Source organism: Paracoccus yeei ATCC BAA-599 (assembly GCF_000622145.1).
GTDB lineage: Bacteria > Pseudomonadota > Alphaproteobacteria > Rhodobacterales > Rhodobacteraceae > Paracoccus > Paracoccus yeei.
Genome location: NZ_JHWH01000001.1, coordinates 322,327 through 433,448 on the forward strand (window position 1 = coordinate 322,327; position 111,122 = coordinate 433,448).

The following is a 111,122-nucleotide window of genomic DNA, read 5'->3' on the forward strand; positions in this document are numbered from 1 at the left end:
GCGGCGCAAATGGCCGGCCGCTCGTCGCTGCGGCTGGGCGAACTGGCCGGGCTGACGCAGTTCGGCGTCAACATCGTGACGCTGGAGCCGGGGGCGGTCGCCTCGCTCAGGCACTGGCACCTGCGCGAGGACGAATTCGCCATGGTCCTTTCCGGCACGCTGGTCCTGATCGAGGACGAGGGCGAGTTCCCCATGGTCGCCGGCGACTGCGCCGCCTGGAAGGCCGGCGTGCCGAACGGCCACCGCTTCGTCAACCGCTCGGACCAGCCGGCGCGCTTCCTGATCGTGGGCAGCAAGGCCCCGGCGGAAACCGCCACCTATTCGGACGTGGACCTGAAGCTCGTCATCCAGGACGGCAAGGCCCGCTTTACCTATCACGACGGCAGCGACTGGACCGGCCCCCGCGACCTCGCGCCCAAGGGAGAGACAGAATGACCGACTTCACCATGCAGAAGGACGCCGACGGCGTCGCCGTCATCACCTGGGATGTGCCGGGCAAGTCGATGAACGTGCTGTCGCTCGACGGCGCGGCGGAACTCGATGCGCTGATCGACGAGGCGCTTGCAGACGATGCGGTCAAGGGCATCGTCATCACCTCGGGCAAGAAGGACTTTGCCGCCGGCATGGACCTGAACGTGATCGCCGCGATGAAGGACGGCGGCGCGCAGGCGGTGTTCGACGGCATCATGGGGCTGCACCACGCGCTGCGCAAGATCGAGCTGGCCGGCATGGACCCCAAGACCAAGACGGGCGGCAAGCCCATCGCCTCGGCCCTGCCCGGCACGGCGCTGGGGATCGGGCTGGAGCTGCCGCTGGCCACGCATCGCATCTTTGCCGCCGAGAATCCCAAGGCCAAGATCGGGCTGCCCGAGATCATGGTCGGCATCTTTCCCGGCGGCGGCGGCACCACCCGACTGGTGCGCAAACTGGGCGCGATGGGCGCGGCCCCCTTCCTGCTGGAAGGCAAGCTGAGCGACCCGGCCAGGGCCAGGGCGGCGGGCCTGATCGACGAGGTCGCGGCCGACCCGGTCGCCGCCGCGCGCGCATGGGTGCTGCAAGCCGGCGACGCCGATCTGGTGAAGCCCTGGGACGCCAAGGGCTACAAGATGCCGGGCGGCGAACCCTATCACCCGGCGGGCTTCATGACCTTCCTTGGCGCCAGCGCCATGGTGCATGGCAAGACGCTGGGCGTCTATCCGGCGGCCAAGGCCCTGCTTTCGGCGGTCTATGAAGGCGCCATGGTGCCCTTCGACACCGCGCTGAAGATCGAGGCGCGCTGGTTCACGAACGTGCTGATGAACCCCTCCAGCACGGCAATGATCCGGAGCCTGTTCATCAACAAGGAGGCGCTGGAGAAAGGCGCGAACCGTCCCGAGGCGCCCGACCAGAGGGTCAGGAAGCTGGGCATCCTCGGCGCCGGCATGATGGGGGCGGGCATCGCCTATGTCTCGGCCATGGCCGGGATCGAGGTCGTGCTGATCGACGCCGCCCAGGACGCCGCCGACCGGGGCAAGGCCCATTCGGCCGACCTGCTGGACAAGGCGATCAGCCGCCGCAAGGCGACCGAGGAGAAAAAGGCCGAGGTCCTGGCCCGCATCACCGCGACGACCGATTACGCCGCGCTGGCCGGCTGCGACCTGGTGGTCGAGGCCGTGTTCGAGGACCCGAAGATCAAGGCCGAGGTGACCGCCAGGGCCGAGGCGACGATCTCCGCCGACGCGATCTTCGCGACCAACACCTCGACCCTGCCGATCAGCGACCTGGCCCGCGCCAGCAGCCGCCCGGACCAGTTCGTCGGCATCCACTTCTTCTCGCCCGTCGACAAGATGGCCTTGGTCGAGATCATCAAGGGGAAACGGACCGGCCCCCGCGCCGTCGCCAAGGCGCTCGACTTCGTGCGCCAGATCCGTAAGACGCCCATCGTGGTCAATGACGCGCGGTTCTTCTACGCCAACCGCTGCATCATCCCCTATATCAACGAAGGCATCCGCATGGTGGCCGAGGGCGTCAGCCCCACCCTGGTCGAGAATGCCGCCAAGCTGATGGGCATGCCGCTGGGTCCGCTGCAGCTGGTGGACGAGACTTCGATCGACCTCGGCGTCAAGATCGCCAAGGCGACGCGGGCGGCAATGGGCGATGCCTACCCGGACGATGCGGTGGACGCGGTAATCTTCAGGCTGGCCGACCTGGGCCGGCTGGGCCGCAAGGCCAAGGCCGGCTTCTACGACTATGACGAGGGGGCCAAGCGCCAGGGCCTCTGGCCAGGTCTTGCCACCGAATGGCCCGAAGCCGACCAGCAGCCCGACCTGACCGAGCTTCAGCACCGCCTGATGTTCGCCCAGTCGCTCGAGGCGGTCCGGGCCCTGCAGGACGGCGTACTCGAGGACATCCGCGAAGGCGATGTCGGCGCCATCCTCGGCTGGGGCTTCGCGCCCTGGACCGGCGGCCCCTTCGGCTGGCTCGACATGCTGGGCGCCGCGCGCGCCGTCGAGATCGCCGAAGGGCTGGCGCGCAAATTCGGTCCCCGCTTCGCCGCGCCGCAACTGCTCAAGGACATGGCTGCCAAGGGCGAAAGCTTCTATGGCCGCGTCAGCACCGGCAAGCAGGCCGCCTGACGTAAGGCAAGGGACAAGACTGCCGCGGCGGTCTTGTCTGCACGGCCCGCATGGGTATTTGGACAACAAGGAAACATAGGAAGCGGCGCCCGTGCTTCCTTGTTGTTCAAATACCCATGCAACGGCGCCACAAGCGCCTAGATCAGCCCTTCGGCGCGGAAGGCCACCAGCAGGTCGCTTTCGGGCCGAGGCCCGACATGGGAAATCACCTCGGCCGCCGCGATGCAGCCCATGCGTCCGGCCACCGCCAGCGGCAGGCCACGCGCAAGGCCCAGGATCAGCCCGGCCGCGAACTGGTCGCCGGCGCCGGTGGCATCCACGGGGACGACGCGATGCACCGGGGCCGTCACCCGTTCCTCGCCCCGGATCAGGATCGCATCCTCGCCCGAGCGGGTGCAAATCACCGTGCCGCAATCGGCGCGGGCCATCTGCAGCGCCTGTTCCAGATCCGTCACCTGATAGAGCGATTGCCATTCATGGACGTTGCCGATGACATAATCCATCGGCCCGGCGACCAGACGGCGAAAGCCTTCGCGGTGGCGGTCGACGCAGAACGGATCGGAGAGCGCGATGCCCGCCTGCCCGCCGGCGGCGTGGCAGGCCTCGGCGGCCTTCAGGAACGCCGCCTTGCCGGCGTCCTTGTCGAAGAGGTACCCCTCCAGGAACAGCCAGTCGCAGCCGCTGAAGGTGGCGGGGTTCACGTCCTCGGGCCCGAGTTCGCCGGAAATCCCTAGATAGGTGTTCATCGACCGCTCGCCGTCCGGCGTCACGAAGATGATCGAACGCGAGGTCGGCGCCACCTCCCCGGCCACCGGCGGATTGACGAAGACGGTGCCCTGCGCCTCGGTCTGCTCGGCATAGGACAGGCCCAGCGGATCGCCCGCCACCTTGCCGATGAAGGCGGTGCGCAGCCCCATCATCCCCAGCCCCGCCAGCGTGTTCGCGACCGAACCGCCCGGCACCAGCCGCGCCTTCCCGGCCTGCGGATCGGCGGATTGCGCGGCCATCAGGAACTCGGACCGCTCGCGGTCGATCAGCTGCATGATGCCCTTTTCCACCCCCAGCCGTGCCAGCGTCACATCCGAGGTCGGCGCGATCACATCCATCACGGCGTTGCCGATCCCGATCACATAGGGGGTGGTCATGCGGTCTTCTCCTCATAGGGGCAGAGGTCTTCGATGGGGCAGATAGCGCAGCGCGGGCGGCGCGCCTGGCAGATGTAGCGGCCGTGCAGGATCAGCCAGTGATGCGCATTCTGCTGGAAGGGGACGGGGACATTGTCCTCGATGGCGCGCTCGACCGCCTCGACGTCGCGGCCGGGCGCGATGCGGGTGCGGTTGCCGACACGGAAGATATGGGTGTCGACCGCCTGCGCGGGAAAGTCGAAGACGCTGTTCAGGACCACGTTGGCGGTCTTGCGGCCGACGCCCGGCAGGGTCATCAGCGCGGCGCGCGACTGCGGCACCTCGCCGCCGTAAACCTCGACCAGGATGCGCGACAGGGCGATCACGTTCTTGGCCTTCTGGCGGTAAAGGCTGATGGTCCTGATATGCTCGGTCAGGCCGTCGACGCCCAGGTCCAGCATCTGCTGCGGGGTGGCGACGCGCTGGAACAGGGTCTTCGTCGCCTTGTTCACGCCCACGTCGGTCGCCTGCGCCGACAGCGCCACCGCGACCAGCAGGGTGAAGGCGTTGGTGTATTCCAGTTCCGTCACCGGATGCGGATTGGCCTCGCGCAGGCGCGAAAAGATCTCGATCTGCGCGGCATAGGGCAAGGCGGCAGGGATGCGGGGCGAAGCGGGGCGAGCCATGGCCGACTGATGCACCGCCCTGCCCTTCGACGCAAGCCACTGGATTCCGTCGCCCGCGCTGCTAGTCTGACCGGGACAGGAGGAACACCATGACCCGGACAATCCTCGCCCTTGCGCCCGAGCCGTCATCCGCCTTGCGCGTCACCCTGACCCGCCAGCCCGCCGAGGCCGAGGTCCTGTGTCACGGCTGCTTTGATTCGCCCCTGGGCCCGGTCGTCGCCCTGGGCGCGGGCGGGGCGCTGTGGGGGCTGGGCTTTGCGGCCGAAGGGACGCCGGACGCGGTTCTGGCCGATCTGGGCGCCCGCTGGCCCCGCGCCCGCCTGGTCGCGGCACCCGAGGCCATGGCCCCGGCCATCCAGGCGCTGCGGCAGGGCCAGGGCGACATCACCGTCCGCCTGTCGGGCACGGGTTTTCAGATGCTGGTCTGGCAGGCGCTGCTGGAGGTGCCCCCGGGCCAGGTCATCAGCTATGCCATGCTGGCCCACCGCATCGGCCGGCCGCGCGCGCTGCGGGCCGTGGGCACCGCAGTTGGGCAGAACCCGGTCAGCTGGGCCGTCCCCTGCCACCGGGTCACCCGCACCGACGGCAGCATCGGCGGCTATCACTGGGGCGAGGCGGTCAAGCGCGCGCTGCTGGCCCGCGAAGGCGCGGCTATCGGACCCCGCGCCATCCCCTCGTTGTGACTGGTCGTGCCGGATTTCCCGCGTATTTCTGTGGAGTTGCGCAGGAACCCGTGCCATTCTGCCCACGTTTGGGCATCAGCCGCCGGACCCTTGCTTGGCCCGGCCGCGTCGTAAGGACAGGCGACAGCAGATCGCCCCATCCAGAAAGGTGAAACCATGAAGACCCGTATTTCGCTGCTTCTCGCCTCGGCCGGCGTGCTCGCCATCGGCGCCTGCACCCCCACCGAACCCGCCGGGACCGGACCCGGAGGATCCCAGCTTAGCCGCACGCAGCAAGGCGCCATCGCGGGCGCAGTCGTGGGCGGGCTGATCGGCGCGGGCGAAAGCCGCTCGAACGCCGTCAAGGGTGCGCTCATCGGCGCGACCGCGGGCGCGGTCGGCGGCTCGATCCTGGACCAGCAGCAGCGCGCCCTGCAGCAGTCGCTGAACAACCCCAACATCCAGGTCGTGAACCGCGGCACCCATCTGTCGGTGGTCATGCCGGAATCGACGCTGTTCGCCACGGATTCGGCCGCCGTCGGCGCGCGCGGGCAGAACGACCTGTACATCATCGCCCGCAACCTGACCCAGTATCCGAACAGCCGCATCCAGGTGATCGGCCATACCGACAGCACCGGATCGGCCGCCTACAACCAGGACCTGTCGGAACGCCGCGCGCGGTCGGTTGCGGGCATCCTGTCCGCCGGGGGCGTCTCGTCGAACCGCATCGCCACCACGGGGCGCGGCGCGACCCAGCCCGTCGCCTCGAACGACACGGCTGCGGGGCGCGCGCAGAACCGCCGCGTGGAAATCCAGATCATCCCGACCAACTGACCCGAGCCTTGGGTGCAGGACCAGGGGCCGGTGGCGAAAGCCGCCGGCCTTTTCCGTTGCGCCTTCCCGGCCGCCGCAAAAGGAAAGGCCCCCGGACGTTTCCGTCGCGGGGGCCGCTCACTGTCCGGGGGTTGCCGCGCGCGGTTCCCCCTTCTCGTTATTCGGTGGCGTCAGTTCAACCGGCGCTCGACCTCGGCAATCGCGCGGTCGATTCCGGCGCTGCGCTGGTCGGCCGTGGCCTGTTGGCCCAGGATCTCGGTCGCCGCTGCGATGGCGGTCTGGATCGCACGGTCGCGCACGGCGCGCACGGCGTCGGCCTCGGCGCCCGCGATCTGGTCCTCGGCCGCCTTCAGCCGGCGTTCGATCGAGACCTGCAACGCCTTCTTGGCTTTCTCGGCTTCCAGCGTGGCTTCGCGCTTGGCATTGGCCACGATCTCGTCGGCCTGCGACTTGACCTCGCGCTGCCGACGCTCGTAGCTCGCATAGATCTCCTGCGCTTCCTCGCGCAGGCGGCGGGCTTCGGCCAGGTCGTTGCGGATGCCTTCGGCGCGCTTGTCCAGCAGGCCGCCCACCAGCTGCGGCACCCGGAAATAGACCAGGATGCCCACGAAGACCAGGAAGGCCAGCGTGACGATGAAGTCCGTGTTGCGCAGCGAGAAGAACGGCCCCGTCGCGGCCAGCGCGGGGCTGGCCATCATCAGGGCAAAAAGAACGCTCAGACGTTTCATTGCAGGACCCCCTTCAGACGCTGGTCCACCACCTGGTTCACCAGCGCCGGATCGGCCTGGCCGCCAAAGTTCTGCACCAAGGCCTCGGTCACGTCGCGGGCGACGGTCCGGGCGTCCTCGACCGCCGAGGCGCGGATCTGACCGATGCGCTTTTCGGATTCGGTCGCACGCGCGGCGATCTCGGCATCGGCATGGGCGATGGCCGCGTCCAGTTCCTTCTGGATCTCGGCCTTGTTGGCGGCGACGATCTTGTTCGCCTCGGCCCGGGCGTCGGCCAGCGCCTTGTCATAGGCGGCTTCCGCGTCCTTGGCCTTCTGCTTGAATTCCTCGGCTGCCATCAGATCGCCGGTGATGGCGCCCTGACGATCGCTGATGACGCCGCCGATGCGCGGCAGGGCCACGCGCGACAGCACCCAATAGATCACGCCCAGCACCACCAGCAGCCAGAAGATCTGGTTGCCGAAGGTGGTGATATCCAGCTGCGGCATGCCCGGCGCGCTGGCGGCATGACCCGCCGCATGGGCCGCATCGGCGCCATGCACCGCCACGCCATGCGCTGCATCGGGGGCGGTTTCGGTGATGATCACCGTTTCAGTTTCTTCGACCACGACGGGCGCGGTCTGTTGCAACAGGCTGAACATATCCTACCCCATGCCGGTCGTTTCACAATCGGGTGGGCGCGTCACGCCCCCACCCAACCGCAAGGATGGCAAAGGATCAGACTGCGAACAGCAGCAGCAGAGCGACCAGGAACGAGAAGATCCCCAGGGCTTCGGCAAAGGCCATGCCGATGAACAGCGTCGCGGTCTGCGAAGCGGCGGCCGACGGGTTGCGCAGCGCGCCCGACAGGTAGTTGCCGGCGACATTGCCCACCCCGATGGCGGCACCGGCCATGCCGATGCAAGCCAGACCGGCGCCGAGGTACTGTCCCAGTTGACCCAGATTTTCCATGTTCATGCTCCTTGAGGCTTGGAAAGGGTTTTTCGGTTGTCCTGATCCGCTCCGGCGCTCAGTGCGCCGGATGCAGGGCGTCCTTCAGATAGACGCAGGTCAGGATGGTAAACACATAGGCCTGAATGAGGGCGACCAGCACCTCGAGCCCGTAGACCGCGACGATGGCCAGCACCGAGACCGGCGCCAGGGCCGCGACGGCGGCAAAGGCCGCGAACACCTTGATCACCGCGTGGCCGGCCATGATGTTGCCGGCAAGTCGGATCGAGTGGCTGACCGGACGCACGAAATACGAGATCAGCTCGATCACGGCCAGGACCGGGCGCAGCGCCAGCGGCGCTGAGCTGACCCAGAACAGGCCCAGGAAATGGGCGCCATTCTTGACAAAGCCCAGCACCGTCACGCCGACAAAGACCAGCAGCGCCAGCACCGCCGTCACCGCGATATGGGATGTGGGCGAGAAGCTTTTCGGCAGCAGGGCCAGAAAGTTCGCGAACAGGATGAAGCAGAACAGCGTCATCACATAGGGGAAGTATTTCAGCCCGTCCTTGCCGGTCACATCCTCGACCATCTTGCGGACCATGCCGTAAAGCAGTTCGGCGATGGACTGGATGCGGTTCGGAACGATGGCGCGGCCGCGGGTGCCGAACACCAGCAGGCCGGTGATGCACAGGGCGGCCAGCGCCATCCACAGCGTCGCGTTGGTGGGCGTGTACCAGTGCACCTCGGTGCCGCCGAACAGCGGCTTGACGATGAACTGGTCCATGGGATGGAAAACCAGCCCTTCAACTTCTTCTTCGGTCACGGCCATCGTCATTCACCCTTGTCATCGCCGGGATTGCCGCTTGGGCGCGCCCCGGGTTCCTTCCCTATCTCGTTCGCGGTGCGCAGCATCGTCTTGATGCCGGCGGCCAGGCCGAACAGCACGAAGACGATCATCAGGAACGGCGTGGTCCCGAACACATAGTCCAGTCCAAAGCCGATCCCGAACCCGATGCCCAACCCGGCCACCAGTTCCGTCACCATGCGCCAGGCCATGTTCGCCTGGCTGAAATGCTCTTCCCCGCGCGATGCGGGCCCTGTTCCCGTCCGTTCGCCCAGACGGGCTTCCAGCTGGCGCAGCCGCTCCGCGTCCCGGGCACGCGCGTCCTGCTGGTCCGGATCCTGGCCCAAGGCTCACACCCCCGTTATCGGTTGGCGCGGTGATAGGGGCTGACGCCACCCAAGTCAAGCCGCGCGGGAGAATAGTTAACCGGCTGTATATGAATGGAATTTCAGGGAGATTGGTGTGCAGTGCATTGGGATTGCGGGCGATCTGCGCGGTGGCGCTTATTCAACCCATCGGTTAAACAAGGCGGATGACTGGCCCCGACCCCAATCTCGACACCATCTTCGCCGCGCTGGCCGATCCGACGCGGCGCGCGATCCTGGCCATGCTGCTCGAGGACGACATGGCCGTGACCGACGTCGCAGCGCCCTTTCAGGTCAGCCTCGCCGCGATCTCCAAGCACCTTGCCGTGCTGGCGACGGCCGGGCTGATCCGGCAGGAACGGCGGGGCCGGATCATCTGGTGCAAGCTCGATCCCGACGGGCTGCGCGCCGCCTCGGTCTGGATGCAGGGCTTCGGCCATTTCGAGCCGGTGGACCTCGACGACTTCGAACGTTTCCTGATGACCGAACTGCCCGAGACCCAATCGCCGGACTGACCCCGGACATGCGAAAGCGGCCGGGTCGGGCCCGGCCGCCTGCGTCATTTCACGGTGATGCGCCCATCCAGCACCGGGACGAACTCCCGGCCCTGCCGCGCCAGGTATTCGGCCAGCACATCGGCCAGATCGGGCCCGAAGTCATAGGCCGCCTGCGCATTGCTGGCAAAGACCTTGTAGCCGTCCCCGCCCATCCGCATGTAGTTGTTCGAGACGACGCCATAGGTCTTGGCGCGGTCGATGGGCACCCATGCCTCGCCCTCGCGCACCAGCACATCCGATATGCGCGCGCCCGCCTCGGCCGCGGGATCGACCGTGTATTTCAGCCCGGCGACCTGGGCAAAGCGCCCGGCCTTGTCCTCATACTGGCTGGCGCCGTTTTCCAGGGCAGCAATGATGTCGGCGCCGCTGACCTGAAAGGTCGACAGCGTGTTCTGGAACGGCAGCACCGCCAGCACATCGCCCATCGTGACCGGTCCCGCCGGAAGCGAGGCGCGCAGCCCCCCGCCGTTCTCGATGGCAATGGTGATGCCTTGGCCCTTGACGCGGTCCAGCATCGCTTCGGTGACGACATTGCCCATCTCGCACTCGCGTTGGCGGCAGGTGTCGCGGCTGCCGTCGACGGGCGCCTTCAACTCGGCCACGCGCTTCTGCTTCAGCTGCTCGATGGGGGCGGCCAGATCCTTGACGCGGGCGGCGATGCGCGCATCGGGCGCGACCGAGCTGTCCAGCAGGATTGGCTGCCCTTCGGCCCTAGTCAGCCGACCCGAGTCGTCGAAAGTCAGCACCAGATGGCCCAGATACTTGCCATAGGCATAGGCCGTCGCGACAGGAACCTCCGCCCCGTCCGCACCCTTGACCATGGTGGGATAGGGCCCCTCGGCGCCCTCCATCTGTCCAAGCAGCGTGTGGCTGTGCCCGCCGATCACCGCGTCGATGCCCGGAACCTGGGCCGCGATCTCCTGGTCGCGGCGATAGCCTTCATGGGTCAGGGCGATGATCTTGGTGACGCCCGCATCCGTCAGCTCCTGCGCATCGGCCTTGAGGCTGTCCAGGTCGTCCTGGAAGATCACCTTGTCGCCGGGCGAGGATGTCTCGGGCGTGTCCATCGCCAGGGCCGAGACGATGCCGACCTTGTCGCCGCCCACGTCCAGCGTCACCGTGCCGCCGACCTTGCCGTGCAGTTCGGGCGATTGCGAGACGTCCAGGTTCCCCGAGATCACCGGGAATTTCACGCCCTCGGCCAGCAGCTGCAACCCGGCGGGACCGTCGTCGAACTCGTGATTGCCGACTGCCATCGCGTCAAAGCCGATGGCATTCATGAACTCGACCGTGTCCTTGCCCTTGTAGGTCGTATAGAACAGGCTGCCCTGATACTGGTCGCCGGCGTCCAGGACGATGACGTTCTGCCCCTCGGCGCGCAGACCGTCGCGCAGCTCGGCGATCTTGGCGGCCAGCCGCGCGACGCCGCCGAAACATTCGCCCTTGGCGTCCGCCTCGTCGTCGCAGGTGCTGTCATGCTCGTTGATCGGCTCGACCCGGCTGTGGAAATCGTTGATGTGCAGCACATGCAGCGTATAGTCCGCCTGCGCGGCACCTGCGCCCAGAACGACCGCCGCCGTCGCCAATAGCCAAGCTTTCATCCCTGCTCTCCGCCGCCGATGATGGATCGGGGGCCAGCTTCCGGGATCGGCGCCGGACGGTCAACAGGTCATCATGCCTGTCGAAAAAGGTTCACGCTTGACGCAAGCCGGCCGGCGTCGCAGAACCGCGCCATGCTTGCCTACAAGATCCTGCGCCCCGCCGAATTCCAGGCGTTCCAGACCGCCGGCCGGACGGACGGCGCCCCGGTCGACCTGGCCGACGGCTATATCCACCTGTCCACCGGGGATCAGGTTCCCGGCACGCTGGCCCGGCACTTCGCGGGAGAGACCGACCTGCACCTGCTGGCGGTCCGGACCGAAGCCCTGGACGCGCTGCGGTGGGAGCCTTCGCGCGGGGGCCAGCTGTTCCCCCACCTCTATCGCGAACTTCGCGCCTCGGACGTGCTGTGGTCGCGCACCATCCCGCTCGGGCCCCAAGGTCATGACATCGGAGATCTGGAATGACCCTGATCGAGTCCCTCGGCCTTCAGGCGCTGCACCGTTTGCCGCCTGAAACCGCGCATGACCTTTCAATCCGGGCGCTGAAACGCGGCCTTGTGCCGCTGAACGGCGGGCCCGTCACCTCGGACAGGCTGCGGCTGACGATTGCGGGGCTGGACCTGCCGAATCCGGTCGGACTGGCGGCGGGCTATGACAAGAACGCCCGCGCGGTGCCCGCGCTGATGCGGGCGGGCTTCGGCTTTGTCGAGGTTGGCGCCGCGACCCCCCGGCCCCAGCCCGGCAACCCCAAGCCCCGGCTGTTCCGGCTGACGCAGGATCGCGCCATCATCAACCGCTTCGGCTTCAACAATGACGGAGCGCAGGCGATTGCCGCGCGCCTTGCGGCGCGGCCCGCAGGCATTCCGGTCGGGTTGAACATCGGCGCGAACAAGGACAGCCCGGACCGCAGCGCGGATTTCGCCTCGGTCGTGCGCACCGCGGGCGCTGCGGCCGATTTCCTGACGGTCAACGTCTCGTCGCCGAATACCGAAAAGCTGCGCGATCTTCAGGGCGCCGATGCGCTCGCAGCCCTGCTGGACGGGGTGATCCGCGCGCGCGATGCCCTGCCGAACCGCCCGCCGGTCTTCGTCAAGATCGCCCCCGACCTCGATGACGAGGCCCTGGCCCAGATCGCAAGCGTGGCCACGGCAGCGCCGGTCGATGCGATCATCGCAACCAACACCACCCTGTCGCGCGACGGCATCGACCCCACCCACGCCCAGCAGGCCGGCGGGCTGTCGGGTGCGCCCTTGTTCGACCGCTCGACCCGCATCCTCGCGCGGCTCGCCCGCCAGACGGCGGGGCGGGTGCCGCTGATCGGGGTCGGCGGCATCGGCTCGACCGACCAGGCGTGGGAAAAGCTGCGCGCGGGCGCCTCGGCCGTCCAGATCTATTCGGCGCTGATCTATCAGGGGTTCGCGCTGGCTGCCCGCATCGCGCAGGAACTCGACGACCGCCTGACGCGGCAGCGCATGACCCTGCCCGAACTGACAGGCAGCGGCATCGACGACTGGCTGTAAGGGGCTAGAACAGCCCTTCGTGGCCCAAAAGCTGGTTCATCGTGTTCGACGGATCGGTGCAGCCCGCGTCGCCCACGATCCGCGCGGGCACCCCCGCGACGGTCTTGCAGGGCGGCACGTCGCTCAGCACGACCGAGCCTGCGGCAATGCGCGAATGATGCCCGACGTGGATATTGCCCAGGACCTTGGCCCCGGCGCCGATCATCACGCCATTGCCGATCTTGGGATGGCGGTCGCCATCCTCCTTGCCGGTGCCGCCCAGCGTCACGGAATGCAGCATCGAGACGTCGTTGCCGACCACCGCCGTCTCGCCGATGACAATGGAATGGGCATGGTCGATCATCACCCCGGTGCCGATGCGGGCGGCCGGGTGGATGTCAACGCCGAACACCTCGGAACAGCGCATCTGCACGAAATAGGCCATGTCGCTGCGACCCTGCTGCCACAGCCAATGGCCGATGCGATAGGCCTGCAGCGCCTGGAAGCCCTTGAAGAACAGGATCGGCTGCATCAGCCGATGCGTCGCCGGGTCCCGCTCATAGACCGCCAGCAGGTCGGCCATGGCCGCCTGTGCCAGTTCGGGCGCCCGGCCGAAGGCGTCGTCCGCGATCTCCCGCAGGATCTGCTCGCTCATCTCGCGCGAGGCGAGCTTCAGCGAAAAGCGATAGGCCAGAGCGGCCGCAAAGGTCGCATGGTGCAGAAGGCCGGCATGGATCAGCGCCCCCAGCAGCGGCTCGTCGCGCACCGCGATGCGGGCTTCGCGCTGGATTCGGGTCCAGACCGCGCCCATCGAGTCCGCGCGCGCGTCCTCGGGCAGCTTTTCGATCAGGTCCTTTTGAAGGTTCATAACAGCGCGTCCGTCAGCTTCCGTATCCCTCCTTCTTATCGGAAACCGACAGACGCGGAAAGCCCCGCTCAATCGGGGACGCGCAACTCCCACCAGTGCAGGACCACCCGCACCCGGCCGCCGGCGAACTGGCCACCCGCAGCACCCAGCCGCAAAGCGGTCGGCTGCCAATAGGTGACGGGAGAGCCCAGCATGCCCCGAACCCAGGAATTCGCAGCCTTGCCCAGGTTTTCGTTGAAGCGGTTCGGAACGGCAGTATCGCCCAGGGTCCAGCTGGTCAGCGACCCGGTGATCGCCGTCAGGACCCGCGCGGTCACGCCGACGACCATTGCGCCGGCGGGCACCACCATCGTGGTGGTAAAGGTGTTTCCCACCCCCAGCGTCACGTCCTCGGCCATCTGGCGCACGATCAGGCCCGAACCGTGCTGGCCCAGGCTGACCGCGCCCTCGACCCAGGTCGTGCCGTTGTGGATGGCGGGCACGCCGGTGTCGGCGACCAGGGCGCGCTTGCCAAAGCGGGGCCGGAAAAAGACCCAGCCCCCGTTCGCCCCGATGGCAACCTTGCCGGCCTGTCCCTCCCAGGCGTTGACCGCGCCCTGTGGCACCGCCCAGCACAGCCCGTCGGCCACCACCTCGGGCGGCGTGGTGCGGGTCAGGCTTTGCAGCACCAGGTCGACCTGACCATCCAGCCGCAGCAGCGCGTCGTTGACGGTGACATGCTTTTGCGCCTGCGCCGGCATCAGCAGCGGCAGGTCCATGTTCGCGGTCGCGTTCTCAGCCATCGATCCTCATCCTTGCTTGGGGCCCGGCGCCGAACGTGTCGGACAGTTGGGCAATCCTGATTTCAAAGGCGCCGCCCGCCTTCGCCGAACTCCAGACATCGGCCGGCACGGCCCAGCGCGGCTCGCCGACCAGAGCCTGGGCCAGCACGGCGCCATCGCGCACCACGCTTGCGCTGTAGCGCTCCTGCGCCTCGCCCAGGGGAACGTCGGCGCCCTCCCAGCCGTCGCCCTGGACGCGGGTACGGCGGACCCAGGTGACGGTGCTGCCGCGAACCGACAGGTGGCAGGGCGACAGCGGCCGCAGCCCAGCGCCCCGAAACGCCAGCGCCACATGGCGATAGCTGGCATCATCCACTGCCCGCGTCGCCGGCCCGATCCGCCAGTGCCGCATCTGGTTCAAGGCCGAGGGCGCCAGGTCCACCTGCCGCGCCGACCCGTCCACCAGCACGACCGTGCTGCCGGCCGGCCAGACCTCGGGCATGAAGGCATCCGTGCCCGCCTGCCCTCGCAGCCGGGTCGCGATGTCCCACACCCCCGGGGAAACCAGCCGCGCGTCCCGGAACTGCAGCAGCTCCCACCCCTCGGCCGAGCCGTCGCCCAAGGCCAGCAGGTTCGCCCCGCTCATCAAGGCGGTCTCGGTCGCGGACTCCAGCGCGCCGCCCTTGACCCGGATGCGCAGCGCCGGACCCCGGTCCCAGACCCCCGGCCGTGCCGCCGCCAACGGTGCCAGCGTCACCCCCATGATCGAGGCCGCGGGCACCGTCGTGTTCAGCGCATAGCCGCCCGCCTGCTGGGCCGAAACCCAGACGGCGGCGGCGCCCGGCCAGGGCGTGGCCGTGACCGCCAGATGCGGCGCATGGGGCACTTCGTCGCCCCGCAGCAGCGGCAGGTCCAGAAACACCGGCCAGACCGGGATCGGCGGGCTGAAGGCCCGGGCGACGCTCTGGCCCTCGATCACCCGCGCCGGACGATAGACGCCGGGCTCGACGCGCACTGCATCCACGGTCATCGCGCCTGCCCGCTCGACCCGGTCGATGCGCCAGCGGCGCGCGCCCGCCCTTGGCTCGACCAGCGCCACCACGTCCCCCGGTCCCAGATGACCCAGCGAGGGCGGCAGCGCAAAGCGCGCCGTGTCGCGGGCAATCACCGATTCCGAAATCCAGCGCTCGGCCATGGCCAGCCCCTCGGCGCGAGTCAACGCCATCGGCAGTTCGCTGTCCGATACGGCAAGGAACTCGCCCCCCGGCATGGTCGTCTCGGCGGTGCGCACGGCATAGTCGCCGCCCGCCTCGACATGGGTCAGCCGGACACGGCCGGGGACCTCCGCCTCGGCAGCACGGCCGATCTCGACCTGGGCCAACTCATCGGTCGTCGCCATGTCGTCGGGCCCAAGGCTGGCATCCACCCGCGCATCGCGCATGACAAAGCGCAGCACCCCGTCCCGCTCAAGCGCGTCGAAGGCATAGGCCAGCATCAACGGCTGCAAGGCCGCCCGCCCGGTTTCCGAGCCGGTCAGCGCATAGCCCCGCACCAGACCCGCCAGCCCCTGGGTGTCATAGGCCGCGACGCCGGCGGCAGCGCAGATCTCGGCCACCACGTCCGCCAGGGGCACGGCCCCGGCGCGACCGTTCAGCCAATGCCCGCGTTCCCAGGCAGGTCCGTCCGACCACAGGTCGGTCCGCGCCGGAAAGGCGGGGAACGGCCGCGAGTCCCAGCACCAGACATGGGCGCGGCTCATGTCGATCATGCGCCCGGCCCCGATCCGCTCGCCCGCCTCGCGCAGGGGATTGTTCGCCGGATCGCCCCAATACTCGGTCATCGCCCGGACATAGGCCGCCTGCACCAGATCGTCCCGCCTCCCGTCCGAAAACCAGGGCAACCTGGATTCCGAGCTCATCGCGTCCAGGAACTTGTTGGGCTGGTTTGTGCCCTTGTCCAGCGCCGCGCAGCCCATCTCGGTGAACCATACGGGTTTCGAGCGCGGCACCCAGGCCGTGGGCCGCGCGCTGCGCTGTCCGCCGACGCGGTTGCGATGCTCGTTCGCCCACCAGCCGCGGATGTCCTTGTAGCGCCAGATCCAGTGCTCATGGTAAAGTCCGTCGCTGATCGGCGTGCGGATCTGCATCTCACGGTCGACGTCGCGGGCATAATACCAGTCGAAGCCCTCGCCCCCCGCGACGTTCGCCCGCAAATAGGCCGGATTGTCGATCCGGCCCCAGGCGGCATCCAGATGATTCTCGCCCTCGCGCCAGTCCGACAGCGGCATGTAGTTGTCGATGCCCACGAAGTCGATGTTGTCGTCGCCCCACAGCGGGTCCAGATGAAAGAACACATCCCCGTTGCCGGGGTGATAGCCGAAATACTCCGACCAGTCCGACGCATAGCCGATCTTGACCGCATCCCCCAGGATCGCGCGCACGTCGGCCGCCAGGCGGATCAACTGCTCGACTGCCGGAAAGCGATGATCCGCCCCCTGGATCTGGGTCAGCCCCACCATCTCGGAGCCGATCAGGAAGGCATCGATCCCCCCCGCCGCCGCGCAAAGATGCGCGTAATGCAGGATGAACCGCCGATAGGACCACTCGTCGGGACCGGAATAGCGGATCTCGTCCCCCTCGCGCGAAAAGTCGCTCGCCCTGGCTGTTCCGAAGAACGCCGCAACCTCATCCTCGGCGGCGGCGGTGCCTGCGGGGCTGCCCGCGCGGTCCGCCGCGATGCTCGTCGTGATACGGCCGCGCCAAGGCATCACGGGCTGGTCGGCCGCGCCGGTCCAAGGGTCGGCCCGGCCGTTCCCTGCCAGCTGCTCCATCAGGATGAAGGGATAAAAGACCGCCTTCCGCCCACTGGCCGCAAGCGCCCGCAGCGCCTCGATGACCGATCCGTCGGCCGGCGTTCCGCCATAGATCGGACGCCCGCCGACCCGTGCGACCTCGACCGCCGCATCGCGGCCGATGCCGCCGGCGCGCCAGGCCATGCCCTGCCCGTCGCGGGACTTGTCCTCGACCTTCGGCCGCACCGTGCAATGGTTCACCCTCAGGTCGTCGCCGAACCAGGACACGACCAGCGACACCGAACCCACATTCGGCAGTTCGCGCCCCAGGATACGCAACGAGGCGCGGAAATCCGTTCCCGCAATCGGCGTGTTGCGGTTGATGACCTGCGTTTCGCCCAGACCCAGGTCATAGCTGACCGGCGTGGTCGCCAGAGAATATTCTCCCGTGCCAGGGATCATGGCGACGGCCCGCACCTCGCGCGACAGCCCCCGCCCCTCCTTGGCGCGGCGCGTCACCTCGAACGACAGCTGCGGCACACGGTTGCCCCAGCGCTCAAGCCCCAGGTCCTCCAGCACGACATAGGCGATGCCGCGATAGGCTGGCGCCTCGTCGCCTTCCTGCGCGACGATGGCGTGGTCGGGCAACTGCGCCTCGTCCCCAAGATAGACCCGCATGTTCAGATCGTCGGGCGAGATTTCCTCGCCATCCGCCCAGACCCGGCCCACCCCCAGGATCGGACCCTCGCACAGGGCCAGCGCAAAGCTCAGCCGATAGCTGATCTCGGTGACGCTGGGGCTGGACCCCTTGCCGCCGCCACCCTGGGTGCGGCGCACCTCGACCAAGGGGCCGGCCCAGATCGCATGGCCGGGCACGCGCATCTGCCCCCAGATCCGCGGGATCGGCGTGCCCTCGCCCGCGGTCTGGATCCGCATCCGGTCCACCCGCCCCGTCTCGACCGCCTTCGAGCCAGAGCCCAGCAGCTTCTGGTCGATCACCCGGCCCAGGGTCGCCCCCACGGCCCGGCCGATGACGGCGCCCGACAGGCCCAGAACGGTGCCGCCAAAGCCCGCACCGATGGATGCACCGGCCGCCGCCAGCAGAATCGTCGCCATTGCGCCTTCCTTCTCTCATGTCAGGGGCGGAAACCGGAACCTGCCCGCGATCTTTGCCCGCCACGGCGCCGAAAGCGGGCTTTCGACGACGCCATGCCGGTCGTAGGCATGCACAAAGCTCGCCCCGGCCCCGGTTTCAGCCAGAATACCCATGTGCTTGGCGATGGCGCCCGATCTCATGCGAAAGATCAGCACATCGCCCGCCGCCTCGGGACCCGCGGGCAGCAACAAGCGCCCCGCCCCGCCCAGCAGCAACTCCTGCGCCCCCGCCTCGCCCCAGTCGGGGGTATAGGCGGGCAGCGCCTCGGGCTCGGGACCGTAAAGCTCGCGCCAGATGCCCCGCACCAGCCCCAGGCAGTCGGTCCCCGCCCCCTTGACCGAGGCCTGGTGCACATAGGGCGTGCCGATCCAGCCCCGCGCCGCCGCAACGATGCGCTGGCTCATGACCCGACCTGCGGGGCGATCAGCCAGTCCTCGGGCGGCAGATGCGGAAAGCCCCGGAAATTGGCATAGTTCAGGAACTTCAGCCGGCAGGTCGCGGCCCGCTTGTCGCAACCCGCCACCAGCTTCACCTGATCGCCCGCGGCCGGGGCGATGCCCAAGGCCGCCCACAGCGCGATCTCGCGTCCGCCGGGGCCGGCCAGATCGCTCTTGACCAGCCCCTCCAGCCCGGCGGCCGCGCCGCTCAGCACGATCAGGCGACCACGCTCGAACCAGCCGGCCTCGTGGTTCGCGATGCCGCCCAAGGTCAGGCGCTCGCCTTCCTCATGGGCGCGGACGACGCCTTGGGCGCTGTAGCCTTCGGCACCCAGGTCGAAACGGCACTGGCCGTCGCCCAGCTGGGCCGAGCAGCGCGGATGATAGACCCGGCCCTGCGTGCGGTTCAGCGGTTCGGACAGGCCCCGCAACTCGGCGCGGAACGACCGGCCGCTGCGGCTGACCTCGCCCAGGTGGCCGCGAAAGACCAGGACTCGGTTCGCCGTATTGGCCCAGTCGACCTCCCACAACCGTACCTCGGCGGCGTCCCACCGGCCCGCCATGATATCGACCTCGGTGATCGCATCGTCCGACAGGGCGCCGCTCGCCTCTGTATTGTCGACCGACAGGCCCGCGCCCTGCACGACGGCCGCGGCGCTCAGCCCGGTGTCGGGGCGAAAGGTGATCCCCCCGAAGGCCAGCATCCGGTCGTGGTCGGTAAAGCCCAGGACCAACCCATCCCGGCGCGTCACGGCCCAGGCCCGCGCAATCGTCTCGCCCTTCACAGCCGCACCTCGATCACAGGAACATCGGGCAGGTCGCCCGCATGGAACGACGCCACCGAAACCGAAATCCGGTCGGTATCAAACCGCACCGGCACGTCGAACTCGAACCCGGCCGAGACTGCGGCCCCGGCCTCGGGCGGCACGGCGAAATGCACGGTGCCCGTCACGGTATCGACAGTGAAATCTCGCCCTGCGGCCAGTTCCACGTCCCCGATCCCGGCCAGGACCGTGCCCTCGACCGGCTTCGCGATGGGCCGCCAATAGCCCGCCGGCCCCGAACGATAGGCCTTGCGCAGCTCGAACGCCGTCCGCACCCCGTCGCCCCGGCCCAAGACCTGGTCGCCGAACGCCGGCGCCACGCTGGGGGCCGAGGATTTGTAATCCGACCAGTCCTTCCAGCGGAACCCGTGCAACTGACCGGCGCGCGCCTCGAAAAAGGCGATCAGCAGCGACACGTCGTCCAGCGACCGCAGGCCCATGCCCGCGTCATAGCGGCGCCGCGAATGGGCCCAGGGGCTCGACCGCTCCTCATGCCCGTTGGTCAGCGCGACGATCTCCGTGCGCCGTTCGGGCCCGCCCACCGACCCGAAGGAAAGGCTGGCGGGAAACCTGATCTCGTGAAATGCCATCTGTCGTCACCCGTTCCTGTCGCCGCGCGCCAGCATCCGGCCGAACCGGGCCGCGATCTGGCTTTGGCTGCGGGCGAACCCGCCCACATCGGGGGTCGAGACGTTGAACGTGACGTTGACCGCCCGGCCTCCGCCACCCGCCGCCGCAACCCCCAGCTTGCCGTCGGCCCCGCGCCGCAAGGGCATGATCGCCTCGGGCCCCGCCTCGCCCATCAACCCGGTCGCGCCGCGCATCGGGAAATAGGTGGGCTGGCTGACCACGCCCCCCTTGGCAAAGGGCATCACCCGCCCCTGCGAAAAGCTGCCGCCGTCGGCAAAGGGCATCGCCCCCGACACCAGCCCCGTCACCCCTTGCGAGATCGCGCCCGCCAAGGCCTGCTGAATCGGCCGCATGGCAACCGAAAAGGCGCTGTCGGCCATGCTGCGCGCCACGGTGGACAAGGCGTCGCTCAGCTTCATGCCGTCGAACACCAGCCCGTTGAAGGCGCGGCGCAGCCCGCTGCCGATCCCGCTGGTCAGCGAGCCGACCTCTCGGTTGGTGTAAAGCATCGACTCGCGCAGCCGCGACAGTTCCTGTTCAAAGGCGGCCGTCACCCGGCCGCTGTCGTCCAGACTGCGGCCCAGCGTGCCGTCCCCTGCGTCGGCCAGACCGCCGAACCCGTCCTTGCTCGCCATGACCGGCGCCTCCTTTCGACAATCAGTTCTGCTTGGGCGCGGGCCGGTCGGGATAGCGCGCCACCAGCTCGGCCAGCCGGTCGCGCGTCATCGCGCCGCCGCCCCCTTCGATCCCCAGCATCAGGGCCAGTTCGGCCGGGGTCAGCGCCCAGAAGGCCGCGGGTGTCAGCCCCAGCCCGCCCAGCCGCGCCGGCCCCATGCCGACCTTCATCAACCCCGGCCAGTCCAGCCCCCGGGGCCTCATGCGCCCTCGATGCGAAACGCCCGCGCCAGCATCGCGGCTGCCGTGTGGGCCGCGGCCACCGGACCGCCCCGGATGTCGCAGGCGCCCAGCGCGGCGATATCCCCGCTCCAGCCGGCCCCGCGCAGCCCCGCGACCAGCACCGCCATCACGTCGCGGGTGGAAAATCGCCCGCTCTCGAACCGCTCGACCAGGGCGATCATGCTTTCCGCGCCCAGTTCGGCCTCAAGCTCGGACAGGGCGCCCAGGGTCAGCTTGCCGACATGGGGCACCCCGTCCAACACGACCTCGACCTCTCCCGCCAAAGGATTGGCCATGTCAGAGCGTGTTGAAGCTGAGCACGCCCGCGCTTGCCATGGAAACTTCATAGGTCGCCTCGCCATTGTAGCTGCCGGAATATTCAAGGCTGGTGATCTGGAACGGCCCCTGCACCGTGCCGAAATCGGGGATCACCACCTGGAACTCGGGAACCTCGCCGTCGAAAAAGACCTGCCGCGCGCGTTCGTCCGTGGTGCCGTCCCGAAACACCCCCGAGCCCGAGATCGTGGCCGACCGCACGCCCGCGCCGCCCAGCAGCTCACGCCAGCGCCCCTCGCTTTCGATGCTGGTCACGTCGACCGTCTCGGCGTTGAAGCTGATACGGGATGCCCGCAGTCCCGCGATGGTCTCGAACAGACCGTCCCCGGTCATGTCCATCTTGATCAGCAGATCGCGCCCGTTCTGCACCGCCATGTCGTTTCTCCTCAACCAAGGTCAATGCGGGCGCGAAAGGTCAGGTCGACCCGCCGCCCCGCGCCGTTTTCCGCCCGGCGCGCCTTGGCGCGCAGGAACCAAAGCCCCGCCAGTCGGCCCCGCGCCAGCCCGATCCGCGCCGTCTCCAGCGCGTCCGACACCGCCACGGCGGCCGCCTTGACCGCACTGAATCCGTTTGCATCGTCCGATCCCGACAGGACCGAGACGACGAAATCATGCTGCGATCCGGCGGCCGTCATGTCGCCCGCGTCGCGGACCTCTTCAGGCCCAAGCGAGACATAGGTGCCCGCCGGCGCCGCCACCGGCATCGCGTCATAGATCGCGTCGCCGACCAGCGCGTGCAGGGCGTCGTCCTCGCGCAGCACCTGATAGACTGCCGCTTGCAGCGCGGCCGTCGCGGCATAGCTCATGCCAGGGACTCCTCTTTGGCGATACAAACCAGGTAGCGGCCGGATCGGTCGCTCTCGGCTACGGCTTCGATGCGAAAGCGGCGCTCGGCGGGGCCCGCGCCCAGCCGCAGCCGCTGCTCGGGGCGCGGGCGGCGCGGGTCGCCGGCAGCCGCCGCCCGGACGGTGATCCGCCAGTTGACGACGCTTTGTGCCCCCACCTCGGCGAACCGTTCAGCCCCCGCACCCGACCGCATTTCCGCCCAGATCCGTCCGATCGGCTGCCAGGACAGCGCAAAGCCGCCCATGCCGTCTGCCGCCCGGACCGGAGATTCCAGGATCAGCGGCACAGTCAGACGCGGCAGGCTCATGCCCGACCGCGCGAAGCACCGCGCCCCCCCAGCACCCGGACCGAGCGCCAGCGCTCGATCAGCGCGCCGACACTGAAGGGCATCGCCGCTTGCGTGCCCTCGAACACCCGGTCCTCGTGATAGCGCGCAGCCAGCATCAGGACCGCCTGCGCCAGATCGGCCGGCACCGAATCCCAGGCCGGGCCAAAACCCGCGGCAAAGGTCACGGTCACGAACCCCGCCTCCGGCACCACCGGCAGCCAGCCGCCCCGGGGCAGCAGCATCGGCCGCTGCATGTCCGGCGCCAGCCGATAGACCCCGGGATCGACCAGCGTAACCTCGCCCGCGCCATCGTCCATCTCGACCCGCTCGATGCCATTGACGGGCGCCAGCGGCAGCGGCTGACCCGCCGGGTCGCGCCAGTCCTCCAGCCGCAGCCGGAACTGCCGCGCCAGCAGCACCTTGCCGGTGCGCGCCTCGATCGTGGCGATGGCAGCGCGCAGAAAGCCCGCCAGCGCCAACGTCTCGGCCTCGTCCTGGGCCATCTCGAAACCCGATCCCAGCCGCAGGTGCTCGCGCAGCCCCGCGACCGGCAACGCCGCCAGCGCCGGCGCCGTCAATTCCACAAGCATCATCTTCGAACCTCCGTTCGCACGGTCGCTGCGTTCCATTCAGACGAAAAAGGGGGCCGCGCGTGTCCGCCCATGCGCGCGCGGACAGCTTTGCCGGTAAAGCGGACACTGGCCGCGCGGCCCCCGCTTCGGCCGTGGATCAGCCGAAGACCATCAGCTTGATGGCGCGGGCGTCGGTGACGCCGCCACCGACGCGCTTGGTGGCATAGAACAGCACATGCGGCTTGGCCGAGAAGGGGTCGCGCAGCACCCGCAGGTCGGGACGCTCGACGATGGTATAGCCCGACTTGAAGTCACCGAACGCGATCGAGGCCGAGCCGTTGGCGATATCGGGCATGTCCTCGCACAGCAGCACCGGATAGCCCAGCAGCTGCGGCGGCTGGCCCATCGCCAGGCTGTCGGCCCACAGGAAGCGGCCGTCCGTGTCGCGCATCTTGCGCACGGCGGCGGCGGTCTTCGAGTTCATGACGAAGGTCGCATTGGCCCGGTATTGCGCGCCCAGCGCATAGACCAGGTCAATCAGCGCGTTCGCAGGGTTGGTCGCCGCGAAATCGCCCGTCGCGCCCGAGGCGATGGTGCCGATCTGCACATTGGTCGCGGTGGCGTTCGCGGCGCGGGCATGGGTCAGGAAACCCTTGGGCTTGTTGGTGCCGTCGCCGCTGATGAAGGCGGTCGCCTCGGCGCGGATGAACTTGTCGGCGATCCGGCCGGCCAGCCAGCTTTCCACGTCGAAGGCCGCGTCGTCCAGCAGGCGCTGGCTGGCCTTCGGCATGGCCGACAGCTCGTGGACCGGGATCACCACGCGGGTCACCGCCCCGGTGCCGGTCTCGGCCTGGGCCGCGGCCTCGGTCGCCCAGCCGCTGGCGATGTCGCCCATGTCGACCAGCATCTCGAAATTGGCCGATTCCACGGTGACGACATTGGCCACCCGGCGCAGCGAGGCCATGCTGTTCAGCGCCTCCTGCACCTGCAGCGCCACCGTCGGCGCCGCCAGGAACCCCGCGTCCGAGGTCGAGGTCATGGCCTTGCCCTCCAGCGGCAGCCCGCGCAGCGCGCCGTCGTCGCCGTGGCGCACATAGGCGTCGAACGCCTTCTGGTGCGGCGCGCCCGCATCGGCCTCGACCGACAGAGGGGCGCGGGCGCGGGAAAGGGTCTTGCGGTCCAGCATGGTCATGCGATCTTCCTGTGCTTCCAGTCGTTTCTGAATATCGGAACGGAATGCCTTGAGTTCGTTGACGAACCCCAGCATCTCGGCCCCCAGGTCGCCGGGCATGTCCGCCCCGGCCGCGGCTTTCACCTCGGTCATCGTCCCCTCCATCTGGTGAAATTCACTCGGCGCGCAGCGCCTGCGCCGCGGCCCGAAAGGCCGCCGCCAGCTCCAACGCGCCATCGGACTTGCGCCCGACCTTGGCCTCGGCGAGCATCGGGAAGGTCACCAGCGACACCTCCCACAGCTCGACCTCGGTCAGCAGCCGCCGCCCCTTGGCGTCGCGCTCGGCGGAAATCGTGCGATAGCCGATCGACAGCCCGTCGATGGCGCCCGCCGCAATCAGCGCGGCGGCCTCGCGGGCCTGCCCGATCTCGGGCAGCAAGCGGCCCTTGACCCACAGGCCCTTCTCGTCCTCGCGGATCTCGTCCCAGACGCCGATGGGCTTGGCCGGGTCGTGCTGCCACAGCATCCGCACCTTGTCGCCCCGCGCCGCCAGCCGCTTCAGGCTGGCCGCATAGGCGCCCTTCTGGACGATATCGCCGCCCTGGTCGGTCAGCCCGAACAGGCTTGCGTAGCCCTCCAGCCGGGTGCCGTCCGACACCAGCGCCGAACCCGGGGCGAACTTCAGTTCCAACCCGTAATCCTTTGAATTCACGTCAGCCTCCTTTCGGGGTAAAGGTCAGGATCGACTGCACCGCCTGGGTCAGGATCACCGCGACGACGCCATAGACCGTCATCCACAACCGCCGCTCCAGCCCCTCGATCAGCGACTCGATCCGCTCCAGCCGCCGCTCGACCTGCCCGAACTGCAGCGCCATGATCCGCTCCTGCGTGTCGAAGCGCTGGTCGTGCCAGCCGAAGGGCTCCTTCACGAAACGCGAGCCCTCCATCTATTCCTCCGCCACCGGCGGCAGGCCCAGCGCGGCCCGCTTCTCGGCATCGGTCAGAAACAGCGCCTCGCCGATCCGCTTCCACTGCCCGTCGCGCTCCTCGGCCAGGGCGGGCACCTGGTCGGGGTCGGCGCGCAGGTCGATCTCGGCCCCCAGATGCTCGGACAGCCACCAGGCGACGGCGCTCGCGACCCGCGACACCAGCGGCAGCACGGTCAGGCGATAGAATGCCCGGTGCGCCTCGGCGTAATTGGCATAGGTCGCCTCGCCCGGAATGCCCATCAGCATCGGCGGCACGCCGAAGGCCTGGGCGATCTCCCGCGCCGCCGCCAGCTTGGTCTCGTGGAACTCCATGTCGCTGGGGCTGAACCCCATCGGCTTCCAGTCCAGCCCCCCCTCCAGCAGCATCGGCCGCCCGGCGTTCCGCGCGCCCTGGTGATGCATCTCCATCTCGCTCACCAGCCGGTCGTACTGGTCGGGCGACAGGCTGCCCTGCCCGTCCGCCCCCTTGTAGACGATCGCGCCGCTCGGCCGGGCCGCGTTGTCCAGCAGCGCCTTGGACCAGCTTGACGCGCTGTTGTGCACATCCACCGCCACCGCCGCCGCCTGCATAGGCGACAGGCCGTAATGGTCGTCCAGCGGGTGGAAGCTCTTGATGTGGCAGATCGGGTCGGGACTGCCCACCATGTCGAAGCGGAACTTGCGCCCGCCCACCGAATATTCATAGGCCGAGGGCCAGCCATCCGGCCCCGGCACCACCGCCATCCGGTCCGAGCGCAGGACGTGCAATTCCCCCGGCAGCCCCTTGGCGCCCTCGCCCACCGCCTCCAGATAGCCGTTGCCGCTCAGCAGGATCTGGCCATAAAGCGCCTCGAACAGCTCGGCCCGGCCCTGGCCGATGTTGGGCCGCCGCAACAGGTCCAGCACCGGGTGCGTGTCATAGCGCCGCTCGCGGTCCTGGCACAAAAGCGGCACGGCGGCGGCGGCCTCGGCGATCAGCCGCACGGCGCGGAACCCGACCGGATTGCCGGCAAACCCGGCATTGGTCAGGCTGACCGTGTCGCGCGGCGACCAGACCACCCGCCCCGAGCCCGCCGCCAGCGCCACCACCTTGCCCGCGGCGCTCGCCTTTTTCTCGACTTCGACGGCGGGCGCAGCCGCTCGCCCGAACCAGGGAAATGCCATCGGTCTCTCCTGAAATCCCATTGAAAAAGGGCCGCCAACGGCGACCCTTCGCGGACCAGAAAGGCCCTTCTTTCTTGCCTAAATATCCCGGGGCCCGGGGCAGAGCCCCGGTCCGGCGCTACAAACCCCGCACCGAAGGCCGCCGATAGGACGCCGCCGGCTCGATCATCAGCTCGTGGATGGCCCAGACCAGCGCATCCAGCCGGTCGGGCGAACCCTTGCCCTCGTATCCGGCGACGCTCATGCGGCACATCTGGTCCTCCAGCGCGCCAAGGCCGCGCAGGTGATGCACACGCCCCTGCTCGTAAAGCGCCGCGACCGGCTCGGCCCGCAGCCCCTTGCCGCGGCCGGCGCGCAGGGCCCGGAACGGCACCAGCGGGTCGATCTGGCGGATCACGCTCTCGACCAGATCGCCGCCCTGGTTGACCTCGGCCACCAGCCGCTCGGCGCCGTGCCGGTCCATCGCGGCAATCGCGGCGCGCGCCCAGTCCGTTGGCCCGCCCCGGACGGTGGCGTCCTCCAGCACATAGGCCCGCCATTCCGTCACCGGCCCCTCGGCCAGAACGCCCGCGACCACGATCCCGCATTCATCGGACGCGGCACCCGCCGTCACCGCCGGATCGACCGCCACGACCACGCGCGACAGTTTCGGCGCCCGGTCCACCCGGCAGCGCTCGACCATCGCGGTCGTCCACAGCGCCCCCTCGACGTCCTCCAGCAGCAGCCCCTCCAGCTCCTGCCGGCCCAGCCGCGTGCCGGCATAGCGGCTTTCGACCTCGGCCAGGAAGCTCTCGGCCAGATAGGCGCGGTTGGCGTCGGTAGGCGCATGGGTGGTGACGGTCGAGGCATTGCCCAGAATCCGCTTCAGCACCCCCACATTGCGCGGCGTCGTGGTGACGACCTGCTGGGGATGCTCGCCCAGACGCAGCGCGAATTGCAGCATGTCCCAGCTGTCCTCGGCCTTTTTCCACTTGGCCAGTTCGTCGACCCAGGCGGCATCGAACTGCGGCCCGCGCAGGGCCTCGGGCTCGTGCGCCGAATAGACCTGCGCGGTCGCGCCATTGGGCCAGACCAGCCGCCGCCGCCCCGCCTCCCAGACCGGACGCCGGTCCGGGGGCGAACAGGCCAGAATCCCCGACTCGCCAAAGACCATCACGTCCCGCGCCTGGTCGAAGGTCTCGCTGACCAGCGCCACGCGATGCGCGCGGCCCGGCGCATCCGGCGTCGCCCCCTCGACCTGGGACCGCACCCATTCGGACCCGGCGCGGGTCTTGCCCGCGCCGCGCCCGCCCATGATGACCCAGGTCTTCCAGTCGCCCTCGGGCGGCAACTGGTGCGGCAGCGCCCAGAACTCGAACAGCCACGGCAGCGCCGCCAGCGCATTGCTGCTCAACCCCTCCAGGAAGGCGTCAACCTCCTCCGGTTCGGCGCAGGCAAGCCAGGCGGCGCCCGATTTCATCTCGTGCCGCGACAAGGTCGAGTGCGCCTGCACCGACCTGTCCGGCAGCATCCTTGCGTAGCTTGTCAACCTTGCCCCTTTCCTCCAGCACCATCTTGGTCGCCTCCCGCAGAGAGCGCACCAGATTGCCGGACTCTTTCAGATCACCTGCGTCCCCCGCCTCGATCTTTTCCCGCAAGCGGGTCAGATCGGCGGCATAGGACCGGAACAGCCCGTCGGCGATGTCCAGCACGTCCATCTCGGTCGCCTCCTCGGCGACCGACGCGAACGGTCCTTCCGGTGGCTCCTGCCCCGGATCGAAGTTTACTGTCATTCCTGATACGCCTTGCCCTCGTGTGCCTGTCCGCACGAGCGAGACATGAAAAAAGCGGCCTCGGTCCCTCGACCCGGCCGCTTGCCCATCTCTCCCAGCATGGATAAGTTCTACCTTGGAGCGTTCGCACAGTCAACGAAAAACCACAGGTTGCGAAACCTTCTGTTAATTTCCGTTCAGAAACAATGAACTTTGCCACGCAACACCCCAGCGCGCGGCCACGCAACAGGGGCGGCATCGCCCCTGTGACACCCCGAATCTAGTCGCCCTGGACCGGCGACATGGCCTGCCCGCGCTGCCGTTCGATCTCGCGCCAGCGCCGAACGTTCTGGTTGTGCTCCTCCAGCGTGCGGGCAAAGGCGTGCCCGCCGCTGCCGTCGGCCACGAAGAACACATAGTCCGAATCGTCCGGGTCCAGCGCCGCCTCGATCGAGGCGCGCCCCGGATTCGCGATCGGCGTCGGCGGCAGGCCCGCGATCTGATAGGTGTTGTAAGGCGTGCGCCGCCGCAGCTCGGACCCGCGGATGCCGCGATCCAGCACGCCCTTGCCTTGGGTAATGCCATAGATCACGGTCGGGTCCGTCTCCAGCCGCATGCCCTGGCGCAGGCGGTTGACAAAGACGCTGGCGACCAGCCGCCGCTCGTCCGGGACCGCCGTTTCCTTCTCGATGATCGAGGCCATGATCAGCGCCTCCTGCGGCGTCCGATAGGGCAGCCCGGTCTCGCGCGCCTCCCAGGCCTGGGCCAGGAAATTCGCCTGCCGCCGCGCCATTTCGGCCAGCAGCGTGGCGCGGTCGGCGCCCTTCTGCACGTCATAGGTGTCGGGGGCCAGGCTCCCCTCCTCGGGAAGGTCCGCGACCTCGCCGGCCAGGAAGCCGGCCTGCTTCAGCCCCTCGACCACCTGCCAACTGGTGACGCCCTCGGCCACCGCGATGCGCAGCCGCGCGTCGGGCCGCGCCTCGGCAGCCTGGATCGGCGCCGGCACCGGCTCGCCGGGGATGTATTTCGCCTGCTCGGCCATCTGGCCCGTGGCGGCATCGGTGTCGCGCAGGATGACCGAGTTCTCGCGCACGCCGATGCGGAACACGATCTCGGTCCCGCAGGTGCTGGGCCCGCCGGCGGTGATCGCGGCGACCACGTCGGCCATGCTCGCGCCCGGCGGCATCAGGTACGATCCGTATTTCAGGTCGCGCGACTTGCCCGCGTAATCGGCGCCCGCGCGAAAGATATAGGCGTTCGACACCACGCCCTGCGCCGCCAGGCTTTCGCTGACCGCGCTCAGGCTTGCGCCCGGCGGCACGCGCACGCAGGATGCGACGGCGCTGGGCCCGGGGGCAGTGTATTGGTGCTTGGCCCAGGCCACCGCCGCCGCCACGGCGATCAGGATGACGATCAGCAGCGTCAGGAAGTTCGACGCGACGTGGCGCCAGATCATTCGGCCGCCCGCCCCATCACCAGGCTTGCGTTGGTGCCGCCAAAGCCGAAGCTGTTGGACAGCACATAATCCACCTTGCGGCGCACGGCGGCATTGGCGGCCAGGTCGATGGGCGTCTCGCGCGACGGATTGTCCAGGTTGATGGTCGGCGGGCAGATCTGGTCGCGGATCGCCAGGATGCAGAAGATCGCCTCGACTGCGCCCGCCGCGCCCAGCAGGTGCCCGATGCTCGACTTGGTCGAGGACATGACCACGTTCCCCGCCGCATTGCCCAGCATCCGCTCGACCGCGCCCAGTTCGATCACGTCGGCCATGGTCGAGGTGCCGTGCGCGTTGATGTAGTCGATATCGGCGGGCGACAGGTTCGCCCGCTTCAAGGCATTGGTCATGCTGCGGAAACCGCCATCGCCATCCTCGCTAGGGGCGGTGATGTGATAGGCGTCGCCCGACATGCCGTAACCCAGCACCTCGGCATAGATCTTGGCGCCGCGCGCCTTGGCGTGCTCGTATTCCTCAAGGATGACGATGCCCGCGCCCTCGCCCATGACGAAACCGTCTCGGTCCTCGTCCCAGGGGCGGCTCGCGGCCTTGGGATCGTCCTCGCGCCTGGTCGACAGCGCCTTGCAGGCGTTGAAGCCCGCGACGCCGATCTCGCAGATCGGGCTTTCGGCGCCGCCCGCGACCATCACGTCGGCATCCCCCAGCGCGATCAGCCGCGCCGCGTCGCCGATGGCATGGGCGCCCGTGGAACAGGCCGTGACGACCGCATGGTTCGGCCCCTTGAAGCCGAACCGGATGCTGACCTGCCCCGACACCAGGTTGATCAGCGCGCCGGGAATGAAGAAGGGCGAGACCCGCTTGGCCCCGCGTTCCTTGATCAGCACGGCCGTGTCGGCGATCGAGGACAGCCCGCCGATGCCCGAGCCGATCATGACGCCGGTGCGCTCGCGCTCGTCCTCGTTGGCGGGCACCCAGCCCGAATCCTTGACCGCCTGTTCGGCGGCGGCCATGCCGTACAGGATGAAGTCGTCGACCTTGCGCCGGTCCTTGGGCTCCATCCAGTCGTCGGGATTGAACGTGCCGTTCGTGCCATCGCCCAGCGGCAGTTCGCAGGCGTATTTCGTCGCAACGCCGCTGGTGTCGAACCGCGTGATCGGCCCGGCCCCGGATTCCCCCGCCAAAAGGCGCTTCCAGGTCTCTTCGACCCCCGAGGCCAGCGGCGTAACCATCCCAAGCCCGGTGACGACAACTCTGCGCATAGGCCGCTCCTTAACCCTGACGTAATCCGGCAGGTTCTACACGCCCCCCGGCCCACGCGCAACGCCAAGCCGGGCGCGACCGTTCCGGCCCGGGCCCGCCCGGCGCCGGGCAGGGGCGCAACAGTCGCGCATCAAAGCGGCGGACCCCCGCTTGCGGCGTTGAACCCGGCCGGAATCCTCCTATTCTGCGGCGGTCCCGCCCCGATCAAAGGACGACCCGGATGACCGACAAGACCCAGGCCAGCGCGGCCGCCGCCACCGACGCCATCGAAAGCGTGACCGCCGTGGTCCTGCCCGAGCCACCCGCCGCCCCCACCCTGGCCGACGCGCCCCCGCCGGTGGCCGAGGAAATCCGCAAGCGTGTCGCCGAGATCGACATCCGCGACACCGCCTCGATCGTGCATTTCGGCGCCCGCGCGCAGAACGAGTTGCAGGAAATCAGCCAGGCCATGCTGGCGGACGTCAAGAACAAGGACGTCGGCCCCGCGGGCGAGTCGCTGCGCGAGATCGTGACCACGATCCGCGGCTTTTCGGTCAGCGAACTGGACGTGCGCCGCGAACGCAGCCTGTGGGAACGGCTGACCGGCCGGGCCGCGCCCTTTGCCAAGTTCGTGGCCAATTACGAACAGGTCCAGACCCAGATCGACCGCATCACGGCGGACCTGGACGCCCACCAGCACCGGCTGCTGAAGGACATCAAGTCGCTCGACCTGCTGTATGAACGCACCCTGGCCTTTTACGACGAACTGGCGCTTTACATCGCCGCCGGAGAGGAAAAGCTCGCCCAGATCGACCGCGAGGAGGTCCCGGCCAAGGAGGCCGCCGTCGCCGCCGCCGCCGAAGGCGACAAGGTCATGGCCGCGCAGGACCTGCGCGACCTGCGCTCGGCCCGCGACGACCTGGAACGGCGTGTTCACGACCTCAAGCTGACGCGGCAGGTCACGATGCAGTCCCTGCCCTCGATCCGGCTGGTGCAGGAAAACGACAAATCCCTGATCACCAAGATCAATTCGACACTGGTGAACACCGTGCCGCTGTGGGAAACGCAGCTCGCGCAGGCCGTCACCATCCGCCGCAGCGCCGAGGCCGCCCGCGCGGTCAAGGAAGCCAACGACCTGACCAACGACCTGCTGACGGCGAACGCCCGCAACCTGCGCGAGGCGAATGCCACCATCCGCACCCAGGTCGAGCGCGGCGTCTTCGACATCGAAAGCGTCAAGGCCGCCAACGCCGAACTGATCGCCACCATCGAAGACAGCCTGCGCATCGCCAGCGAAGGCAAGGCGCGCCGCGCCGCCGCCGAACAGGACCTGCAGGCGATGGAAACCCAGCTCCGCAACACCCTCGCCTCGACCCGCACGGGTCAAGAGCGGGGCCAGATCCCGAACGCGACCCCGTGACCCCGACCCCTGCCCCTGTCCTGCGCCTTGCCTGCGTCGCGGCCCTCGCGGCGCTGGCGGCCTGTTCGACCGACACCCGCTCTCTCGAAACCGCGCCGCCGATCCAGGCCACGGCGCCCCTGCCGCGCCCGGACCGGCCGCCGGTGGACCAGGCCGTGCTGCGCCGCGAACGCGCCGAACGCGCCCGCGCCGCCAATGCGACGGCCGCGCGCGCCGCCGAAACCCCGGCCAGCGCCAACATGCGCAGCTATCTGGCCGAAGTCGAACGCACCCTGGTCGCGCGCGGCAAGCTGCGCACCGACGACGGCAGCGACATCGCCCTGACGCCCGAGCGCCTGACCGAGGATTTCGTCCAGATCGCGCTGCACGACGAATACACCCGCCGGGGCGACAGCCTGGTGTCGCAGTCGACCCCGGCGCCGCTGCGCCGCTGGACCCAGCCCGTCGCCCTCCGCATCGAGTTCGGCGATTCCGTGGCCCCTGCCCAGCGCGACCGTGACCGCGCCGAAATCGCCGGCTATGCCGCCCGGCTGCAGGCGGCGACCGGCCATCCCGTCGCGCTGACCGGCACCAGCGGCAATTTCACCGTGATGATCCTGTCCGAGGACGAGCGCCGCGCCATCGGCCCGCGCCTGAACGCGCTGGTCCCCGGCATCCCCGCCAGCGACGTGCGCGCGTTAAGCGAGCTTTCGCCGCAGAACTATTGCACGGTCTTTGCCTATTCGCGGGGGAATTCCCCGACCTATGCCCAGGCGGTGGCGCTGATCCGGTCCGAAACCCCGCCCCGCCTGCGCCGGTCCTGCGTGCACGAGGAACTGGCCCAGGGGCTGGGCCTGGCCAACGACAGCCGGCAGGTCCGCCCCTCGATCTTCAACGACGACGAGGAATTCGCCTATCTGACCCGTCATGACGAGCTGCTGCTGAAGATCCTTTACGATTCCCGCCTGCGCCCCGGCATGACCGAGGCCGAGGCCCGCCCCATCGTCCTGCAGATCGCGCGCGAACTTCTGGCGACCAGCGCTTGACGCGGCCGCCCGGCGCGGCACTATCTTGCGGGAATGGCGCAATCTTGCGAAAGGCAGGCCCATGTCCCTGTTCGACATCCTTGGCGGCGAGTTCATCGAGATCATCGAATGGACCGATGACTCGCGCGACACGATGGTTTACCGCTTTCCGACCGTGGGCCGGGCCATCAAATATGGCGCCAAGCTGACCGTGCGCGAAGGCCAGGCCGCCGTCTTCATCCACGAAGGCCAGCTGGCCGACGTGTTCCAGCCCGGCCTTTACATGCTGGAAACCAACAACATGCCGGTGCTGACCCGGTTGCAGCACTGGGACCACGGCTTTCGCAGCCCCTTCAAGTCGGAAATCTATTTCGTCAACACGACGCGCTTCAACGACCTGAAATGGGGCACCAAGAACCCGGTCATCGCGCGCGACCCCGAATTCGGCCCGGTCCGCATCCGCGCCTTCGGCACCTATTCGATGCGCGTGACCGATCCCGGCAAGTTCATGACCGAAATCGTCGGCACCGATGGCGAATTCACCCGCGACGAGATCAGCTTCCAGCTGCGCAACGTCATCGTGCAGGAGTTCTCGCGCATGATCGCCGGGTCGGGCATCCCGGTTCTGGACATGGCGGCGAACACCGGCCAGTTCGGCCAGATGGTCGCCAAGGCGATCGGCCCGACGGTCGCCGAATACGGCCTGACCATCCCCGAATTCTATATCGAAAACATCAGCCTGCCCGACGAGGTCGAAAAGATGCTCGACAAGCGCATCTCGATGGGGATCGTGGGCGATCTGGACCGCTTCGGCCAATATGCCGCGTCCGAGGCGATGCTGAACGCCTCGAACCAGCCGGGCGGCATGGGCGCGGGCATCGGCGCCGGGCTGGGCGCGGGCCTGGGCGTCGCCATGGCGGGACGCAGCGGCCCCTGGGGCGCGATCCCGCAGGCGGCCCCGCAACCCACCGCGCCGCCGCCGGTCCAGACGCCGCCGCCGCTTCGGCCCGAAACCCTGTGGCATGTCGCGCTGGACGGACAGGCGCAGGGCCCCCACGGCCGCGCCGCCCTGTCCCGGCTGGCGCAGGAAGGGCGGCTTTCGGGCGACACGCTGGTCTGGACGCCGGGCCAGGACGGCTGGAAACCGGCCCGCGACATCGCCGAACTGGCCCCGCTTCTCGCCCCCGCGCCGCCCCCGCTGCCGGGCGCGGGCTAAGCGCGGGCGATGCCGACACCCCCGTCCGAATACCGCTATCCTTGCGAAAACTGCGGGGCGAGCCTGCAATTCTCGCCCGGAGAGCAGCGCCTGGTCTGTCCCTATTGCGGGCACGAACAGCAGATCGGCCCGGGCCCGGCGCGCGCGCCGTCGCGCCAGGGCGCGGGCGGCCCCTGGGGCGAGGCCGCGATCCTGGCCGACCCCTCGACCGGGCGGGCGATCCAGTGGGATGCCAGCCACAAGTCCGACCTGCCCGAGATCCCGCTGGAGCGCGGCCTGACGCTCGACGCCGCCAGCGACCTGACCGAGACGGTGCGCACGCTGTCCTGCCCGAACTGCGGCGCCAAGGTGGAAATCACCAGCGACCGCCACGCCTCGGCCTGCCCGTTCTGCGCAACGCCCGTCGTCACCGACACCGGCGCCACGCGCCAGATCAAGCCGCAGGGCGTGCTGCCCTTTGTCATCACCGAGGCCCAGGCCAAGGCCGCGCTGGAAAGCTGGCTTTCGGGCCTGTGGTTCGCCCCCTCGGGCCTGACCGCCTATGCCCGGCGCGGCAAGCGGATGAGCGGCATCTATTCCCCGTTCTGGACCTTCGACGCCGATACCACCTCGGCCTATGCGGGCGCGCGGGGCGACTGGTATTACGAAACCGTCTGGGTCACGCGCGAGGTGAACGGCCAGCGCCAGCAGGTCGCCCAGCAGGTCCGCCGCACCCGCTGGACGCCGGTATCGGGCCGGGTCTCGCGCAACTTCGACGATGTGCTGGTGCTGGCCGCCGCCTCGCTGCCGCGCCGCATCACCGATGCCCTGGCGCCCTGGGACCTGTCGCATCTGGTGCCCTATACGCCCGAATATCTGGCCGGCTTCTTGGCCGAGGGCTATACGATCCCCCTGGCCTCGGGGCACGAGATCGCGCGCCAGGAAATGGCCGGGGTGATCGCGATGGACGTGCGCCGCGCCATCGGCGGCAACGAACAGCAGATCGCCAGCATCCAGACCCGCCATGCGAACGAGACGTTCAAGCATGTCCTGCTGCCGGTCTGGACCGCCGCCTATCGCTACAACGGCAAAAGCTATCGCTTCGTCGTCAACGGCCAGTCGGGCCGGGTGCAGGGCGAACGGCCCTGGTCGGTCTGGAAGATCGCGCTGGCCGTGGTCCTGGCGCTGCTGGTGCTTCTGGGACTGCTGTGGCTGAACGAACGGGGCAACTATGTCCGCTTCGGCGCCGGCACGCTGGCGCCCGACATCACCGTCACCGACGGTTCCGAATACCGCGCCGACAGCGCACCATTGAGGAGGCAACCGTGATCCTGTGTGCAGGCGAATCGCTGATCGACATGGTGCCCGAGGCGGGCCGCTATCGCCCGCTGGCCGGCGGAGCGGTCTATAACACCGCCATCGCGCTGGGGCGGCTGGGCATGCCCACGGCCTATCTGTGGCCGATCTCGCGCGATGGGTTCGGCCAGGACCTGCTGCGGCCACTGGCCGAGGCGGGGGTGGACACGACGCTGTGCCCGCGGTCGGACCGGCTGACCACGCTTGCCTTCGTCACCCTGACCGGGGGCGAGGCGCGCTATGCCTTTTACGACGAGGGCTCGGCCGGGCGGATGCTGTCCCCTGCAGACCTGCCCGAGATCCCGCCCGAGGTCTCGGCCCTGTTCATCGGCGGCATCAGCCTGGTTCCCGACCCGTGCGGCGCGGCGATCGAGGCGCTGGCCGAACGGCTTGCCCCGCGCGTGCCGGTGATGCTGGACCCGAACATACGCCCCTTCTTCATCCAGGACGAGGCCGCTTATCGCGCCCGGCTGGACCGGCTGCTGGCGCTGGCCGACATCGTCAAGCTGTCTGCCGACGACCTCGACTGGCTGATGCCCGGCGCGAGTTTTGCCGAAGCGGCCGCAGCGCTTCTGGACAAGGGCGCGCAGGCCGTGCTGCAGACCGGCGGGGCCGAGGGCGCGACAGCCCATTCCCGCCACGCCCCGATCAGCGCGCCCGCCACCCGGGTCGAGGTGGCCGACACCATCGGCGCGGGCGACACGTTCAACGCGGGCGTGCTGGCCGCGCTTCATCGCGCGGGCGCGCTGACCCGCAAGGGGATCGCATCCCTTGACCCCGAGACGCTGGGCCAGGCCCTGACCCTGGGCACCCGAGCCGCGGCGATCACCGTCTCGCGCCCCGGGGCCGACCCGCCTTGGGCGCGGGAACTGGACACGATGCAGCCTTAGCAAAAGGGGGCTCCGCCCCCGTCGCGTGCCGCGACTCCCCCAGGGGTATTTCGGCAACAAGGAAGCGCTAAGGCGCCAAAGGACGGCAGCGGCGGGTCGGCGCGCAACATCTGTCATTCACCGTTTTTCAAATACCCATGCGACCGGGCGATCGGCGCTGCGGCCGGGGTCAGAGCGCCTCGTAGGCCGCCTTCTGCCGCGCGGTCCAGCGCACCAGCAGGCGCACGCCCTTGTCGCCCATTTCTTCGGAGGCCACGATGCCCTGGCGATGCAGCCAGGCGCGGCGGCGGCCGTCGTCGGAGGGCAGGATCAGCACGGCCTCGTCCCGCGGTTCGTCCAGGACCTCGGCCAGGCGGGTTTCGACGGCCAGCAGCAGGTCCTCGAGCCCCTCGCCCGACAGCGCCGAGATCGCCTGCACCCCTTCGGTCCGCGCATCGTGCCGGCGCAGGGCCGAGCGGGTTTCGCCGGAAAGCGCGTCGATCTTGTTCCAGACCTCGATCAGCGGCACGTCCTCCTCGACGCCCAGCGATTCCAGGATCTCGCCGACATCGCCGGCCTGCTCCTCGGTCTCGGGGTGCGAGATGTCGCGCACATGCAGGATCAGGTCGGCCGCCAGCACCTCTTCCAGCGTGGCGCGGAAGGCGGCGACCAGCTCATGGGGCAGGTCGCTGATGAAGCCCACGGTGTCGGACAGGATCACCCGGCGCCCGCCCGGCAGCACCATCTGGCGCATGGTCGGGTCGAGCGTGGCGAACAACTGGTCCCTGGCCATGACCTCGGCCCCGGTCAGCCGGTTGAACAGCGTGGATTTGCCGGCGTTGGTGTAGCCCACCAGTGCCACGATCGGATAGGGCACCTTGGCGCGGGCCTTGCGGTGCAGCTCGCGCGTCTTGACCACCCGTTCCAGTTGCCGGCGCAGGCGGATCACCTGTTCGTCGATGGCGCGGCGGTCGGCCTCGATCTGGGTCTCGCCAGGGCCGCCGACGAAGCCAAGCCCGCCGCGCTGGCGTTCGAGGTGCGTCCAGGCCCGGACCAGCCGCGTGCGCTGATAGGCCAGAGCGGCCAGTTCGACCTGCAGCACGCCTTCGCGCGTTTGCGCGCGGTCGGCGAAGATTTCCAGGATCAGCCCGGTCCGGTCCAGGATCTTGACGTCCCATTCCTTTTCCAGGTTGCGCTGCTGCACGGGCGTCACCGGCCCGTCGATAAGCACCAGCTCCGCCCCCTCACCCTCGGCGGCGGCCTTGATGTGCTGGCCGATCTCCTCGCGCTTGCCCTTGGAAAACAGCATGCCGGGGTCGGGATTGCGCAGGCGGGCCACCTCGGCCCCGGTCACGTCGATGGCGGGCAGCGCATGGGCCAGGGCCACGGCTTCCTCAAGCGCCAGTTCCGGGGACCGGCGCGTGCGGGCGTTGCCCAGGTCCGGGTGGATCACATAGGCCCGCGTCGGGCGGTCCCGCGTTTCCGTGGTTTCGGCCAATCAGTCCTCGCCTTCGTAAAGGCTGATCGGCTGGCCCGGCATGATGGTCGAGATCGCGTGCTTGTAGACCAGCTGCGACTGGCCGTCGCGGCGCAACAGCACGCAGAAATTGTCAAACCAGGTGATCACGCCCTGCAGTTTCACGCCGTTGATAAGAAAGATCGTCACCGGAACCTTGCCCTTGCGGACGTGGTTCAGAAAAGCGTCCTGAAGATTCTGTTTGTCGCCGGCCATTCGATGCACCTTGTTCTTATCGCGGGTTTTCAAGACTTAGGCGAGCGGACAGACGCATGCAAGCCGATGATCGGCCAAGCCGCGGAGGCGTGGCATCCGTCCCACTATCGCCGCCAGTATTCGGGCGACAGCAGCGCCAGGATGGCCAGCGTCTCGACCCGGCCGGCGATCATGGCGCCAGCTAGGATCGCCTTGGTCAGTCCGGGCAGGCCGGCCCACCCCTCCCACGGCGCGCCGGCAAGACCGGCCGAGCCCTGGAAGGTCGGCACCATCGGGATCGCGCCGGCCAGGGGCCCGGTGTTGGTCAGCGCGGCAATCGACAGGATGGTGGCGCTGTCGAACTCGATCCCCTGCAGCGAGATCAGCATGATGACCACCGCGATCGAGCTTGCGAACAGCATGAAGAAGATGAAGGCCAGATAGGCGCCCTCGTTGCGCAGGCGGCGCGCCATCAGACCGCCACCCCCGACCGAGTTCGGATGCACGATCTTTTCCAGCTCGCGCTGGGAATGGCGGGCCAGGGCATAGACCCTGAGCAGCTTGACGCCGCCGGCCGTGGTCGCGACCCCGCCCCCCATCATCGCAAGCCCCGCCAGGATCAGCCCGGGCGAGCTGAGCCCCGACCAGTTGCGCGCGCCCTGCCATTCGACCGAGTTCCAGCCCGTCGTCGTCAGATAGCTGAGCCCGTTGAAGATGCCGCCCCAGGCCGCCGACAGCGCATTGTCCAGCGTTTCCAGCACCCCCCGGGCGCCGGTCGGCGACACGCCGATGGCGCCCAGGAAATGGCGCGCGAACAGCGTCAGCGCGACCAGCAGCACCATGCCGGCAGCGATGCGCAGCTCGGGGTCGCCGGTCCAGCTTTGCGCGGTCTTCAGCTCCATCCCCCCCGGCCAGAACCGCCGCGACAGGGCCGGAATCAGGAACAGGAAGATCACCGCCTCGCCCGCGATGCCGCTGGACTGGACGGCGGGGCCGCCCACCGGGCTGATGCCGCTGGTCGACAGCGTGCCCATGGCGCGCGTCAACGCGACCAGGCCCGATTCCCCCAGCATCAGCAGCAACACCCACATGGCCAGCGTCAGCCCGGCATAGATCGGAAAGACCTGCCAGAACGACCGGACGGCGCGGCTGACCGGGTCGATCAGCTCCGTCTGGAAGGCGGGCGCCGACAGGTGGGTGACCACGGGCGACATGTCGGCCGAGCGCGGCAGGCGCTGGAAATGCTCGCGCCGGCCATAGGGCAAGGACATGATCTCGAACCCGCCGACCCGCAGGGGGGCCAGCAGGGCGACGGCGGCGACCAGGATGAACAGCCCGCCCAGCCAGCCGACCAGCGCCCGCCACAGGTGCAGCGGCGCGGGCAGCAGCTCGGCCGCGTAAAGCGAGGCGCCCGTGGTGGTCAGGCACGAGATCATCTCCCACCAGGCGTTGAAGAAGCCGGTGTCGGGCAGGGACAGCACGAAAGGCACTGCCATCATCGCCGGCAGCACCGTCATCGCCCCCAGCATGGTCAGCAGGACGCTGCGCGGCCGCGACTGGTCGGGCCGGTCGGCGGTGGCCAGCGCGACGATCCCGGCCAGGATCAGGAACAGCCCCGCGCAGCCCAGGAAATCCGCGCCGATCCCGTGCTGTTCCAGCGCATGGGCGTAAAGCCCAGGGACCAGCATCGCCAGCGCCGCGAAACCGGCCAGGATCACCAGCAAGGGCAGGCGCAGCAGCAGGCCCATCCCGCGCGCGCCCTAGAAGAAGTCGATCGAGACCTGCAACAGGCGCTCGACCTCGGGGATATCGGCGGCAAGGGCAAAGATCACGATGATGTCGCCCTCTTCGATGCGCAGATCGCCGGTGGGCTTGACCACGCGCTCGCCCTTCTGGACGGCGCCCAGAAGCGCGCCGCCGGGAAACTCGATGTCGCGGATCGGCCGCCCGGCCAGGGGCGAGGTCGACAGCACCTGCGCCTCGATCACCTCGGCCTCGGCGTCGCCCACCGAATAGATGTCGCGCACCCGCCCGTGCCGGATGTGGCGCAGGATGGTCGAGACGGTGCTGGCGCGCGGGTTGATGAAGGCGTCGATGTCCAGGGGCTCCATCAGCGACATCAGCGTCGGATCGTTCACCAGCGAGATGACCAGCCCCGCCCCCGCCTGCTTGGCGCGCACGGCGGCAAGGATGTTGGTCTTGTCGTCGTCGGTGATCGCCAGGACCGCATCGGCGCGCGGCACGGCGGCTTCCTCCAGCAGTTCGGCCGAAAGCCCGTCGCCATGCAGGACGATGGTGCGATTCAGCGCATCGGCGGCGTCCTCGGCCCGTTCGCGGTTGCGCTCGATCAGCTTCAGCCGCACCCGCTCGGGCCGGGCCTCCAGCGCCTGGGCCACGGCAAGGCCCACGTTGCCGGCGCCGATGATGACGACGCTTTCCTGCTTTTCATGCGGCTTGCCAAAGATCTCGAGCGTGCGGCGCACGTCCTCGGTCAGAGTAAAGACATAGACCTGGTCGCCGTCGAACAGCTGGTCGCCCGGTTCGGGCGCGAACAGCCGGCCGCCGCGCCGCACCCCGGCGACGATGGCCGAAAGGCTGGAGAACATCTCGTTCAACTGGCGCAGCGGGGTGTTCAGCACCGGGCTGTCGAGATCCAGCGAGATGCCCAGAAGCTGCAGCCGCCCGGTCAGGAAGGTCTCGGCGTCGAAGGTCGAGGGCGCCGAAAGCCGCTGCAGGGCCGAGCGCGCCACCTCGCGTTCGGGGCTGATGACCACGTCGATGGGCAGGTGGTCGGTGCGGTAGAGGTCCGACCAGATCGCGTCCAGATAGGCCGGGGAACGCAGCCGCGCGATCTTTCTGGGCACCTGAAAGACGGAATGGGCCACTTGGCAGGTGACCATGTTCACCTCGTCCGAATGGGTCGCGGCGATGATCAGGTCGGCGTCGCGCGCGCCTGCCCGATCCAGCACGTCGGGATGGCTGGCAAAGCCCGTGACGCCCTGGACGTCCAGCGCGTCGGTCGCCCTTCGGATCAGTTCGGCATTGGTGTCGATGACGGTCACGTCATTGCGTTCGCCCGACAGATGGCGCGCGATATGCCAGCCGACCTGCCCCGCCCCGCAGATGATGATCTTCATGTCCGTCCCGGTTCCTGCCCCTGGTGAAGGGCGATCCTAACGCGCACGAGCCCCGGCGGATACAGGGAAAATGCCGTGTCCACCCGGGCATCGGCGGCCCGGGCTGCACGGTTGCATGGGTATTTGGAAAGCGGTGAAGGATTAGCCATTTGTTAAGATCGGCGATGTAGCAAGGCAATGCGGTACAGGCTGGGGAGCCGATGACCGCAAACGGTGAAAGCGCCCCGGGCCGCCCGGGAACTCCTGCAGGGCTCCCGGTTGTCCGGGGCGCAACGCCTGTCATTCACCGTTTTCCAAATACCCATGCGACGCTGCAACCTGCGCCGTCACTTGCCCATCATTTCCTCCTCGACACGCATCCCGCCGACCACGCCCAGGGATTTCAGCTTGCGGTGCAGGGCCGAGCGTTCCATGCCGACGAATTGCGCCGTGCGGCTGATGTTCCCGCCGAAGCGGTTGATCTGGGCCAGCAGGTATTCGCGTTCGAACAGTTCGCGCGCCTCGCGCAGCGCCAGGCTGGTGATCTGGGGGCCAAGCGCCAGCGCCTCGCCCGCGCCGTTGCCGCCGCCCTGGGATTCCAGTTCCGACGGCTGGATCGGGCCGGTGCCGTCGCCCAGGATCAGCACCCGCTCGACCACGTTGCGCAGCTGGCGGATGTTGCCCGGCCAGGCCATCGCCTGCAGGGCGGCGATGGTTTCCTCGGGCAGGCGGCGCAGCGGCAGGCCCTGCTGTTCGTGGAACTGCTCGATGAAATGACTAGCCAGCAGGGCGATGTCCTCGCGCCGCTCGGCCAGCGAAGGCACCGCCACCGGCACCACGTTCAGCCGGTCGTAGAGTTCCTGGCGGAACCGGCCCGAGGCGATTTCCACCGCGAGGTCGCGGTTGGTCGAGGAGATCACCCGCAGGTCCACCCGCACCTTGTCCGTGCCGCCCGAGCGCTGGAACTGCTGTTCGGTCAGCACGCGCAGGATCTTGGGCTGCGTGCCCAGCGGCATGTCGGCGACCTCGTCGAAATAGATCACGCCGCCATGCGCCTGCTCCAGAAGCCCGGGCTCGACCCCCCGTTCGGGGCTTTCGCGGCCGAACAGCACCTCTTCCATGTGGTCGGGTTCGATCGTGGCGCAGGAGACGGTGATGAAGGGCGCGCGCGCGCGCGGGCTGTGGGCGTGGATGTAGCGCGCGGCCATTTCCTTGCCCGCCCCCGGCTCTCCGGTCAGCATGACGCGACCGTTCGATTTCGACACCTTGTCCAGCTGCTCGCGCAGCCGGCGCAGCGGCGCGGACTGGCCCAGCATCTCGGTCGAGCGGCTTTCGCCGCGCTTCAGGGTCGAGTTCTCGCGCCGCAGCCGGGCGGTTTCCATGGCGCGGCGGATCACCACCAGAAGCTGGTCGATGTTGAAGGGCTTCTCGATGAAGTCATAGGCGCCCTGCTTGATCGCCGCGACCGCGATCTCGATGTTGCCATGCCCCGAGATGATGACCACCGGAACCTCGGGGTTGTTGCGCTTGACCTGCTTGAGGATGTCGATCCCGTCCATCCGGCTGTCCTTCAGCCAGATGTCGAGCACCATCAGCGCCGGCTCGGCCAGGTTCAGCTCGGCCACGGCCTGGTCGGAATTGGCCGCAAGCCGGGTCGAGAAGCCTTCGTCGCGCAGGATGTCCGAGATCAGCTCGCGGATGTCCTTTTCGTCGTCGACAATCAGAATGTCACTCATTTCACTGTTTCCTGCTCGGGTTTATGGCGTCGCGCGGACAGGCGCACGGGCTGGCGTTCGCGCGGCAGACGGATTTCGGCCATGGCGCCGGCCTGGCCGGGGGCGTCGGCCAGCGTCAGGCTGCCGCCGTGCTCCTCGACGATCTTCTTGACGATGGGCAGCCCGAGGCCGGTGCCGCCCCGCTTCATGGTCACGTAGGGCTCGAACAGGCGCGAGCGGTCCTCGGGCAGGCCGGGACCGTTGTCGGTGATGCGGATGGTGACGACATCGGGCGCCTCGGCCAGTTCGATGCGGACCTGGGGCTGCCAGCCCTGGGGCGGGTCCTCGCGCTTTTCGTCGATGGCCTCGCCCGCGTTCTTCAGAAGGTTGGTGAAGACCTGGCGCATCATGCCGGGATCGGCATCGACGATCACCGGCCCCTCGGGGATCTGCGACACCAGCGCGCCGCCCAGCGCGTCGCGCTGCATCAGCTCGGCCTCGCGCAGAAGGCCCGCGATGTCAGTTTCCTTGCGGTCGGGCTCGGGCATGCGGGCAAAGCGGGAAAATTCGTCCACGATCCGGCGCAGGTCGTTGGTCTGGCGGATGATGACGCCGGTCATCTGCTCCAGCGCCTCGGCTTCGCCGCCGACCAGCGGGGTGAACTTGCGCCGGAGCCGTTCGGCCGAAAGCTGGATCGGGGTCAGCGGGTTCTTGATTTCATGCGCGACGCGGCGGGCGACATCGCCCCAGGCCGCCATGCGCTGGGCCGAGACCAGGTCCGTCACGTCGTCCAGCGCGACGACATAGCCTTCCAAGCCCCCCGCCGCGCCGCGTCGGATCGCCATGCGCACCAGCAGGCTTTCGACACGGCCGTCGCGCGACAGCCGGATTTCGTCCTGCACCCATTCGTTCACCGACTGGTGCAGCTTGTCGAAGAGCGGCGCGAACTCGGGCACCACCTCGGACAGAAGCTGGTCGTGCGCGGTGGCGGGGTCCAGCCCCACCAGCCGGGTGGCCGAGCGGTTCAGGAAGTCGATTTCCCCCGCCGCGTCCAGCCCGATGACCCCGGCCGTCACCGAGGACAGCACCGAATCGAACAGCCGCCGCTGGTCGTCGGCGGCGCGATAGCTTTCGACCAGCTCCTGGCGCTGCTGCTTCAGCTGGCGGGTCATGCGGTTGAAGCTTTGGCCCAGGGTCTGGATTTCGTCGCCGGTGTCGGGTTCGGGGATCTGCAGGTCCAGGTTGCCGCGCCCGACCTGTTCGGACGCCTCGGCCAGCCGCCCGATGGGGCGCGACAGGCGGTCGGCGAACCACAGGCCCAGCCACATCGCCGCCGCCACCAGAAGCAGCGCAAAGCCCAGATACAGCAGCGAGAATTCCAGCAGCAGCCGGCCGCGTTCCTGTTCCAGCGTCTGGTAGCGGCCGACGGTCTGGCGGGTGTCGTCCAGCAGGCTCAGCAGGTTGCCGTCCACGTCGCGGGTGACATAAAGGTATCGGTCGGCCAGCGGCGCCAGCGGCAACAGGGCGCGGAATTCGTTGTTCGGCCAGTCCTCGATCAGCACCAGCCCCTCGGCGCGCGAGCGGTCGAAGTCCTGCGCCGTGGGCTGTTCGTACCAGAACTGATAGCTGCGTTCGCCGCGCGCGCGGATGATGCCGCGCCCGTCGACCACATAGGCCTCGCGCAGGCCGCGCTGGATCAGCGCCTGGCCCTGCCCCAGCAGCAGGCGCAGCGCGCCGTCGTCGATCATGGGGTTCTGCCGCGCCGCCTGGGTCAGGGCCCCGGCCAGCAGGCGCGCGTCGTTCGTCAGGTCGCGGCGGTGTTCGTCCTGATAGGCCTCGGCCGCGGCGAGCGAGCTTGAGACGACCTGCCGGACCTGGTTCGAGAACCAGCCCTCGAGCCCGATGTTGACGGTGACGCCGGCGAACAGCGCGACCAGCACCGTGGGCACCAGCGCGATGGTGGCGAAGACGCCCACCAGCCGCATGTGCAGCCGCGACCCTGCCGCCGACTTGCGCCGCGCGGCGACGATGCGGGCCATGCGCGCGACCACCAGGCCGGTCAGCACGATCAGGTAAAGCAGGTCCGCCAGCAGCACCAGCCGCAGCAGCGTCCCGCCCGAGGTCGCCCCCGCAAGGGGCCCCATCACGGCGAAGGTCAGCCCGGCCAGCACCGGGCCCAGCACCGCCAGACTCAGCGTGCCCGCATTGCGCCAGAATCGCAGCCTGCGCAGTCGTGCCACGCGTTTCCACGTGCTTTTGGACAGCGTTTCCGCCAACTTGCCCCACCTCGCGGTTTCGCCGCTGTGCCGCGGCCGTTCTGTGGCCGCTGCGTAACGAACGTGGGGCCATCTGTGGCCGTTTTACATCAGCTTGCGGCGCCGTGTCACCTCGATATTCAGGTCGGTCAGCTTCTTGCGCAGCGTATTGCGGTTTATTCCCAAAAGATCGGCGCATCTCAACTGGTTGCCGCCGGTCGCGTCCAGCGCGATTTCCAGCAGAGGCTTTTCAATCTCGCGCAGAATCCGGTCGTAAAGGCCGGGGGGCGGCAACTGGTCGCCGTGCAGGTCGAAATAGCGCTGCAGGTGCATTTCGACCGATTGCGCCAGCCGGGCGTTCGCGGGCTCGGCCACGGCGGCGGCGCCGGGTGCGCCCGACGCCGGGCCGGCCGCGGGCACCGGGGAATTGGCCGGGGCGGGCATGCGCGGGACCGGCGCGGGGCTGGCGCCTGCGGGCGCGGCCATGGGGATGGATTCGGACAGGGCGGCGCGGGCCTCGGCCTCGGTGATCTCGGTCCCGGCGGCAGTCAGGGCCAGCCGGCGCATCAGGTTTTCCAGTTCGCGCACGTTGCCGGGGAACGGATAGGCGCGGATCAGCGCGGTCGCGCCCTCGGACAGGCTGCGCGCCGGCAACCCCTGCGAGGCGGCGCGGGCCAGCAGGTGGCGGGCCAGCGGCGGAATGTCGTCCACGCGCGAGCGCAGCGGCGGCACGGTGATCGTCACCCCGGCGAGCCGGTAATACAGGTCCGCCCGCAGCCGCCCCGCGGCGACATCGGCCTGCGGCTCGGGCCCGGTGGTCGAGACCAGGCGCGGCATCTGGTTGCGGCCGGGGCCGACCTCCCAGGCCTCGATCAGGCCGATCAGCCGGGCCTGGGCGGCGGCGCCGAAACCGGCCGGATCCTCGATCAGCAGGGTGCCGCCGGCGGCGCGTTCGCCCGCCCGCGCGATGGCCTCCTCGGACAGGTCGGCCGAGGTCAGCACGGCAAAGCCCGCGTTGCGCCGGTCCGACAGGTCGTGAAAGGACCGCGCCACCACGGTCTTGCCCACCCCCGCCTCGCCCGCGATCATCACCGGCAGGTCGGCGTTCAGCACGCGCGCCACCATGCGGAACAGGTTCTGCATCGCGGGCGCGTGGCCGATCAGCGGCAGCGCCGGGTCGGCCGCCGCCTCGGGCGAGGGGATGCCCGCCGGCACCGGGTCCGAGCGGCGCGCGCGGCGCGACAGGGCCTGGCCCGCGCGTACCATCAGGTCGGGCAGGTCGAAGGGCTTGGGCAGATAGTCGAAGGCCGCGGCCTCGGTCGCGCGGATCGCGGTCACGATGGTGTTCTGGGCCGAGATCACGATCACCGGCAGGTCGGGGCGCAGCTTGCGGATCTGGGGGATCATGTCGATGCCGTTGCCGTCGGGCATCATCACGTCGGTGATGACCAGATCGCCGCGCCCCTCCTCGACCCAGCGCAGAAGCTGCGCCAGCGAGCCGGTGGCGTGGACCCGGCACCCCGCCCGGGTCAGGGCCTGGGTCAGGACGGTGCGGATGGTGCGGTCGTCGTCAGCGATCAGAACGGTGCCGTCCATGGGGAAACCTCAGGCTTTGGGAAGTGAGATGCGGAAAACGGTGCGCCCGGGGCGGCTGTCCACCCCGATCCAGGCGCCGTGGTCGGTGATGATCTTGGACACCAGCGCCAGCCCCAGCCCGGTGCCGTTCTCGCGCCCGGACACGAAGGGCTCGAACACCTGGTCGGCGATGGCTTCGGGGATGCCGGGGCCGTCGTCCTCGATCTCGATCTGCAGGGGCAGGCTGCGGCCCTGCGGCTCGGCTTCGGTGGGGGCCAGGCGCAGGGTGCCGTCGTAGAAGCTGCGGATGCGGATGGTGCCGGTGTCGCGGCCGGCACGCCCGATCGCCTCGGCCGCGTTCTTGACCAGGTTCAGGCAGACCTGCACCAGCTGGTCGCCGTCCGCCAGCGCCGTCGGCAGCGAGGGGTCGTAGTCGGGCACGATCTTGAGCCCCTTGCCGAACCCCACCGCGGCCGAGCGGCGCACCCGCTCCAGCACGTCGTGGATGTTCAGCTCGGTCAGCTTGGGGGCCGAGGTGTCGCCGAAGCGTTCGACCTGGTCCAGCAGCTCGACGATGCGGCGCGATTCGGCGACGATCAGGTCGGCCAGGTCGCGGTCCTCGGGCGCCAGGTTCATGCCGATCAGCTGCGCGGCGCCGCGGATGCCGGCCAGGGGGTTCTTGATCTCATGCGCCAGCATCTCGGCCATGCCGATGGCCGAGCGCGCGGCCGAGCGCACCGCCCGCGCCTGCCCCAGCCGCCCCGCGCTGTCGCTGGGCGCGATCAGGATGCCGACGCCGCCGGCGGGGCTGGGCACCGCGCCGGCATGGATCGTGGCGATGCGGTCGGTGTGGCCGCCCAGCTGGTCGCCGATCTCGAACCGGACCGAGGAATGGTTCAGCGCATCGCGCCCCTCGCGCACGCGGTCCAGAATCTCGGCCAGCGAGGGCAGGATGCGCAGGCGCTTGCGCATCTCGGCCCCCTCGATCGGCTGGCCCAGGGCCGAGCGGCGCGAGACGTTCAGGAACGCCTCGGCCAGATCGTTGATGGCGGCGACGCGGCCGCGCGCGTCCAGGATGATGGCGGGCAGCGGCAGGGCCGACCAGTTCGGCCCGACCTCGGCCGGAACGAAGTCCGGGGGCAGGTCGTGCGCGGGACGGGGGTCGGGCTTGACGGGCACGCGAAACCTCATGCGCAGGACCCCTGAGGCGCGGCATCGGCAAAGCCCGCGCGGATGGCGGCGAGCGCGGCCCCGGGGGTGGGCGCACGCATCAGTTCGGCCCGGTTCGGCGCGCCGTTCGCCTCGGCATACCAGCCCAGGTGCTTGCGGGCGACGCGCAGGCCCAATTCGCTGCCGTAAAGCGACAGGATGTCGTCGTAATGCCGGGCCACCGCATCGGCCAGCGCAGCGCCCTGCGGCACCACCGGCGCGGGCGTGCCCCACAGCGCATGGGCGATCTGTGCGGGGCGCCAGGGCGCGCCCTGCGCGCCACGCCCGACCATCACCGCATCGGCCCCCGACTGCGCCAGGGCCGCGCGGGCGCTGGCCGCATCGACCACGTCGCCATTGGCGACCAGCGGGGGCCGGCCGGGCAGGTTCGCCACCGCCCGGATCGCCGCCCAGTCGGCGCGGCCGGTATAGAACTGCGCCCGCGTCCGGCCATGGACGGTCAGCATCCTGACCCCCGCGGCCGAGGCGCGCGCCGCAAGCTGGGGCGCGTTCAGGCAGCCGTCGTCCCAGCCCAGCCGCATCTTCAGCGTGACCGGCAGGTCCGGGACCGCCCCCACAACCGCCTCGACCAGGTCCAGGGCGTGGTCCAGGTCGCGCATCAGCGCCGCGCCCGACAGCCCGCCCGTCACCTTGCGCGCCGGGCAGCCCATGTTGATGTCGATGGCGCGCGCCCCCATGTCCGCCACGATCCGCGCCGTCTCGGCCATCGCGACCGCCTCGCGCCCGGCGATCTGGACGCTGACGGGGGACGCACCCTCGGTCAGCGCCTTGGCGCGGACGGCCGCGCGGGTCGAGGCCCGAACCGAGGGATTGGGCGTCACCATCTCGGTCGAGGCGACCATCTCGCTGACCATCAGTCCCGCGCCGCCATGGCGCGCGACCGCGCGACGGAAGGCCAGATCGGTAATGCCGGCCATCGGCGCCAGAAACACCGGGGGGCCAAGCCGCATGTCGCCAAGGATGATCGGTTCGGGCAATCTCATGGGAACCTCGTAGGACGCGGCGCGGGGATGCGAAAGAAAGAGGCGACTGCCTGCCGGAAAGGCGGAGGCAACCGCCCCGGTTCTGCCTTAATTAGGGGCAGAATGGCGCATTTTCCATCAGAAACGGTTTTCCGCCCTGTCGCGAAGTTGCCGACCGCCCGTCGCAGCGGCACTGGCATCCGGGGGTCCGGGGCATTACCTGATGGGCAAGAAAAGGATAAGGGGCGCACCATGTTTCTGTCGGTGTTCGACATCTTCAAGATCGGGGTCGGCCCGTCCTCGTCCCACACCATGGGGCCGATGGTGGCGGGCGGGCGGTTCCTGGACGCGCTGCGCGCCCAGCCCTTCCGCGCGCACGGGCTGCGCGCCAGCCTGCACGGCAGCCTGGCCTTTACCGGCAAGGGCCACGCGACCGACCGCGCCACCATCCTGGGCCTGGCGGGATTCCTGCCCGAAACCATGGATGCCCAGGCCGCCGAAGCCGCGCTGGAGCTGAACCGCCAGACCCTGGTCCTGTCGCCCGAAGGCTTGGGCGATCTGGCCTTCGATCCAGGCCGCGACCTGATCTTCGATTTCGACCGCGCCCTGCCCGGCCATGCGAACGGCATGATCCTGATGGCGACCGACGCCCAGGGCGACGTGATCTTTCAGGAGATCTATTATTCCATCGGCGGCGGCTTCGTGATGACCGAGGCCGAGCTGGCCGCCAAGGGCAGCGACACGCGCAGCGACGACGCGCCCCGCGTCCCCTATCCCTTCGCCAGCGCCGCCGAGATGCTGGAGATGGCCGCGAAATCGGGCAAGTCCATCGCGGCCATGAAGCGGGAAAACGAACGCGCGCATCGCTCGGATGCGCAGATTTCCAGCGGCATCCGGCGGATCTGGCAGGTGATGCGCGACTGCATGGACCGCGGCCTTGCGACCGGCGGCACCCTGCCGGGCGGGCTGTCGATCCGCCGCCGCGCCGCCGGCATCCATGAGGCGCTGAAGGCCGAGGCCGGCATGAACCTGACCGCGCCCCATGTCATCAACGACTGGATGTCGATCTATGCCATGGCCGTGAACGAGGAGAACGCCGCCGGCGGCCAGGTCGTGACCGCGCCGACCAATGGCGCGGCGGGCGTGGTGCCGGCCGTCATCCGCTATTGGCTGGACCATGTGCCGGGGGCCAGCGAGCGCCAGTTGGACGATTTCCTGCTGACGGCCAGCGCCATCGGCGGGCTGATCAAGCACAACGCCAGCATCTCGGGCGCGGAATGCGGCTGCCAGGCCGAGGTGGGCAGCGCCTCGGCCATGGCGGCGGCGGGGCTCTGCGCGGTGCTGGGCGGCACGCCCGAGCAGGTCGAGAACGCGGCCGAGATCGCGCTGGAGCATCACCTGGGCATGACCTGCGACCCCGTGCGCGGGCTAGTGCAGGTGCCCTGCATCGAACGGAACGGGCTGGGCGCGATCAAGGCGGTCTCGGCGGCGAGCCTGGCGCTGCGCGGCGACGGCCAGCATTTCGTGCCGCTGGATTCGGCCATCGAGACCATGCGCCAGACCGGCGAGGACATGAGCCACAAGTACAAGGAAACCTCGCTGGGCGGGCTGGCGGTCAACGTCCCGAACTGCTGAAGCGCGGCGCCCGTGGCGGGCGCGGCGTTCGGGTATTTGAAAAACAGTGAAAACCTGTGGGCGGCCGGATCCCGGGGCGAAACCTTGCCACAGTCCTGCCACGGCAGTGTCGCACATGGCGCGCGGCGCTTGCCCAACACCGGGGGTTCCTGTAGCCAGTGGGCATAAGGAAAACCCAAGGAACCGGGACAGAGCAGATGAATTTCCGTTCGGCTTTCGCCGTGCTGTCGATGACGGTGGCCCTGACCGCCTGCGGACAGTTGCCCTTCCAGCAATCCGAGCCCGAGGCGCCGGCCCATTCCGGCCCGCCCACCGTGTCGCCGCTGGACCAGCCGATCGAAACCGGGGCCGAGGCGATCCCCGTCTCGACCGCCGAGGCGAGCACCATGCAGACCGCCATGTTCCGCGCCGCCGGCAACGGCTGGGTGGCGACCGCGTCCGACAAGACCGCCGTGCTGGAGCGCGCGGGCGCGAAGTCGGTCGGGGTGACGGTGCGGCGCATGACCTATGGCCGGGGCGTCGAATTCGTCGGCAGCATGAACGGCCAGGTGTTTTCGCTGAACATCCGCGCCGCCGAATGCGACACCGGCAGCGGCAAGGCCCCGTTCAGCGCCCGGCTGAAGGTCGGAAGCCAGAGCATGACCGGCTGCGCCGCGCCGACCGACACCATGCCCAAGGCCCAGGTGAAGGCCGCATCCGCCGCGCCCAAGCCCAAGGCCGCGGCCAAGCCCGCGACGCCGGCGGCGAAACCGGCCACGCCGGCGTCGGCGCCCGCCCCGGCGGCGACCCCCGCCCCGGCAGCGGCGCCCGCGACCGAGCCCGCATCGACGCCGGAATCGACGCCGGCGCCGGCCGCTGAGCCCGCGACGCCGCCGGCGGCCGAAACGCCGGCCCCGGCCAAGCCTGCGGCGACCACACCCGCGCCTGCCGCGACCACACCCGCGACCTCCGCGCCCGAGGCAGCCCCGGCCGAACCCGCGCCGGCCGCGGACCCGGTGCCCGCGCCGTCGGTCGTCCTGCCCGAAACCCCGCCCGCCGCAGAGTGACGCCCCTTCGGCCCGCGCGCCCTGCGCGCGGGTCGCCCGCTAGCCTGAGAGGACCCGCCGATGCGCGCCCATTCGACCCTGACCCGCCGCCTGCTGGCCTCGACCGTTCCGGCGGCGCTGCTTCTCAGCCTGGGGGCCCAGCCCGCGCGCACCGATCCGATGATCGGCACCGTGATGAACAGCTATGGCCTGCCCGGCGCCGTGGACACCCCCACCGCCGAGATGCTGCCCGATGCAACCCTGGGCGCCACGCTGAGCTACTCCGACCTGGCGCGGCGCAACACGCTGGTCTTTCAGGTCCTGCCCCGGCTGACCGTGGCGCTGCGCTATAGCCGGTTCGACATCCGACCGGATTCGGACGGGGTGCTGACGTCGGACGAACGGCGCGGCTATGTCTGGGACCGCAGCTTCGACCTGCGCTATCAGATCCTGGACGAGGCCGAGTCCGGCTGGCGGCCTGCGGTGGCCATCGGCTTGCAGGACTTCATGGGGACCGGCTTTTACAGCAGCGAATACATCGTCGCGACCAAGACCATCACGCCGCGCCTGCGCGTCAGCGCCGGTCTGGGCTGGGGCCGGATGGCCAGTTCCGGCGGCATCGGCAGCCCCTTTGGCGACCGCGAGCCGCCCGACACGGGCGAAGGCGGCAAGCCCAATGTCGATCAATGGTTCCGGGGCGAGGCCGCGCCCTTCGTCAGCGCCACCTGGCAGGCGACCGACAAGCTGGCACTCTCGGCCGAATATTCCGGCGACGACTACAGCTGCGAGACCGGCAATGCCAATGAATGCCGCCGTGCCGTCTGGCTGGACGACAAGGACGAACTGAAGAACCACATCAATCTGGGCGTCTCGTACAAGTTCGGCGAGAACTATGAGCTGGGCGCCTTCGTGCTGGGCGGCCAGCATTTCGGCCTGCAGTTCAGCGTCGCCATGGATCCGCGGCAGTCTCCGTTCCCGTCGGGGCTGGAGAAGGCGCCGGCGCCGGTCCGGCCGCGCCCGGCGCCCGCCGCCGATCCCGACGGCTGGTCGGGGGCCTGGTCGGCCGATCCGACCGCGCAGCCCGCGATCCAGAAGGCGCTGGGCGACGCGCTGGCCAAGGAAGGCCAGATGCTGGAATCCATGGCGCTGGACGCGAACCGGGCCGAGGTGCGCATCCGCAACAACCGCTATATCCAGCAGGCCGAGGCCGTGGGGCGCACCGCGCGGCTGATGACCCGCGCGCTGCCGCCTTCGGTCGAGACCTTCGTCATCACATCGTCGGAGGACGGCCTGCCGACCTCGTCGGTCACGCTGCGCCGGTCGGATGTCGAACGGCTGGAAAACAGCGAGGCGGGCCGGATCGCCAGCGTCGCCGTGGTCAGCGACGCCGATCCGCGGCCCGGCAATCTGGTGCGGGCGCCAGGCGAGTTTCCGCGCTTCCGTTGGGCGCTGAAGCCCTATGTCTCGACCTCGCTTTTCGACCCGGACGAGCCGTTCCGCTATGAACTGGGCGCCGAGGCGGTGGCGGAATACGAAATGACTCCGGGCCTGGTCCTGGCCGGATCGGTGCGCCAGCGCGTGCTGGGCACCACCAAGCAGGAAGGGCCGGGTGGCATGGACCCGGACGAATACGAGGATCTGGATACCGATTATGACGAGAACGGCGTGCCGCGCGTGCGTTCGGACAGCCGGATGTACTCGGGCAACAAGAGCCCGACCATCCCCCGCCTGACGCTCAGCTATTACGCCAAGCCGGTGGAGGCGGTCTATACGCGGCTGACGGTCGGCCTGATCGAGCGCGCTTATGCGGGTGTCAGCGCCGAGGCGCTGTGGTATCCGACCAATTCGCAGCTTGCCCTGGGCGCCGAGATCAACCGTGTGCGCAAGCGCGACTTCCGCGACGCCTTCGGCCTGCGAGATTACGAGGTCACCACCGGCCATCTCTCGGCCTATTACGAGTTCCAGAACGGCATCGCCGCGCAGTTGGACGTCGGGCAGTACCTAGCCGGCGACAAGGGCGCGACCCTGACCGTGTCGCGCCAGTTCGCCAACGGCTGGCGGGTCGGCGCCTGGGTGACCAAGACCGACATGAGCGAAGAGGATTTCGGCGAGGGCTCGTTTGACAAGGGCGTCAGCCTGTCGATCCCGCTGGGTTGGGGCACCGGCGATCCGTCCTTGCGCCGTGTCGGCGGCGACATCCGGTCGCTGTCGCGCGATGGCGGCGCGCGCCTGCGCGTGGATGGCCGGCTTTACGACAAGGTCCGGGAAAGCCAGTCGGGCCAGCTTTACCAAGGTTGGGGGAGGTTCTGGCGATGATCGGAACAATGATGCGCTTTTCGATCGGCGCCACTGCGCTGGCCCTGCTGGCCGCCTGCGGCAACATGGGGGGCAGCGGCGACTCGATCGCGGGCAAGCTGGCTCAGGCGGCGCGCCAGAGCGTCGATGCGCGCAAGGCCGGTGCCCAGCCCGCCCAACCTGCCGACCCCGCGCAGATGGCGGCGACGGCGCTGCGCGTGAACTCTGGGCCGTTGATCCTGGTCGGGCTGGAAAGCAGCGGCACGACGCAGGTCATGGCGATGACCGGCCAGAATGCCGGCCAGCGCACCTATATGACGCCGAACGAACAGGCGCTGATCCTGCGCGACGGCATGCTGGCGGGCACACGCGGCCTGGGCCACGACCTTTCCGTGGCCGAGGCAGAGCAGTCCGTGGCGCTGATCCAGGCTGGCCGGAGCGGCCAGGCGCGCCGAGTGATGCGCTATTGGACCGGCGACGGGCTTGAGCGCCCGCTGAGGCTGGACTGCCAGATCGGGGCCGGCCCCAAGCCCGGCGTCATGCTGGAAAGCTGCGTAAACGGCCCCCTGAAGTTCCAGAACAACTATCTGGTCCAAGGCGGGCGCATCACCGTGTCGCGCCAGTGGATCGGGCCGAACCTGGGCTATGTGACCATCCAGGAACTGCGCCCCTGACAGAGGGCGCCAGGACTGCAGAAAGGCCCGCAACGATGCGGGCCTTTTCCGTTCCGCCAAGCGAAGGGCGTCAGTTAAAGGCGCCAAGCTGGCTAGACGGTGCCCCCTTGAATGCGAAAGGGCTGGCCCGTGGGCCAGCCCTTCCTTGCCGAAGCTTCCTGGTGGAAGATCACTCGGTCGAATCGTCGTCGTCGTCGTCATCCGAAGCGACGGCAGCGATGACGCCCAGCAGCAGCAGAGCCGGAACGACGAGGCCAGCGTTCGACGAAGCGGGCTTCTCGTCGACAACGACGGGCTCGACGTCCACGACGGGGGCAACGTAGCCACCGGCGAGAGCGGAGGAGGCCGTCAGGCCCATTGCCAGGGCGAAGGTAGCGAATTTGGTCATGATCATGCTCCGTTCAGTACTTTGAAGGCTGCCGTTTCCAGCAGCATCGTTGAGACAGTCGCATAAAGCCAATGACTTGGAAAGCGGTCTTGAAAGCGGCTTTGGCGTTGGCGAGCGCGACTGTTGCATATTCGCCAACACGTTTAACGATAGGCGAGATGCCGCCCGCACACCAGCCCGTTTCGGCAGTCCCCTGCCCCGCCGATCACCCTTTCGCGCGCTGGTAAAACCCTAAGGATATTGCATAAAATACCGCCGAGATCGCCACGATGGACGGTCCGGCCGGCGTGTCGAAATGCAGGCTGGCCCAAAGCCCGCCCAGGACGGCCATCGCTCCGATCAGGGTGGCGGAACCCGCCATCTGCTCGGGCGTTCTGCTGAATCCCCGCGCCGCCGCGGCGGGAATGATCAGCAGCGCGGAAATCAGCAGTGCCCCGACCATTCGAATCGCGATTGCGACGACGATCGCCAGGGCAATGGACAAAATGAACCGCTCGCGGCGCGGGTCGATGCCCGAGGCGAGCGCCAGTTCCTCGTTCACCGAGGCGGTGACCAGCCGCTGCCAGCGCCAGGCCAGAAGCCCCAGGACCAGCGCAGCCCCGCCCCAGATCCAGGCCAGGTCGGCCCGCGTCACCGCCAGGATGTCGCCGAACAGATAGCTGTCCAGGCTGGCGCGCAGCGTCGGGATGAAGCTGGCCGCCAGCAGGCCGAAGGCCAGCGCGGAATGGGCGATCACGCCCAGCACCGTATCGACCGCCTGCCCCCGCCCGCTGAGCGCGGCGACGATCAGCGCCACGGCGATCGCCACCACCAGCGTGCCAAGGTAATAGGGCAGCGCAAAGGCAAAGCTCAGCGACACGCCCAGGATCGCCGCATGGGCGGTCGAATCGCCGAAATAGGCCATGCGCCGCCACACCACGAAGGAGCCCAGCGTTCCCGTCGCCAGGACCAGCCCAAGCCCCGCAAGGACCGCGCGGGTCAGGAAATCGTCAAGCATCGGTGCCTCAGTGATGATGGTGATGGTCGTGGCCGCAGTCCGGGCCGTGGACATGATCCGTCACATGGTCGTGGTCGTGATCGTGGTGATGGCGGTAAAGCGCCAGCGTGCCCTGCGAGTCCGCGCCAAAGAGGGCACGATAGGCCGGGGCCGCGCTGACCACCTGGGGCGTGCCCTCGCAACAGACATGGCCGTTCAGGCAGACCACCCGGTCGGAGGCGCGCATGACCACCAGCAGGTCGTGGCTGACCATCAGGACGGCGGCGCCGGTTTCGGCGCGCACCTCCTCGATCAGCTTGTAGAAGGCGACGATGCCGGGCTGGTCCAGCCCCTGCGTCGGCTCGTCCAGCACCAGCAGCTGGGGGTGGTTCAGCAGCGCCCGGGCCAGCAGGACGCGCTGGAACTGCCCGCCCGACAGCGACACGATCTGGCGCCCCTCAAGCCCCGGAACGCCCGTCCATTCCAGCACGGCGGCGGCCTGGGCGTCGGTGACGCGGATCGGCAGCGACAGGAAGCGGCGCACGGTCATGGGCATGGCGCGTTCGATATGGACGCGCTGGGGGACATAGCCGATGCGCAGGCCGCGCAGCCGTTCGACCCGGCCGCTGGCCAGCGCCACCTGCCCCAGCATCGCCCGCACCAGCGTCGACTTGCCCGAGCCGTTGGGGCCCACGACCGTCACGATCTCGGCCGGGTCGATGTGCATGTCCACATGCGACAGCACCGGCAGGTCGGCGCCCGGATGGCTGACGGTCAGGTCCGTCGCCCGGATCAGGGCGGTGGTCATGCCGCGTCGCCCGCGCAGCGGCTGCACAGCCCCAGCAGTTCCACCGTGCGGCGTTCCGGGGCAAAGCCGTTCGCGGCGCAAAGCCCGGCCAATGCCTCGCGCAGTTCGGGGCTTTCGGCCTCGGCCACGGTTTCGCATTGCCGGCAGATCAGGAAGGCCGGCGAATGGTCGCGCTGGTCCGAGACGCAGGCCGCATAGGCGTTCAGCCGCCGCACCCGATGCGCCAGCCCCTGTTCGACCAGGAAATCCAGCGCGCGATAGGCGACGGGGGGTTGCTTGCCGTAGCCCTCGGCGGACAGCCGTTCCAGCACGTCATAGGCCCCCAGCGCGCGGTGCGATTCCAGCAGGATCTCCAGCACGCGGCGGCGCACCGGGGTCAGGCGGACGCCTTCGGCGCGGGCCTGCTCCTCGGCCCGGCGCAGCACGGTCTCAGAGCAATGGGCGTGGTCATGGGCGTGGAACGGGTCGGGTGCCGCGCCGTTGGGGGAATCGGGGCTCATATGTTATACTATCACATTTTTCTTGACGGGTTACGATATAACATAAATAACCGGAGCGTTTCCGCAATAGCATTGGCCTTCGCTTCATGTCCCATCTTCGTCTTTTGCCGCCCGCCCTTGCCGCGCTTGCGCTGTCGGCCCTGCCCGCCCTGGCGGCCCCGCCCCGGATCGTGACCGACACCGCCGTCACCGGCGCGCTGGTGGCGCAGGTCATGGGGGACCTTGGCGCGCCCGAGGTTCTGACCGAGGCGGGCGCCGACCCGCATCACTATCAACTGCGCCCCAGCCAGGCGCGCAAGCTGCAGGACGCGGACCTGCTGGTCTGGGTCGGGCCCGAACTGACCCCCTGGCTGCAATCCCCCGCCGAAGGGCTGGCGCGCGGCACCGCGCTGGCGCTGCTGGCCCTGCCCGAGACGCAGCGCCAGTCCTATGCCGCCGAGGGTGGGCATGACGCGCACGCGCATGATGACCACGGGCACGAGGAGCATGACCATGACCATGACCATGAGGGCCACGGCCACGACCATGAGGGCCACGACCATACCGGAACCGACCCCCACGCCTGGCTCGACCCGGAAAACGGCCGGGCATGGCTGACGGCCATTGCCGAGGCCCTAGCCCGGCACGACCCCGAGAATGCCCAGACCTATCGCGCCAACGCCGCGGCCGGCGCGCAGGCGCTTGCCGCGCTTGAGCAGGAGTTGCAGGCGCAGTTGCAGCCGGCGCAGGGCAAGACCTTCGTGGTCTTTCACGACGCCTACGGCTATTTCACCGGGCACTTCGGCCTGAACCCGGCGATTGCGGTCAGTCTGGGGGACGCGGCGGCGCCATCGGCTGCCCGGCTGAGCGAGGTGCAGGACCGCATCCGCGATTCGCATGCCACCTGCGCCTTTCCCGAGGCGAACCACGATCCGAAGCTGTTGCAGGTCGCGGTCGAAGGCACCGGCGCACGCCTGGGCGCGGCGCTTGATCCCGAAGGCACCCGGCTGCCGCCCGGCGCGGGGCTCTATGCCCAGGTGCTGCGCGGGATCGGCACGGCCCTGGCGGATTGCCTGACCGCGCCATAGATCCCGACGCCCCCTCCGGCGGGCGGGATGGGCGGGTGCCGCAAGCGGCATCCGCCTTTTTCACGTCTTCCGTTCAGGCCGCACGCTCCAAGGCGCTGAAAAAGGACGAAAAGCCTCTTTCTAATAATACCCGAGTATTTTTCTTTGACATCGCGAAAACAAGCTGGCAGATTGTCTCTACCGCGACAGAACACCAACAAGGACATGGACATGACCGCGACCCGCCCCGCAGAATTTGCCCGCCCCGGCGTGACCGCTCTTCAGCGCCTGCCCGAACACGACGCCGAGGTGCTGACCGCCGGCGGCAACCAGGCCCTGATCGTTCTGGGCGATCAGGTCTATAACCTGCGCATCACCCGCGCGGGCAAGCTGATCCTGACGAAGTAAGCCTTTCCTGCTTCTCCTCCCCCTTCTCTCTCTCGACGGGACGACAGCCTTTCCCGACGAAAAAAGGGCGCGGCCTCCCCCCGCGCCCTTTTCCTTTTCGTTGGTCCGGGATCAGCCCTTGCGGGGTCCCTTGCCGGGGCCGCGCTCGCTGCGCGGGCCGGGCTTCGGCCCCGGACGCGGACCCGGCTTGCCGGTGCGGGCGCCGGGCTTGCCGAAGGGCTTGCCGCCGGGCCGATCCCCGCCCGCCCGCTCGGGGCGCCCCTGCGGCTTGCCAAAGGGCTTGCCGCCCTCGCGCTTGGCGAAGGGCTTGCGATCCCCCTCCTCACGGCGGGCAAAGGGCCGGTCGCCCTCCTCGCGCTTGGAAAACGGCCGGTCGCCCTCGCGCTTGGCAAAAGGTTTACGGTCGCCATCCTCGCGCCGGGCAAAGGGTTTGCCGCCCTCGCGCTTGGCAAACGGCTTGCGCTCGCCATCCTCGCGCTTGGCATAGGGCTTGCGGTCGCCGTCCTCGCGGCGCGCAAAGGGCCGGTCGCCATCCTCGCGCCGCGCAAAGGACTTGCCCCCCTCGCGCTTGGCAAAGGGTTTGCGGTCACCGTCATCACGCTTGGCAAAGGGTTTCCCACCATCGCGCCGGGCGAAAGGCTTCTCGCCGTCCTCGCGCTTGGCGAAGGGGCGGTCGCCGTCGCGTCGTGCAAAGGGACGGTCGCCCTCGCGCTTGGCAAAGGGCTTGCGCTCGCCATCCTCGCGCTTGGCAAACGGCTTGCGATCGCCATCCTCGCGCCGGGCAAAGGGCTTCCGCTCGCCATCCTCGCGCTTGGCGAAGGGCTTGCGGTCGCCGTCATCCCGCCGGGCAAAGGGCTTGCGCTCCCCCTCGGCCCGTCCCGCCGAGGGGCGGCGCGGGCGGTCGCCGTCGCGGTCGTCCCGGCCCGCGCCACGTTCGCGGAAATCGCGGGGCTTTTCGTCCACCTCGCCCGTCAGCAGCCCGCCAAGCTGGTCGCGCAGCACCTTGCGCTTGATCTCGCGCACCTCGTTCGGCTCAAGCCCCGTCAGCTTGAAGGGACCGTAGCCGATGCGGATCAGCCGGTTCACGATCAGCCCGACATGGGCCATGGCGCGGCGGATCTCGCGGTTCTTGCCCTCGCGGATGCCGACGGTCAGCCAGGCGTTCGCGCCCTGCTGGCTGTCCAGGCTGATCTCCATGGGGGCGAATTCCTCGCCCTCGATGGTGGCGCCGCGGCGCAGGGGGCCAAAGGTCAGGTCGTTGGGCTGGCCGTTCACCCGCACCCGATAGCGCCGCAGCCAGCCGGTCGCCGGCAGTTCCAGGCGACGCTTCAGCTCGCCGTCGTTGGTCAGCAGCAGCAGCCCTTCGGAGTTCAGGTCCAGCCGGCCCACGGTCATCACCCGCGGCAGGTCGCGCGGCAGGGCGTCGAACACGGTCTGGCGGCCCTTTTCGTCGCTTTCCGAGGTCACCAGCCCCAGGGGCTTGTAATACAGCCACAGCCGGGTTTCCTGCGGCGCCTCGAGCGGCTTGCCGTCGACCGTGACGCGGTCGCCTGGGCCCACGTCCAGCGCGGGGCTTTCGATGCGCGTGCCGTTCACGGCGACGCGGCCCTCCAGGATCATGCGCTCGGCCTCGCGGCGGCTGGCGACGCCGGCGCGGGCCATCACCTTGGCGATGCGGTCGGTCTGGGGTTGGGGTTCGGTCTTGTCGGTCATGGCGATCTCCTGCGCATCGCTGCGGTGGCAAAGGCTGCACCTCTAGGCCCAACGCCCGCACAAGGAAAGCGGTTCTTGCGCGCCGGGCTCAGGCGGGCCAGAAACCCCCATGGCCTTCGCGACCCATATGCCCGAGGCGCTGGATCAGGCGCGCGCCGCCGCCCTGCGGGGCGAGGTGCCGGTCGGTGCCGTTCTGGTCGGCGCCGATGGCCGCGTGCTGGCGCGGGCCGGCAACCGCACCCGGGCGCTGTCCGACCCGACCGCCCATGCCGAGATCCTGGCGATTCGCGAAGCCTGCGCGGCCCTGGGGTCGGAACGCCTGCCCGGCGCGCGGCTGTGGGTCACGCTGGAGCCCTGCCCGATGTGCGCCGCCGCCATCTCGGCCGCGCGGATCGCGGTGCTGTATTACGGGGCCGAGGACCCCCGGATGGGCGGGGTGCGGCATGGCGCACGGGTGTTCGATCACCCGCAATGCCACCACCGCCCCGAGGTCGTCGACGGCATCCATGCAGAAGAATCGCGCCGGCTGCTGCAGGACTTCTTCCGCGAAAGGCGCGGCCATGGCACTGTGCCGCCCGGCACGTCTTAGCCACTTGCGCTGCAGTGCAGTTAGACACTTGCGCTGCAATGCAGCGACACTACCATGCCGGCCGGGCTGAACATCGGGGGACACATGTTCAACAAGATCTTGATTGCGAACCGTGGGGAGATTGCGATCCGTGTGATGCGGGCGGCGAACGAGCTGGGCAAGCGGACGGTCGCGGTCTATGCCGAGGAGGACAAGCTGGGCCTGCACCGCTTCAAGGCGGACGAGGCTTATCGCATCGGCGAGGGGCTGGGGCCGGTGGCGGCCTATCTCTCGATCCCCGAGATCATCCGGGTGGCCAAGGAATCGGGCGCCGACGCGATCCATCCGGGCTATGGGCTGCTCAGCGAAAACCCCGATTTCGTGGATGCCTGCACGCAAGCGGGGATCACCTTCATCGGCCCCAGCGCCGACACCATGCGCGCGCTGGGCGACAAGGCCAGCGCCCGGCGCGTGGCGATCCAGGCGGGCGTGCCGGTCATCCCGGCGACCGAGGTCTTGGGCGACGACATGGAGGCCATCAGGCGCGATGCCGCCCAGATCGGCTATCCGCTGATGCTGAAGGCCAGCTGGGGCGGCGGCGGGCGCGGCATGCGGCCGATCATGGGGCCGGACGAGTTGCCCGAGAAGGTGCGCGAGGGCCGGCGCGAGGCCGAGGCGGCGTTCGGCAACGGCGAAGGGTATCTCGAAAAGATGATCCTGCGCGCCCGCCACGTCGAGGTGCAGCTTCTGGGCGACAGCCACGGCGGGCTTTACCATCTTTATGAACGCGACTGCACCGTGCAGCGCCGCAATCAGAAGGTGGTCGAGCGCGCCCCCGCCCCCTATCTGACCGCCGAACAGCGCACCGAGGTCTGCGAACTGGCGCTGAAGATCGGCCGCGCCGTCGGCTATCAGAACGCCGGCACCGTCGAGTTCCTGATGGATATGGACAGCGAGCAGTTCTACTTCATCGAGGTCAACCCGCGCGTCCAGGTCGAGCATACCGTGACCGAGGAGGTCACCGGCATCGACATCGTCCAGTCCCAGATCCTGATCGCCGAGGGCGCGACCCTGGCCGAGGCGACCGGCGTCGCCAGCCAGGCGGACGTGCACCTGAACGGCCACGCCCTGCAATGCCGGGTCACGACCGAGGACCCGCTGAACAACTTCATCCCCGACTATGGCCGCATCACCGCCTATCGCAGCGCGACCGGCAACGGCATCCGCCTGGACGGCGGCACCGCCTATTCCGGCGGCGTCATCACCCGCTATTACGACAGCCTGCTGGTGAAGGTGACGGCCCACGCCCAGACCCCGGAAAAGGCCATCGCGCGGATGGACCGGGCCTTGCGCGAATTCCGGGTGCGGGGGGTGGCGACGAATATCGAATTCGTCATCAACCTGCTGAAGCATCCGACCTTCCTGGACGACAGCTACACCACCAAGTTCATCGACACGACCGAGGACCTGTTCCGCTTCGACAAGCGGCGCGACCGCGCGACCAAGATCCTGACCTATATCGCCGACATCAGCGTGAACGGCCACCCCGAGACCGCGGGCCGGGCCCAGCCCCCGGCCGAGGCGCGCCCGCCGGTGCCGCCGAAGCCCCGGGCCGAGCCCGCTGCCGGCACGCGCCAGTTGCTGGAGGAACAGGGGCCGAAGGCGGTGGCCGACTGGATGCTGGCGCAGAAGCGGTTGCTGATCACCGACACCTCGATGCGCGACGGGCACCAGTCGCTGCTGGCGACGCGGATGCGCTCGATCGACATGATCCGGGTCGCGCCGGCCTATGCCGCGAACCTGCCGGGCCTCTTCAGCGTCGAATGCTGGGGCGGCGCGACCTTCGACGTCGCCTATCGCTTCTTGCAGGAATGTCCCTGGCAGCGGCTGCGCGACATCCGCAAGGCGATGCCGAACCTGATGACGCAGATGCTGCTGCGCGCCAGCAATGGCGTGGGCTATACCAATTACCCCGACAATGTGGTGCAGGGCTTTGTCGCGCAGGCGGCGAAGTCGGGCGTCGACGTGTTCCGCGTGTTCGACAGCCTGAACTGGACCCCGAACATGCGCGTCGCCATGGACGCGGTGATCGAGGCCGGCAAGATCTGCGAAGGCACGATCTGCTATACCGGCGACCTGCTGGACCCGGACCGGTCGAAATACGACCTGCACTACTATCTGGGCATGGCCCGCGAACTGCAGGGCGCGGGCGCGCATGTGCTGGGGCTGAAGGACATGGCGGGGCTTCTGAAGCCCGCCTCGGCCAGCATCCTCATCAAGGCGCTGAAGGACGAGATCGGCCTGCCGGTCCACTTCCACACCCATGACACCGGCGGCATCGCCGGGGCCACGGTGCTGGCCGCCAGCGCCGCCGGCGTCGATGCCGTGGACTGCGCCATGGACGCGTTCTCGGGCAATACCTCGCAGCCCTGCCTGGGCTCGGTGGTCGAGGCGCTGCGCCACACCGACCGCGACACCGGCCTCGACATCGCCGCCATCCGCGAGATCTCGAACTACTGGGAGGCGGTGCGCGAGCAATACGCCGCCTTCGAGAGCGGCCTGCAGGCCCCCGCCTCCGAGGTCTGGCTGCACGAGATGCCGGGGGGCCAGTTCACCAACCTCAAGGCCCAGGCCCGCAGCCTGGGGCTTGAGGATCGCTGGCACGAGGTCGCCCAGACCTATGCCGAGGTGAACCGCATGTTCGGCGACATCGTCAAGGTCACGCCCAGTTCCAAGGTGGTGGGCGACATGGCGCTGATGATGGTGGCGCAGGGCCTGACGCGCGCCCAGGTCGAGGATCCGGCCGTCGAGGTGGCCTTCCCCGACAGCGTCGTGGACATGATGCGCGGCAATCTCGGTCAGCCCCCGGGCGGCTGGCCCGAGGCGCTGCAAAGGAAGGTGCTGAAGGGCGAGGCGCCCCTGACCACCCGCCCCGGCGCCAGCATGCCCCCGGTCGATATCGAGGCCGCGCGCGCGAAGCTGAACGCGGAACTCGAGGGCGGGGTCGATGACGAGGACCTGAACGGCTATCTGATGTATCCCAAGGTCTTTACCGATTACCGCGCGCGCCACGAGGTCTATGGCCCGGTGCGCACCCTGCCGACGCGGACCTTCTTCTACGGCATGGAGCCGGGCGAGGAGATCTCGGCCGAGATCGATCCCGGCAAGACGCTGGAGATCCGGCTGCAGACCATCGGCGACACCGACGACAAGGGCGAGGTCAAGGTGTTCTTCGAACTGAACGGCCAGCCGCGCGTGATCCGGGTGCCGAACCGGCTGGTCAAGTCCCAGACCGCCGCCCGCCCCAAGGCCGACCCCGCCAACGACGGCCATATCGGTGCGCCGATGCCGGGCGTCGTCGCCTCGGTCGCGGTCGCCCAGGGCCAGAAGGTCAACCCCGGCGACCTGCTGCTGACCATCGAGGCCATGAAGATGGAAACCGGCCTGCACGCCGACCGCGAAGGCGTGGTCCAGGCCCTCCACGTCAGACCAGGCGAACAGATCGACGCAAAGGATCTGCTGGTCGAGATCGCCTGAGGCAGGAAAGGGGCCGCAAGGCCCCTTTTCCGTTCCGACAGGGCAGCACCGTTTACCTGTCGTTTGGGTTCGATCGCCTAAAGCGGGCGGGACGACAAAGTGAGTGCCCATGCGACCGCGAACCATTCTTGTTCTGATTGCCCTGCTGCTGCTTCTGGCGGGGGGCTGGTGGTTCAGGGGCGCGCAGGGCGAGACGATGCAGCGCCCGGCGACGGCCGAAGTCTCGCGCGGCGATGTGACCGTGACGGTCCTGGCCTCGGGCCAGATCGAGGCGAGCCAACTGGTCAGCGTCGGCGCCCGCGCCTCGGGCCGGATCGAGACGCTGCCCGTGACCCTGGGCCAGGAGGTCCGCGAGGGCGACCTGATCGCCCAGATGGACAGCCTGGACCAGCAGAACGAGGTGCGCCAGGCCGAGGCGGACCTGGCCAATATCGAGGCCCAGATCGCCGCCAAGACCGCCGGCCTGACCCGCGCCCGCCAGGTGCTGGAGCGGCAGAAGAAGCTGGGCACCAGCAACTATTCCTCGCGCGAGACGGTCGAGACGGCGACGGCCGAGGTCGATGTGGCCGTGGCCGAGCTCGAGGCGCTGGAGGCCCAGAAGGCGCGCGCCGAGGTCAGCCTGTCGACCGCCAAGATCAGCCTGGAGCGCACCCGCATCACCGCCCCGACCGACGGCACCGTGGTCGCCGTCGTGGTCGAGGCGGGCCAGACCATCAACTCGATCCAGAGCGCGCCGACCATCGTGAAGCTCGCCAAGCTGGACCGGATGCTGGTCAAGGCCGAGATCTCCGAAGCCGACGTGGTGCGCGTGAAGCCGGGCCAAGAGGTCAGCTTCACCATCCTGGGCGAGCCCGACCGGGCGTTTCAGGCGACCCTGCGCGGCATCGAGCCCGCGCCGAGCGAGATCAAGACATCGGACACCATCTCGACCGACAGCGCGATCTATTACAACGGCCTTCTCGAGGTCGAGAACCCCGGCCATGTCCTGCGCATCGGCATGACGACGCAGGTGACGATCACGCTGGACCGGGCGCAGGACGTGCTGCGGGTGCCGGCAGCGGCCCTGCAGGGGCAATCCGTCCAGGTCTGGAACCCCGCCACGGGCACCATCGAAACCCGCCGGGTCGAGGTCGGGCTGAACGACAAGGTCTGGGCCGAGATCCGCTCGGGCCTGAGCGAGGGCGAACAGGTCGTGACCGGCGGCGTCGCGATCGCCAGCGGCACGGGCACGGGCACGGGCACGGGCGCCAGCGGGCGAAGCGGCGGCCGGCGGATGGGCCCGCCGATGGGGTTCTGACATGGGCGCGCTGAAGCCTCTGATCTCGGCCCGCGGCATCACCCGCAGCTTTCAGGCGGGGGACGAGACGATCACCGTCCTGCGCGACGTGGACATCGACATCTGGCCCGGCGAGATGGTCGCGATCATCGGCAGCTCCGGGTCGGGCAAGTCCACGCTGATGAACATCCTGGGCTGCCTGGACCGGCCCAGTTCGGGACGCTACGCGTTCGACGGGCAGGACGTGGGCCGGCTGGCGCCGGACGACCTGGCGCGGCTGCGGCGCGACCATTTCGGCTTCATCTTCCAGCGCTACCAGCTTTTGCCGGACCTGGACGCGGCCGAGAACGTCGAGGTGCCGGCCGTCTATGCCGGGGTCGCGGGCGGACGCAGGCGGGCCCGCGCGATCGATCTGCTGACGCAACTGGGGCTGGACAGCCGGCTGGACCACCGCCCGAGCGAGCTGTCGGGCGGCCAGCAGCAGCGCGTCTCGGTCGCGCGGGCGCTGATGAACGGCGGCGAGGTCATCCTGGCCGACGAACCGACCGGCGCGCTGGACAGCAAGAGCGGCGCCGACCTGATCCAGCTGCTGCTGGACCTGAACGCGCGCGGCCACACCATCGTCATGGTGACGCACGACCCCGCCGTCGCCGCCCACGCGCATCGCGTGATCGAGATCAGCGACGGCCGCATCCTGCGCGACAGCGGCGGCACGCCCCCGGCGGCGCCGCCGCCCCGCCCCGCCCCGCCGCCCCGGCCGCAGTCGGGCCCCGCCGCCGCCCTGCGCCGGGGGGCCGAGACGCTGCGCATGGCGCTGAAGGCCATGGCCGCGCACCGCATGCGCAGCTTCCTGACCATGCTGGGCATCATCATCGGCATCGCCTCGGTCGTGCTGGTGGTGGCGCTGGGGACCGGCAGCCAGGAAAAGGTCTTGCAGGACATCAGCACGCTGGGGACCAACACCATCACCGTGCGGGCGGGCCTGGGCTTTGGCCGGCCCGGATCGGGGCGCATCCGCACGCTGGTGCCCTCGGACGCGGCGATGATCGCGGTCCAGCCCTATGCCCGGGGCGTATCGCCCGCCGTGCAAAGCTCGGCCACCGTGATCCACGGCAACACCGAGGCATCGGCCCAGATCAACGGGGTCAGCGGCGACTATTTCCAGGTCCACGCCTACAGGACGGTGGCGGGCGACGTGTTCGACGCGCGCGACATCGCCCAGATCGCCCAGGTCGCGGTGATCGACGGTGACACGCGCGACACCTTCTTTCCCGGCAGCGACCCGCTGGGCCAGGTGCTGATGCTGGGCCGTGTGCCGGTCCGCGTCATCGGCGTGGTCGAGGCCAGCGGCGCGACCTTCGGCCCCGACAACCTGAACGTCTTCATCCCCTACACCACCTCGATGGCGCGGGTGACGGGGCAAAGCCACCTCAACAGCATCGGCGTGCAGGTCGCGGACGATTACGACATGCAGACCGCCCAGGCCGAAATCGACGCCCTGCTGCTGGCCCGCCACGGCACGCGCGACTTCTTCCTGTCGAACAGCGACACGATCCGGCAGACGCTGACCTCGACCACGCGGACGCTGACCGTTCTGGTCGCGATGATCGCGCTGATCTCGCTGATCGTGGGGGGCATCGGGGTCATGAACATCATGCTGGTGTCCGTAACCGAGCGCACGCGCGAGATCGGCGTCAGGATCGCGGTCGGCGCGCGGCGCGCGGACATCGTCAACCAGTTCCTGACCGAGGCGGTGCTGGTCTGCCTGGTCGGCGGGGTCCTGGGCATCGCCGCCGCGCTGGGAACCGGGGCGCTGATCGGCTGGCTGTCGGACAGCATGCGGCTGAGCTTTTCGACCCTGTCGATCCTGGTCGCCTTTTTCAGCTCGACGCTGATCGGCATCACCTTCGGCTTCCTGCCCGCGCGGGCGGCGGCCCGGCTGGACCCGGTGGTGGCGCTAAGCCGCGAGTAGCGGTTGCCCCTGCCGCCGGGCCCGGTCATGCTTGGGACCAGGGCAGCAGGAGGGCAAGGCATGGGACAGTTGGTCGACGGCGTCTGGCACGACGCATGGTACGACACCGAAAGCACCGGCGGGCGGTTCCAGCGCACGACCACCGCCTGGCGGAACTGGGTGACGCCCGACGGCAGCCCCGGCCCCTCGGGCCAGGGCGGCTTCGCGGCGGAAAGCGGGCGCTATCACCTTTATGTCTCGCTGGCCTGTCCCTGGGCGCACCGCGCGCTGATCTTTCGCGCGCTGAAGGGCCTTTCGGACCATATCGACGTCTCCGTGGTCCACCCCGACATGCTGTCGGATGGCTGGACCTTTTCGACCGACTTTCCCGCGGCCACCGGCGACCGGCTGTTCGGCCTGCCGTTCCTGCGCGACCTCTACCTGCGGGCCAATCCCGACGCCTCGGGGCGGGTCACGGTGCCGGTCCTGTGGGACAAGCATCGCGGCACCATCGTCAGCAACGAAAGCGCCGAGATCATCCGCATGTTCAATTCGGCCTTCGACGGGCTGACCGGGAACCGCGACGACTATTGCCCCGGCGACGCGCTGGAACGGATCGACGCGATCAACGCCAGGGTCTATGACGCGGTGAACAACGGCGTCTACAAGGCCGGCTTCGCCACCAGCCAGGCCGCCTATGACGAGGCGGTGCACCCGCTGTTCGACGCGCTCGACTGGCTGGAAGGCCTGCTGGGCGAAAACCGCTATCTGACCGGCGCGCGCATCACCGAGGCCGACTGGCGCCTGTTCACCACCATGGTCCGCTTCGATCCCGTCTATCACACGCATTTCAAGTGCAATCGCGCATGGTTGCGCGAATATCCGAACCTCTGGGCCTGGACGCGCGAGCTTTACCAATGGCCGGGCGTGGCCGAAACGGTGAACTTCGACCATATCGTGCGGCACTATCACTACAGCCACGCGACCATCAATCCGCACCGCATCATCCCGATCAACCCCGTGATCGACTGGGACGAGCCGCACGGGAGGGGATGATCCTGCCCGCGCCAAGGCACAGTCTTTTTCTAAGGATTGACAAATCCTGATACAACTGGCCATGACTAGCCTTGCCGGCCGGGGCGGCCGGCTGCCGCGATGCCCGTCTGACGTCTGACGCCCGACCGCACCACGACATTGCTGGGGGGGCCGATGCTTGCACCGTTTCTGATCATGCTGCGCGAGGGGCTGGAAGCCGCCCTGATCGTCGGCATCATTGCCGGATACCTGCGCCAGACCGGGCGGGGCGAATGGCTGCCCGCGATCTGGGTCGGCGTGTTCCTGGCCGTGGCGCTTGCGCTGTTCGCCGGGGCCGGCCTGCAGCTCGCGCAGGCGCAATTCCCGCAACGCATGCAGGAGCTGTTCGAGGCGCTGATCGGGTTTGTCGCCGTCGCCGTGCTGGTGGGGATGGTCTTCTGGATGAAGCGCGCGGCGCGCTCGATCCGGGCAGAGCTGCACGCCTCGGTCGACCAGGCCCTGGCTCCGCGCGGCCGCGCGGGCGCCTGGGGGCTGATCGGCATGGTCTTTCTGGCCGTCGCGCGCGAAGGGCTGGAGGCGGTCTTCTTCCTGCTGGCGATCTTTCAGCAAAGCCGGGACGCCAGCGCCCCGATCGGGGCCGCGCTGGGGCTGCTGGTGGCGGCCGGCGCCGGCTGGGGCATCTATGCCGGCGCGCTGCGGCTGGACCTGAGGCGCTTTTTCCGCTGGACCGGCATCTTCGTGATCTTCGTCGCCGCGGGCCTCTTCGCCGGCTCGATCCGCGCGCTGCACGAGGCGGGGCTGTGGAACATCCTGCTGGCGCCGGTCTGGGACCTGGGTCGCAGCCTGCCCGAATCCAGCCCGCTCGGCACCGTGCTGTCGGGGATGCTGGGTTATCGCGAGGCGCCATCGCTGGGCGAATTCATCGCCTGGGCCGGGTTCCTGGCGGTGACGCTGACGCTGTTCCTGCGCCCCGCGACGCCCGCGCCGCAGGCTGCCGCGATGGTGCGCAAATGACCCGGGCGCCGTCACGCTGGCTGGGCGCCGCCGTCCTGGGCGCCGCGGTGCTGGCCGTCGCGGGGGCCGCTGCCTTCTGGGCCGCCTCGCAGCGCCGCCCCGAAACGACGGCGGACCAGCTGGTCACGGTGGACGCCGCCGCCTGCCGCCCGAACCAGATCACCGTGCCGGGCGGTCGGCGCAGCTTCCAGATCGTGAACGACGGCGACCGCCCCATCGAATGGGAGATCCTGTCCGGCGTCATGGTCGTGGCCGAGCGCGAAAACATCGCCCCCGGTTTCAGCGCCACGCTGGAGGTCGCGCTGTCCCCCGGCCGGTACGAGATGACCTGCGGCCTGCTGTCGAACCCGCGCGGGACGCTGACCGTCACCGCCTCGGACGAGGCCAGCGCCGCGGCGTCCGAGGTGACGCTGCGCAAGTTCCTGGGCCCGCTGTCGGAATACCGGGTCTATCTGGCCATGCAGGGCAATGCCGCCGTCAAGGCCGCGCAGGCCCTGCAGGACGCCATCGCCCGCGGCGATCTGGACGGCGCGCGCGCGGCCTGGGAAGCCGCCCGCCTGCCCTATCGCCGGGTCGAGCCGCTGGCCTATCGCCTGTCGGACCTGGAAAACGCCATCGACCCGCGCGCCGCCTATCTGGCCGGCCGCGAAGGCGACCCGGGCTTTACCGGCTTTCACCGCATCGAATACGGGCTTTGGGACCAAGGCAGCACCGCGGGCCTTGCGCCGGTGGCGGAACGGCTGGTGGCCGACCTGGGCACGCTGGCGGCGCAGCTGCGCGAAACCCCGCCCGACCCCGCGTTGCTGACCGCCCTGCCCGGCGCCATGGCGCGCCAGATCGCCCAGGCGCATTTGCCGCAGGGCGAGAACGCCTATGCAAGGACCGACGCGGCCGAGCTTGCCGCCAGCCTCGACGGGATCGGCAAGCTGACCGCGCTGCTAAGCCCGGTGGTGGCGGGCGTCGACCCCGCGCTTGATGCCCGGATCGCCGCCGACCTGCAGCGCGCACGCGACGACGTCGCCGCGCTGCAAGCCCGCCCCTGGTCCGAGGTGACCGACGATCAGCGCCAGGCCCTGGTCCAGGACTTCACCCGGCTCGCCGACGCGCTGGACCGGCTGGCGCCCGTGATAGGGATGAACTGACATGACCGCGCCGCCCGCACCCGACCGCCGCCGCCTGCTGATGGCCCTGGGCCTGGGCGGCATCGGCCTGATGTCGTCGCGCGCGCTGGCCGAGGCCCCGCCCCGCCCCAATGTCGAGGACGCGCCCCCCGGCCACGCCGCCGAGGCCGCGCGCTCGGTGCCCTTCTTCGGCCCCCACCAGGCCGGCATCGTGACGCCGCGCCCCGCGGCCGGGCTGGTCGCGGCCTTCGACGTGGTGGCCTCCTCGCTCGACGAGGTCGAGGCGATGCTGCGCCTGCTGACCCAGCGCGCCGCCTTTCTGACCCAGGGCGGGCCGGTGCCCCAGCGCGATCCCAAGCTGCCCCCGGCCGATTCCGGCCTGCTGGGCCCGGTCGTCGCGCCCGACAGCCAGACCATCACCCTTGGGCTTGGCACCAGCTTCTTTCAGGCCCGGCCGGAGCTGGCGGCGCTGCAACCCGCGCGGCTGCAACGCATGACCCGGTTTCCGAACGACGCGCTGGACGCGGAATGGTGCCACGGCGACATCGCGCTGCAATTCTGCGCCAACCTACAGGACAGCAACATCCACGCGCTGCGCGACATCGTGAAGTCGATGTCGCAATACCTGGTCCTGCGCTGGATGATCGAGGGCTCGGTGCCGCCGGTGCCGCCGGGGCCGGACGGCTCCACCCCCAGCGCGCGCAACTTCCTGGGCTTTCGCGACGGCTCGGCCAATCCCGATTCCACCGACGCGGCGGCCATGGCGCGCATCGTCTGGACCCATGCGGCGGACGAACCCGCCTGGACCCACGGCGGCAGCTACCAGGCGGTGCGCATCATCCGCAACCTGGTCGAGCGCTGGGACCGCACGCCCCTGCGCGAACAGGAACGCATCTTCGGCCGCGTCAAGGACAGCGGCGCCCCGCTGGACGGGGGGCCCGGGGCCAGCGAACACGACCTGCCCGACTATGCCGCCGATCCCTCGGGCGAACGGACGCGGCTCGACAGCCACATCCGGCTGGCGAACCCGCGCACCCCGGACAGCCAGCGCAACCTGATGCTGCGCCGTCCCTTCAACTATACGCGCGGCGCGCTGCCGAACGGCCAGCTCGACCAGGGGCTGATCTTCATCTCCTGGCAGGCCGACCTGGAACAGGGCTTCATCGCCGTGCAGAACCGCCTGAACGGCGAGCCGCTCGAGGAATACATCAAGCCGATCGGCGGGGGCTATTTCTTTGCCCCGCCGGGCGTGGCGGGTCCGGGGGACTACCTCGGCTCGGGCCTCATCAAGGCAGCCAGGCAGGCCGGCGCCCGCCCAGCCAAAGCATCAATCGACATGGATGGAGCGTGACGATGACCGGAACTTACCTGAAAACCACGGCGCTGGCCCTGGCCCTTGGCGGCTGGGCGGGCATGGCGGGGGCCGCCGACCCCTCGCTGGACCTCGTGGGGCCGCTGTCGGACTACAAGCTGTACGTGGCCGAAAACACCGCCAAGCTGGTCGAGGACACGACCGCCTTCACCCAGGCGATCAAGGCGGGCGAACTGGACAAGGCCAAGGCGCTCTTCGCGCCCACCCGCACCAGCTATGAAAAGATCGAACCCATCGCCGAACTCTTCTCGGATCTCGACGTCTCGATCGACGCCCGCGCCGACGATTACGAAAAAGCCGAACAGGACCCCGCCTTCACCGGCTTTCACCGCATCGAATACGGGCTGTGGAGCCAGGGCTCGACCGACGGCCTGGGCGAATACGCCGACCGGCTGATGGCCGACGTGACCGCGCTGAACGACCGCATCAACGCCCTGACCTTCCCGCCCGAAGTCGTCGTCGGCGGCGCCGCCGCGCTGATGGAGGAAGTCGCCGCCACCAAGATCTCGGGCGAGGAAGACCGCTATTCCCGCACCGACCTGTGGGATTTCGACGCGAACTTCGAAGGCTCGCGCAAGATCTTCGACCTCCTGCGGCCTCTGGTCGAAAAGCAGGACGCCGACTTCGTCGCCAAGGTCGACGGCAACTTCAAGGCGGTCGACGAGGTGCTGGTGAAATACCAGGACGGCGAAGGCTACGTCTCCTATGAAAAGCTGACCGACCAGGACCGCAACCTCCTCTCCGCCAAGGTCAACACCCTGGCCGAGGATCTGGCCACCCTGCGCGGCAAGCTGGGCCTCGGCTGACGCCCCGCGCGGGCGACGCCCTAACGGATCGCCCGCCTTCCTTGTTGTCCAAATACCCATGTGACGCGCGCGACGGGTGCCCGGCCCATGAAAAAGGGCGCCCGCCTTTCGACGGACGCCCCTTGAGGATCCAGGCGAACCGATCAGCCGACCAGTTCAAGACCCGAGAAGAAGAAGGCGATCTCGCGCGCCGCGGCCTCGGGGCTGTCCGAGCCGTGGACCGAGTTCTCGCCGACCGACAGGGCGAATTCCTTGCGGATGGTGCCCTCGTCTGCATTGGCGGGATTGGTCGCGCCCATGACTTCGCGGTTCTTCGCGATGGCGCCTTCGCCCTCCAGCACCTGCACCACGACCGGCTCCGAGGTCATGAACTCGGTCAGTTCGCCATAGAACGGACGTTCCTTGTGCTCGGCATAGAACTGGCCGGCCTGGTCCAGCGTCAGGCGGATGCGTTTCTGCGCGACGATGCGCAGTCCGGCTTCCTCGAACTTGGCGTTGATCTTGCCGGTCAGGTTGCGCTTGGTGGCGTCGGGCTTGATGATGGAAAGCGTGCGTTCGGTGGCCATGTCGGTGTCCTTTGCTGTTCCGGCCGCGATGGCGCGGAAATCCGCGCCCGGTTAGCACGGGCCGCCGCGCTTGAAAAGCCGGGCCCACCCCCCGCGCGCACGGGCCCCGCGCCCGGTCTCATGCCATGACACAGGATTGACGCCCGCCCCCGCTTCGTCCATGCGGGGACCATGCTGCGCATCGACGACATATCCTATTCCATCGCCGGCCGGCCCCTGTTCGAACAGGCCAGCGCCACCATCCCCGACGGCCACAAGGTCGGCCTTGTCGGGCCGAACGGCGCCGGCAAGACGACGCTCTTCAAGCTGATCCGGGGCGAGCTTGGGCTTGATGGCGGCACGATCGACCTGCCGCCCCGCGCCCGCATCGGCGGCGTCGCGCAAGAGGCGCCGGGCACTGCCACCAGCGTCCTCGACACCGTGCTGGCCGCGGATGAGGAGCGCGCGGCCCTGCTGGCGGAATCCGCCCATGCGACCGACGCCCACCGCATCGCGGACATCCAGACGCGCCTTGCGGACATCGACGCCTGGTCGGCCGAGGCCCGCGCCGCGACCATCCTGCGCGGCCTGGGCTTTTCGACCGAGGATCAGGCGCGGCCGACCAGCGACTATTCCGGCGGCTGGCGCATGCGCGTCGCGCTGGCGGGGGTGCTCTTCTCGCAGCCCGACCTGCTGTTGCTCGACGAACCGACGAACTACCTGGACCTGGAAGGCGCGCTCTGGCTGGAAAGCTATCTGCAGCGCTATCCGCATACCGTCATCGTCATCAGCCACGACCGCGACCTACTCAATCGCGCCGTGGGCCATATCCTGCACCTCGAAAACCGCAAGCTGGTGCTCTATTCGGGCGGCTACGACATCTTCGCGCGCACCCGCGCCGAAAAGCGCGCCCTGCAGGCCGCCGAGGCCAAGAAGCAGGAGGCCCGGCGCGCCCATCTGCAAAGCTTCGTCGATCGTTTCCGCGCCAAGGCCAGCAAGGCCGTGCAGGCACAGGCCCGCATCAAGATGCTGGCCAGGATGGAGCCGATCACCGCCCCCGAGGAAGCGAAATTCCACCGCTTCACCTTCCCGCAGCCCGACCAACTGCCGCCGCCCATCGTCTCGCTGGACGGGGTCTCGGTCGGCTATGGCGACCGGGTGGTGCTGCACCGGCTGAACCTGCGCATCGACCAGGACGACCGCATCGCGCTTCTGGGCCGCAACGGCCAGGGCAAATCGACGCTGTCGAAACTGCTGGCCGACCGGCTGGAACCGATGGAGGGGCGGATCGCCCGATCCGGCAAGCTGCGCATCGGCTATTTCGCCCAGCACCAGGTCGATGAGCTTGAGCTGGACGAGACGCCCCTGGCCCATGTCCGCCGCCTGCGCCCGGACGAGGCACCGCCCCGGCTGCGCGCGCGCCTGGCCGGCTTTGGCCTGATGGAGGCGCAGGCCGAGACGAAGGTGCGCCAGCTTTCCGGCGGGCAAAAGGCGCGGTTGTCCCTGCTGCTGGCCACGATCGACGCGCCACACCTGCTGATCCTGGACGAGCCGACGAACCACCTGGACATCGAATCGCGCGAGGCGCTGACCGAGGCGCTGAACGACTATACCGGCGCCGTGGTGCTGGTCAGCCATGACATGCACCTGCTGAACCTGGTCGCCGACCGGCTGTGGCTGGTCGATCAGGGCGGCGTCAGCCCCTGGCAGGGCGATCTGGACGATTACCGCCGGATGCTGCTTGCGGGCGAGGAAAAGCCCGCGCCGCCAAAGCCCGAAAAGCCGGTGGTGAAGCGCCCCTCGCGCGACCAGATCCTGGAGCTGCGCGCCGAGGCCCGCCGCGCCGAGGAGCGGGTCGAGAAGCTGTCGGCCATGCTGGAAAAGCTCGACGCCATCATGGCCGATCCTGCGACCTATGACGACGCGCAAAAGGCCGAAGCCTTCGGCCGCAAGCACGCCGAGGCATCCGAGGCGATGCTGCGCGCCGAAAGCCTGTGGATGGAGGCGCTGGAGCGGCTGGAGGCGGCCGAGCGCGCGTAAAGGCAACAGTTCGCGCTTTTCGCCCGCAGCGCGCCCGATGACGCTTGCCCGGCCGGCCGCTTTGGTCCAAGGGTCGCCCAAACAGACGGGATTCGCCATGCTCAGACCCCTTGCCCTTGCAGCCGTGACGCTTGCCAGCCTTGCCACCGGGGCCGGTGCGCAGTCGCTGGGCGAGATTCGGTCGCTGTCCTTCGACGGGGGCATCGGCGCGACGTTCGGGCCCGACTACATGGGCGCGGACGACTATGGCACCTCGCCCTGGATCATCCTGCGCAACGGCCAGATCAACGACGCCACCGGCGAAAAGCAGGGCCTCTCGATCCTGCCGTCGCTGGACTACCACGGCAAGCGCGACGCCGGCGACCACGACGACCTGACGGGCATGGACGACATCAGCGCGGCGGGCGAACTGGGTGTGCGGCTGAACTATGTCATGGGCGACGTGACCGGCTATGGCGCGGTGCGCAAGGGCCTGGGCGGGCACCACGGCGTGACCGGCGAACTGGGCGCGCGGTTCCGCAACCAGCCGCAGGACAAGCTGACCCTGACCACGGCGGCCGAGCTTCGCTTCGGCAATGGCGAGTTCACCGACACCTATTTCGGCGTCAGCGAGGGCGAATCGCTGTCCAGCGGCTATGCGCCCTATGACGCCGGCGGCGGCATCTATGCCGCGCGCCTGTCGGTCGAGGCGCGCTATGAATTCCTGCCCGACACGTTGCTGATGGGCCGCTTCACCTACAGCCGCCTGCTGGGCGACGCGGCCGATTCGCCCATCGTGCACGAAAGCAACCAGCCGACCTTCAGCATCGGCGTCGCGCGGCATCTGAATTTCCGCTTCTGACGGGTGGGCGCCGGGCCTTCCGGCCCTGCGGGCTGGACCCCAGCGCCCCCCGGTCCTATATAGTCGCAGGACATTTACAGGACGCGGTGCATGACCCCCGAGAACTTGCAGGAGGGCGACCCCCTCATCGCCCCTTCGACGACCGAGCATCCGCTTTACGACAGCGTCGTCGAAGCGTGCCGGACGGTCTATGACCCCGAGATTCCGGTCAACATCTTTGATCTGGGGCTGATCTATACCATCGCCATCGACCAGGCCAACGCCGTCCGCATCGTCATGACGCTGACCGCCCCCGGCTGTCCCGTCGCGGGCGAGATGCCGGGCTGGGTCGCCGATGCCGTTGGCGCCATTCCCGGTGTCGGCCAGGTCGATGTCGAGATGACCTTCCAGCCGCAATGGGGCATGGACATGATGTCCGAGGAAGCCCGCCTTGAATTGGGGTTCATTTGAGCGCGCGCGAGGACATGCTGGCCGGGCGGCCCTATGACCCCGGCGCTGGCGAACTGGTTGCCCTGCGCCGCGTGGCCCAGGGATTGATGCGCGACTACAACGCCACGATCATCGGCGACAAGACCCGCGCCCGCACCCTGACGCAGCTGCTGGGCAGTTGGAACGGCGCGGTGATCCGCGCGCCCTTTCACGTCGATTACGGCAAGAACATCCATTTCGGGCCCGGTTGCTTCGTCAACTACGGCTGCTTTTTCATGGACATCTGCGAAATCCGCATCGGCGCGCGCTGCCAGTTCGGCACCGCCGTGCAGCTGCTGACCGAGGATCGGCCGCGCGATGTCGCCCGCCGCTCCAAGGGCCAGGAATGGGGTCGTCCGATCAGCATCGGCGACGATGTCTGGATCGGCGGCGGCGCCATCGTGGTGCCGGGCGTGACCATCGGCGCGGGCGCGATCGTCGGCGCGGGCGCGGTCGTCACCCGCGACGTGCCGCCGGGCGCCACCGTGGCGGGCAGCCCCGCCCGCCCCGTGCGCAGCAGCCTGAACGCGGAACGGGCGGTTCAGGAAATCACCTGATGCCGCCCCTGGTGGACATGGTGCAGCGCGCCCTGGACCACCGGCAGCCGTCCCAGCGCCGCAAGCGGCAGGTCCATCGCTACCAGCCGGATCATGTGCAGCGTGATGCCATGCGTCACGATGACCGCCGGCTGGTCAAGCTCGGCCAGGAAAGCCGCGACGCGGGCGCGCAGGGCGGCAAAGCCCTCGGCCCCCGGCAGGCGGTCGTACCAGCCGATCCCCCCGGCGGTGAACGCCTGCGGATGCGCCTGGCGCAGGTCCGCCAGCGTCGCCCCGTTCTGCGGGCCAAGGTCGATTTCCACCAGCCGCCAGTCCTGGCGAAAGGGCCGCCCGGCCAGCGCGATGCGCGCGGTCGCCACCGCCCGCCCCGCCGGGCTGGCCCAGGCGGCCATCGGCGGCAGCGCCGCCAGCAATTCGGCCTGCCTGCGGGCCTGCTCCTGCCCGCGTTCGGTCAGCGGCGAATCCAGCCGGCCCTGCAGGCGGCCCTGCACGTTCCATTCGGTCTCGCCATGGCGCAGCAGATACAGTTCGGGAATCATGGCCATTTCGCCACGGGCGGCAGGCTCATCAGCACGGCTTCGGGGTCGTGGCCGGTGGCCAGGCCGAACTTGGTGCCGCGGTCGTAGACGAGGTTGTATTCCGCATAAAGCCCGCGATGGATCAGCTGCGCCTCGCGCTCGGCCTCGCCCCAGGGGGTCGCCATGCGCGCCTGCGCCAGCGGCAGGAAGGCGGGCAGGAACGCCTCGCCCACGGCCCTGGTGAAGGCGAAATCGGCCTGCCAGTCGCCGGTGTTCAGATCGTCATAGAAGATGCCGCCGACGCCGCGCGCCCGGCCCCGGTGCGGGATGAAGAAATATTCGTCCGCCCAGGCCTTGAAGCGGTCGTAGTAATCGGCCCCGTGCGCATCGCAGGCGCTGCGCAGCGCGGCATGGAAATGGGCCGTATCCCCCTGGTATTCCAGGCAGGGGTTCAGGTCGGCGCCGCCGCCGAACCACCAGGCGGAAGGGGTCCAGAACATGCGGGTGTTCATGTGGACCGCCGGGGCGTGCGGGTTCTGCATATGCGCGACCAGGCTGATCCCCGAAGCCCAGAAGCGCGGGTCTTCGGCCACGCCGGGCACGCCGCGCGCGGCCATCGCCGTCTGCGCCGCGGGGGCCAGTTCGCCATGGACGGCCGACCAGTTCACGCCCACCTTCTCGAACACGCGCCCGCCGCGCATCACCGACATGATGCCGCCGCCGCCATCGGCGCCGCGCCGCGTCTCGCGCAGTTCGAACCGGCCGGGGGCGGCCGGGCCGGGGCCGGCATCCTCGAGCCCCTCGAAGGCGGCCACGATGCGGTCGCGCAGCGTCCTGAACCATGCCGCCGCCTCGTCCCGCTCTGCCTGCATCTGCATTGCCGTTCTTCCCTGCATTCGTGAATTGCGCCGCGCCCTGCTGCGGCCTTATGCTGGTTGAAACAACTAGAGAAGCCGACCATGACCCGCAACATCGCGCTTGGCCTTCTGCCCGTTCTGATCCTGGCCGCCTGCGGCACGCCCCAGGAACGCTGCATCAGCCGGAACACCAGCGAATACCGCACCGTCGCGCGCCTGCTGAGCGAGGTCGAGGCCAATCTGGCCCGCGGTTACGCCTGGGAGGAACGCGAATACATGCGGACCGAATGGGACACCTGCCCCGTCGTGGTGACCGACCGCAAGGGGGGGCGGAGCATCGTCTATCGGTCCTGCGCGCGCAATGTCATCGACACCGAACGCTACCGCGTGCCGATCGACCCGGCGTCCGAGACGCGCAAGCGCGACAACCTGGCCGCCCGCAAGGCGCAACTGGCGCGTCCGGCGGCGGCGGCGGTCGACGCCTGCAAGGCCGCCTATCCCGAGGACAAGGGCTAGAACACGCCCGGCGCCAGCGGATGGCCCAGGCTGCGCCCGCCGTCCACGCGCAGGATCTGCCCGGTGACGAAGGCCGCGCCGTCGCTGGCCAGGAACTGCACCGCATCGGCCAGTTCGTCCGCCCCGGCGATGCGCCCCAGGGGCGTCGCCGCGACCAGCTTTTCGCGCAGGCTCGGGTCCTCGCGCAGGCTGTCCTGCAAGCGGTTCGACATGATCGAGGCGAATGCCACCCCGTTCACCCGGATGCGGTGCCGCGCCAGTGCCACGGCCAGCGACCGGGTGGCCTGGGCCTGGGCGGCGCTGGCGATGGAATAGGCCAGCATGTCGGGCTGGGGCCGGTCGGCGGCCAGCGAATGGACATTGACGATGGCGCCGTTCTGCACGGGCGCCTCGTCCTCGCGCGCCTCGGCCTGGGCCACCATGCGGCGGGCGACCATCTGCGACAGCTTCAGCCCCGAGATCATGTTCTGGCGCAGCATGTCGCCCAGAAGATCGTCGCTCAGCGACAGGGGATCGCAGGGCTGCACGGCGCGGTGGGCGTTCACCAGGATGTCGATGCGCTCGAAGGCGTCGATGCTGGCCGACACCAGGTTCGCCAGCGTCAGCTTCTGCGTCAGGTCGCCCGCAAAGGCGCGCACCGGCCCGTCGGAGGCGGAAAAGCCGTCGCCCAGCTCGGCCTCGAGCGCGGATTCGTCGCTGTCGGCAAAGACGACATTCGCCCCCGCCTCCTGGAAATGGCGGGCGATGGCCAGGCCGATGCCGCGCGCGGCGCCGGTCACGATGGCGGTCTTGCCCTGGATCGACAGGCTCATGCGCGGCGTCCTTTCGCGGCTTTGGCGCCGGGCCTGCGGGCGCCGGTGGCGGTCAGGATCTTGAAGCGGGTGTCGCCGCCGATCTCGGCCACATCACCGAAATGCTCGCGCAGCGCCTGTTCATAGGGCAGGTGCCGGTTGGCGACCATCCAGAGCCGCCCCGCCCCGGTCAAAAGCCCGGCGGCGGCGCGGATGAACCCGGCACCCAGCCGGGGATCGGCGGCGCGGCCATCGTGGAAGGGCGGGTTCATCACCACGCCGTTCACCGGCTCGGACAGGCGGAAATCCAGCGCATCGGCCCAGTGGAACCGCGCGCGGGGATCGGTGACATTGCGCCGGGCGCAGTCCAGGGCCACGGCATCGGCCTCGACCAGGTGAAGCACCTCGACGCCCGGATGGGCCAGGACCTGCGCCGACAGCCAGCCCCAGCCGGCCCCCAGATCGACCATGCGGGTCGGCAGCTTGTCGGGCAGATGCGCGGCCAGCTCGACCGAGGCCGGGTCGGGCCCATCCGCCGAAAAGACCCCCGGCCGCGTCACGAAGCCGGGCGCCGCCTGATGATCCTGCGCGGCCCAGCCGGCGGGCAGCCAGCCGGGTTCGGGCAGCGTCACGCGAAAGATCTTGCCATGCGCGCGGGACTGGATGCCATCGACCGGGGCCAGGGCGCGCACTTCCTTCAGCACGCTGTCCACCCCGTCGGTCTTTTGCCCGTCCACCCACAGCGCGGCGCCGGGGGCAAGATGCGCCGCCGCCTGGGCGATGCGGGCGCGCGCCTCGGCCCGGGCGCGGGGCAGAAAGACCACCGCCGCGTCAAAATCGCCCTCGGGCGCCGTCGCCGGGGCCAGGCCGCGCGCCTTCAGCGCCGCAAATTCGGGGAAAAGGCGCTGCACGACCTGCGTGCGCGCCGGATCGAAACGGTCAAGATCGCTTGCCGCGCCTGCGCCAATCAGCAGCAGCCGCCCCTCCGGCGGGGTATCGCCGAAAACAAGCTCCAGTCGGGAACCAGCCAATGTCTACTCTTTTTCCATGGTGCATTGCAGCGGATGCTGCTGGCGGCGCGCAAGTTCCATCACCTGGGCCACCTTGGTTTCGGCGATCTCGTGCGAAAACACGCCGACGACCGCCACGCCCTTGCGGTGGACGGTCAGCATGATCTCGATCGCCTGGGCACGGGTCATGTTGAACAGCCGCTCAAGCACATGCACGACGAATTCCATGGGAGTGAAATCGTCGTTCAGCAGCAGGACCTTGTAAAGCGGAGGACGCTGCGTGCGGGGCTTGGTCTTGACCGCCAGATCGACATCCTCGCGGTCGCCGGGTCGTTGGGTCATCTGCGGTCTGGTCACGTCGCCTGCATCGCCTGGGGAAAGGATCAGGGCCTGAATATAGGGGCTTTTGCCCCTGATGTAAGCCCCCGTCGCCGAATCCGCCCCGCAGCTGCCCGGCGCGCATTTCACAACCTCAGGCAGAATTCCGGCGAAACTTGCCAAAGTTATGGTTTCCGTCATGCCGCATCCGTGATATTGTCTGTTCATTAACGAAGGGTCCGCAAAATGAATGGACCCTCAGAGGCAGAAGAGACCGGGACAGTGACCAGCATCGCCAGAAACGTCCGTTTGGGCCTTATGGTCCTATTCGCCTGGGCCATGCCCATGGCGGTTGCCGCCGCACCATTCGCAGCCTTCGTTATGGATGCGCGAACCGGCCAGGAAATGTATTCGCAGAATGCCGACACGCGGCTGCATCCTGCCTCGCTGACCAAGATGATGACGCTTTACATGGCCTTCACGGCCATCGAGCGTGGTCAGGTTCGGCTGGACAGCAAGTTTCTCGTGTCCCAGCACGCCGCGTCCCAACCGCCGTCCCGCCTGGGGCTGAAGCCGGGGCAGCGGATCGAATTGCGCTATCTGATCCGCGCCGCCGCGGTGAAGTCGGCCAATGACGCGGCCACCACCATCGGCGAGGGGCTGGCCGGCTCCGAGCCCAAGTTCGCAGCCCAGATGACCGCGATGGCCCGCGCTCTGGGGATGCGCAACACGAACTTCCGCAACGCCAACGGCCTGACGGTCGAGGGGCATTACTCCAGCGCGCGCGACATGTCGCTGCTGGGGCGGCGGCTGTTCTATGATTTCCCGCAATACTACTCGATCTTCTCGCGCCGTACGGCGGATGCGGGAATCGCCACCGTCTCCAGCACGAACAAGCGCTTCCTGGACAGCTACGAAGGCGCGGACGGCATCAAGACCGGCTATACCCGCGCGGCCGGCTTCAACCTGACGGCCTCGGCCAAGCGCGGCTCCAAGCGCATCATCGCGACGGTGCTGGGCGGCAATTCCACGGCGCATCGCAACGCGGTCATGGCCCAGTTGCTGGACGCAGGATTTGGAAAGGCCCCCACCCGTGTGCGTGAGGTGAAACCTGCGGCGCCGGCCCTGGTGGCCGAGCGCAAGGCGGTGCGGCGCACCGTCCAGGTCGCACGCGCGGTTCCGGCGCAGCCCGCGCCCCTGGTGCAGCTCTCCGCCTCGAGCCGGCCTGCGGCGCGCGCCTCGACGGCGGGGCTGGTCACGCCGGCGGCGATCGCGGCAGCCGTCAACCGGGCGCAGGCCGATGCCGGCGCCTCCGCCAGCGGCCGCCCGGCCCGCAAGCCCGCAGCCGTCGCCTCGGCCTCGACCAAGGGCAGCGACGACCTGGGCATCTCCTCGGCCCGACCCACCGGCCGCCCCGAGGGCGATTCGGGCAGCGACGCCGGCACCATCGCGGCCAAGCGCCCGGTGCCCGCACCGCGCCGCGACGAATCGGCCAGCCTTGCGCCCGCCGCGGACGTGCCCTCGCTGTTCCTGCTGGATCAGGTTGCCCCGGCGGCCCCGCAGATGGCGCTGACCGAAACGCCGCCGCCCGCGCCGCGCGGCGACGCGATCATCCTGGCCTCGCTGGCCCCCGAAACGGCGGAAGAGCCCGCGCCGCAGATCGTGTCCCGCTCGACCGGCGGGCGCGGCTATGGGGTTTCGCTGGGCCTTTACCGTTCGCGCCACGAGGCCGAGCAGCTTTTGCTGCGCACCGCCCTGCAAGACAGCGCAGCGCTGGGGAACGCGGTCAGCCGCGTCGCTGACACGCGCCGCGGATTCCAGGCGAATTTCGAAGGCATGTCCCGCCAGATGGCGGAACTGACCTGCGACCGCCTGGCGGCACGCCAACAGGACTGCACCGTCATCGGGCAATAGATCCTGACCAAAGGCGCTTCTGAACCCGGCTTCGGCCGGGTTTTTTCTTGTGCGGAGCCGCGCGCTTCCCTGCCCCGCCCGGTCGCGCTGTCAGGGCTTGGGCCGGTCGTCCCATTCGTTGCTGAGGATGCGTTCCGCGTCGCCCTTGGGATCGTCGTACTGGCGTCCGTTCAGCGCCCAGACAAAGGCCAGCAGGCCCAGCCCGCCAAGCCCCAGCGAGACGGGGATCAGGATGGCAAGGATCTCCATGGGCGTCCCTTCCTGTGTTCAGCGCAGCCGCAGCGCGTTCAGGGTCACGCTGATCGAGCTGAGCGACATGGCCAGCGCGGCCATCAGCGGCGTGGCGAAGCCCGCGATGGCGAACGGCACCGCGACGATGTTGTAAAGGATCGAGATGGCGAAGTTCTCGCGGATGCGGCGGGTGGCGGCGCGCGCGACCCCCAGCGCCTCGGCCACCGACGACAGGTCGCTGCCCAGCGTCACGATATCAGATGCGACCCGCGCCGCGTCCAACGCCGAGGCGGGCGAGATCGAGACATGGGCGGCGCTGAGCGCGGCGGTGTCGTTCAGCCCGTCGCCCACCATCAGGACCCGGCCGCCCTGCGCGGTCAGGGCCTGCACCGCCTCGGCCTTTTCGGCCGGGGTGACGCCCGCGCGCCAGTCGGCGATCCCGAGCCGCGCCGCGATGTCTGCCACGACCGGCGCCGCATCCCCCGACAGCAGCAGCACCCGCCGTCCGGAGGCCAGGATCCGGCGCACCGTCTCCTCGGCTCCGGGGCGCAGGCGGTCGGTGAATTCCAGCCGGATCGGCGCGCCCTGGCCCAGGGACAGCCAGCTTGCCGAAACCGCCGCCGAGCCGTGATCGGCGCCCAGCCAGTCCGCGCGCCCCAGCCGGACGCGGTGGCCTTGATGCGTGCCCTCGACCCCTTGGCCCGGCACCTCGCGCAGGGCCTCGACCGGGGCGGGCTGGACGCCGGCCTGCACCATGGCCTGCGCCAAGGCCTGCGACAGCGGGTGGCCCGAGCCCTGCGCCAGCGCCAGCGCCACGCCCCGCGCCTCGGGCGGGACCTGGGACACCAGCTGCGGCACCCCCATCGTCAGTGTCCCGGTCTTGTCGAAGACGACGGTATCGACCTCGGCCAGGCGTTCCAGGGCGGTGCCGTCCTTGATCAGCATGCCGCGCCGGAACAGGCGTCCCGATGCGGTGGTGACGACGGCCGGCACCGCCAGCCCCAGGGCGCAGGGGCAGGTGATGATCAGCACGGCCGCCGCGATATTGACCGCCAGCCGCAGGTCGCGGGTGGCCCAGAACCAGCCAAGGAAGCTGGAAAACGCCATCAGATGCACCAGCGGCGAATAAAGCCGCGAGGCGCGCTCGGCGAGGCCGGTATAGCGTCCCCGCGCGGTTTCCGCCGCGGCGACCAGCGCGGTCAGGCGCGACAGCGACGAATCGCGCCCCGCCGCCGTCACCCGCAGGACCAGGGGGCCGGTCAGGTTGACCTCGCCCGCCGACAGCGCCAGTCCCGGCGCCGCCGGAACCGGGATGCTTTCGCCGGTCAGCAGCGAGCGGTCGATCTCGCTTTCGCCCTCGGCCACCTCGCCATCGCCGGGAATGCGCGCGCCGGGACGGACGCGGATCAGGTCGCCCGGGCGCAGGTCGGCGACCGGGACCGGCTGGTCGCCCGCCGGCGTCAGCAGGAAGGCGCGCGGCACCTCGAGCGCGGTCAGTTCCTCGGCCGCCGAGCGCGCTACCGCGCGGGTGCGGTAGTCCAGGTAGCGCCCGACCAGCAGGAAAAAGCACAGCATCACCGCCGCATCGAAATAGGCGTGATGGCCGGAGTGCATCGTTTCATAGACCGAGATCGCCGAGGCCAGGATCAGCGCAAGCGAGATCGGCACGTCCATGCCCAGCCGCCCGGCCCTGAGCGCGCGCCAGGCGCTGGAAAAGAACGGCTGGCCGGCAAAGGCGACGGTCGGCAGGGCGATGGCGCCGGAAATCATGTGGAACAGGTCGCGGGTCGCGTCCTCGGCCCCCGACCAGACCGCGATCGACAGGATCATGATGTTCATCATGGCAAAGCCCGACACGCCGATGCGCATCAGGATGTCGCGGCCCTGGCGGTCGGCCGCGCCCGCCGACAGCGCCGCCGGATCCAGTTCGTGCGCCTCGTAGCCGATGGCCTCGACCACCGGGATCAGGTCCTGGGCGGCAAGGCCGGGTGCGTCGACCGTCACCCGGCGCTGTGTCAGGTTCACCCGCGCCGCCTTGACGCCCGGATGGGCGGTCAGCGCGCGCTCGACATCGGTGATGCAGGTCGCGCAATGGATGGTGGGCAGCGACAGGATGATGTCGACCACGCACCCCTGCCCCGCCACGCGCTGCGCAAGCGGCGCCGCGTCGCAGGCCGGGCAGGCCGAAATCCGGGTGTCATACGAGGCGTCGGTCATCACTTCACCCGGCTGCCGTGATAATGGTCGAGGCGCTGGCGGAACTGCGTCCCGTCCCAGGCGGTCGCCGTCAGGTGGATGTTCCAGAGCCCGGGCTTCAACGTCAAGGGCGCGACGTAAAGCCCGCCTTGGTAGGTCATCTGCGGATGCTGGTCGTCGGCCACATAGGTCGGCCGCCCGACCGTGACCTGCAGGTCCTTGATCGGCGCGGGATTGCCCTGGCGGTCGCGGATCGCCAGGGCCAGTTCCTTGCCGTCGTAGTCAGGCGTCACCGTCCAGTCCAGCGCCGCCTGGGCCGCGCGCTCGCGGTCGAAATCCTGCGAGGCGACATAGCTGTTGGCGACCTCGAGCCCCGGGAAGGTTCCCACCGCCTTGACCGCCATCAGCACGTTCACGCCGATGATGACGCCAAAGGCCACCAGGGTGATCGCCAGCACATGCTTGCCGGTCAGGGGACGGGTCATTTCTCGCTCCTTCCGTGAAAGACGGTGTCGACATGGGCGCGGGTGCCGTCGCCCAGATCCTCGACCCACAGGGTCAGTTCGGCCTGCCCGCCCTCGGCCAGGGCCGTGCCGGGCGCGGCGGTCAGGTAAAGCCGCTGCGTCTGGGTCGCGTCGGGGGCGACGGGAATGCGCGCCTGCGGCTGGCCCTCCAGCGTCACGGTCACGCCCTGGGGCGGGTTGCCCTGGTCGTCGAGCACCTGGACCGTGAATTCGCGCGCCTCGCCCTGCTTGTTGCGCAGGCGCAGGGCATAGGTGTTGCGGATCGCGCCGTCGGCCATGGTGACATAGAGCGGATTGCGGACCGGCGTCACGTTCAGGTCGATGGGCGAGCGCAGGAACAGCGCGGCAATCAGCGCGATGCCGATGCCGGCCCAGAGGGTGAAATACAGCAGCGTGCGGGGCCGCAGGATGTGGCGCATGACGGGCCGGGGCGGCTTGCCGGCGCGCTCGGCCGCCTCGTCGCTGAGCGCCATGTAATCGATCAGCCCGCGCGGCTTGCCGATCTTGGCCATCACGTCGTCGCAGGCGTCGATGCACAGCGCGCAGGTGATGCATTCCATCTGCTGGCCGTCGCGGATGTCGATGCCCATGGGGCAGACGTTCACGCAGGCCAGGCAGTCGATGCAGTCGCCGGGCGAATCGGACGGGATCGGGCCGTCAACGCCGGTCGGCACACCGGGATAGGGGGTGGGCGGATACTTGCGGCCGACGGCGGGGCCGGCGGCATGGCTTGTCGCCTCGGCCGCGACGGCCTCGGCCCGGCTGCGGCGCTTGACGTTGCTTTTGCCGCGCGGCTCGCCCCGCCATTCGCGATAGGCGACGGTCAGCGTGTCTTCATCCATCATGGCGGCCTGGATGCGCGGCCAGGGGCAGGCATAGATGCAGATCTGTTCGCGCGCGAAGCCGCCGAACAGGAAGGTCGTGGCGGTCAGGATGGCCATGGTGATATAGGCCACCGGATGGGCCTGCCCGGTCAGCAGGTTGCCCAGCAGCGTCGGCGCGTCGGTGAAATAGAACACCCAGGCCCCGCCGGTCAGCAGCGCGATGACCAGCCAGATCGCCCATTTCGTCAGCCGCAGCCGCAGCTTGCGCGCGTCCCAAGGGGCGTTCCACAGACGCACGCGCGCGTTGCGGTCGCCTTCGACCCAGCGCTCGGTCAGGATGAACAGGTCGGTCCAGACGGTCTGCGGGCAGGTATAGCCGCACCAGACCCGACCCAGCGCCGAGGTGAACAGGAACAGCCCCAGCCCCGCCATGACCAGAAGGCCCGCGACGAAATAGAATTCGTGCGGCCAGATCTCGATCCAGAAGAAGAAGAAGCGGCGGTTCGCCAGGTCCACCAGAACCGCCTGGTCGGGCAGGTTCGGGCCGCGGTCCCAGCGGATCCAGGGGGTGACGTAATAGATCCCCAGCGTCACCGCCATGATGATCCATTTCAGGTTGCGAAACCAGCCCTGCACACGGCGGGGGAAAATGGGCTCTCGGGCGGCGTATAGTTGTGGCGGGTCGATGTCGGCTTTCGACATGATTGGCTCCTGTTGCGCGGGAACAGGTCTAGGCGCGGCGGGGCCGGACCGCCTTGATCTGTGTCAAGCCCCAGATAATCACCGCAAGCGCCCGCCGGGATGGGCCGGATTGTCGCAGCGAATGCCAAGGGCACGGCCTGCGGAAACCGCGGCCGTGCCCCGACGTTAGGAAACACCGGCCCTTCCCAGGAAACGCGCGAACAGGAGGGGAGGGCCGGTGTCCACCACGGCCGGTCGCCCGGCCGCGGATCTCGGTGTCATTCGCCGCCGCCAAGGCTGTGGACATAGGCGGCGACGGCGCGGATGTCGGCCTCGGACAGGCGGCTGGACCAGGAAGGCATGACGCCGAAGGGGCCGTCGTGCACGATCCGGGTGATCGTCGCCGGGTCCGAGCCGTAAAGCCAGACCGCGTCCGTCAGGTCGGGCGCACCCTGGGTGCGGTCGCCCTTGCCGTCCTCGCCATGACAGGCGGTGCAGTTGTCGGCAAAGACCGTGGCCCCTTCGGCGGCCAGCGCGGCGTCATGCGGCTGGCCGGACAGCGCCAGGACATGGTTCACGACCTGCCGGATCTGGGTGCGGTCCAGCAACCCGTCGGCGCCGAAGCGCGGCATTTCCGAATAGCGCGCCTCCTCGTCGTTGGGATCGCGGATGCCGTGCTGGATGGTGGTGTGGATGTCGTCCAGCGTGCCGCCCCAAAGCCAGTCGTTGTCCAGAAGCGAAGGATAGCCCACCGCGCCGCCGGCGCCCGAGCCGTGGCACTGCGCGCACCAGGTACGGAAGATCGCGGCCCCGGCGTTGGCGGTGTAGTTCGCCAGCTCCGGGTCGGCGGCGATCTGGTCCAGCGGGGTTTCGACCAGCTTGGCCTGGATCGGCGCGTTGGCGTCGTTGAAGCGCTGGATTTCGGCCGCGACCTCCTTTCGATAGCTGGTGCCCAGCAGGCCCTGCGTCGCGTGGTTCAGCATCGGGATCGCCGGGTAAAAGAACAGATAGCCCACGGCCCAGACGATGGTGGCGTAGAACGTCCACAGCCACCAGCGCGGCAGGGGGTTGTCGTATTCCTCGATCCCGTCCCAGCTGTGGCCGGTCGAGGGCACCTCGACCTTGTGGCGCACGCCCTTGCGGTCGCGCACGACCCGGGTGTGGACATCGGCCGGGCGGTGCAGCGGCTCGCCCTCGGGCCCCTCGGGCGGATGCTTCAGGATCTGGGCCTTGTTTTCGTCGTCGGCCGCCATCCGCTCGAGTTCGATGCGGTTGTCGGGGTTCCGGGGGCTCGTGTGTTCGTCTTTGTCGGACATCACTCGGCTTCCTTCTGACCCGGGTCTGCGGGCCTCGTCTCATTGCGGAAGATGCTTTCGGCGGCGTCCCGGTGCAGCGGGCGCGAGCCCGGCCGCAGGGCAAACAGGCACGAGCCGACAAAGAACAGCACCAGGGTCAGCAGCACCCAGCTGTCGGCCAGTTCGCGCAGCAGGGAATAGGTGTCCATCCCCGCCTCCTATCGGTTGGGATCGGGTTCGAAGGTCGAGAAATCGACCATCGTGCCGAGGACCTGCAGATAGGCGATCAGGGCGTCCATCTCGGTCACGCCGGGGCGGCGGTCGAAATTGCGCTGCTGAGCGCCTGGATAGCGTTCCTGCAGGCCCGAGGCGTCCGCGTCCGGATCGGCCTGCGCCCGGAAATCGGCGATGGCGTTGGCCACCATCTCGTCCGAATAGGGCACGCCGACCATGGCATCCGTCGCCACCCGATCGCGCATGTTCGACGGGTCGATGACACGGTCGCGCAGGTGGCCATAGGCGGGCATGATCGATTCCGGCACCACCGCCTGCGGGTTCGTCAGGTGGTCGATGTGCCATTCGTCCGAATAGCGCCCGCCCACCCGGGCCAGGTCCGGCCCGGTGCGCTTGGACCCCCACTGGAACGGGTGGTCGTACATCGACTCGGCCGCCAGGCTGTAGTGGCCATAGCGTTCGACCTCGTCCCGCATGGGGCGGATCATCTGGCTGTGGCAGACATAGCAGCCCTCGCGGACGTAGACGTCGCGGCCCTTCAGTTCCAGCGGCGTATAGGGCCGCACGCCCGTCACCTTCTCGATGGTGTTCTGCAGATAGAACAGCGGCGCGATTTCGACGATGCCGCCGATGGTCACGACCAGGAAGGAAAAGACCAGCAGCAGCGTGGCGTTCTTTTCAAGGATCTTGTGCTTTTCAAGGATGGCCATGATGCGCCCTTACTCTGCCGGAACCGCGACGGCGGTCGTTGCGGTCTTGGGTTGCTTGGCGACGGTGGCCCACAGGTTGTAGCACATGATGATCGCGCCGGTCAGGTACAGCACGCCGCCCAGGCCACGGACCACGTTCATCGGGAACTTGGCGGCCACGGTGTCGGCGAAGGCGTTGACCAGGAAGCCCTGGGCGTCGACCTCGCGCCACATCAGCCCTTCCATGATGCCCGACACCCACATCGAGGCCGCGTAAAGCACCAGCCCGATGGTCGCGAGCCAGAAGTGCCAGCTGACCAGGGCATTGGAATACAGCCGTTCACGCCCCCAAAGCCGCGGCGTCAGGTAGTAGAGCGCGCCGAAGGTGATCATGCCGTTCCAGCCCAGTGCGCCGGAATGGACGTGGCCGATGGTCCAGTCGGTATAGTGCGACAGGCTGTTGACGGCCTTGATCGACATCATCGGCCCCTCGAAGGTCGCCATGCCGTAAAAGCCCACGGCCACGACCATCATGCGGATCACCGGGTCGGTGCGCAGCTTGTCCCAGGCGCCCGACAGCGTCATCAGCCCGTTGATCATGCCGCCCCAGCTGGGCATCCACAGCATGACCGAGAACACCATGCCCAGCGTCGTCGCCCAGTCGGGCAGCGCGGTATAGTGCAGGTGGTGCGGGCCGGCCCAGATATACATGAAGATCAGCGCCCAGAAGTGGATGATCGACAGCTTGTAGCTGTAGACCGGGCGCTCGGCCTGCTTGGGGATGAAGTAATACATCATGCCCAGGAAGCCCGCCGTCAGGAAGAAGCCCACCGCGTTGTGGCCGTACCACCACTGCGTCATCGCATCCTGCACGCCCGAGAACACCTGCACCGACTTCGAGCCGAAGACGCTGACCGGGACCGACAGGTTGTTGACGATGTGCAGCATCGCAATGGTCACGATGAAGGACAGGTAGAACCAGTTCGCCACATAGATGTGGGGTTCCTTGCGCTTGAAGATCGTGCCCAGGAACACCGCCAGATAGACGACCCAGACGATGGTCAGCCACCAGTCCACATACCATTCCGGCTCGGCATATTCCTTGGACTGGGTGGCGCCCAGGATATAGCCGGTCGCCGCCAGCACGATGAACAGGTTGTAGCCCCAGAACACGAACCAGGCCGCATTGCCGCCCCACAGCCTGGCGGCCGAGGTGCGCTGCACCACATAGAAGCTGGTGCAGATCAGCGCGTTGCCGCCAAAGGCGAAGATCACCGCCGAGGTATGCAGCGGCCGCAGCTTGCCGAAGTTTGTATAGCCATGCGTCAGGTCGCTGAGGTTCAGCGCCGGAAAGGCCAGCTGAAAGGCGATGACCACGCCGACCAGGAACCCGACCACGCCCCAGAAGGACGTGGCGATCACCCCGGCACGGACGACGCCGTCGAAGTATTCGGTCTGCGGGGCCGGCTCCAGCGCCGGCTGTTCGTTGCCCATCTGGCGCAGCACCCGCACGAACATGAAGCCTGCGACCAGCATGACTATCAAGGCGTTGACCAGGTAGGCCGGATCATCGGGTCGCGCCTGGTTGGCGGCAATCGCGGCCAGGACCGCGATCACGCCCAGCGCGATCAGCTTGATGGTGTCCAACATTACGTTCGTGTCCCTTCTTCCATTGCCGAAATCGGTCCATGCACGCGGATTCGCGCCCGAGGCCGGGTTTTGGCCTTTCCCTTCTAGCCTCTCACGGAATCACGATACCTTGATCTGCATCAACCCGTCTGCGGGAAATAGGCGTAGGATCGTCGCATGGGACGGGCCCCGCGATGCGGCGCAAAGCCGGCCCCCGCCACGACGCGCTTGACCGCGATGCCCCGAACGCGCCCTGTCGCAACGACCCGGACGCGGTCCGCCACGATGAAGAAAGGAAAAGGAAATGGGCTACAAATCCATCCTCACCGTCCTGACCAACGACATGCAGCACGGCCAGCTTGATGCCGCCGTCGCCGTCACCCGGCGCGAGGATGCCCATCTGGAGGTGTTCTGCCTGGGCGTCGATCACACGCAAAGCGGCTATTACTATGCGGGCGCTTCGGCCTATGTCTTCCAGGAGGCGATCGACAAGGCCATCGCCTCGGCCGCCGAACTCGAGGAGCGGATCCGCGAGCGGCTGACACCCGAGGACATCCGCTGGTCGGTCGACAGCGCCGTGGCCCAGCTGGGTGGGCTTTCGACCCTGGTGGGGATGCGGGCGCGCTATTGCGACCTCGTGGTGCTGAACCGTCCCTATGGCAAAGACGTCTCGCCCGATGCCGAGGCGATCACCGAGGCCGCGCTGTTCGAGGGCACGGCCCCGGTGCTGATCGTGCCCGGCGAACTGGCCGAACCCTTCGGCCGCAAGATCCTGATCGCCTGGAACCAGTCGAACGAGGCGATGGCCGCCGTCCGCCGCGCCCTGCCCCTGCTGCAGGCAGCCGATGCGGTGGAAATCACCGTGGTCGACCCCTCGCCCAGCGGGCCCGAGCGGTCGGATCCCGGCGGCGCGCTGTGCCAGATGCTGACCCGCCACGGCGTCAAGGCCGAAATCGCGGTGCTGGCGCGCACCATGCCGCAGATTTCGGACATCCTGAACCGTCGCGCGACCGAGATCGGGGCCGACATGGTGGTGATGGGCGCCTATGGCCATTCGCGCTTTCGCCAGGCGATCCTGGGCGGGGCCACGCGCAACATGCTGGAAAAGGCCAAGGTGCCGGTGCTGATGGCGCGCTGACCGGGCGCGGGGTGGCGGAGGGTCCTAGCTGGGAATGCCGCCGTCCGAATCATCGCCGCTTTCCGCGACCAGGTCGCGGAAGGCCGGGATGACGACCCGCCGCTTGCCTTCCAGGACGATCACGCCCTCGCGCTTCAGCGCGCTCATGTGCCGGCTGACGGTTTCCAGCGTCAGGCCCAGATAGTCGGCCATCGCCTCGCGCGTCAGGGGCAGTTCGATGCTGATGCGCCCTTCGGCCGGGCGCTTGATCAGCGCGGCTTCCCGCCGCGCCAGGATCACCAGCAGCGAGGCGATCTTTTCCCGCGCCGACTTGCGACCCAGAAGCAGCAGCCAGTCGCGCGCCGCATCCAGTTCGTCCAGCGTCATCTCCAGCAGGCGGGTGGCGATTCGGGGGGTTTCGACCAGAAGGGCCTCGAAGGGCTTGCGCCGGAAGCAGCACAGCAGCAGGTCGCTGGTCGCGGTGACGGTATAGGCCGCCCGTTCGCGGCCGGGCCGGCCCAGGAAATCGCTGGGCAGCAGCAGGCCCACCATCTGCGTGCGCCCGTCCTCCAGCTGCTGGGTCAGCCCCGCCATGCCGCTGACGACCGAGCCCACGAAATCCATGCGGTCGCCCGCCCAGACGATGACCTGTCCCGCCTCGAAACGGCGGTAATACTTGATGCCCTCAAGCTCGGCCAGTTCGTCCGCCTCGCAATGGGCACAGACTGCCCGATACCTGATCGGGCAGATCTCGCACGCTTGTTGCGCGGCGGTCAGCATGGCGTCGGCTGGCATGGGCTTGATCTGGGTCAATGTGTTTGCGCGCTTGTCCTGTCAAACATAGGGGCATGGAACAGCAATCGCAACTTGAACGGCTTGGATTGTTCGACGCACGCGTCCCGCGCTACACGAGCTATCCCACCGCCCCGCATTTCAGCCCCGCCGTCGGAGAGGCCCAGTTCCGCGACTGGCTGACCGCCGTGCCCGCGGGGGGGCAGATCTCGCTTTACCTGCATGTGCCGTTTTGCCGCAGGCTGTGCTGGTTCTGCGCCTGCCGCACGCAAGGCACCCAGTCCGAGGATCCGGTCCGCGCCTATGCCGAGGACCTGATCCGCGAAATCGCGCTGCTCAAGGCCGCGCTGGCGCCGGGCGTGCGGCTGTCGCGCCTGCACTGGGGCGGGGGCACGCCGACGCTTCTGCCCGCCGACGCGATCGCGCGCCTGGCCGATGCGGTGCTGACTGCCTTCCCCCTGGCCGAGGACGCCGAATTCTCGGTCGAGATCGACCCGAACGAGATCGACGAGGCCCGCCTGGACGCTCTGGCGCAGGCCGGGCTCAACCGCGCCTCGATCGGGGTGCAGGACTTCGACCCCGAAATCCAGCGCGTCATCGGGCGCGAGCAAAGCTTCGAGGTGACGCGCCGCGCCGTCGACATGATCCGCGACCGCGGCATCGCCAGCCTGAACGCCGACATCCTTTATGGCCTGCCCCACCAGGACACCCATCGCATCGCGGATTCGGTGCAGAAGCTGCTGGCGCTGTCGCCCGACCGGGTGGCGCTTTACGGCTATGCCCATGTGCCCTGGATGGCCCGGCGCCAGGTCATGATCCCGGCCGAGGCGCTGCCCGAGCCCCAGGACCGGCTGCAGCTGTTCGAGGTCGCCCGCCAGCTTTTCCTGGCCGACGGCTATGACGAAATCGGCATCGACCACTTCGCCCGCCCCGGCGACGGGCTACAGATCGCCCAGCGCCTGGGCCGGCTCAAGCGCAATTTCCAGGGCTATACCGACGATCGCGCGCAGGTTCTGATCGGGCTCGGTGCCTCGTCCATCTCGCGCTTTCCGCAGGGTTATGCGCAGAACGCCCCCGCGACCGGGGCCCATGTCGCCCGGGTGCGCGCCGGGCACTTCTCGACCGTGCGGGGCCATGCGTTTTCGGCCGAGGACAACTGGCGCGCCCGCATGATCGAGGCCCTGATGTGCGATTTCCGCATCGACGCCGGCGAATTCGTCCGCGACCACGGCTTCACGCCCGAAACCCTGGCCCAGGTCCTCGCCCCGGTCGCACGCCATTTCGGCGCCATGGTGCACCTGGACAAAGACGGACTCGCCATCCTGCCCGCCGGCCGCCCGCTGACGCGCATGATCGCGCGCATGCTCGACGGCTACGAGATGGCGGTATCGGGCCATTCCTCGGCGATCTGACGGGTTTCCTTGTTGGCCAAATACCCATGCGGCGGCGCCACCAGCACCGCCGCTCGGGTTCAATGCGCCTCGGCCCAGCTCGCGCCGACGCCCGCATCGACGATCAGCGGCACGTCCAGGCGCACGGCGGGATCGGCCGCACCCTCCATCACCGCGCGGGCGCGCGCGACCAGTTCGGGCACCGCAGCCTCCTCGACCTCAAAGACCAGTTCGTCATGGACCTGCAGCAGCATCCGCGCCGGCAGGTCGCGGATGGCCTCCGGCATCCGGATCATGGCGCGTCGGATGACGTCGGCCGCCGCGCCCTGGATCGGCGCGTTGATCGCGGCGCGGCGCGCACCCCCCGCGGCCGGGCCGCTCTGGTTGATGCCCGGCGTGTTGATGCGCCGCCCGAACAGGGTGCGCACATGGCCGTCCTGCTTGGCCTCGGCCACGGTGCGGTCCATATAGGCGCGGATTTCCGGGAAACGCTCGAAATAGGTGTCGATGAAGGCCTGCGCTTCGGCGCGCGGGATGCGCAGGTTGCGCGCCAGGCCAAAGCCCGAAATGCCATAGATCACGCCGAAGTTGATCGCCTTGGCGCGGCGGCGGATCATCGGGTCCATGCCCTCGACCGGCACGCCGAACATCTGGCTGGCGGTCATGGCATGGATGTCGATGCCGTCGCGGAACGCCTGGCGCAAGGCCGGGATCTGCGCCACATGCGCCAGGATGCGCAATTCGATCTGGCTGTAATCCAGACTCACCAGCCGGTGCCCCGGGCTTGCGACAAAGGCTTCGCGGATGCGCCGCCCTTCGTCGGTCCGGACCGGGATGTTCTGCAGGTTCGGCTCGGTCGAGGCCAGCCGCCCGGTCTGCGCCCCGGCGATGGAATAGCTGGTGTGGACGCGCCCGGTCTCGGGGTTCACATGCAGGGGCAGCGCGTCCGTATAGGTCGATTTCAGCTTGCTGATCGCGCGCCAGTCCAGCACGCGCGCGGGCAGGTCGTGGCCCTCGGCGGCCAGATCCTCCAGCACCTCGGCGCTGGTCGAAAAGGCGCCGGTCTTGCCCTGCTTGCCGCCGGCCAGGCCCATGCGGTCGAACAGGATCTCGCCCAGCTGCTTGGGACTGCCGACGTTGAAGGGACCGCCGGCCAGGTCATGGATCTCGGCCTCCAGCGCGGCCATCTTCTGGGCAAAGGCGCCGGACATGCGGCGCAGGTGGTCGGCGTCGATGCGGATGCCGGCCATCTCCATGTCGGCCAGGACCTGGACCATGGGCCGCTCCATCACCTCATAGGCGGTGGCCACCCGTTCGCGCGACAGTTCGGGGCGAAAGCGGTGCCACAGCCGCCATGTCACCTCGGCATCCTCGGCGGCATAGTCAGCGGCCTTGTCGACCGGCACCTGCTGAAAGCCGATCTGCGCCTTGCCCGAACCGATCAGTTCCTTGATCGGCACGCATTTGTGACCCAGGTAGGTCTCGGCCAGTTCGTCCATGCCGTGGTTGTGGGTGCCCGCATTCAGCGCATAGGACATCAGCATGGTGTCGTCGACCGGCGCGACCCGGATGCCGTGCCGGGCCATGATCTTGACATCGTACTTGATGTTCTGGCCGATCTTCAGCGTGGCATCGTCCTCCAGCATCGGCTTCAGCATCGCGAGCGCGCGATAGGCGTCCATCTGCCCCGCCACCAGGACCGGGCCGCCGAACAGATCGCCCGTCGCGCCCTCGCCGACATGGCCCAGCGGCAGATAGGCCGCCCGTCCCGGCCCCGTGCACAGCGAGATGCCGACCAGGTCCGCCCGCATCTCGTCCAGGCCCGTGGTTTCGGTGTCGAAGGCCACCACGCCCTTCTCGGCGATCTCCTCCAGCCAGCGCGCCAGCGCCGCCTCGTCCCGGATCACCTCGTAAAGGCTGCGATCCACCGGCGGCAGGGCCGCCGCCGCGGGGGCGGTCGCCGCCACAGTCTCGGCGACAGGCGGGGCCGCCGCGCCGAACCGCTCGGCCACCCGGTTCGTCAGGGTGCGGAACTCCATGCGGGTCAGGAATTCGACCAGCGCCTCGGGATCGGGCGCCTTGACCTCCAGCGTCTCCAACCCGAACTCCAGGGGCGTGTCGCAGTCAAGCTGCACCAGCCGCTTGGAAATGCGGATCTGCTCGGCATGGTCGATCAGGGTCTGACGACGCTTGGGCTGCTTGATCTCGCTCGCCCGCTCCAACAGGGTCTCAAGGTCGCCGTATTCCTCGATCAGCTGCGCGGCGGTCTTGATGCCGATGCCGGGGGCGCCCGGAACGTTGTCGATGGCGTCGCCCGCCAGCGCCTGGATGTCGACCACACGGTCGGGGCCGACGCCGAACTTCTCGCGCACCTCCTCGGGACCGATGGCCTTGCCCTTGATCGGGTCCAGCATCTCGACTCCGTCGCCGACCAGCTGCATCAGGTCCTTGTCGCTGCTGATGATGGTGACGCGCCCGCCCGCGTCTCGCGCCCGGCAGGACAGGGCGGCTATGATGTCGTCGGCCTCATAGCCCTCGGTCTCGATGCAGGCGATGTTGAAGGCCCGCGTGGCCTCGCGCGTCAGCGGGAACTGCGGGCGCAGATCCTCGGGCGGCTCGGGGCGATTGGCCTTGTAAAGCGGGTAGATCTCGTTGCGGAAGGTCTTGGAACTGTGGTCGAAGATCACCGCCGCATGGGTCGGCGCATCAGCCCCCCTCGCCTCCTGCACATATTTCCACAACATGTTGCAGAACCCGGCCACCGCCCCGATGGGCAGCCCGTCCGAGCGGCGCGTCAGTGGCGGCAAGGCGTGATAGGCCCGAAAGATGAAGGCCGAGCCGTCGATCAGATGCAGATGGTGGCCCTTGCCGAAAACCCCGTCCATAAGCGCCCCTTCCTTCGATCAGACAGGGGCCCTTCTGCCACGAAGCGACGCCGGGGCCAAGCCCGGCCCGGGCTTTCACTGTTTCCCAAATACCCCCGCCGGAGGCGCCGGCGCTGCTGCGGGGCACAAGGCGTCAGTGATCGTCCTGCGCGTGTTCGCGGTCGATGACGAAGCGCTTGTCGCAATAGCCGCAATCGACCCAGCCGATATCCTGCGGAATGGCCAGCCAGACCCGCGGATGGCCAAGGCCGCGCGCCTCGTCGCCCTCGCAACTCACCTTCCAGGTGGTGACGGTCTGGATCTCGGGGGCCGGAAGGGTCATGGCAGTTCCTTGAGCTCTGACGACAAACGGGGTTAAACCGGCGGCGATCATAATGACAGCCGAGGCGCGATGCCAGCCCCCCAGAACCCCAACGCCGCCGCGAATGCAATCGAAATCCGCGGTCTGACCAAGACCTATGCGGGCGCCGGCGGGCAGGCCCCGAAACAGGCGCTGAAGGGGCTGGACCTGTCAATTCCGGCCGGCTCGATCTTTGGCCTGCTGGGCCCGAACGGGGCGGGCAAGTCCACCACCATCAACATCCTGGCGGGCCTCGTACGCAAGACGGCGGGCAAGGTCACGATCTGGGGCTTCGACCAGGACGTGAACCCGCGCCAGTCCCGCGCCGCCATCGGCGTCATGCCGCAGGAACTGAACATCGACCCGTTCCTGTCGCCCCGCGCCAGCCTCGAGGTGCAGGCCGGGCTTTACGGCGTTCCCAGGCGCGAACGCTGGACGGACGAGTTGCTGGAGCTGGTCGGCCTGACCGAGCAGGCCGAAAGCTATTCACGCCACCTGTCGGGCGGCATGAAGCGGCGGCTGCTGCTGGCCAAGGCGCTGGTCCACCGCCCCCAGGTCCTGGTGCTGGACGAGCCCACGGCCGGCGTCGACATCCAGCTGCGCGACATGCTGTGGCGCAATGTGCGGCGGCTGAACGAACAGGGCATGACCATCATCCTGACCACCCATTACCTCGAGGAAGCCCAAGACATGTGCGACCGCATCGCCATCATCGACCGGGGCGAGTTGCTGCTTTCCGAGGAAACCCGCACCCTGCTCGGCCGGGCCGATTCCAAGACGCTGGTCGTCGACACCGGAGAGGCCCTCGCCCTGCCCGCCCTGCCGCCCGAGGCGCGGGCCGAGCGCCGCCCCGACGGGCGGCTGGCGATCAGCTATGCGCCCTCGCGGCTGCCCTCGGATGCGCTGATCGACGCGCTGCGCGCGGCGGGCCTGCCGATCCGGGATATCGCGGTCGAGACCCCGGATCTCGAGGACGTGTTCGTCCAGATGACGGGGCGGCGCTAGGCCAGATACCCCTAGGCCAGGCCGGGCACCACCATCGGGCCGATCGGCCGGCCGGCCAGGATGTGCAGGTGGAAATGCGGCACCTCCTGCAAGCCGTGAGGTCCGGCGTTGGTGATCGCGCGGTAGCCCTGCCCCGCGTCCAGATCGCACCCCAGGTCGCGCACCAGCCGGGCAACGGCGCGGTGGAAATCCACGATCTCGGCATCAGGCGCGTTGGCCGCGAAATCGTCGTAGCTGACATAGGCCCCCTTGGGGATCACCAGCACATGCACCGGCGCCTTGGGCGCGATGTCGTGAAAGGCCAGCGTGTGCTCGGTCTCCAGCACGGTCTTGTTGGGGATCTCGCCGCGCAGGATACGGGCGAAGATGTTTTCGGGATCATAGGCGGGCATCAGGCGCTCCTCAGTCGCTGAACAGGAAATCGGTGCCGGCGATCTGCTCGGCGGTCTGGGGCAGCACGTCCAGGAACCGGGCCAGCTGCACCGCATTCTCCTCGACCGAGTTCCAGGGCGCGATCGCGTGGAACTGCGCAAATCCCGCGTCGCGCAGCCGCTCGGCCTCGTGCTCGAGATCGGCGCGGACGGTCGGGATCAGCCGGTCGATCACCTCCGAGGGTGTTTGCGGCCCGGCCAGGCCCACGCGCCCGATGTGGCCGCGGATGTAGTCCTCGTCGAAGCGGGCGTCGATCAGCAGGATGCGGGTATCGGCCTTGTCGCCCATCAGGTCCTGGATCAGGTGCAGCGCCGACGGGTCCAGGCAGATCACCAGCCGGTTCGATTCGAACTGCTCGAACAGCAGCTTCAGCAGCGCCCGGCGGTGCCGCTCGCGCTTTTCCAGCGTCGTCTCGACCCCGCCCAGGTCGGGCAGGTTGGCCTCGGCCTCGTTGAACAGATAGTCCACGGCGGGGATGTCGGTCAGGTCGCGGATCGAATGCGCCAGCCGCTTGGCGACATGCCATTTCTTGGACACCACCAGCCGCAGCGAATTCTGCCGGCCAAGGCTGCCGTCCACCTCCCAGAAGCGCGGGGCGAACCGGCGCCCCACCCGGCCGCGGGCGGTCAGGAACCGGAACAGCCCCGTCGCCTCGTTCGAGATCGGGAAATGCACCCCCGTCGCCGCCCAAAGCGCCCCCAGCCTTTCGCGCAGCCGAATCGCCTCGGGCGAGATCTTGCGGGCGAACAGATAGTTCTGCCCCATCAGCAGGTCGTAGTGGTCGTTGTAGAAGGTCACCGGCATGCCGTAGTCGGTGAAGACCAGATAGGTCAGGGTTCGCGCCCGCAGTTCCTTGCGCGGCACGACATGGGGCACGATGGTCTGAAAGAAGGTCTCGTCGGGGATCCAGGTGGTGGCGAAGAACCGCATCACGTCGGGGCGGCTGGCGCAGAAATCCAGCACCTTCTCGACGGTCTGGCGGCGCAGGCACCACCATTGCGACCCGATCATCACCTGGATGTCGGCGGGGACCTGCCGGGTGATCTTGAAGCGCTTCTGCAGTTCGTAGCTGGCATAGAACCACTTGGGGCGCGTGCGTTCGTTGAACCAGTGGCGATAGATCAGCCGCTCTTCCTTGAAGCCGGTCTTGATCCAGTCCGATTCGAAGAAATCGAAGTTCTCGATATAGTCGCAGTCCTCGGCATCCAGGAAGGCATGGGCGTATTCCGCCGACTTGATCGGCATGCAGTCGCCCGACAGCATGTAGAAATGCGTGGCCTGGGGAAAGGCCTTGACCGCGGCGCGCACCGCCTCCAGCGTGGCGCCGACCAGCGACCACTCGCCCCAGCCGCATTTCCACCGCCGGGCGGCAAAGACCACGCCCGGGTTGTCGGCAACGCCGCGTCGGATCGCCTCGAAATCCTTGGGATTGGCGCGGGCGTCGAAATGGATCGCCACGTAATCGCCCGACGCCGTCAGCCGTCTGGCCTGCGCAATGACCCCCTTGGGATCCTTGTGACAGAGCAGAATAAAGGCAATGCGCGCCATCTATGTGGTCATCCTGTCGCCATCCGGCCCGGCGTTCTTCATGCGGTTGAATCTCGCCGGGCGATTTGCTTTCTGTCTCTAACGATTTTGGCAAGGCCGGCAACCCGACCCGCCGCTCAAAAGGAACAAGACATGGGATTCCCCGGAACCTGGATGACGGAAAGCGAAAGCATGGTCTATCGCGTCGTCCCCAAATGCGCCTGCTCGTCGATCGGCCAGATCATGTTCTACTCGGACCACGGGCGGTATTTCGACGGGGACATCCACGATTCCACATCGGGCCTGCACAAGTGGAACCAGGATGAAAGCCAGAAGGCGATCGAGGACAGCGTCAGGGCCCGCAGGTCCCTGACCTTCACCTGCGTGCGCAACCCCTATGCGCGCATCCTGTCGTCCTTTTTCGACAAGATCGCGGGCATCCAGCGCAACGGCAAGCGCTATCGCGGCAACCTGGTGCCGCAGCTGATCCAGCGCTACGGCGTGGACGTGGGCAGCCCGGAAAACAACTTCGACTTCGACCAGATCGCCAGCTTCCGCCGCTTCCTGCTGTTTGCGCGCGACACCATCCGCTGGCGCCGGCCGATGGAGCCCGACATCCACTGGTCCTCGATGTCCGGCCATATCGCGACCTTCATTGCGAACGGCGGGCGCTATGACCAGATCTTCTTCACCGAGAAGTTCAACGAGGGCATGCAGAAGGTGCTGGACGCGGCCGACACGCCGGTCAAGGTGGACGTGAACGACGTGCCCCGGTTCAACGAATCCGAAGGCCACGGCCCCAAGCGCGCCCACAAGGTCAGCGACTATTTCGACGACCTGTCGCGCCATCTGGTCTGGGAAATCTACAAGCGCGACTTCAAGCTGTTCCGCTATGACTTCGACAACCCCGACAACAAGTACCCGCTGGCCGAGGTCGATCTGGACGAGGTGCACGCCAAGCTGGGCCGGTAAGGCCCCCGCGCTTCTTTCTTGCCCAAATATCCCCGCCGGAGGCAGCGGCGCGCCCGCGCCGCTTTCTTTTCCCGGGGAATTACGGCAGGCGCGCCAGATTGCCCTTGCCAAACGGCGGAAACGCGCTATTTTGCCGCCCTCATTCGACCGGCGGGGAGACCCGGACCGAAGGCCCCCCGCGCGCAACCGTGTTTCGCGCCTTGCGGCCGACGCTCCATTGGCCTATGCCCGCCCCAGAACCGAAATCAGAATCCGGGGCCGCCTGCCGGTTGCCCCCCGAACCCCTTGAGGTTGAGACATGGCCGTCCCTCAGAACCGAGTCACCCGGTCCCGCCGCAACATGCGCCGTTCGCACGACGCCCTGGTTGCCGGAAACCCGAACGAATGCAGCAACTGCGGCGAACTGAAACGCCCGCACCACGTCTGCCCGTCCTGCGGTCACTATGACGGCCGCGAAGTCGTGGCTCAGGCGAACGAAGTCGACCTGGACGACGACGCGGCATAAGCGGACCGACCGCGGACATGCCCCTGTCGGAACCCACGACCAGCCCGCGCGCCCCCGCATCCAGGGGCAGCGTGGTGATATCCGTTGACGCGATGGGCGGCGACCGCGGTCCCGCCGCCGTCGTCGCGGGCATCGCCGAAAGCGCGGACAAGAACCCCGACATCCGGTTCATCGTCCACGGTCCGCGGGCCGAGCTTGAACGCATGATCGCCCGCCGCAGCGGGCTCGCCGCGCGTTGCGACATCCGCGACGCCCAGGGCGTCGTCACGATGGGCGACAAGCCCAGCCAGGTGCTGCGCAAGGGCGAAGGCACCTCGATGTGGTCCACCGTCGAATCGGTCCGCAACGGCGAGGCGACCGTCGCCGTCTCCTGCGGCAACACCGGCGCGCTGATGGCGCTGTCGATGCTGCGCCTGCGCAAGCTGCCGGGCGTGAACCGGCCGGCCATCGCCTGCCTCTGGCCGTCGCGCAATCCGCAGGGCTTCAACGTCATGCTGGATGTGGGCGCCGACATCCGCGCCGATGCCCAGGACCTGCTGACCTACGCGCTGATGGGCGCCTCCTATGCCCGCAACGGCCTGGGCCTGGCGCGCCCGCGCGTCGGCCTGCTGAACGTCGGCACCGAGGAGCACAAGGGCCGCGCCGAGCTGAAACAGGCGCACGAGTTGATCGGCCCCGCCGCCCAGGTGGCGAATTTCGACTACATCGGCTTTGTCGAGGGGGGCGACCTGCCCTCGGCGCGCGTGGATGTGATCGTGACGGACGGGTTTACCGGCAATGTGGCATTGAAGACCGGCGAAGGCACGGCCAAGCTGATCGCCGATTTCCTCAAGGATGCCTTCGGCAATTCCGTCATGTCCAAGTTCGCGGCCCTGCTGGCGATGACCTCCCTCAAGCGGCTGCAAAAGCGCATCGACCCGCGGCGCGTGAACGGCGGCGTCTTTCTGGGCCTGAACGGCACGGTCGTGAAATCGCACGGCTCGGCCGATGCCACCGGCGTCTCGGCCGCGATCAAGCTGGCCTTCCAGCTGGCGCAATCGGGCTTTCAGGACCGGCTGGCCGCGCGCGTGGCCCAGTCCCTGGGCCCCGAAGCGGGCGGCGAACTCATCAGCAAGGGGGCATCGTGATGCGGCGTGCGATCGTCCGGGGAACCGGCCATTACCTGCCCGAACGCGTGGTGGAAAACAGCTGGTTCGAGGACAAGCTGGACACGACCGACGAATGGATCCGCACCCGCACCGGGATCGAGCGGCGCCATTTCGCGGCCGAGGGTCAGCGCACCAGCGACCTGGGCATCGCCGCGGCCCGTGCCGCCCTGGCCGATGCCGGGGTCGAGCCGGGGCAGGTCGATGCCATCGTCGTGGCGACCTCGACCCCCGATTTCACCTTCCCCTCGGTCGCGACCATGGTCCAGGCCGGGCTTGGCAACCGCCACGGCTTTGCCTTCGACGTGCAGGCGGTCTGCGCGGGCTTCATCTATGCGCTGGCCAATGCCGACGCCATGATCCGCGCGGGCCAGGCCGAGCGCGTCCTGGTCATCGGCGCCGAGACCTTCAGCCGCATCATGGACTGGACCGACCGTGCGACCTGCGTGCTGTTCGGCGACGGCGCCGGCGCCGTCCTGCTGGAGGCGCACGAAGGCCAGGGCACCTCGGCCGACCGCGGGCTGCTCTCGACCGATCTCAACAGCGACGGCCAGTATCGCGACCTTCTGTATGTCGATGGCGGCGTCGCCTCGACCGGGACCGCGGGCCACCTGCGGATGCAGGGGAACCTGGTCTTTCGCCATGCCGTCGAAAAGCTGGCCGATACGGCGCACCGCGCCCTCGACAAGGCCGGGCTGTCCCAGGACCAGGTCGACTGGCTGGTGCCGCACCAGGCGAACCTGCGCATCATCGAGGCGACGGCCCGCCGCATGCACCTGCCGATGGAAAAGGTCGTGCTGACCGTCGCCGACCACGGCAATACCTCGGCCGCCTCGATCCCGCTGGCGCTGTCGGTCGCCAATGCGCAGGGCCGGTTCGAACCGGGCCAGGTGCTGGTGGCGGAAGCCATCGGCGGCGGGCTGGTCTGGGGCTCGGCCGTCCTGCGCTGGTGACCTAGCGCAGCTGCGAATCCTTCGATCCCCGCCGGTTGATCCCGCCTGCGGGCTTCCATGCCCTGTCGCGCCCCGACTGGCATTCCACGCACAGGCGCACGCCCGGAATGGCCTGGCGCCGAGCCTCGGGGATCGGCTCGCCGCATTCGTCGCATTCGGTGGCGCTTTCGCGAAGGCCGCGCCCGACGGCGCGCAGCCGCATCCGCTCGATCGCCTCCTGCGTCGAAACCTCGATCTGATCGTTCACCGCGTCGTCGCGCGCCCAACCGCCAGCCATCCGCCTGACCCCCTTGTGCTGTCCCAAAGATAGGCGCGTTTTCCCTGCTGTCAAAGACTCGCCGGTAAGATGCGAATAAGTCGATGGAAAATTGCTCCCATCGGAACCTGAATCACTGCCGGGTTGTTGACAGGTCGGGACAAAAAAGATCATCCTTAGCCCAAGAGCGAGGTTTTCCAGATGAGCGACAATACCCTGACCCGGATGGATCTGGCCGAGGCTGTCTTTCGCGAGGTCGGACTTTCGCGACACGAATCCGCCCAACTGGTCGAAAGCGTGCTTGGCCATATCTCCGATGCGCTGGTGCGGGGAGAACAGGTCAAGATCTCGTCCTTCGGCACCTTCTCGGTGCGCGACAAGAACGAACGCATCGGCCGCAACCCCAAGACCGGAGAGGAAGTGCCGATCACGCCGCGGCGTGTGCTGTCCTTTCGGCCCTCGCACCTGATGAAGGACCGCGTGGCCGCCGGGAACAAGCGCGGCAGCTGATGGACAAGTCGCCCGACGCCTTCCGCTCGATCGGAGAAGTGGCCCGGCTGGTGGGCGTGGCGCCCCATGTCCTGCGCTACTGGGAAACCCAGTTCAGCCAGATCTCGCCGGTCAAGCGCAGCGACGGCCGCCGCTATTACCGCCCCGAGGATCTGCGCCTGATCGCCGGCCTGTGCCAGGTGCTGCGCGAGGAAGGTCTCAGCATCCGCGGTGCCCGGCGGCTGATCGCCTCGGACCGAGGCAGCAAGCTGCGCCAGATCGGCGCGCGGCGCCTGGGCGAAATCCGGGGCGAATTCCAGGCCGCCGCTGCTCAGGACGGCGCGGTGCACGACCCGTTCACCGCGGGCAGCGCACAGCAGGCTGGGGACGATCAGCCCCCCTCGCCTGCCGCCGACTGGCTGGGCCGGCTTTGCGCCAGCGCCGCCTTCCTGCATCGGGCGCGTGCCTCGGGAACCCCTCTGCCGCCGGGCATCGCCCCGCTGCGCGACCGGCTGCGCCAGGCACGCGGCTAGGGCAGCGGCGACACTTGACGACAGATCGACATTATCCCCAGAAATCCGTCCTCTGCCCCTTGTGCTGCCCGGCCGCTTCGCTCTATATGGCCCCCGTGTCGGGCCGTGGCGCAGCCTGGTTAGCGCGTCCGTCTGGGGGGCGGAAGGCCGAGAGTTCGAATCTCTCCGGCCCGACCATTCCGAAAACGCCCATCCCCGCCTGGGGGTGGGCGTTTCCTTTTGCCGAAAGGGATTCATGTGAACGGTGTCCTGCCTGACTCGTCGCTGCACCGGCTGATCGACAGCGGCGCCATAAGGGCCGAGGTCCCGATCCTGCCCGGACAGATCCAGCCCGCCAGCCTGGACCTGCGGCTGGGAACCACGGCCTGGCGGCTGCGGGCGTCGTTCCTGGCGGGACGCGGCCGCAGGGTCAGCGACCGGCTGTCGGACTTTGAAATGCACCGCATGGACCTGACGGGCGGCGCGGTGCTGGAAAAGGGCTGCGTCTACCTGGTGCCGCTGATCGAACGCCTGTCCCTGCCCCAGGGCCTCGACGCGGTCGCCAATGCCAAAAGCTCGACCGGGCGGCTGGACCTGCTGACCCGGCTGGTGACCGACGAAGGGACCGAGTTCGACCGCCTGCCCCCCGGCTACGACGGCCCGATCTATGCCGAGATCTGCCCGCGCAGCTTTTCCGTTCTGGTACGGCCGGGCATGCGGCTGAACCAGCTGCGCCTGCGCCAGGGCCAGGCCGTGCTGTCCGACGACGACCTGCGCGACCTGCACCGGCGCGAGCCCCTGGTGACGGGCCAGGCCCTGATCGACGAGGGTCTTGGCTTTTCCGTGGACCTGCGCCCCGAGACGGGCGACCTGGTCGGCTATCGCGCCCGACCGCACAGCGGCGTCATCGACCTCGACCGCATCGGCGCCTATCGGGCGCGCGACTTCTGGGACGAACTGCGCACCACGGACGGCCAGCTGATCCTGGACCCCGGCGCCTTCTACATCCTCGTCAGCCGCGAGGCCGTGGCGATCCCGCCCGACTACGCCGCCGAAATGGCGCCCTATCTGGCGATGGTGGGCGAATTCCGGGTGCATTACGCGGGCTTCTTCGACCCCGGCTTCGGCCATGGCGCGGCCGGCACCGGCGCGCGCGGTGTGCTCGAGGTGCGCTGCCACGAGGCGCCCTTTGCGCTGGAACATGGCCAGGTCGTCGGCCGGCTGGTCTACGAACGCATGGCCGCGCGCCCGGACCGGCTTTACGGCGCGGGCATCGCCTCGAACTATCAGGGCCAGGGGCTCAAGCTCGCCAAGCAGTTCGCCTGACGCCCCGGCTTCTTTCTTGCCCAAATATCCCGGGGGAGTCGCGCGGCACGCGCGGCGGGGGCAGAGCCCCCCCTACTTCATCCGCCGCGTGATGCGCGCCGCCTGCCGGGCGCGCTTCACCGCCTGGCGCGCCTGCTTTTCGCGGCTGCGCTGCTGCGGGCTCTGCCGGCCCGAGGCGTCCGAGTTCATCTTGCGGATGCCCTTGTTCAGCCCCCAGTTCAGCAGCTTGCCGCTGACGATGCGGGTCAGCATGGCAACGAATCGATTGATGTTCATCTGCGGCTCCTCATGCGCCTCATTCGTCCTCGAACAGATCCGGGGCGGGTCCGGTGTCGCCGTCGCCCTCGCCGTCCTCCGCGTCCTCGTCCAAGCGGCCGGGGAACAGCTGCCCGGCCCCCTCGACGGCCGGCCGCGACTCCAGCAGCCCCGCCGCGCGCAGTTCGGCCAGCCCCGGCAGGTCGCGCGCGCTTTCCAGGCCGAAATGGTCCAGGAAGGTCTCGGTCACCACGAAGGTCACCGGCCGGCCGGGCGTCTGGCGGCGGCGGCCCAGCCGCACCCATTCCAGTTCGATCAGCTGGTCCAGCGTGCCCCGGCTGACGGCGACGCCGCGGATCTCCTCGATCTCGGCGCGGGTGACGGGCTGGTGATAGGCGATGATCGCCAGCGTCTCGGTCGCGGCGCGGGACAGGCGGCGGGTCTCGACCGCCTCCTCCTGCATCAGGAAGGCAAGGTCGGCGGCGGTGCGAAAGGCCCAGGCGTCACCCACCCGCGCCAGGTGCACGCCCCGCCCCTCATAGCGCGCGCGCAGCAGCCGCAGCGCTTCGCCCGCGTCGCAGCCGGCGGGCAGGCGCTGGCCGATCTCGCGCAGGGTCATCGGCCGGGCCGAGGCGAACAGGATCGCCTCGACCATCCGCTCCTGCTCGTAAAGCGGAGGCGAAGGCGCAAGGCGCGAAACCTGGCCCGGGGTCCAGGTCATTGCGGGCGCCTGCGGATGGCGATGGGCGCAAAGGTGCCCTTCTGGTGCAGCTCGATGCGGCCCTGGCGCGCCAGTTCCAGCGCCGCCGCGAAGGTCGCCGCCGTGGCCGAGCGGCGGCGCGGCCCGTCGTCCGCCCAGCCTTCGGGCAGAAAGGCGGCCAGTTCGGTCCAGTCGCCGGCATGGCCGATCAGCCCGCGCAGCCGGTCCAGCGCCTGCTCCATGCTCAGCACGTCGCGGCGGTCGAAAGCATAGGGGCGGAATTCGTCGCGCGTCTTCAGCCGGGCATAGGCCCGCATCAGGTCGATCAGCCCGGCCTGCCATTCGATGCGGCGCTTGCGGGTGACGGTTTCGGGCGCGCCGCGCGCAAAGCGCTGGTGGCCCAGCCGGTCGCGCGCCATCAGACGGGCCGCGGCCTCGCGCATGGCACCCAGCCGTTCAAGCTGAAACGCCAGGTGGGCGGCCATGTCCTCGGCGCTCGGGCCCTCGGCCTCTGGGTCGGGCGGCAGCAGCAGGCGCGACTTCAGATAGGCCAGCCAGGCCGCCATCACCAGGTAATCCGCCGCAAGCTCGATCCGCAGCGCCCGGGCGCGCTCGACGAAGGCAAGATACTGGTTCGCCAGATCCAGGACCGAAACCCGCAGCAGGTCGACCTTCTGCAGGCGCGCGAGCGTCAGCAGCAGGTCCAGCGGCCCTTCGAACCCAAGCACATCGACGACCAGCACCTCCTCGGCCAGGCGGCCGGCGACATCCGCCGGCGACTCCTGGGCCGTCCGGTCCGCAGGCGCGGGCACGGCGGGGGGCACGGGGGTCAGATAGGGCACCTTGGTCATCGCCGCTCCTGCCGCGCGGATCGGCCCAGAATCCGCCATGCGCCCCGGCCTGTCAATCTCAGGCCGCAATCCCGCCCAGCCGCCGCAGCTCGGCGCGCAGTTCCTCGACCTGGGCGGGCTGGGGCGCACGGCGCAGCGACAGGGCATGATCGGCGCGGCGCAGCGCCGCCTGGGTCATCGGGCCGGCGGCGGCGACGATCGCCTCCATCTGGGCGGGGGTTTCGTTGCAGGACAGGACCAGGTCGCAGCCTGCCGCGATGCTCGCGCCCGCGCGCTCGGCCATGTCGCCCGACAGGGCCTGCATGCCGATGTCGTCCGACATCAGCAGCCCGTCAAAGCCGATCACATGCCGGATGACCCCCACCATCGGGGCCGAGGCGGTGGCGGGCGCCGCGTCCACCGCCGAAAAGCGGATATGCGCGGTCATCGCCATCGGCATGTCGGCCAGCGCGCGGAACGGGACGAAATCGCTGGCTTCAAGCTCGGGCAGGGACGCGTCGACCACGGGCAGGTCCTTGTGGCTGTCCACCTGGGCGCGGCCATGGCCGGGCATGTGCTTGACGATAGGCAGGACGCCAGCCTCCAGCAGCGCCTCGGCCGCAACGCGGCCCAGTCGGGCCACGGTCTCGGGGTCCGAGCCAAGGCAGCGGTTGCGCAGGAAGGGGTGGGTGTCCTCCGTGGCCAGGTCCAGCACCGGCGCGCAGTTCGCGTCGATGCCCATGGCGCGCAACTCCTGTCCCAGCAGGCGGTGATGCAGCCAGACAGCGCGCTCGCCCAGGGCGGCCTGCTCCAGCAGCGGGCGGAACTCGGTCCAGTGGGGCGCCCGCATGCGCTGGACGCGCCCGCCCTCCTGGTCGATCAGGATCGGCACGTCGCGGCCCAGCGTGTCGCGCAGGTCGGCGGTCAGGCGGCGCAGCCGGTCGGGCGTGTCGATGTTGCGCCCGAACAGGATGAACCCCCAGGGGTCGGCCGCGCGAAAGAAATCCCGCTCGGCCGCCGTCAGATCGGGCCCGGCGATGCCGCCGAGGATCGTCGCCGAGGGCATTACTTGGCGGTCGCCGGGATGCAGTCCACGCCTTCGGCGATCAGCGCCGCGCAGAAACGCCGCGCCTCGTCCTTGGACGCAAAGCCGCCGGCGCGCAGCCGCCAGAAGGTGCGGCCGCCGCTTTTCGCCTCTTGCACGACGCGCGCCTTGCCCGAGAACAGCGCGCCGAACTTGCCCGACACGCGCTCCCATTCGCCCTTGGCCAGCGCGTCGCTGTCGAAGGCGCCGATCTGGACCATGGCCGAGCCCGAGGCGACCTTGGCCGGCGCGGCCTCGGCTGCCTTGGCGGCGGGGGCGGTCTCGGGGCGGCCGGCGGGGGCCGCCGGACGCTCGGCGGCCACGGCGGGCGCCGGGGCAGAGGCGGCGGTTGCGGCCAGGCGGCGCGGACGCGGCGCGGGGCGGGCGGACTGCGCCACGGCGGGCGGCGGCGCGTCCTGCGCCTCGGCCAGCGCCTGGCTGATGGCGTTATCCTGAGGCTCTTGCCCGGACAGGTCGGTCAGCGCCTCGTTCACCGGCGCCTCGGGCGCGGCGGGGGTGTCGGAAATGGCGGCGCTTTCCACCGAATCGGGTTCGATCGTCGATTCCGCGATGGCCGCCGCCTCGCCGTCCGGCGTGGCGATGACGCGGGCGGCGGGATCGACCAGCGGCAATTCGACCGCGCGCGAGGGCACCTGCGCCGTGGCGCCCAAGACGCCCATGGGCACGTCCTGATCCTCAAGCCGGGTGGTGGGCGGGGCGATCGCCACC

At 69.0% G+C, this 111,122-nt stretch carries 111 protein-coding genes and 1 tRNA gene (2 of these 112 only partly in view); 44 read left to right on the plus strand and 68 right to left on the minus strand.

What is annotated here, in order from left to right; translation table 11 throughout:
- Together BU28_RS0101540 and BU28_RS0101545 are read left to right on the plus strand one after the other, a co-directional pair.
- On the plus strand, positions 1-435 hold the 3' portion of the coding sequence (locus BU28_RS0101540) for a cupin domain-containing protein (RefSeq protein WP_028717882.1). It extends 63 nt beyond the left edge of the window; 435 of the gene's 498 nt are visible here — the last part of the coding sequence; its start codon lies beyond the left edge, outside the window; the stop codon is at positions 433-435.
- On the plus strand, positions 432-2,615 hold the full coding sequence (locus BU28_RS0101545; RefSeq protein ID WP_028717883.1) for a 3-hydroxyacyl-CoA dehydrogenase NAD-binding domain-containing protein: 2,184 nt from the start codon (positions 432-434) through the stop codon (positions 2,613-2,615). The genes BU28_RS0101540 and BU28_RS0101545 overlap by 4 nt, the downstream gene beginning before the upstream one ends.
- 137 nt (positions 2,616-2,752) lie before the next feature.
- Here the strand turns inward: BU28_RS0101545 and BU28_RS0101550 are convergent, their stop codons facing one another.
- The gene (locus BU28_RS0101550; protein ID WP_028717884.1) at positions 2,753-3,760 is read right to left on the minus strand and encodes an adenosine kinase; all 1,008 of its coding nucleotides are present in this window, start codon (positions 3,758-3,760) and stop codon (positions 2,753-2,755) included.
- A complete protein-coding gene (gene nth / locus BU28_RS0101555; protein ID WP_051577678.1) occupies positions 3,757-4,425 on the minus strand; it encodes an endonuclease III in 669 nt (222 codons plus the stop codon). Before nth ends, BU28_RS0101550 begins: the two co-directional genes overlap by 4 nt.
- A gap of 89 nt (positions 4,426-4,514) precedes the next feature.
- On the opposite strand from nth, the gene BU28_RS0101560 reads away from it, so the two are divergent.
- Positions 4,515-5,108 (plus strand): methylated-DNA--[protein]-cysteine S-methyltransferase, encoded by a 594-nt coding sequence (locus BU28_RS0101560; protein WP_028717886.1) that lies wholly within the window; start codon positions 4,515-4,517, stop codon positions 5,106-5,108.
- 156 nt (positions 5,109-5,264) lie between these two features.
- Positions 5,265-5,921 carry a YiaD family glycine zipper/OmpA-like lipoprotein gene (locus tag BU28_RS0101565; protein WP_028717887.1) on the plus strand — a complete coding sequence of 219 codons (657 nt, stop codon included), beginning with the start codon at positions 5,265-5,267 and terminating at the stop codon, positions 5,919-5,921.
- A gap of 170 nt (positions 5,922-6,091) precedes the next feature.
- Here the strand turns inward: BU28_RS0101565 and BU28_RS0101570 are convergent, their stop codons facing one another.
- The 5 genes from BU28_RS0101570 to BU28_RS0101590 form a co-directional block, all read right to left on the minus strand.
- Positions 6,092-6,649: a F0F1 ATP synthase subunit B gene (locus tag BU28_RS0101570; protein ID WP_028717888.1), complete on the minus strand. Its 558-nt coding sequence runs from the start codon at positions 6,647-6,649 to the stop codon at positions 6,092-6,094.
- Positions 6,646-7,290: a F0F1 ATP synthase subunit B' gene (locus BU28_RS0101575; RefSeq protein WP_028717889.1), complete on the minus strand. Its 645-nt coding sequence runs from the start codon at positions 7,288-7,290 to the stop codon at positions 6,646-6,648. The genes BU28_RS0101570 and BU28_RS0101575 overlap by 4 nt, the downstream gene beginning before the upstream one ends.
- Positions 7,291-7,366: 76 nt before the next feature.
- Positions 7,367-7,600 carry a F0F1 ATP synthase subunit C gene (locus BU28_RS0101580; RefSeq protein WP_020949366.1) on the minus strand — a complete coding sequence of 78 codons (234 nt, stop codon included), beginning with the start codon at positions 7,598-7,600 and terminating at the stop codon, positions 7,367-7,369.
- Positions 7,601-7,658: 58 nt separating this feature from the next.
- On the minus strand, positions 7,659-8,411 hold the full coding sequence (locus BU28_RS0101585) for a F0F1 ATP synthase subunit A (RefSeq protein WP_036761745.1): 753 nt from the start codon (positions 8,409-8,411) through the stop codon (positions 7,659-7,661).
- Positions 8,412-8,413: 2 nt separating this feature from the next.
- On the minus strand, positions 8,414-8,773 hold the full coding sequence (locus BU28_RS0101590; protein ID WP_028717891.1) for an AtpZ/AtpI family protein: 360 nt from the start codon (positions 8,771-8,773) through the stop codon (positions 8,414-8,416).
- 185 nt (positions 8,774-8,958) lie between these two features.
- Between BU28_RS0101590 and BU28_RS0101595 the strand changes: the two genes are divergently transcribed.
- Complete coding sequence (locus BU28_RS0101595; RefSeq protein WP_028717892.1) at positions 8,959-9,306, plus strand: ArsR/SmtB family transcription factor; 348 nt, start codon at positions 8,959-8,961, stop codon at positions 9,304-9,306.
- Positions 9,307-9,350: 44 nt separating this feature from the next.
- Here BU28_RS0101595 and BU28_RS0101600 read toward each other — a convergent pair whose 3' ends face one another.
- Positions 9,351-10,949 (minus strand): bifunctional metallophosphatase/5'-nucleotidase, encoded by a 1,599-nt coding sequence (locus BU28_RS0101600; protein ID WP_028717893.1) that lies wholly within the window; start codon positions 10,947-10,949, stop codon positions 9,351-9,353.
- Between the two features lie 132 nt (positions 10,950-11,081).
- Here BU28_RS0101600 and BU28_RS0101605 point away from each other — a divergent pair, with 132 nt between their 5' ends.
- Positions 11,082-11,414 carry a DUF952 domain-containing protein gene (locus tag BU28_RS0101605; protein ID WP_028717894.1) on the plus strand — a complete coding sequence of 111 codons (333 nt, stop codon included), beginning with the start codon at positions 11,082-11,084 and terminating at the stop codon, positions 11,412-11,414.
- The gene (locus BU28_RS0101610; RefSeq protein WP_028717895.1) at positions 11,411-12,469 is read left to right on the plus strand and encodes a quinone-dependent dihydroorotate dehydrogenase; all 1,059 of its coding nucleotides are present in this window, start codon (positions 11,411-11,413) and stop codon (positions 12,467-12,469) included. The genes BU28_RS0101605 and BU28_RS0101610 overlap by 4 nt, the downstream gene beginning before the upstream one ends.
- Positions 12,470-12,473: 4 nt before the next feature.
- Here the strand turns inward: BU28_RS0101610 and cysE are convergent, their stop codons facing one another.
- The 21 genes from cysE to fabF all read right to left on the minus strand — a co-directional run bounded on the left by cysE (position 12,474) and on the right by fabF (position 30,663).
- Positions 12,474-13,316: a serine O-acetyltransferase gene (cysE, locus tag BU28_RS0101615; protein ID WP_036761748.1), complete on the minus strand. Its 843-nt coding sequence runs from the start codon at positions 13,314-13,316 to the stop codon at positions 12,474-12,476.
- 68 nt (positions 13,317-13,384) lie between these two features.
- A complete protein-coding gene (locus BU28_RS0101620) occupies positions 13,385-14,098 on the minus strand; it encodes a DUF2793 domain-containing protein (protein WP_028717897.1) in 714 nt (237 codons plus the stop codon).
- Complete coding sequence (locus BU28_RS0101625; RefSeq protein WP_028717898.1) at positions 14,091-17,984, minus strand: baseplate multidomain protein megatron; 3,894 nt, start codon at positions 17,982-17,984, stop codon at positions 14,091-14,093. Before BU28_RS0101625 ends, BU28_RS0101620 begins: the two co-directional genes overlap by 8 nt.
- A 15-nt stretch (positions 17,985-17,999) precedes the next feature.
- Positions 18,000-18,428 carry a C40 family peptidase gene (locus BU28_RS0101630; RefSeq protein WP_028717899.1) on the minus strand — a complete coding sequence of 143 codons (429 nt, stop codon included), beginning with the start codon at positions 18,426-18,428 and terminating at the stop codon, positions 18,000-18,002.
- Positions 18,425-19,246, minus strand: coding sequence for a DUF2163 domain-containing protein (locus BU28_RS0101635; protein WP_028717900.1), 822 nt, complete (start codon positions 19,244-19,246; stop codon positions 18,425-18,427). The genes BU28_RS0101630 and BU28_RS0101635 overlap by 4 nt, the downstream gene beginning before the upstream one ends.
- Positions 19,243-19,875, minus strand: coding sequence for a DUF2460 domain-containing protein (locus tag BU28_RS0101640; RefSeq protein WP_028717901.1), 633 nt, complete (start codon positions 19,873-19,875; stop codon positions 19,243-19,245). The genes BU28_RS0101635 and BU28_RS0101640 overlap by 4 nt, the downstream gene beginning before the upstream one ends.
- Before the next feature lie 6 nt (positions 19,876-19,881).
- Entirely contained in the window at positions 19,882-20,550 is a 669-nt protein-coding gene (locus BU28_RS0101645; RefSeq protein WP_036761749.1) for a phage tail tape measure protein, read from the minus strand.
- A 22-nt stretch (positions 20,551-20,572) separates the two neighbouring features.
- Positions 20,573-20,794, minus strand: coding sequence for a phage tail assembly chaperone (locus BU28_RS0101655; protein ID WP_028717903.1), 222 nt, complete (start codon positions 20,792-20,794; stop codon positions 20,573-20,575).
- The gene (locus BU28_RS0101660) at positions 20,791-21,108 is read right to left on the minus strand and encodes a gene transfer agent family protein (RefSeq protein WP_028717904.1); all 318 of its coding nucleotides are present in this window, start codon (positions 21,106-21,108) and stop codon (positions 20,791-20,793) included. The genes BU28_RS0101655 and BU28_RS0101660 overlap by 4 nt, the downstream gene beginning before the upstream one ends.
- Before the next feature lies 1 nt (position 21,109).
- The gene (locus BU28_RS0101665) at positions 21,110-21,523 is read right to left on the minus strand and encodes a phage major tail protein, TP901-1 family (RefSeq protein WP_028717905.1); all 414 of its coding nucleotides are present in this window, start codon (positions 21,521-21,523) and stop codon (positions 21,110-21,112) included.
- 11 nt (positions 21,524-21,534) lie between these two features.
- The gene (locus BU28_RS0101670) at positions 21,535-21,954 is read right to left on the minus strand and encodes a DUF3168 domain-containing protein (protein ID WP_028717906.1); all 420 of its coding nucleotides are present in this window, start codon (positions 21,952-21,954) and stop codon (positions 21,535-21,537) included.
- The gene (locus BU28_RS0101675) at positions 21,951-22,301 is read right to left on the minus strand and encodes a head-tail adaptor protein (RefSeq protein ID WP_028717907.1); all 351 of its coding nucleotides are present in this window, start codon (positions 22,299-22,301) and stop codon (positions 21,951-21,953) included. The genes BU28_RS0101670 and BU28_RS0101675 overlap by 4 nt, the downstream gene beginning before the upstream one ends.
- On the minus strand, positions 22,298-22,915 hold the full coding sequence (locus BU28_RS0101680; RefSeq protein ID WP_028717908.1) for a head-tail connector protein: 618 nt from the start codon (positions 22,913-22,915) through the stop codon (positions 22,298-22,300). Before BU28_RS0101680 ends, BU28_RS0101675 begins: the two co-directional genes overlap by 4 nt.
- A gap of 136 nt (positions 22,916-23,051) precedes the next feature.
- Entirely contained in the window at positions 23,052-24,218 is a 1,167-nt protein-coding gene (locus tag BU28_RS0101685) for a phage major capsid protein (protein WP_028717909.1), read from the minus strand.
- Positions 24,219-24,240: 22 nt separating this feature from the next.
- Positions 24,241-24,777 carry an HK97 family phage prohead protease gene (locus tag BU28_RS0101690; RefSeq protein WP_036761750.1) on the minus strand — a complete coding sequence of 179 codons (537 nt, stop codon included), beginning with the start codon at positions 24,775-24,777 and terminating at the stop codon, positions 24,241-24,243.
- A 1-nt stretch (position 24,778) separates the two neighbouring features.
- Entirely contained in the window at positions 24,779-25,012 is a 234-nt protein-coding gene (locus BU28_RS0101695; protein ID WP_036761751.1) for a GTA head formation protein, RCAP_rcc01685 family, read from the minus strand.
- Positions 25,013-26,197 carry a phage portal protein gene (locus BU28_RS0101700; protein ID WP_028717912.1) on the minus strand — a complete coding sequence of 395 codons (1,185 nt, stop codon included), beginning with the start codon at positions 26,195-26,197 and terminating at the stop codon, positions 25,013-25,015.
- A gap of 118 nt (positions 26,198-26,315) precedes the next feature.
- Entirely contained in the window at positions 26,316-27,656 is a 1,341-nt protein-coding gene (locus tag BU28_RS0101705) for a DNA-packaging protein (protein WP_028717913.1), read from the minus strand.
- On the minus strand, positions 27,607-27,969 hold the full coding sequence (locus BU28_RS21760; protein ID WP_028717914.1) for a hypothetical protein: 363 nt from the start codon (positions 27,967-27,969) through the stop codon (positions 27,607-27,609). Before BU28_RS21760 ends, BU28_RS0101705 begins: the two co-directional genes overlap by 50 nt.
- A gap of 259 nt (positions 27,970-28,228) precedes the next feature.
- Positions 28,229-29,404 carry an endolytic transglycosylase MltG gene (gene mltG / locus BU28_RS0101715; RefSeq protein ID WP_036761753.1) on the minus strand — a complete coding sequence of 392 codons (1,176 nt, stop codon included), beginning with the start codon at positions 29,402-29,404 and terminating at the stop codon, positions 28,229-28,231.
- Positions 29,401-30,663: a beta-ketoacyl-ACP synthase II gene (fabF, locus tag BU28_RS0101720; protein ID WP_028717916.1), complete on the minus strand. Its 1,263-nt coding sequence runs from the start codon at positions 30,661-30,663 to the stop codon at positions 29,401-29,403. The genes mltG and fabF overlap by 4 nt, the downstream gene beginning before the upstream one ends.
- A gap of 221 nt (positions 30,664-30,884) precedes the next feature.
- Here fabF and BU28_RS0101725 point away from each other — a divergent pair, with 221 nt between their 5' ends.
- The 5 genes from BU28_RS0101725 (at position 30,885) to BU28_RS0101745 (ending at position 36,508) form a co-directional block, all read left to right on the plus strand.
- Positions 30,885-32,063 carry a toxic anion resistance protein gene (locus tag BU28_RS0101725; protein ID WP_028717917.1) on the plus strand — a complete coding sequence of 393 codons (1,179 nt, stop codon included), beginning with the start codon at positions 30,885-30,887 and terminating at the stop codon, positions 32,061-32,063.
- Positions 32,060-33,088, plus strand: coding sequence for a DUF2927 domain-containing protein (locus BU28_RS0101730; protein ID WP_051577666.1), 1,029 nt, complete (start codon positions 32,060-32,062; stop codon positions 33,086-33,088). The genes BU28_RS0101725 and BU28_RS0101730 overlap by 4 nt, the downstream gene beginning before the upstream one ends.
- A 61-nt stretch (positions 33,089-33,149) precedes the next feature.
- A complete protein-coding gene (locus BU28_RS0101735; RefSeq protein ID WP_028717919.1) occupies positions 33,150-34,283 on the plus strand; it encodes an SPFH domain-containing protein in 1,134 nt (377 codons plus the stop codon).
- 9 nt (positions 34,284-34,292) lie between these two features.
- A complete protein-coding gene (locus BU28_RS0101740) occupies positions 34,293-35,591 on the plus strand; it encodes a TFIIB-type zinc ribbon-containing protein (protein WP_028717920.1) in 1,299 nt (432 codons plus the stop codon).
- Positions 35,588-36,508, plus strand: coding sequence for a carbohydrate kinase family protein (locus BU28_RS0101745; RefSeq protein WP_028717921.1), 921 nt, complete (start codon positions 35,588-35,590; stop codon positions 36,506-36,508). Before BU28_RS0101740 ends, BU28_RS0101745 begins: the two co-directional genes overlap by 4 nt.
- Positions 36,509-36,677: 169 nt before the next feature.
- On the opposite strand, the gene hflX is transcribed toward BU28_RS0101745, so the two are convergent.
- The 9 genes from hflX to dusB all read right to left on the minus strand — a co-directional run bounded on the left by hflX (position 36,678) and on the right by dusB (position 49,072).
- Positions 36,678-37,985 carry a GTPase HflX gene (hflX, locus tag BU28_RS0101750; RefSeq protein ID WP_028717922.1) on the minus strand — a complete coding sequence of 436 codons (1,308 nt, stop codon included), beginning with the start codon at positions 37,983-37,985 and terminating at the stop codon, positions 36,678-36,680.
- Positions 37,986-38,219: an RNA chaperone Hfq gene (gene hfq, locus BU28_RS0101755; RefSeq protein ID WP_010394165.1), complete on the minus strand. Its 234-nt coding sequence runs from the start codon at positions 38,217-38,219 to the stop codon at positions 37,986-37,988. It lies immediately after the preceding gene.
- Between the two features lie 104 nt (positions 38,220-38,323).
- Positions 38,324-39,946 carry a TrkH family potassium uptake protein gene (locus BU28_RS0101760; RefSeq protein WP_028717923.1) on the minus strand — a complete coding sequence of 541 codons (1,623 nt, stop codon included), beginning with the start codon at positions 39,944-39,946 and terminating at the stop codon, positions 38,324-38,326.
- A gap of 12 nt (positions 39,947-39,958) precedes the next feature.
- Complete coding sequence (gene trkA / locus BU28_RS0101765) at positions 39,959-41,335, minus strand: Trk system potassium transporter TrkA (protein WP_028717924.1); 1,377 nt, start codon at positions 41,333-41,335, stop codon at positions 39,959-39,961.
- Between the two features lie 326 nt (positions 41,336-41,661).
- Entirely contained in the window at positions 41,662-43,050 is a 1,389-nt protein-coding gene (gene ntrX / locus BU28_RS0101770) for a nitrogen assimilation response regulator NtrX (RefSeq protein ID WP_028717925.1), read from the minus strand.
- Positions 43,047-45,260 carry a sensor histidine kinase NtrY-like gene (locus BU28_RS0101775; protein ID WP_233145017.1) on the minus strand — a complete coding sequence of 738 codons (2,214 nt, stop codon included), beginning with the start codon at positions 45,258-45,260 and terminating at the stop codon, positions 43,047-43,049. Before BU28_RS0101775 ends, ntrX begins: the two co-directional genes overlap by 4 nt.
- Positions 45,261-45,389: 129 nt before the next feature.
- The gene (locus tag BU28_RS0101780; protein ID WP_028717927.1) at positions 45,390-46,880 is read right to left on the minus strand and encodes a sigma-54-dependent Fis family transcriptional regulator; all 1,491 of its coding nucleotides are present in this window, start codon (positions 46,878-46,880) and stop codon (positions 45,390-45,392) included.
- 9 nt (positions 46,881-46,889) lie between these two features.
- On the minus strand, positions 46,890-48,050 hold the full coding sequence (locus tag BU28_RS0101785; protein ID WP_051577668.1) for a two-component system sensor histidine kinase NtrB: 1,161 nt from the start codon (positions 48,048-48,050) through the stop codon (positions 46,890-46,892).
- Positions 48,047-49,072, minus strand: a complete 1,026-nt coding sequence (gene dusB / locus BU28_RS0101790) for a tRNA dihydrouridine synthase DusB (protein WP_028717929.1) — start codon at positions 49,070-49,072, stop codon at positions 48,047-48,049. The genes BU28_RS0101785 and dusB overlap by 4 nt, the downstream gene beginning before the upstream one ends.
- Before the next feature lie 231 nt (positions 49,073-49,303).
- Between dusB and BU28_RS0101795 the strand changes: the two genes are divergently transcribed.
- From BU28_RS0101795 to BU28_RS0101810, 4 genes are all read left to right on the plus strand, one after another.
- Positions 49,304-50,686, plus strand: coding sequence for an L-serine ammonia-lyase (locus BU28_RS0101795; RefSeq protein WP_028717930.1), 1,383 nt, complete (start codon positions 49,304-49,306; stop codon positions 50,684-50,686).
- A 197-nt stretch (positions 50,687-50,883) separates the two neighbouring features.
- Entirely contained in the window at positions 50,884-51,732 is an 849-nt protein-coding gene (locus BU28_RS25995) for a hypothetical protein (RefSeq protein ID WP_036761756.1), read from the plus strand.
- A 60-nt stretch (positions 51,733-51,792) separates the two neighbouring features.
- Positions 51,793-54,027 (plus strand): YjbH domain-containing protein, encoded by a 2,235-nt coding sequence (locus BU28_RS0101805; protein WP_028717931.1) that lies wholly within the window; start codon positions 51,793-51,795, stop codon positions 54,025-54,027.
- Between the two features lie 8 nt (positions 54,028-54,035).
- On the plus strand, positions 54,036-54,680 hold the full coding sequence (locus BU28_RS0101810; protein WP_248616116.1) for a YjbF family lipoprotein: 645 nt from the start codon (positions 54,036-54,038) through the stop codon (positions 54,678-54,680).
- Positions 54,681-54,849: 169 nt separating this feature from the next.
- Here the strand turns inward: BU28_RS0101810 and BU28_RS0101815 are convergent, their stop codons facing one another.
- From BU28_RS0101815 to BU28_RS0101830, 4 genes are all read right to left on the minus strand, one after another.
- A complete protein-coding gene (locus BU28_RS0101815; RefSeq protein WP_376744040.1) occupies positions 54,850-55,068 on the minus strand; it encodes a hypothetical protein in 219 nt (72 codons plus the stop codon).
- A gap of 205 nt (positions 55,069-55,273) precedes the next feature.
- Entirely contained in the window at positions 55,274-56,065 is a 792-nt protein-coding gene (locus tag BU28_RS0101820) for an iron chelate uptake ABC transporter family permease subunit (RefSeq protein WP_028717934.1), read from the minus strand.
- A 7-nt stretch (positions 56,066-56,072) separates the two neighbouring features.
- Positions 56,073-56,852, minus strand: a complete 780-nt coding sequence (locus BU28_RS0101825; RefSeq protein WP_028717935.1) for a metal ABC transporter ATP-binding protein — start codon at positions 56,850-56,852, stop codon at positions 56,073-56,075.
- Positions 56,849-57,352, minus strand: a complete 504-nt coding sequence (locus BU28_RS0101830) for a Fur family transcriptional regulator (protein ID WP_028717936.1) — start codon at positions 57,350-57,352, stop codon at positions 56,849-56,851. Before BU28_RS0101830 ends, BU28_RS0101825 begins: the two co-directional genes overlap by 4 nt.
- 86 nt (positions 57,353-57,438) lie before the next feature.
- Here BU28_RS0101830 and BU28_RS0101835 point away from each other — a divergent pair, with 86 nt between their 5' ends.
- Together BU28_RS0101835 and hemP are read left to right on the plus strand one after the other, a co-directional pair.
- Positions 57,439-58,419 carry a zinc ABC transporter substrate-binding protein gene (locus BU28_RS0101835; RefSeq protein ID WP_028717937.1) on the plus strand — a complete coding sequence of 327 codons (981 nt, stop codon included), beginning with the start codon at positions 57,439-57,441 and terminating at the stop codon, positions 58,417-58,419.
- Between the two features lie 210 nt (positions 58,420-58,629).
- A complete protein-coding gene (gene hemP / locus BU28_RS21770; protein WP_080622767.1) occupies positions 58,630-58,806 on the plus strand; it encodes a hemin uptake protein HemP in 177 nt (58 codons plus the stop codon).
- A gap of 111 nt (positions 58,807-58,917) precedes the next feature.
- Here hemP and BU28_RS0101845 read toward each other — a convergent pair whose 3' ends face one another.
- Positions 58,918-60,519, minus strand: coding sequence for a pseudouridine synthase (locus tag BU28_RS0101845; protein ID WP_028717938.1), 1,602 nt, complete (start codon positions 60,517-60,519; stop codon positions 58,918-58,920).
- Between the two features lie 109 nt (positions 60,520-60,628).
- Here BU28_RS0101845 and BU28_RS0101850 point away from each other — a divergent pair, with 109 nt between their 5' ends.
- The 9 genes from BU28_RS0101850 to efeO (BU28_RS0101890) all read left to right on the plus strand — a co-directional run bounded on the left by BU28_RS0101850 (position 60,629) and on the right by efeO (BU28_RS0101890) (position 73,199).
- Positions 60,629-61,108 (plus strand): nucleoside deaminase, encoded by a 480-nt coding sequence (locus BU28_RS0101850; RefSeq protein ID WP_028717939.1) that lies wholly within the window; start codon positions 60,629-60,631, stop codon positions 61,106-61,108.
- A gap of 84 nt (positions 61,109-61,192) precedes the next feature.
- Positions 61,193-64,624, plus strand: a complete 3,432-nt coding sequence (locus BU28_RS0101855) for a pyruvate carboxylase (RefSeq protein WP_028717940.1) — start codon at positions 61,193-61,195, stop codon at positions 64,622-64,624.
- 109 nt (positions 64,625-64,733) lie between these two features.
- Positions 64,734-65,921 carry an efflux RND transporter periplasmic adaptor subunit gene (locus BU28_RS21775; RefSeq protein ID WP_036761759.1) on the plus strand — a complete coding sequence of 396 codons (1,188 nt, stop codon included), beginning with the start codon at positions 64,734-64,736 and terminating at the stop codon, positions 65,919-65,921.
- A gap of 1 nt (position 65,922) precedes the next feature.
- Positions 65,923-67,872, plus strand: coding sequence for a MacB family efflux pump subunit (locus BU28_RS0101865; protein ID WP_028717941.1), 1,950 nt, complete (start codon positions 65,923-65,925; stop codon positions 67,870-67,872).
- A gap of 60 nt (positions 67,873-67,932) precedes the next feature.
- On the plus strand, positions 67,933-68,907 hold the full coding sequence (locus tag BU28_RS0101870; RefSeq protein ID WP_028717942.1) for a glutathione S-transferase family protein: 975 nt from the start codon (positions 67,933-67,935) through the stop codon (positions 68,905-68,907).
- Between the two features lie 153 nt (positions 68,908-69,060).
- Positions 69,061-69,900: an iron uptake transporter permease EfeU gene (efeU, locus tag BU28_RS0101875; RefSeq protein WP_028717943.1), complete on the plus strand. Its 840-nt coding sequence runs from the start codon at positions 69,061-69,063 to the stop codon at positions 69,898-69,900.
- Positions 69,897-71,042 carry an iron uptake system protein EfeO gene (gene efeO, locus BU28_RS0101880; protein WP_028717944.1) on the plus strand — a complete coding sequence of 382 codons (1,146 nt, stop codon included), beginning with the start codon at positions 69,897-69,899 and terminating at the stop codon, positions 71,040-71,042. Before efeU ends, efeO (BU28_RS0101880) begins: the two co-directional genes overlap by 4 nt.
- Before the next feature lies 1 nt (position 71,043).
- Positions 71,044-72,372, plus strand: coding sequence for an iron uptake transporter deferrochelatase/peroxidase subunit (efeB, locus tag BU28_RS21780; protein WP_036761760.1), 1,329 nt, complete (start codon positions 71,044-71,046; stop codon positions 72,370-72,372).
- 2 nt (positions 72,373-72,374) lie between these two features.
- Positions 72,375-73,199: an iron uptake system protein EfeO gene (efeO, locus tag BU28_RS0101890; protein ID WP_028717945.1), complete on the plus strand. Its 825-nt coding sequence runs from the start codon at positions 72,375-72,377 to the stop codon at positions 73,197-73,199.
- Between the two features lie 143 nt (positions 73,200-73,342).
- Here efeO (BU28_RS0101890) and ndk read toward each other — a convergent pair whose 3' ends face one another.
- Positions 73,343-73,765, minus strand: coding sequence for a nucleoside-diphosphate kinase (gene ndk, locus BU28_RS0101895; protein WP_028717946.1), 423 nt, complete (start codon positions 73,763-73,765; stop codon positions 73,343-73,345).
- Positions 73,766-73,936: 171 nt separating this feature from the next.
- Between ndk and BU28_RS0101900 the strand changes: the two genes are divergently transcribed.
- The 4 genes from BU28_RS0101900 to BU28_RS21785 all read left to right on the plus strand — a co-directional run bounded on the left by BU28_RS0101900 (position 73,937) and on the right by BU28_RS21785 (position 77,650).
- Positions 73,937-75,784, plus strand: coding sequence for an ABC-F family ATP-binding cassette domain-containing protein (locus BU28_RS0101900; RefSeq protein ID WP_028717947.1), 1,848 nt, complete (start codon positions 73,937-73,939; stop codon positions 75,782-75,784).
- A gap of 97 nt (positions 75,785-75,881) precedes the next feature.
- Positions 75,882-76,625 (plus strand): MipA/OmpV family protein, encoded by a 744-nt coding sequence (locus tag BU28_RS0101905; RefSeq protein ID WP_028717948.1) that lies wholly within the window; start codon positions 75,882-75,884, stop codon positions 76,623-76,625.
- Positions 76,626-76,715: 90 nt separating this feature from the next.
- Positions 76,716-77,075, plus strand: coding sequence for an SUF system Fe-S cluster assembly protein (locus tag BU28_RS0101910; protein ID WP_028717949.1), 360 nt, complete (start codon positions 76,716-76,718; stop codon positions 77,073-77,075).
- On the plus strand, positions 77,072-77,650 hold the full coding sequence (locus BU28_RS21785; protein WP_233145074.1) for a sugar O-acetyltransferase: 579 nt from the start codon (positions 77,072-77,074) through the stop codon (positions 77,648-77,650). Before BU28_RS0101910 ends, BU28_RS21785 begins: the two co-directional genes overlap by 4 nt.
- On the opposite strand, the gene BU28_RS0101920 is transcribed toward BU28_RS21785, so the two are convergent.
- Together BU28_RS0101920 and hemF are read right to left on the minus strand one after the other, a co-directional pair.
- Positions 77,635-78,189, minus strand: coding sequence for a histidine phosphatase family protein (locus tag BU28_RS0101920; RefSeq protein WP_223850281.1), 555 nt, complete (start codon positions 78,187-78,189; stop codon positions 77,635-77,637). The genes BU28_RS21785 and BU28_RS0101920 overlap by 16 nt on opposite strands.
- The gene (hemF, locus tag BU28_RS0101925; RefSeq protein ID WP_028717951.1) at positions 78,186-79,046 is read right to left on the minus strand and encodes an oxygen-dependent coproporphyrinogen oxidase; all 861 of its coding nucleotides are present in this window, start codon (positions 79,044-79,046) and stop codon (positions 78,186-78,188) included. The genes BU28_RS0101920 and hemF overlap by 4 nt, the downstream gene beginning before the upstream one ends.
- 81 nt (positions 79,047-79,127) lie before the next feature.
- On the opposite strand from hemF, the gene BU28_RS0101930 reads away from it, so the two are divergent.
- On the plus strand, positions 79,128-79,541 hold the full coding sequence (locus BU28_RS0101930) for a hypothetical protein (RefSeq protein ID WP_028717952.1): 414 nt from the start codon (positions 79,128-79,130) through the stop codon (positions 79,539-79,541).
- On the opposite strand, the gene BU28_RS0101935 is transcribed toward BU28_RS0101930, so the two are convergent.
- From BU28_RS0101935 to clpS, 3 genes are read right to left on the minus strand one after another with little or no spacing between them, the layout of a single operon-like run.
- The gene (locus BU28_RS0101935) at positions 79,538-80,353 is read right to left on the minus strand and encodes an SDR family NAD(P)-dependent oxidoreductase (protein WP_028717953.1); all 816 of its coding nucleotides are present in this window, start codon (positions 80,351-80,353) and stop codon (positions 79,538-79,540) included. The two genes, BU28_RS0101930 and BU28_RS0101935, sit on opposite strands and share 4 nt — an antisense overlap.
- On the minus strand, positions 80,350-81,363 hold the full coding sequence (locus BU28_RS0101940; protein WP_028717954.1) for a class I SAM-dependent methyltransferase: 1,014 nt from the start codon (positions 81,361-81,363) through the stop codon (positions 80,350-80,352). The genes BU28_RS0101935 and BU28_RS0101940 overlap by 4 nt, the downstream gene beginning before the upstream one ends.
- Before the next feature lie 3 nt (positions 81,364-81,366).
- Entirely contained in the window at positions 81,367-81,684 is a 318-nt protein-coding gene (gene clpS / locus BU28_RS0101945; RefSeq protein WP_028717955.1) for an ATP-dependent Clp protease adapter ClpS, read from the minus strand.
- A 381-nt stretch (positions 81,685-82,065) separates the two neighbouring features.
- Here clpS and BU28_RS0101950 point away from each other — a divergent pair, with 381 nt between their 5' ends.
- Positions 82,066-83,574 (plus strand): serine hydrolase, encoded by a 1,509-nt coding sequence (locus BU28_RS0101950; protein WP_248616117.1) that lies wholly within the window; start codon positions 82,066-82,068, stop codon positions 83,572-83,574.
- Between the two features lie 90 nt (positions 83,575-83,664).
- On the opposite strand, the gene ccoS is transcribed toward BU28_RS0101950, so the two are convergent.
- The 8 genes from ccoS to ccoN form a co-directional block, all read right to left on the minus strand.
- Positions 83,665-83,823, minus strand: coding sequence for a cbb3-type cytochrome oxidase assembly protein CcoS (gene ccoS, locus BU28_RS0101955; RefSeq protein WP_028717957.1), 159 nt, complete (start codon positions 83,821-83,823; stop codon positions 83,665-83,667).
- Positions 83,824-83,841: 18 nt separating this feature from the next.
- Positions 83,842-86,022, minus strand: coding sequence for a heavy metal translocating P-type ATPase (locus tag BU28_RS0101960; protein WP_028717958.1), 2,181 nt, complete (start codon positions 86,020-86,022; stop codon positions 83,842-83,844).
- Positions 86,022-86,486 carry a FixH family protein gene (locus BU28_RS0101965; protein WP_028717959.1) on the minus strand — a complete coding sequence of 155 codons (465 nt, stop codon included), beginning with the start codon at positions 86,484-86,486 and terminating at the stop codon, positions 86,022-86,024. The genes BU28_RS0101960 and BU28_RS0101965 overlap by 1 nt, the downstream gene beginning before the upstream one ends.
- A complete protein-coding gene (ccoG, locus tag BU28_RS0101970; RefSeq protein WP_028717960.1) occupies positions 86,483-88,051 on the minus strand; it encodes a cytochrome c oxidase accessory protein CcoG in 1,569 nt (522 codons plus the stop codon). Before ccoG ends, BU28_RS0101965 begins: the two co-directional genes overlap by 4 nt.
- A gap of 257 nt (positions 88,052-88,308) precedes the next feature.
- On the minus strand, positions 88,309-89,346 hold the full coding sequence (gene ccoP, locus BU28_RS0101975) for a cytochrome-c oxidase, cbb3-type subunit III (protein ID WP_223252312.1): 1,038 nt from the start codon (positions 89,344-89,346) through the stop codon (positions 88,309-88,311).
- The gene (locus tag BU28_RS0101980) at positions 89,346-89,534 is read right to left on the minus strand and encodes a CcoQ/FixQ family Cbb3-type cytochrome c oxidase assembly chaperone (protein ID WP_028717962.1); all 189 of its coding nucleotides are present in this window, start codon (positions 89,532-89,534) and stop codon (positions 89,346-89,348) included. Before BU28_RS0101980 ends, ccoP begins: the two co-directional genes overlap by 1 nt.
- A 9-nt stretch (positions 89,535-89,543) precedes the next feature.
- Positions 89,544-90,269: a cytochrome-c oxidase, cbb3-type subunit II gene (gene ccoO, locus BU28_RS0101985; protein WP_028717963.1), complete on the minus strand. Its 726-nt coding sequence runs from the start codon at positions 90,267-90,269 to the stop codon at positions 89,544-89,546.
- 9 nt (positions 90,270-90,278) lie between these two features.
- Entirely contained in the window at positions 90,279-91,898 is a 1,620-nt protein-coding gene (gene ccoN, locus BU28_RS0101990; RefSeq protein ID WP_028717964.1) for a cytochrome-c oxidase, cbb3-type subunit I, read from the minus strand.
- Between the two features lie 283 nt (positions 91,899-92,181).
- Here ccoN and BU28_RS0101995 point away from each other — a divergent pair, with 283 nt between their 5' ends.
- Positions 92,182-93,015: a universal stress protein gene (locus BU28_RS0101995; RefSeq protein WP_028717965.1), complete on the plus strand. Its 834-nt coding sequence runs from the start codon at positions 92,182-92,184 to the stop codon at positions 93,013-93,015.
- Positions 93,016-93,039: 24 nt separating this feature from the next.
- Here BU28_RS0101995 and fnrL read toward each other — a convergent pair whose 3' ends face one another.
- A complete protein-coding gene (fnrL, locus tag BU28_RS0102000) occupies positions 93,040-93,789 on the minus strand; it encodes a transcriptional regulator FnrL (protein ID WP_028717966.1) in 750 nt (249 codons plus the stop codon).
- 53 nt (positions 93,790-93,842) lie between these two features.
- Here fnrL and hemN point away from each other — a divergent pair, with 53 nt between their 5' ends.
- A complete protein-coding gene (gene hemN / locus BU28_RS0102005) occupies positions 93,843-95,198 on the plus strand; it encodes an oxygen-independent coproporphyrinogen III oxidase (RefSeq protein WP_028717967.1) in 1,356 nt (451 codons plus the stop codon).
- Positions 95,199-95,257: 59 nt separating this feature from the next.
- Here hemN and polA read toward each other — a convergent pair whose 3' ends face one another.
- Both polA and BU28_RS0102015 read right to left on the minus strand, forming a co-directional pair.
- Entirely contained in the window at positions 95,258-98,062 is a 2,805-nt protein-coding gene (polA, locus tag BU28_RS0102010; RefSeq protein WP_028717968.1) for a DNA polymerase I, read from the minus strand.
- Positions 98,063-98,195: 133 nt separating this feature from the next.
- Positions 98,196-98,384, minus strand: a complete 189-nt coding sequence (locus tag BU28_RS0102015) for a zinc-finger domain-containing protein (RefSeq protein WP_028717969.1) — start codon at positions 98,382-98,384, stop codon at positions 98,196-98,198.
- A gap of 69 nt (positions 98,385-98,453) precedes the next feature.
- On the opposite strand from BU28_RS0102015, the gene BU28_RS0102020 reads away from it, so the two are divergent.
- A complete protein-coding gene (locus BU28_RS0102020) occupies positions 98,454-99,407 on the plus strand; it encodes an ABC transporter ATP-binding protein (RefSeq protein ID WP_028717970.1) in 954 nt (317 codons plus the stop codon).
- A gap of 11 nt (positions 99,408-99,418) precedes the next feature.
- Here BU28_RS0102020 and BU28_RS0102025 read toward each other — a convergent pair whose 3' ends face one another.
- Positions 99,419-99,799: a histidine triad nucleotide-binding protein gene (locus tag BU28_RS0102025; protein WP_028717971.1), complete on the minus strand. Its 381-nt coding sequence runs from the start codon at positions 99,797-99,799 to the stop codon at positions 99,419-99,421.
- 10 nt (positions 99,800-99,809) lie between these two features.
- On the minus strand, positions 99,810-101,387 hold the full coding sequence (locus tag BU28_RS0102030; RefSeq protein ID WP_028717972.1) for a DUF5928 domain-containing protein: 1,578 nt from the start codon (positions 101,385-101,387) through the stop codon (positions 99,810-99,812).
- Between the two features lie 132 nt (positions 101,388-101,519).
- Between BU28_RS0102030 and BU28_RS0102040 the strand changes: the two genes are divergently transcribed.
- From BU28_RS0102040 to BU28_RS0102055, 4 genes are all read left to right on the plus strand, one after another.
- Positions 101,520-102,338, plus strand: a complete 819-nt coding sequence (locus BU28_RS0102040) for a sulfotransferase family protein (RefSeq protein ID WP_028717973.1) — start codon at positions 101,520-101,522, stop codon at positions 102,336-102,338.
- Positions 102,339-102,636: 298 nt separating this feature from the next.
- Entirely contained in the window at positions 102,637-102,843 is a 207-nt protein-coding gene (gene rpmF, locus BU28_RS0102045) for a 50S ribosomal protein L32 (RefSeq protein ID WP_028717974.1), read from the plus strand.
- Positions 102,844-102,860: 17 nt separating this feature from the next.
- The gene (gene plsX, locus BU28_RS0102050; RefSeq protein ID WP_028717975.1) at positions 102,861-103,970 is read left to right on the plus strand and encodes a phosphate acyltransferase PlsX; all 1,110 of its coding nucleotides are present in this window, start codon (positions 102,861-102,863) and stop codon (positions 103,968-103,970) included.
- On the plus strand, positions 103,970-104,941 hold the full coding sequence (locus BU28_RS0102055) for a beta-ketoacyl-ACP synthase III (protein WP_028717976.1): 972 nt from the start codon (positions 103,970-103,972) through the stop codon (positions 104,939-104,941). The genes plsX and BU28_RS0102055 overlap by 1 nt, the downstream gene beginning before the upstream one ends.
- A 1-nt stretch (position 104,942) precedes the next feature.
- On the opposite strand, the gene BU28_RS0102060 is transcribed toward BU28_RS0102055, so the two are convergent.
- Complete coding sequence (locus BU28_RS0102060) at positions 104,943-105,218, minus strand: DksA/TraR family C4-type zinc finger protein (RefSeq protein WP_028717977.1); 276 nt, start codon at positions 105,216-105,218, stop codon at positions 104,943-104,945.
- Between the two features lie 180 nt (positions 105,219-105,398).
- On the opposite strand from BU28_RS0102060, the gene ihfA reads away from it, so the two are divergent.
- From ihfA to BU28_RS0102080, 4 genes are all read left to right on the plus strand, one after another.
- The gene (gene ihfA / locus BU28_RS0102065) at positions 105,399-105,707 is read left to right on the plus strand and encodes an integration host factor subunit alpha (protein WP_028717978.1); all 309 of its coding nucleotides are present in this window, start codon (positions 105,399-105,401) and stop codon (positions 105,705-105,707) included.
- Entirely contained in the window at positions 105,707-106,219 is a 513-nt protein-coding gene (locus tag BU28_RS0102070) for a MerR family transcriptional regulator (protein ID WP_028717979.1), read from the plus strand. Before ihfA ends, BU28_RS0102070 begins: the two co-directional genes overlap by 1 nt.
- A 99-nt stretch (positions 106,220-106,318) precedes the next feature.
- Positions 106,319-106,396: transfer RNA gene (locus BU28_RS0102075), tRNA-Pro, on the plus strand.
- 60 nt (positions 106,397-106,456) lie between these two features.
- Positions 106,457-107,524 carry a 2'-deoxycytidine 5'-triphosphate deaminase gene (locus tag BU28_RS0102080; protein ID WP_028717980.1) on the plus strand — a complete coding sequence of 356 codons (1,068 nt, stop codon included), beginning with the start codon at positions 106,457-106,459 and terminating at the stop codon, positions 107,522-107,524.
- A gap of 72 nt (positions 107,525-107,596) precedes the next feature.
- Here BU28_RS0102080 and BU28_RS0102085 read toward each other — a convergent pair whose 3' ends face one another.
- The 5 genes in view from BU28_RS0102085 to BU28_RS0102105 are tightly spaced (at most 58 nt apart) and all read right to left on the minus strand, a layout consistent with a single transcriptional unit that may run on beyond the window.
- Entirely contained in the window at positions 107,597-107,800 is a 204-nt protein-coding gene (locus BU28_RS0102085) for a hypothetical protein (RefSeq protein WP_028717981.1), read from the minus strand.
- A gap of 19 nt (positions 107,801-107,819) precedes the next feature.
- Entirely contained in the window at positions 107,820-108,500 is a 681-nt protein-coding gene (gene scpB / locus BU28_RS21790; RefSeq protein WP_051577669.1) for an SMC-Scp complex subunit ScpB, read from the minus strand.
- The gene (locus tag BU28_RS0102095; protein WP_036761761.1) at positions 108,497-109,330 is read right to left on the minus strand and encodes a segregation and condensation protein A; all 834 of its coding nucleotides are present in this window, start codon (positions 109,328-109,330) and stop codon (positions 108,497-108,499) included. The genes scpB and BU28_RS0102095 overlap by 4 nt, the downstream gene beginning before the upstream one ends.
- A 58-nt stretch (positions 109,331-109,388) precedes the next feature.
- Positions 109,389-110,375: a beta-N-acetylhexosaminidase gene (gene nagZ / locus BU28_RS0102100; protein ID WP_028717983.1), complete on the minus strand. Its 987-nt coding sequence runs from the start codon at positions 110,373-110,375 to the stop codon at positions 109,389-109,391.
- A protein-coding gene (locus BU28_RS0102105) for an SPOR domain-containing protein (RefSeq protein WP_028717984.1) crosses the window boundary here: on the minus strand, positions 110,375-111,122 show its 3' portion. 422 nt of this gene lie beyond the right edge of the window; 748 of the gene's 1,170 nt are visible here — the last part of the coding sequence; the start codon falls outside the window, past its right edge; it ends in the stop codon at positions 110,375-110,377. Before BU28_RS0102105 ends, nagZ begins: the two co-directional genes overlap by 1 nt.

Bases quoted from the DNA above. Each gene is read 5' to 3' on its own strand.
- BU28_RS0101905 (WP_028717948.1), top strand. From the start codon at position 75,882: ATGCTCAGACCCCTTGCCCTTGCAGCCGTGACGCTTGCCAGCCTTGCC.
- cysE (WP_036761748.1), bottom strand. From the start codon at position 13,316: ATGAACCTTCAAAAGGACCTGATCGAAAAGCTGCCCGAGGACGCGCGC.
- efeO (WP_028717944.1), top strand. From the start codon at position 69,897: ATGACCCGGGCGCCGTCACGCTGGCTGGGCGCCGCCGTCCTGGGCGCC.
- trkA (WP_028717924.1), bottom strand. From the start codon at position 41,335: ATGAAGATCATCATCTGCGGGGCGGGGCAGGTCGGCTGGCATATCGCG.
- BU28_RS0101735 (WP_028717919.1), top strand. From the start codon at position 33,150: ATGTCCCTGTTCGACATCCTTGGCGGCGAGTTCATCGAGATCATCGAA.
- BU28_RS0102055 (WP_028717976.1), top strand. From the start codon at position 103,970: ATGCGGCGTGCGATCGTCCGGGGAACCGGCCATTACCTGCCCGAACGC.
- BU28_RS0101655 (WP_028717903.1), bottom strand. From the start codon at position 20,794: ATGAGGCCCCGGGGGCTGGACTGGCCGGGGTTGATGAAGGTCGGCATG.
- BU28_RS0101815 (WP_376744040.1), bottom strand. From the start codon at position 55,068: ATGACCAAATTCGCTACCTTCGCCCTGGCAATGGGCCTGACGGCCTCC.
- BU28_RS0101935 (WP_028717953.1), bottom strand. From the start codon at position 80,353: ATGAGCCTGTCGATCCAGGGCAAGACCGCCATCGTGACCGGCGCCGCG.
- BU28_RS0101865 (WP_028717941.1), top strand. From the start codon at position 65,923: ATGGGCGCGCTGAAGCCTCTGATCTCGGCCCGCGGCATCACCCGCAGC.
- BU28_RS0101825 (WP_028717935.1), bottom strand. From the start codon at position 56,852: ATGACCACCGCCCTGATCCGGGCGACGGACCTGACCGTCAGCCATCCG.
- BU28_RS0102025 (WP_028717971.1), bottom strand. From the start codon at position 99,799: ATGCCCGCCTATGATCCCGAAAACATCTTCGCCCGTATCCTGCGCGGC.
- efeB (WP_036761760.1), top strand. From the start codon at position 71,044: ATGACCGCGCCGCCCGCACCCGACCGCCGCCGCCTGCTGATGGCCCTG.
- BU28_RS21760 (WP_028717914.1), bottom strand. From the start codon at position 27,969: ATGACAGTAAACTTCGATCCGGGGCAGGAGCCACCGGAAGGACCGTTC.
- BU28_RS0102095 (WP_036761761.1), bottom strand. From the start codon at position 109,330: ATGACCAAGGTGCCCTATCTGACCCCCGTGCCCCCCGCCGTGCCCGCG.
- plsX (WP_028717975.1), top strand. From the start codon at position 102,861: ATGCCCCTGTCGGAACCCACGACCAGCCCGCGCGCCCCCGCATCCAGG.
- BU28_RS0101805 (WP_028717931.1), top strand. From the start codon at position 51,793: ATGCGCGCCCATTCGACCCTGACCCGCCGCCTGCTGGCCTCGACCGTT.
- BU28_RS0101575 (WP_028717889.1), bottom strand. From the start codon at position 7,290: ATGTTCAGCCTGTTGCAACAGACCGCGCCCGTCGTGGTCGAAGAAACT.
- BU28_RS0101780 (WP_028717927.1), bottom strand. From the start codon at position 46,880: ATGGACGGCACCGTTCTGATCGCTGACGACGACCGCACCATCCGCACC.
- fabF (WP_028717916.1), bottom strand. From the start codon at position 30,663: ATGCGCAGAGTTGTCGTCACCGGGCTTGGGATGGTTACGCCGCTGGCC.
- polA (WP_028717968.1), bottom strand. From the start codon at position 98,062: ATGGACGGGGTTTTCGGCAAGGGCCACCATCTGCATCTGATCGACGGC.
- BU28_RS0101695 (WP_036761751.1), bottom strand. From the start codon at position 25,012: ATGGAGGGCTCGCGTTTCGTGAAGGAGCCCTTCGGCTGGCACGACCAG.
- BU28_RS0101545 (WP_028717883.1), top strand. From the start codon at position 432: ATGACCGACTTCACCATGCAGAAGGACGCCGACGGCGTCGCCGTCATC.
- BU28_RS0101605 (WP_028717894.1), top strand. From the start codon at position 11,082: ATGCTTGCCTACAAGATCCTGCGCCCCGCCGAATTCCAGGCGTTCCAG.
- BU28_RS0101620 (WP_028717897.1), bottom strand. From the start codon at position 14,098: ATGGCTGAGAACGCGACCGCGAACATGGACCTGCCGCTGCTGATGCCG.
- BU28_RS0101920 (WP_223850281.1), bottom strand. From the start codon at position 78,189: ATGATTCCCGAACTGTATCTGCTGCGCCATGGCGAGACCGAATGGAAC.
- BU28_RS0102060 (WP_028717977.1), bottom strand. From the start codon at position 105,218: ATGGCTGGCGGTTGGGCGCGCGACGACGCGGTGAACGATCAGATCGAG.
- BU28_RS0101580 (WP_020949366.1), bottom strand. From the start codon at position 7,600: ATGGAAAATCTGGGTCAACTGGGACAGTACCTCGGCGCCGGTCTGGCT.
- BU28_RS0101665 (WP_028717905.1), bottom strand. From the start codon at position 21,523: ATGGCGGTGCAGAACGGGCGCGATCTGCTGATCAAGATGGACATGACC.
- BU28_RS0101950 (WP_248616117.1), top strand. From the start codon at position 82,066: ATGTATTCGCAGAATGCCGACACGCGGCTGCATCCTGCCTCGCTGACC.
- BU28_RS0101645 (WP_036761749.1), bottom strand. From the start codon at position 20,550: ATGGCGAGCAAGGACGGGTTCGGCGGTCTGGCCGACGCAGGGGACGGC.
- BU28_RS0101640 (WP_028717901.1), bottom strand. From the start codon at position 19,875: ATGGCATTTCACGAGATCAGGTTTCCCGCCAGCCTTTCCTTCGGGTCG.
- BU28_RS0101960 (WP_028717958.1), bottom strand. From the start codon at position 86,022: ATGACCGACGCCTCGTATGACACCCGGATTTCGGCCTGCCCGGCCTGC.
- ccoG (WP_028717960.1), bottom strand. From the start codon at position 88,051: ATGTCGAAAGCCGACATCGACCCGCCACAACTATACGCCGCCCGAGAG.
- rpmF (WP_028717974.1), top strand. From the start codon at position 102,637: ATGGCCGTCCCTCAGAACCGAGTCACCCGGTCCCGCCGCAACATGCGC.
- BU28_RS0101570 (WP_028717888.1), bottom strand. From the start codon at position 6,649: ATGAAACGTCTGAGCGTTCTTTTTGCCCTGATGATGGCCAGCCCCGCG.
- hemF (WP_028717951.1), bottom strand. From the start codon at position 79,046: ATGCAGATGCAGGCAGAGCGGGACGAGGCGGCGGCATGGTTCAGGACG.
- ntrX (WP_028717925.1), bottom strand. From the start codon at position 43,050: ATGAGTGACATTCTGATTGTCGACGACGAAAAGGACATCCGCGAGCTG.
- BU28_RS0101855 (WP_028717940.1), top strand. From the start codon at position 61,193: ATGTTCAACAAGATCTTGATTGCGAACCGTGGGGAGATTGCGATCCGT.
- BU28_RS0101565 (WP_028717887.1), top strand. From the start codon at position 5,265: ATGAAGACCCGTATTTCGCTGCTTCTCGCCTCGGCCGGCGTGCTCGCC.
- BU28_RS0101610 (WP_028717895.1), top strand. From the start codon at position 11,411: ATGACCCTGATCGAGTCCCTCGGCCTTCAGGCGCTGCACCGTTTGCCG.
- hemP (WP_080622767.1), top strand. From the start codon at position 58,630: ATGACCGCGACCCGCCCCGCAGAATTTGCCCGCCCCGGCGTGACCGCT.
- BU28_RS0101705 (WP_028717913.1), bottom strand. From the start codon at position 27,656: ATGAAATCGGGCGCCGCCTGGCTTGCCTGCGCCGAACCGGAGGAGGTT.
- BU28_RS0101810 (WP_248616116.1), top strand. From the start codon at position 54,036: ATGATGCGCTTTTCGATCGGCGCCACTGCGCTGGCCCTGCTGGCCGCC.
- BU28_RS0101725 (WP_028717917.1), top strand. From the start codon at position 30,885: ATGACCGACAAGACCCAGGCCAGCGCGGCCGCCGCCACCGACGCCATC.
- nagZ (WP_028717983.1), bottom strand. From the start codon at position 110,375: ATGCCCTCGGCGACGATCCTCGGCGGCATCGCCGGGCCCGATCTGACG.
- BU28_RS0101585 (WP_036761745.1), bottom strand. From the start codon at position 8,411: ATGGCCGTGACCGAAGAAGAAGTTGAAGGGCTGGTTTTCCATCCCATG.
- efeO (WP_028717945.1), top strand. From the start codon at position 72,375: ATGACCGGAACTTACCTGAAAACCACGGCGCTGGCCCTGGCCCTTGGC.
- BU28_RS0101830 (WP_028717936.1), bottom strand. From the start codon at position 57,352: ATGAGCCCCGATTCCCCCAACGGCGCGGCACCCGACCCGTTCCACGCC.
- BU28_RS0102085 (WP_028717981.1), bottom strand. From the start codon at position 107,800: ATGAACATCAATCGATTCGTTGCCATGCTGACCCGCATCGTCAGCGGC.
- BU28_RS0101700 (WP_028717912.1), bottom strand. From the start codon at position 26,197: ATGGCATTTCCCTGGTTCGGGCGAGCGGCTGCGCCCGCCGTCGAAGTC.
- BU28_RS0101550 (WP_028717884.1), bottom strand. From the start codon at position 3,760: ATGACCACCCCCTATGTGATCGGGATCGGCAACGCCGTGATGGATGTG.
- BU28_RS0102030 (WP_028717972.1), bottom strand. From the start codon at position 101,387: ATGGCGCGCATTGCCTTTATTCTGCTCTGTCACAAGGATCCCAAGGGG.
- fnrL (WP_028717966.1), bottom strand. From the start codon at position 93,789: ATGCCAGCCGACGCCATGCTGACCGCCGCGCAACAAGCGTGCGAGATC.
- BU28_RS0101835 (WP_028717937.1), top strand. From the start codon at position 57,439: ATGTCCCATCTTCGTCTTTTGCCGCCCGCCCTTGCCGCGCTTGCGCTG.
- ihfA (WP_028717978.1), top strand. From the start codon at position 105,399: ATGAGCGACAATACCCTGACCCGGATGGATCTGGCCGAGGCTGTCTTT.
- BU28_RS0101760 (WP_028717923.1), bottom strand. From the start codon at position 39,946: ATGGGCCTGCTGCTGCGCCTGCCCTTGCTGGTGATCCTGGCCGGTTTC.
- BU28_RS0101870 (WP_028717942.1), top strand. From the start codon at position 67,933: ATGGGACAGTTGGTCGACGGCGTCTGGCACGACGCATGGTACGACACC.
- BU28_RS0101660 (WP_028717904.1), bottom strand. From the start codon at position 21,108: ATGGCCAATCCTTTGGCGGGAGAGGTCGAGGTCGTGTTGGACGGGGTG.
- dusB (WP_028717929.1), bottom strand. From the start codon at position 49,072: ATGAGATTGCCCGAACCGATCATCCTTGGCGACATGCGGCTTGGCCCC.
- BU28_RS0101845 (WP_028717938.1), bottom strand. From the start codon at position 60,519: ATGACCGACAAGACCGAACCCCAACCCCAGACCGACCGCATCGCCAAG.
- BU28_RS21775 (WP_036761759.1), top strand. From the start codon at position 64,734: ATGCGACCGCGAACCATTCTTGTTCTGATTGCCCTGCTGCTGCTTCTG.
- scpB (WP_051577669.1), bottom strand. From the start codon at position 108,500: ATGACCTGGACCCCGGGCCAGGTTTCGCGCCTTGCGCCTTCGCCTCCG.
- BU28_RS0101980 (WP_028717962.1), bottom strand. From the start codon at position 89,534: ATGGACACCTATTCCCTGCTGCGCGAACTGGCCGACAGCTGGGTGCTG.
- BU28_RS0101795 (WP_028717930.1), top strand. From the start codon at position 49,304: ATGTTTCTGTCGGTGTTCGACATCTTCAAGATCGGGGTCGGCCCGTCC.
- BU28_RS0101680 (WP_028717908.1), bottom strand. From the start codon at position 22,915: ATGATGCTTGTGGAATTGACGGCGCCGGCGCTGGCGGCGTTGCCGGTC.
- nth (WP_051577678.1), bottom strand. From the start codon at position 4,425: ATGGCTCGCCCCGCTTCGCCCCGCATCCCTGCCGCCTTGCCCTATGCC.
- BU28_RS0101630 (WP_028717899.1), bottom strand. From the start codon at position 18,428: ATGAGCCAGCGCATCGTTGCGGCGGCGCGGGGCTGGATCGGCACGCCC.
- BU28_RS0102070 (WP_028717979.1), top strand. From the start codon at position 105,707: ATGGACAAGTCGCCCGACGCCTTCCGCTCGATCGGAGAAGTGGCCCGG.
- BU28_RS0101670 (WP_028717906.1), bottom strand. From the start codon at position 21,954: ATGAGCTATGCCGCGACGGCCGCGCTGCAAGCGGCAGTCTATCAGGTG.
- ccoO (WP_028717963.1), bottom strand. From the start codon at position 90,269: ATGGCCATCCTTGAAAAGCACAAGATCCTTGAAAAGAACGCCACGCTG.
- ccoP (WP_223252312.1), bottom strand. From the start codon at position 89,346: ATGTCCGACAAAGACGAACACACGAGCCCCCGGAACCCCGACAACCGC.
- BU28_RS0101595 (WP_028717892.1), top strand. From the start codon at position 8,959: ATGACTGGCCCCGACCCCAATCTCGACACCATCTTCGCCGCGCTGGCC.
- ccoN (WP_028717964.1), bottom strand. From the start codon at position 91,898: ATGTTGGACACCATCAAGCTGATCGCGCTGGGCGTGATCGCGGTCCTG.
- BU28_RS0101930 (WP_028717952.1), top strand. From the start codon at position 79,128: ATGACCCGCAACATCGCGCTTGGCCTTCTGCCCGTTCTGATCCTGGCC.
- BU28_RS0101995 (WP_028717965.1), top strand. From the start codon at position 92,182: ATGGGCTACAAATCCATCCTCACCGTCCTGACCAACGACATGCAGCAC.
- BU28_RS0102020 (WP_028717970.1), top strand. From the start codon at position 98,454: ATGCCAGCCCCCCAGAACCCCAACGCCGCCGCGAATGCAATCGAAATC.
- ndk (WP_028717946.1), bottom strand. From the start codon at position 73,765: ATGGCCACCGAACGCACGCTTTCCATCATCAAGCCCGACGCCACCAAG.
- mltG (WP_036761753.1), bottom strand. From the start codon at position 29,404: ATGATCTGGCGCCACGTCGCGTCGAACTTCCTGACGCTGCTGATCGTC.
- hfq (WP_010394165.1), bottom strand. From the start codon at position 38,219: ATGGCCGGCGACAAACAGAATCTTCAGGACGCTTTTCTGAACCACGTC.
- clpS (WP_028717955.1), bottom strand. From the start codon at position 81,684: ATGACCCAACGACCCGGCGACCGCGAGGATGTCGATCTGGCGGTCAAG.
- BU28_RS0101740 (WP_028717920.1), top strand. From the start codon at position 34,293: ATGCCGACACCCCCGTCCGAATACCGCTATCCTTGCGAAAACTGCGGG.
- BU28_RS0101900 (WP_028717947.1), top strand. From the start codon at position 73,937: ATGCTGCGCATCGACGACATATCCTATTCCATCGCCGGCCGGCCCCTG.
- BU28_RS0101850 (WP_028717939.1), top strand. From the start codon at position 60,629: ATGGCCTTCGCGACCCATATGCCCGAGGCGCTGGATCAGGCGCGCGCC.
- BU28_RS0102015 (WP_028717969.1), bottom strand. From the start codon at position 98,384: ATGACCCTTCCGGCCCCCGAGATCCAGACCGTCACCACCTGGAAGGTG.
- BU28_RS0101910 (WP_028717949.1), top strand. From the start codon at position 76,716: ATGACCCCCGAGAACTTGCAGGAGGGCGACCCCCTCATCGCCCCTTCG.
- BU28_RS0101625 (WP_028717898.1), bottom strand. From the start codon at position 17,984: ATGGCGACGATTCTGCTGGCGGCGGCCGGTGCATCCATCGGTGCGGGC.
- BU28_RS0102040 (WP_028717973.1), top strand. From the start codon at position 101,520: ATGGGATTCCCCGGAACCTGGATGACGGAAAGCGAAAGCATGGTCTAT.
- BU28_RS25995 (WP_036761756.1), top strand. From the start codon at position 50,884: ATGAATTTCCGTTCGGCTTTCGCCGTGCTGTCGATGACGGTGGCCCTG.
- efeU (WP_028717943.1), top strand. From the start codon at position 69,061: ATGCTTGCACCGTTTCTGATCATGCTGCGCGAGGGGCTGGAAGCCGCC.
- BU28_RS0101785 (WP_051577668.1), bottom strand. From the start codon at position 48,050: ATGAGGTTTCGCGTGCCCGTCAAGCCCGACCCCCGTCCCGCGCACGAC.
- ccoS (WP_028717957.1), bottom strand. From the start codon at position 83,823: ATGGAGATCCTTGCCATCCTGATCCCCGTCTCGCTGGGGCTTGGCGGG.
- BU28_RS0101600 (WP_028717893.1), bottom strand. From the start codon at position 10,949: ATGAAAGCTTGGCTATTGGCGACGGCGGCGGTCGTTCTGGGCGCAGGT.
- BU28_RS0101965 (WP_028717959.1), bottom strand. From the start codon at position 86,486: ATGACCCGTCCCCTGACCGGCAAGCATGTGCTGGCGATCACCCTGGTG.
- BU28_RS0101560 (WP_028717886.1), top strand. From the start codon at position 4,515: ATGACCCGGACAATCCTCGCCCTTGCGCCCGAGCCGTCATCCGCCTTG.
- BU28_RS0101820 (WP_028717934.1), bottom strand. From the start codon at position 56,065: ATGCTTGACGATTTCCTGACCCGCGCGGTCCTTGCGGGGCTTGGGCTG.
- BU28_RS0101685 (WP_028717909.1), bottom strand. From the start codon at position 24,218: ATGACCGAGGTGAAAGCCGCGGCCGGGGCGGACATGCCCGGCGACCTG.
- hemN (WP_028717967.1), top strand. From the start codon at position 93,843: ATGGAACAGCAATCGCAACTTGAACGGCTTGGATTGTTCGACGCACGC.
- BU28_RS0101675 (WP_028717907.1), bottom strand. From the start codon at position 22,301: ATGAGCCTGCCGCGTCTGACTGTGCCGCTGATCCTGGAATCTCCGGTC.